This window comes from Bacteroides sp. Marseille-P8574 (assembly GCF_902825465.1).
GTDB lineage: Bacteria > Bacteroidota > Bacteroidia > Bacteroidales > Bacteroidaceae > Bacteroides > Bacteroides uniformis.
This window is the reverse complement of sequence record NZ_CADEBE010000001.1, coordinates 2,709,424-2,824,766: the sequence shown is the minus strand read 5'-3', so window position 1 is coordinate 2,824,766 and position 115,343 is coordinate 2,709,424. Positions and strand designations below refer to the sequence as shown.

General features: G+C 46.9%; 91 protein-coding genes, 3 tRNA genes and 1 pseudogene (2 of these 95 only partly in view). 52 read left to right on the top strand and 43 right to left on the bottom strand.

Annotated elements, in window-relative coordinates; genetic code table 11:
- From HUX74_RS11985 to prmC, 16 genes are all read right to left on the bottom strand, one after another.
- On the bottom strand, positions 1–138 hold the 5' portion of the coding sequence (locus tag HUX74_RS11985; protein WP_117974339.1) for a lipocalin family protein. The gene continues 324 nt to the left of window position 1, outside the view; the window shows 138 of its 462 coding nt (coding positions 1–138); it begins with the start codon at positions 136–138; its stop codon lies off the left edge, out of view.
- A 656-nt stretch (positions 139–794) separates the two neighbouring features.
- Positions 795–1,382 (bottom strand): tyrosine-type recombinase/integrase, encoded by a 588-nt coding sequence (locus HUX74_RS11980; RefSeq protein WP_117974377.1) that lies wholly within the window; start codon positions 1,380–1,382, stop codon positions 795–797.
- A 156-nt stretch (positions 1,383–1,538) separates the two neighbouring features.
- Positions 1,539–1,811, bottom strand: a complete 273-nt coding sequence (locus tag HUX74_RS11975) for a hypothetical protein (protein WP_009037602.1) — start codon at positions 1,809–1,811, stop codon at positions 1,539–1,541.
- A 75-nt stretch (positions 1,812–1,886) separates the two neighbouring features.
- Complete coding sequence (locus HUX74_RS20920) at positions 1,887–2,009, bottom strand: hypothetical protein (protein ID WP_255501490.1); 123 nt, start codon at positions 2,007–2,009, stop codon at positions 1,887–1,889.
- 48 nt (positions 2,010–2,057) lie between these two features.
- Positions 2,058–3,080: a DUF3871 family protein gene (locus tag HUX74_RS11970; protein ID WP_174646699.1), complete on the bottom strand. Its 1,023-nt coding sequence runs from the start codon at positions 3,078–3,080 to the stop codon at positions 2,058–2,060.
- A gap of 563 nt (positions 3,081–3,643) precedes the next feature.
- The gene (locus tag HUX74_RS11965; RefSeq protein ID WP_174646698.1) at positions 3,644–5,251 is read right to left on the bottom strand and encodes a hypothetical protein; all 1,608 of its coding nucleotides are present in this window, start codon (positions 5,249–5,251) and stop codon (positions 3,644–3,646) included.
- A gap of 313 nt (positions 5,252–5,564) precedes the next feature.
- A complete protein-coding gene (locus HUX74_RS11960) occupies positions 5,565–6,563 on the bottom strand; it encodes a hypothetical protein (protein WP_118696366.1) in 999 nt (332 codons plus the stop codon).
- A gap of 242 nt (positions 6,564–6,805) precedes the next feature.
- Complete coding sequence (locus tag HUX74_RS11955) at positions 6,806–7,819, bottom strand: hypothetical protein (RefSeq protein ID WP_174646697.1); 1,014 nt, start codon at positions 7,817–7,819, stop codon at positions 6,806–6,808.
- A gap of 69 nt (positions 7,820–7,888) precedes the next feature.
- The gene (locus HUX74_RS11950; protein WP_118696364.1) at positions 7,889–9,094 is read right to left on the bottom strand and encodes a site-specific integrase; all 1,206 of its coding nucleotides are present in this window, start codon (positions 9,092–9,094) and stop codon (positions 7,889–7,891) included.
- A 136-nt stretch (positions 9,095–9,230) separates the two neighbouring features.
- A tRNA-Leu gene (locus tag HUX74_RS11945) sits at positions 9,231–9,314 on the bottom strand.
- Positions 9,315–9,334: 20 nt separating this feature from the next.
- Positions 9,335–9,407 (bottom strand) — tRNA-Gly (locus HUX74_RS11940).
- 102 nt (positions 9,408–9,509) lie between these two features.
- Entirely contained in the window at positions 9,510–10,850 is a 1,341-nt protein-coding gene (gene argH, locus HUX74_RS11935; protein WP_174646696.1) for an argininosuccinate lyase, read from the bottom strand.
- Positions 10,851–10,871: 21 nt separating this feature from the next.
- Complete coding sequence (locus tag HUX74_RS11930) at positions 10,872–11,282, bottom strand: SRPBCC family protein (protein ID WP_117958816.1); 411 nt, start codon at positions 11,280–11,282, stop codon at positions 10,872–10,874.
- Between the two features lie 93 nt (positions 11,283–11,375).
- Complete coding sequence (gene pyrE / locus HUX74_RS11925) at positions 11,376–12,014, bottom strand: orotate phosphoribosyltransferase (RefSeq protein WP_057258820.1); 639 nt, start codon at positions 12,012–12,014, stop codon at positions 11,376–11,378.
- A gap of 82 nt (positions 12,015–12,096) precedes the next feature.
- Positions 12,097–12,576 carry a regulatory protein RecX gene (locus HUX74_RS11920; RefSeq protein ID WP_174646695.1) on the bottom strand — a complete coding sequence of 160 codons (480 nt, stop codon included), beginning with the start codon at positions 12,574–12,576 and terminating at the stop codon, positions 12,097–12,099.
- On the bottom strand, positions 12,573–13,409 hold the full coding sequence (prmC, locus tag HUX74_RS11915) for a peptide chain release factor N(5)-glutamine methyltransferase (protein WP_174646694.1): 837 nt from the start codon (positions 13,407–13,409) through the stop codon (positions 12,573–12,575). Before prmC ends, HUX74_RS11920 begins: the two co-directional genes overlap by 4 nt.
- Before the next feature lie 74 nt (positions 13,410–13,483).
- Here prmC and ribD point away from each other — a divergent pair, with 74 nt between their 5' ends.
- From ribD to HUX74_RS11860, 11 genes are all read left to right on the top strand, one after another.
- Positions 13,484–14,539 carry a bifunctional diaminohydroxyphosphoribosylaminopyrimidine deaminase/5-amino-6-(5-phosphoribosylamino)uracil reductase RibD gene (gene ribD / locus HUX74_RS11910; protein WP_174646693.1) on the top strand — a complete coding sequence of 352 codons (1,056 nt, stop codon included), beginning with the start codon at positions 13,484–13,486 and terminating at the stop codon, positions 14,537–14,539.
- A 134-nt stretch (positions 14,540–14,673) separates the two neighbouring features.
- A complete protein-coding gene (locus HUX74_RS11905) occupies positions 14,674–16,038 on the top strand; it encodes a DUF6242 domain-containing protein (protein ID WP_119961423.1) in 1,365 nt (454 codons plus the stop codon).
- A 5-nt stretch (positions 16,039–16,043) separates the two neighbouring features.
- Entirely contained in the window at positions 16,044–16,778 is a 735-nt protein-coding gene (locus HUX74_RS11900) for an isoprenyl transferase (RefSeq protein ID WP_057258836.1), read from the top strand.
- A 52-nt stretch (positions 16,779–16,830) separates the two neighbouring features.
- Positions 16,831–19,470 (top strand): outer membrane protein assembly factor BamA, encoded by a 2,640-nt coding sequence (gene bamA, locus HUX74_RS11895; RefSeq protein WP_131225540.1) that lies wholly within the window; start codon positions 16,831–16,833, stop codon positions 19,468–19,470.
- Positions 19,471–19,518: 48 nt separating this feature from the next.
- Positions 19,519–20,034: an OmpH family outer membrane protein gene (locus HUX74_RS11890; RefSeq protein ID WP_005834752.1), complete on the top strand. Its 516-nt coding sequence runs from the start codon at positions 19,519–19,521 to the stop codon at positions 20,032–20,034.
- Positions 20,035–20,162: 128 nt separating this feature from the next.
- Positions 20,163–20,669: an OmpH family outer membrane protein gene (locus tag HUX74_RS11885; protein WP_005834750.1), complete on the top strand. Its 507-nt coding sequence runs from the start codon at positions 20,163–20,165 to the stop codon at positions 20,667–20,669.
- A gap of 109 nt (positions 20,670–20,778) precedes the next feature.
- Complete coding sequence (murI, locus tag HUX74_RS11880) at positions 20,779–21,618, top strand: glutamate racemase (RefSeq protein ID WP_005834749.1); 840 nt, start codon at positions 20,779–20,781, stop codon at positions 21,616–21,618.
- A gap of 75 nt (positions 21,619–21,693) precedes the next feature.
- Positions 21,694–21,933 (top strand): DUF2007-related protein, encoded by a 240-nt coding sequence (locus HUX74_RS11875; RefSeq protein ID WP_005825154.1) that lies wholly within the window; start codon positions 21,694–21,696, stop codon positions 21,931–21,933.
- Complete coding sequence (gene proB / locus HUX74_RS11870; protein WP_174646759.1) at positions 21,923–23,002, top strand: glutamate 5-kinase; 1,080 nt, start codon at positions 21,923–21,925, stop codon at positions 23,000–23,002. The genes HUX74_RS11875 and proB overlap by 11 nt, the downstream gene beginning before the upstream one ends.
- A gap of 67 nt (positions 23,003–23,069) precedes the next feature.
- Positions 23,070–24,317: a glutamate-5-semialdehyde dehydrogenase gene (locus HUX74_RS11865; RefSeq protein ID WP_174646692.1), complete on the top strand. Its 1,248-nt coding sequence runs from the start codon at positions 23,070–23,072 to the stop codon at positions 24,315–24,317.
- Positions 24,318–24,361: 44 nt separating this feature from the next.
- Complete coding sequence (locus HUX74_RS11860; RefSeq protein WP_005825157.1) at positions 24,362–25,315, top strand: acetylornithine carbamoyltransferase; 954 nt, start codon at positions 24,362–24,364, stop codon at positions 25,313–25,315.
- Between the two features lie 141 nt (positions 25,316–25,456).
- On the opposite strand, the gene HUX74_RS11855 is transcribed toward HUX74_RS11860, so the two are convergent.
- The 7 genes from HUX74_RS11855 to rpmH form a co-directional block, all read right to left on the bottom strand.
- A complete protein-coding gene (locus HUX74_RS11855; RefSeq protein ID WP_174646691.1) occupies positions 25,457–25,843 on the bottom strand; it encodes a rhodanese-like domain-containing protein in 387 nt (128 codons plus the stop codon).
- 13 nt (positions 25,844–25,856) lie between these two features.
- Complete coding sequence (locus HUX74_RS11850; RefSeq protein WP_174646690.1) at positions 25,857–26,525, bottom strand: NigD-like C-terminal domain-containing protein; 669 nt, start codon at positions 26,523–26,525, stop codon at positions 25,857–25,859.
- A 4-nt stretch (positions 26,526–26,529) separates the two neighbouring features.
- A complete protein-coding gene (locus HUX74_RS11845; RefSeq protein WP_117965573.1) occupies positions 26,530–27,684 on the bottom strand; it encodes a 1-acyl-sn-glycerol-3-phosphate acyltransferase in 1,155 nt (384 codons plus the stop codon).
- Between the two features lie 12 nt (positions 27,685–27,696).
- Positions 27,697–28,677, bottom strand: a complete 981-nt coding sequence (locus HUX74_RS11840; RefSeq protein ID WP_117965576.1) for a D-alanine--D-alanine ligase — start codon at positions 28,675–28,677, stop codon at positions 27,697–27,699.
- Positions 28,674–29,744 (bottom strand): RluA family pseudouridine synthase, encoded by a 1,071-nt coding sequence (locus HUX74_RS11835; protein ID WP_005834741.1) that lies wholly within the window; start codon positions 29,742–29,744, stop codon positions 28,674–28,676. The genes HUX74_RS11840 and HUX74_RS11835 overlap by 4 nt, the downstream gene beginning before the upstream one ends.
- 53 nt (positions 29,745–29,797) lie before the next feature.
- The gene (locus tag HUX74_RS11830; RefSeq protein WP_117600267.1) at positions 29,798–30,445 is read right to left on the bottom strand and encodes a PASTA domain-containing protein; all 648 of its coding nucleotides are present in this window, start codon (positions 30,443–30,445) and stop codon (positions 29,798–29,800) included.
- Between the two features lie 169 nt (positions 30,446–30,614).
- Positions 30,615–30,776 carry a 50S ribosomal protein L34 gene (gene rpmH / locus HUX74_RS11825; RefSeq protein WP_004292199.1) on the bottom strand — a complete coding sequence of 54 codons (162 nt, stop codon included), beginning with the start codon at positions 30,774–30,776 and terminating at the stop codon, positions 30,615–30,617.
- A gap of 194 nt (positions 30,777–30,970) precedes the next feature.
- On the opposite strand from rpmH, the gene efp reads away from it, so the two are divergent.
- The 7 genes from efp (at position 30,971) to HUX74_RS11790 (ending at position 37,065) form a co-directional block, all read left to right on the top strand.
- A complete protein-coding gene (gene efp, locus HUX74_RS11820; RefSeq protein ID WP_005825176.1) occupies positions 30,971–31,537 on the top strand; it encodes an elongation factor P in 567 nt (188 codons plus the stop codon).
- A gap of 145 nt (positions 31,538–31,682) precedes the next feature.
- A complete protein-coding gene (locus tag HUX74_RS11815; protein ID WP_087332257.1) occupies positions 31,683–32,672 on the top strand; it encodes a glycosyltransferase family 2 protein in 990 nt (329 codons plus the stop codon).
- Between the two features lie 31 nt (positions 32,673–32,703).
- The gene (gene radC, locus HUX74_RS11810; protein ID WP_174646689.1) at positions 32,704–33,390 is read left to right on the top strand and encodes a DNA repair protein RadC; all 687 of its coding nucleotides are present in this window, start codon (positions 32,704–32,706) and stop codon (positions 33,388–33,390) included.
- A gap of 349 nt (positions 33,391–33,739) precedes the next feature.
- The gene (locus HUX74_RS11805) at positions 33,740–34,051 is read left to right on the top strand and encodes a metal-sulfur cluster assembly factor (RefSeq protein ID WP_005824875.1); all 312 of its coding nucleotides are present in this window, start codon (positions 33,740–33,742) and stop codon (positions 34,049–34,051) included.
- A gap of 39 nt (positions 34,052–34,090) precedes the next feature.
- A complete protein-coding gene (locus tag HUX74_RS11800) occupies positions 34,091–34,855 on the top strand; it encodes a UDP-2,3-diacylglucosamine diphosphatase (protein WP_005824878.1) in 765 nt (254 codons plus the stop codon).
- 41 nt (positions 34,856–34,896) lie between these two features.
- The gene (locus HUX74_RS11795) at positions 34,897–36,753 is read left to right on the top strand and encodes a ChbG/HpnK family deacetylase (RefSeq protein WP_174646688.1); all 1,857 of its coding nucleotides are present in this window, start codon (positions 34,897–34,899) and stop codon (positions 36,751–36,753) included.
- A gap of 99 nt (positions 36,754–36,852) precedes the next feature.
- The gene (locus tag HUX74_RS11790) at positions 36,853–37,065 is read left to right on the top strand and encodes a hypothetical protein (RefSeq protein WP_005824882.1); all 213 of its coding nucleotides are present in this window, start codon (positions 36,853–36,855) and stop codon (positions 37,063–37,065) included.
- A 106-nt stretch (positions 37,066–37,171) separates the two neighbouring features.
- On the opposite strand, the gene HUX74_RS11785 is transcribed toward HUX74_RS11790, so the two are convergent.
- The 3 genes from HUX74_RS11785 to pta all read right to left on the bottom strand — a co-directional run bounded on the left by HUX74_RS11785 (position 37,172) and on the right by pta (position 40,990).
- Entirely contained in the window at positions 37,172–38,572 is a 1,401-nt protein-coding gene (locus tag HUX74_RS11785; RefSeq protein ID WP_174646687.1) for an alkaline phosphatase, read from the bottom strand.
- A 180-nt stretch (positions 38,573–38,752) separates the two neighbouring features.
- Positions 38,753–39,949 (bottom strand): acetate/propionate family kinase, encoded by a 1,197-nt coding sequence (locus HUX74_RS11780; RefSeq protein WP_117965588.1) that lies wholly within the window; start codon positions 39,947–39,949, stop codon positions 38,753–38,755.
- A 21-nt stretch (positions 39,950–39,970) separates the two neighbouring features.
- Positions 39,971–40,990 carry a phosphate acetyltransferase gene (gene pta, locus HUX74_RS11775; RefSeq protein ID WP_117600262.1) on the bottom strand — a complete coding sequence of 340 codons (1,020 nt, stop codon included), beginning with the start codon at positions 40,988–40,990 and terminating at the stop codon, positions 39,971–39,973.
- Positions 40,991–41,312: 322 nt separating this feature from the next.
- Here pta and HUX74_RS11770 point away from each other — a divergent pair, with 322 nt between their 5' ends.
- The 4 genes from HUX74_RS11770 to HUX74_RS11755 are packed head-to-tail and all read left to right on the top strand — an operon-like array spanning position 41,313 to position 44,369.
- Entirely contained in the window at positions 41,313–41,651 is a 339-nt protein-coding gene (locus HUX74_RS11770) for a CidA/LrgA family protein (protein ID WP_117600260.1), read from the top strand.
- Complete coding sequence (locus tag HUX74_RS11765; RefSeq protein ID WP_005824898.1) at positions 41,648–42,343, top strand: LrgB family protein; 696 nt, start codon at positions 41,648–41,650, stop codon at positions 42,341–42,343. Before HUX74_RS11770 ends, HUX74_RS11765 begins: the two co-directional genes overlap by 4 nt.
- A gap of 52 nt (positions 42,344–42,395) precedes the next feature.
- A complete protein-coding gene (locus HUX74_RS11760; protein ID WP_174646686.1) occupies positions 42,396–43,310 on the top strand; it encodes a DUF2156 domain-containing protein in 915 nt (304 codons plus the stop codon).
- A 42-nt stretch (positions 43,311–43,352) separates the two neighbouring features.
- Positions 43,353–44,369, top strand: coding sequence for a GNAT family N-acetyltransferase (locus tag HUX74_RS11755; RefSeq protein ID WP_174646685.1), 1,017 nt, complete (start codon positions 43,353–43,355; stop codon positions 44,367–44,369).
- Positions 44,370–44,371: 2 nt separating this feature from the next.
- On the opposite strand, the gene HUX74_RS11750 is transcribed toward HUX74_RS11755, so the two are convergent.
- The 4 genes from HUX74_RS11750 to folP all read right to left on the bottom strand — a co-directional run bounded on the left by HUX74_RS11750 (position 44,372) and on the right by folP (position 48,974).
- Positions 44,372–45,691 (bottom strand): TldD/PmbA family protein, encoded by a 1,320-nt coding sequence (locus HUX74_RS11750; RefSeq protein ID WP_117600257.1) that lies wholly within the window; start codon positions 45,689–45,691, stop codon positions 44,372–44,374.
- Between the two features lie 22 nt (positions 45,692–45,713).
- The gene (locus HUX74_RS11745) at positions 45,714–47,252 is read right to left on the bottom strand and encodes a TldD/PmbA family protein (RefSeq protein WP_117965597.1); all 1,539 of its coding nucleotides are present in this window, start codon (positions 47,250–47,252) and stop codon (positions 45,714–45,716) included.
- 79 nt (positions 47,253–47,331) lie between these two features.
- Positions 47,332–48,096, bottom strand: coding sequence for a diadenylate cyclase CdaA (gene cdaA, locus HUX74_RS11740; protein WP_005824908.1), 765 nt, complete (start codon positions 48,094–48,096; stop codon positions 47,332–47,334).
- A 26-nt stretch (positions 48,097–48,122) separates the two neighbouring features.
- Positions 48,123–48,974, bottom strand: a complete 852-nt coding sequence (folP, locus tag HUX74_RS11735) for a dihydropteroate synthase (protein ID WP_174646684.1) — start codon at positions 48,972–48,974, stop codon at positions 48,123–48,125.
- Between the two features lie 184 nt (positions 48,975–49,158).
- On the opposite strand from folP, the gene murF reads away from it, so the two are divergent.
- Positions 49,159–50,457 (top strand): UDP-N-acetylmuramoyl-tripeptide--D-alanyl-D-alanine ligase, encoded by a 1,299-nt coding sequence (gene murF, locus HUX74_RS11730; RefSeq protein WP_174646683.1) that lies wholly within the window; start codon positions 49,159–49,161, stop codon positions 50,455–50,457.
- Positions 50,458–50,459: 2 nt separating this feature from the next.
- Here the strand turns inward: murF and HUX74_RS11725 are convergent, their stop codons facing one another.
- Positions 50,460–50,843, bottom strand: a complete 384-nt coding sequence (locus HUX74_RS11725) for a VanZ family protein (protein ID WP_005824913.1) — start codon at positions 50,841–50,843, stop codon at positions 50,460–50,462.
- 103 nt (positions 50,844–50,946) lie between these two features.
- Here HUX74_RS11725 and HUX74_RS11720 point away from each other — a divergent pair, with 103 nt between their 5' ends.
- Positions 50,947–52,314 (top strand): sodium-dependent transporter, encoded by a 1,368-nt coding sequence (locus HUX74_RS11720; protein WP_005834711.1) that lies wholly within the window; start codon positions 50,947–50,949, stop codon positions 52,312–52,314.
- Positions 52,315–52,320: 6 nt separating this feature from the next.
- Positions 52,321–53,271: a helix-hairpin-helix domain-containing protein gene (locus HUX74_RS11715; RefSeq protein ID WP_174646682.1), complete on the top strand. Its 951-nt coding sequence runs from the start codon at positions 52,321–52,323 to the stop codon at positions 53,269–53,271.
- 62 nt (positions 53,272–53,333) lie between these two features.
- Here HUX74_RS11715 and HUX74_RS11710 read toward each other — a convergent pair whose 3' ends face one another.
- The 3 genes from HUX74_RS11710 to HUX74_RS11700 all read right to left on the bottom strand — a co-directional run bounded on the left by HUX74_RS11710 (position 53,334) and on the right by HUX74_RS11700 (position 56,899).
- Positions 53,334–53,993: an ABC transporter ATP-binding protein gene (locus HUX74_RS11710; protein ID WP_117600251.1), complete on the bottom strand. Its 660-nt coding sequence runs from the start codon at positions 53,991–53,993 to the stop codon at positions 53,334–53,336.
- Positions 53,994–54,057: 64 nt separating this feature from the next.
- The gene (locus HUX74_RS11705) at positions 54,058–54,768 is read right to left on the bottom strand and encodes a ThiF family adenylyltransferase (protein WP_117600250.1); all 711 of its coding nucleotides are present in this window, start codon (positions 54,766–54,768) and stop codon (positions 54,058–54,060) included.
- Between the two features lies 1 nt (position 54,769).
- The gene (locus tag HUX74_RS11700) at positions 54,770–56,899 is read right to left on the bottom strand and encodes a cation:proton antiporter (RefSeq protein WP_174646681.1); all 2,130 of its coding nucleotides are present in this window, start codon (positions 56,897–56,899) and stop codon (positions 54,770–54,772) included.
- Between the two features lie 154 nt (positions 56,900–57,053).
- Here HUX74_RS11700 and HUX74_RS11695 point away from each other — a divergent pair, with 154 nt between their 5' ends.
- Positions 57,054–58,061, top strand: coding sequence for an aspartate-semialdehyde dehydrogenase (locus HUX74_RS11695; protein WP_174646680.1), 1,008 nt, complete (start codon positions 57,054–57,056; stop codon positions 58,059–58,061).
- Positions 58,062–58,192: 131 nt separating this feature from the next.
- Here the strand turns inward: HUX74_RS11695 and HUX74_RS11690 are convergent, their stop codons facing one another.
- The 4 genes from HUX74_RS11690 to HUX74_RS11675 all read right to left on the bottom strand — a co-directional run bounded on the left by HUX74_RS11690 (position 58,193) and on the right by HUX74_RS11675 (position 66,311).
- Positions 58,193–59,698 carry a hypothetical protein gene (locus HUX74_RS11690; RefSeq protein ID WP_174646679.1) on the bottom strand — a complete coding sequence of 502 codons (1,506 nt, stop codon included), beginning with the start codon at positions 59,696–59,698 and terminating at the stop codon, positions 58,193–58,195.
- A 92-nt stretch (positions 59,699–59,790) separates the two neighbouring features.
- The gene (locus HUX74_RS11685) at positions 59,791–61,689 is read right to left on the bottom strand and encodes a RagB/SusD family nutrient uptake outer membrane protein (protein ID WP_174646678.1); all 1,899 of its coding nucleotides are present in this window, start codon (positions 61,687–61,689) and stop codon (positions 59,791–59,793) included.
- A 19-nt stretch (positions 61,690–61,708) separates the two neighbouring features.
- Positions 61,709–65,050 (bottom strand): TonB-dependent receptor, encoded by a 3,342-nt coding sequence (locus tag HUX74_RS11680; protein WP_174646677.1) that lies wholly within the window; start codon positions 65,048–65,050, stop codon positions 61,709–61,711.
- Positions 65,051–65,462: 412 nt separating this feature from the next.
- Positions 65,463–66,311 (bottom strand): hypothetical protein, encoded by an 849-nt coding sequence (locus HUX74_RS11675; RefSeq protein ID WP_008662810.1) that lies wholly within the window; start codon positions 66,309–66,311, stop codon positions 65,463–65,465.
- A gap of 403 nt (positions 66,312–66,714) precedes the next feature.
- Here HUX74_RS11675 and HUX74_RS11670 point away from each other — a divergent pair, with 403 nt between their 5' ends.
- Entirely contained in the window at positions 66,715–70,044 is a 3,330-nt protein-coding gene (locus tag HUX74_RS11670) for a TonB-dependent receptor (protein WP_174646676.1), read from the top strand.
- Between the two features lie 33 nt (positions 70,045–70,077).
- A complete protein-coding gene (locus HUX74_RS11665; RefSeq protein WP_174646675.1) occupies positions 70,078–71,775 on the top strand; it encodes a RagB/SusD family nutrient uptake outer membrane protein in 1,698 nt (565 codons plus the stop codon).
- A 350-nt stretch (positions 71,776–72,125) separates the two neighbouring features.
- Here the strand turns inward: HUX74_RS11665 and HUX74_RS11660 are convergent, their stop codons facing one another.
- Positions 72,126–72,749 (bottom strand): HU family DNA-binding protein, encoded by a 624-nt coding sequence (locus tag HUX74_RS11660; protein ID WP_174646674.1) that lies wholly within the window; start codon positions 72,747–72,749, stop codon positions 72,126–72,128.
- 371 nt (positions 72,750–73,120) lie between these two features.
- On the opposite strand from HUX74_RS11660, the gene HUX74_RS11655 reads away from it, so the two are divergent.
- The 15 genes from HUX74_RS11655 (at position 73,121) to HUX74_RS11585 (ending at position 97,153) form a co-directional block, all read left to right on the top strand.
- Positions 73,121–74,758: a VapE domain-containing protein gene (locus tag HUX74_RS11655; RefSeq protein ID WP_174646673.1), complete on the top strand. Its 1,638-nt coding sequence runs from the start codon at positions 73,121–73,123 to the stop codon at positions 74,756–74,758.
- Positions 74,759–74,987: 229 nt separating this feature from the next.
- On the top strand, positions 74,988–76,154 hold the full coding sequence (locus tag HUX74_RS11650) for an exo-beta-N-acetylmuramidase NamZ domain-containing protein (protein ID WP_174646672.1): 1,167 nt from the start codon (positions 74,988–74,990) through the stop codon (positions 76,152–76,154).
- 144 nt (positions 76,155–76,298) lie between these two features.
- Positions 76,299–77,753 carry a sodium:solute symporter gene (locus HUX74_RS11645; RefSeq protein WP_174646671.1) on the top strand — a complete coding sequence of 485 codons (1,455 nt, stop codon included), beginning with the start codon at positions 76,299–76,301 and terminating at the stop codon, positions 77,751–77,753.
- 15 nt (positions 77,754–77,768) lie between these two features.
- Positions 77,769–80,771 carry a xanthan lyase gene (locus HUX74_RS11640; protein WP_174646670.1) on the top strand — a complete coding sequence of 1,001 codons (3,003 nt, stop codon included), beginning with the start codon at positions 77,769–77,771 and terminating at the stop codon, positions 80,769–80,771.
- Between the two features lie 19 nt (positions 80,772–80,790).
- Positions 80,791–82,650: a PQQ-binding-like beta-propeller repeat protein gene (locus HUX74_RS11635; protein WP_117965626.1), complete on the top strand. Its 1,860-nt coding sequence runs from the start codon at positions 80,791–80,793 to the stop codon at positions 82,648–82,650.
- A 17-nt stretch (positions 82,651–82,667) separates the two neighbouring features.
- Entirely contained in the window at positions 82,668–84,128 is a 1,461-nt protein-coding gene (locus tag HUX74_RS11630; RefSeq protein WP_174646669.1) for a glycosyltransferase family 2 protein, read from the top strand.
- 36 nt (positions 84,129–84,164) lie between these two features.
- Positions 84,165–85,097 carry a DUF4922 domain-containing protein gene (locus HUX74_RS11625; RefSeq protein ID WP_117965664.1) on the top strand — a complete coding sequence of 311 codons (933 nt, stop codon included), beginning with the start codon at positions 84,165–84,167 and terminating at the stop codon, positions 85,095–85,097.
- A 41-nt stretch (positions 85,098–85,138) separates the two neighbouring features.
- Positions 85,139–86,458 (top strand): SpoIID/LytB domain-containing protein, encoded by a 1,320-nt coding sequence (locus HUX74_RS11620; RefSeq protein ID WP_174646668.1) that lies wholly within the window; start codon positions 85,139–85,141, stop codon positions 86,456–86,458.
- Positions 86,459–86,485: 27 nt separating this feature from the next.
- Positions 86,486–87,808 (top strand): MFS transporter, encoded by a 1,323-nt coding sequence (locus tag HUX74_RS11615; protein ID WP_174646667.1) that lies wholly within the window; start codon positions 86,486–86,488, stop codon positions 87,806–87,808.
- Positions 87,809–87,828: 20 nt separating this feature from the next.
- A complete protein-coding gene (locus HUX74_RS11610; RefSeq protein ID WP_174646666.1) occupies positions 87,829–89,070 on the top strand; it encodes an exo-beta-N-acetylmuramidase NamZ domain-containing protein in 1,242 nt (413 codons plus the stop codon).
- Between the two features lie 109 nt (positions 89,071–89,179).
- Positions 89,180–92,152 (top strand): FAD-binding and (Fe-S)-binding domain-containing protein, encoded by a 2,973-nt coding sequence (locus HUX74_RS11605; protein WP_174646665.1) that lies wholly within the window; start codon positions 89,180–89,182, stop codon positions 92,150–92,152.
- A 29-nt stretch (positions 92,153–92,181) separates the two neighbouring features.
- Positions 92,182–93,366, top strand: coding sequence for an acyltransferase family protein (locus HUX74_RS11600; RefSeq protein WP_117600242.1), 1,185 nt, complete (start codon positions 92,182–92,184; stop codon positions 93,364–93,366).
- Between the two features lie 113 nt (positions 93,367–93,479).
- Entirely contained in the window at positions 93,480–94,319 is an 840-nt protein-coding gene (locus HUX74_RS11595) for a BadF/BadG/BcrA/BcrD ATPase family protein (RefSeq protein ID WP_117600241.1), read from the top strand.
- Positions 94,320–94,365: 46 nt separating this feature from the next.
- On the top strand, positions 94,366–95,202 hold the full coding sequence (gene murQ, locus HUX74_RS11590; RefSeq protein WP_174646664.1) for an N-acetylmuramic acid 6-phosphate etherase: 837 nt from the start codon (positions 94,366–94,368) through the stop codon (positions 95,200–95,202).
- Between the two features lie 94 nt (positions 95,203–95,296).
- A complete protein-coding gene (locus tag HUX74_RS11585) occupies positions 95,297–97,153 on the top strand; it encodes a serine hydrolase (RefSeq protein ID WP_174646663.1) in 1,857 nt (618 codons plus the stop codon).
- A 36-nt stretch (positions 97,154–97,189) separates the two neighbouring features.
- On the opposite strand, the pseudogene HUX74_RS11580 reads toward HUX74_RS11585, so the two are convergent.
- A pseudogene (locus HUX74_RS11580) lies at positions 97,190–98,094 on the bottom strand (IS982 family transposase).
- 102 nt (positions 98,095–98,196) lie between these two features.
- On the opposite strand from HUX74_RS11580, the gene HUX74_RS11575 reads away from it, so the two are divergent.
- Entirely contained in the window at positions 98,197–98,703 is a 507-nt protein-coding gene (locus HUX74_RS11575) for a DUF6398 domain-containing protein (RefSeq protein ID WP_117967234.1), read from the top strand.
- 108 nt (positions 98,704–98,811) lie between these two features.
- On the opposite strand, the gene HUX74_RS11570 is transcribed toward HUX74_RS11575, so the two are convergent.
- The 3 genes from HUX74_RS11570 to HUX74_RS11560 form a co-directional block, all read right to left on the bottom strand.
- Entirely contained in the window at positions 98,812–99,444 is a 633-nt protein-coding gene (locus HUX74_RS11570; RefSeq protein ID WP_117600238.1) for an FKBP-type peptidyl-prolyl cis-trans isomerase, read from the bottom strand.
- Between the two features lie 67 nt (positions 99,445–99,511).
- Complete coding sequence (locus tag HUX74_RS11565; protein ID WP_117600237.1) at positions 99,512–101,053, bottom strand: glycine--tRNA ligase; 1,542 nt, start codon at positions 101,051–101,053, stop codon at positions 99,512–99,514.
- Positions 101,054–101,297: 244 nt separating this feature from the next.
- Positions 101,298–102,824, bottom strand: coding sequence for a hypothetical protein (locus HUX74_RS11560; RefSeq protein ID WP_117965644.1), 1,527 nt, complete (start codon positions 102,822–102,824; stop codon positions 101,298–101,300).
- 138 nt (positions 102,825–102,962) lie between these two features.
- On the opposite strand from HUX74_RS11560, the gene HUX74_RS11555 reads away from it, so the two are divergent.
- From HUX74_RS11555 to HUX74_RS11520, 8 genes are all read left to right on the top strand, one after another.
- Positions 102,963–104,063 carry a glycoside hydrolase family 43 protein gene (locus tag HUX74_RS11555; RefSeq protein ID WP_174646662.1) on the top strand — a complete coding sequence of 367 codons (1,101 nt, stop codon included), beginning with the start codon at positions 102,963–102,965 and terminating at the stop codon, positions 104,061–104,063.
- A 142-nt stretch (positions 104,064–104,205) separates the two neighbouring features.
- Positions 104,206–106,887 carry a DNA gyrase/topoisomerase IV subunit A gene (locus tag HUX74_RS11550; protein WP_117965649.1) on the top strand — a complete coding sequence of 894 codons (2,682 nt, stop codon included), beginning with the start codon at positions 104,206–104,208 and terminating at the stop codon, positions 106,885–106,887.
- A gap of 65 nt (positions 106,888–106,952) precedes the next feature.
- Positions 106,953–107,807 (top strand): DUF3316 domain-containing protein, encoded by an 855-nt coding sequence (locus HUX74_RS11545; protein WP_117965652.1) that lies wholly within the window; start codon positions 106,953–106,955, stop codon positions 107,805–107,807.
- 44 nt (positions 107,808–107,851) lie between these two features.
- Positions 107,852–108,868 (top strand): S41 family peptidase, encoded by a 1,017-nt coding sequence (locus HUX74_RS11540; RefSeq protein WP_117600232.1) that lies wholly within the window; start codon positions 107,852–107,854, stop codon positions 108,866–108,868.
- Between the two features lie 76 nt (positions 108,869–108,944).
- A tRNA-Leu gene (locus HUX74_RS11535) sits at positions 108,945–109,026 on the top strand.
- Between the two features lie 167 nt (positions 109,027–109,193).
- Positions 109,194–112,058: a hypothetical protein gene (locus HUX74_RS11530; RefSeq protein WP_117600231.1), complete on the top strand. Its 2,865-nt coding sequence runs from the start codon at positions 109,194–109,196 to the stop codon at positions 112,056–112,058.
- A 177-nt stretch (positions 112,059–112,235) separates the two neighbouring features.
- Positions 112,236–115,253, top strand: coding sequence for a TonB-dependent receptor (locus HUX74_RS11525; protein WP_174646661.1), 3,018 nt, complete (start codon positions 112,236–112,238; stop codon positions 115,251–115,253).
- Between the two features lie 29 nt (positions 115,254–115,282).
- Positions 115,283–115,343: the start of a RagB/SusD family nutrient uptake outer membrane protein gene (locus HUX74_RS11520; protein WP_174646660.1), read on the top strand. It continues 1,436 nt past the right edge of the window; only the first 61 of its 1,497 coding nucleotides appear in the window; its start codon is at positions 115,283–115,285; its stop codon lies beyond the right edge, outside the window.

The following is a 115,343-nucleotide window of genomic DNA, read 5'->3' as shown; positions in this document are numbered from 1 at the left end:
GTAAGTTAGTACCCATTGACCTACAATGTTCTCTGTAGTAGGTGTACTTTCTTCTTCGTCATCATCACTACATGCTGCGAAGTTAACACTCATAATTACGGCTACGATAGCCATTCCAATCAATCTTAATGTCTTCATTGCTATAAATCTGTTTATGCCTCTACGTCCCTAATAGGTGGCAGTTAATAATAAATAGTTGTATCAGTGTGAGGAACACAGCGATAGCTGCACACTTCATAAATGAGTTGTCAATTAATAAGTAGTAGTCTGTATCTTTACGGTTAATTCATGTATTATAGTCAGTGTCCCCTAACTGACTGTTATACAATAAAGAAGCGTGGGAACATTGAATATTACCTAATCTGAGGCTCTGGACTGCCCAAACACAAGTAATAAACAATAGCCCACGCCAAACGTTATATAGTCCACTTGACTAAGTGGGTATATAGCATTGACGTGAGCGTCCTTGCCTATTATCCTTGTGTTTTGAAATTGTCCAGATTTCAGATTAAGGATAATATCTTAAACGCTCTTCGTTAACTAATATGTCCTTTCAGCCTTAACTCATTAAGTGTCTGAAATTGCTGCAAAGTTACGAATTTGCGTCTGATTGGCAAGAACTTATTGTTTATTAAATGCAGAAAGGCATTCCTACTCCATAAATCAAGGTTAGGAGCAAATTTGTAAAAGGTCTATATAAGTAGAAATTTATAAATTTACTCCCAACTTGAATTGTAGGCTTAAAAGGCTGTTCCACTCCATTCTTAATAATTGGTGAGCGCAACCGCCAGTAATCAAAAACTAAGGCAGTCATAGGTATTAAGTAGTTCTTCCTGCCTTAATCCCAAGTATCTCTTAGTAATGGCTACAGAACTGTGATTGAATAGCTCCATGAGTTTGACAAGTGCAAGCTCCGAACTCTCGCTGTTCATGTTATAGACCTGCCTGCCGAAAGTCTTTCTAAGGCTGTGGCATGAGAAGTTGCCTATATGCAGCCTATATTTCCTTTTAACCTCTTTGAGGACTACATTTATCCTCTGTATGGAATAGACCGTACCTTTCCGGCTAACCAATATAGGCGCGTCTATGCCTATAGGACTGATATGCTTGTAGCAGTCACAGATATGCTTCTGTAGCTGCATGTTAATTCTCACAGTCCTTTGCTTTCCCGTCTTGATCTCGATAACGGTAAATTCCTCCGCATCCAATATCTGTTTCCAGCGTAAAGCCAGAATGTCAGATATTCTTAAGCCAGTGAAACAGCCCAGAGCAACAAGAAGCGAGATTTTATAATTCCCGTCTTTGGCTAACTTCCTTATCAAGTTCATTGCCTCGCTCCATTGCAGATAATCTGCTGTAGTGCTTGAATATTTTAAACTCATAATGTTCAGTTTTGTATGTAAATGAATAAAAGTGAATGTCATTTTTAAGTTGGAATATACAACTTATTGATAATCAAAGAAACATTCACTAATAACAGAAGTGAATATAATAAATAAAGGACACCAAGTTAATGATGTCCTTTGTTACGTTCAAGCCTATATAAACGGCAAATAGGCTTCATCCAATGCACCGCTCTCAATAATCTTTTTGCAAAGTTCATGTGAGGCTTGATTTCTAAGGTCTGTACCATAGCTTTCATCACCAACCATCTGAATGATTGCCACAATGGTTCTCATAAGCTCCTGCTGTAGTGTACGGTGATAATACCTCGTACTCTCTGCAAACCTTTTAGGATTCCAACTATAATCGTTCAAGGCTCTTTCAAGTTCTTGCGCTGCCTTGTATTCGCGACTGTCTTCTATTACCATATCTTTTAATATTTAAGAGGTTTATAAATAAAAAGAGCACCTATACCTTATTATATAGATGCCCTCCATACCAAGCTATCCTTTGATAATGGCGTAGCCCAGCAGCAGGATATATCCCACCGCTATAAATGGAAACAATGCCATTGCAATGAAGAATACCAAAGTCGCCAGTAACACATAGAATAAATTCCGTAGCATAATCTCCAGTTTTGAGAAACCAGTAATAGGATATAATTCCAGATACAGCTAAGAAAGAAACCAACTGTATCTTTCATCACCATGCAGAGCGGATGCAATACCCGTTGCCAGTTCTGTAGCGTTGTAGGCTCTATCCAGAAAGCTGTCTATGTAGCTGCTCTTGTTGCTGCCAGTAAGCAGGTTGTAGAACTTCCACATGGATAGGTCACTGCCAAGACTGCCAAAGTTATCATCATTAATGTAGGCTTTAGCCACACTGTTTACTTGTGTATCAGTAAGCAGCATTCTGGGGATAGCCTTCTGCTGCCCTTGCGGTAACAGTGGGTAAAGTCGCATCCTGCCAAGTAAGGTCACAAACTGGTGCTCATTTAGGCAGGTATCGCCTAAACTCTGCATCATGTGGATATTCTTGGCTGCATTGAAATTATTAAGCAGTTCCAATGTAGCCTTGAACAGTTCCTTTGTGCCCATTACCTTTATATCATCCTTATATCCGTCTGTAAACACGCACATGTTACAGCATACGGTATTCTTGAACGATACAGCCAGTCTGAACAGTTCCGGGCTTTTCTTGGTAGCAAGGTTCTCCCTATTCAATGCACGTACCCCCACTATGGAAAGGTTGAGCCTATTCCCAGACACTTCCTCATAGATGGATGGTATGTCTATGGCGAAAGCGCACCTTTCATAATACTGGGTCGTGTCAGCTTCCGTCAGCAGGTTCTTGGGTTTGTTGATGGCTTCCGGCTTTCTTCCCTTTATCACATGGCTGCACCTTATGTCTGGTTGCTCTATCCGTTCACCGCTATAGAATGAACTGGCAGCTTCCCAGACCGTTTCAATGAATGCGTTGTGTGAAATGGTAAGTTCATTATCCTTGCTGAATACTGGTATCACACAGTCATTCTTCAAGTGCTCCAAACTCACCTCCACGGAATTAGCCTCAATGAAATGGTTCACCTTCTTGGGCTTTGTAATCTCTTCCACAACTACCGTTGCATCCTCTGCAAATTCTCCTAAATTACAGTTCCTTCTCTGTGCCATGACTGGCATAATCTGTAATGCTTCCATAATCTGTAAATTATTAAGTTGATAATTAGAAATTTCTCCATCTGAATGCCATATAAATGATAATGTACAGCACTATGGCAAACATTACCTTTGGGGCTGCAATGAACGGTACAACGAGTATTGCACCAACCGTCAGAATTGCTTTTAAATCTTCCATAAGCGATAATTTATTGGTTAGTAATGAATGAATTGAAAGGGAATGGCGCTTTATAATGTAATGCCCCATAGACTTCCGCAATTGTGTTCTGTAATACACAGACATTACTGTAGTAGCCAGTAATACCGTAACCAAAGCGTTTGCGGTCTGGAATGCGATTGCGTTAAACCGTTCATTTCCCATCTAAGAGAGGTGAGGGACATTAGGGGTAACATGACAATAAAGCGCATAATATACACCTTATGCCTGCTTTCTGGCTGATAATTTCACTTTATGCAGTCTTAGTAACTGTATGGAAAGAGTTCCCGTATCTGGAAGGGAGGGGGGGGATTATTTAGAGACTACCTAATTTGAGTTGGGGTATAACAAGAAACTCCAGACCCGTTTAATGGTCTGGAGTTCAATCCTACTCAATCAATGCCTTAATTTCCTTTATGGTTCTATGCCTTCTCAACGTCTGCCCAAGCTGCTTATATCCCTGCTCCAAGAATGGATATTTATCTGTTATCACCCTTAATTCCCGTTGCTCATTGTCCGTTAGGGAAAGCTTCTCCTTCAAGTCACAGAAGCGTTTGAGGCGGTCTCTGAATTGTGGCGGTTTGAGAGCATCCTTTACTACGCTGTCATCTGCGATACTCCACTCATACCCTTTGGTTACTGTCATCCCCAATTCCTTATAAGCCTCTTGCAGTGCTTCGGACGACCTATATACTATATGTGTAGTCCAGTGTTGGTAGAGCTTTAACTGGGCAACCATGTCATTGACTTCGTATCTGTCACCTTTCTTGATGATATATGTATGGACGCCCAGTCTCTCAAACTCCTTATCCTGCTGCTTTAATATCTTTATATCAGTCTCCCTATTCAGTTGCTCCATCCTTCTGCGAGCAGTAGCAAGTTCGTCCTCTATCCTCTCCTCCATCACATCAAACGGAACGTAGTAGTTGACAGCCTTTGCATTGAATATATGGACTATCTTGTTTCTGAAAGGGTTGGACTTGGTTCTGATACGTCCTGCAATCTGGGGAATATCCATGTCAATGCTGATTAGGGTATGCTTGTTGTAGCCGTCACTGACGATAAAGCATATTGCCGTCTCTGAATAATAGTCCACTCCTTCAAATGCCTTGCAGGTCACGAATGTAAACCGTTTAACTGGGGCTGTTGAACTGGAGATTTCAAAGCCTTCCAGCTTGTAATGGTTCATCTCGTCGTCAGCGCATATAATCCTGCACTCATCATTGGTCAGCTTGGCTTGTTTAAGTATCTCCTTAATCTCCCTTACGCTGTTGACAAAGAAATATGCCTCCTCACTCTTAATCCCGTCCAACACAAAGTGACCGTTGTCTTTATAATGCTTGATAACATTAACTGCTGTAGTGCTTGCTTTGACACATGGGCAGGGGTAGATTGTAATCTTATCCACTATCTGCCAGTTGGCAATATATTCCTTCATTTCGGCAAATACTTTGGGCTTAAACCGTTCTGGGATAGGAGTTGCAGTTAAGAAGCAATGAGACTTGAAGCATTTGAACTTCTCTATAATCTGATTTATTACCTTTGTCCTAAAGCCATACTGCTTTAACAAATTGTGGTACTCATCCACAAGTATCTTGAATTCAAGCGGATTAATGAGGTCAATCAGTTTATCCACCTTGTCATACGTACAGATTATCTTCTTAACTCCGTCCTTAGCAAGAAACTTGTTCAACTGGATTTGTACTGTCTTAGTGAACTTGCCATATAAACCAAACAGTCTGTCATTAGTAGGATTTACGCCTGCTTGAATTTGTGACTTCTTCCAAGCAATGTCCCTGCCGTCTTTATCCTTAGGTGGGTAGCACTTATTGATTACCAGCTCTGTTGTAGGTACGGCAATAATGTAATTCTCGTCATTGGTAAGCGCTATTGTAGTAGCACCGCATCCCGTCTTTACCTTGTTGAAGATGCAATTCTTTGGGAAGTCGTCCATAATGAGGAAACCGTCCCGTTCTTGAATATCCAACTTTATCATAAGTTATCTTTTGTGATTTTAAATATGTTACCTGTGACCCTAATTATTGGACTTTAAATAATCCTAAACTCTGAATACTGGGGTAACTGACCGTTTTATATAGAGGGAATTCACCACTTTCTGGGAATTTCAACTCTATCATCATTTCTACTTGGTGATTGGAAAACAGCTGTCTGTGACCCCAATAATCAGACTACAGATTACTCTCAACTTCAATTATTAGGGTAAACCACCTTATTATATGGGGGAAATTCACCACTCTGGAAGAATTGGGAGCAGAAGAGCCAACCTCTCACATTGGCTCTGGTTCTTATTAGCAGACTTCTTCCGCTTCCAGATAAGGAATGTCCTCATCTGCATCAGTGGAGGCTGTCCCAGTCCCTTCAACTGGAATGATAATAGGATTGTCATTCCGTTCTCTTATCTTCTTGAACTGCTCCATCACCAAACTCTCATCCAGATTTCCATGCGTATTGAACATTGCCGCCTTGTCATTCTGGGTGATGGTCTGGAATATCTTAATAGCTTCGTTGGCGTCTCCTGCAGTTGTTTTGATATTATTAAATTGCTGAATTAGGTGTCTCTTGGCAATATCCTTGTCATCAAAGCCTTTATCCTTGCAGATTTGGATGAACTTGTTGCCTATCTCCATATTATAGGCTGGAATGATAGGCTTCTTCACCTTCTTCCCTTTCTCATCCTTCCCAGAGCATAATAGAGAGAAGTCAGACTTTGATATGGCGTTATTATTGCCACAAAAGATAAGGTTCAGTGTTGAGATTGGATAACCGTCTGGGTTCTTCTCGCTCTTTATCAGTTCGTTATACCGTTGCAGGAATTCGCTGTCTGGGTTAATATTGGCTGCACCACGTACATAATCTGGGGTAGTCCATTCCTTCTTAGTAATATTAATCTCATTGATATATTCGGCAATGGTTTCATTCCCTTGCAATTCAACTTCAATGGCAGGGACATCTATCGTTTCCTTTCCGTTCTCTGCTGCCCATTCATTATAGAGGGCTGCGGCAATAACCCTATGCTGACCGTCCAATACAAGGAAATATTTGGCAGCATCTTCCGGCTTTATATCTTGCCCATTAATATCAACCAAGCTAATATCGCCAGTTTTAATTACATCTTCCGCCTTAATGACTTGTATCTGCTCTGCCTTTCTGTAGCCTTTGACCTTCATCATGGCTAATATCTTCTCTACATTGCCCAAGTTGATGGAACGATTAATACCCTTAGCGAAAGCTATGTTTCTTACTTCATTATTAGCTACAATTTTAATTGTCAAATAATTCTTTTTCATTATTATTTAATTTTAAATTAATAAATACATTTATAAATTAGTGCAATCTTCAACTTGGCGCCTTATCGTTTCTGATTACGTTGCAAAGTTGGGGAATACTTAGAAGGTGGGTTATAAAGAATAGAATGCGATTTGAAGGATATTCTTTATATATAAGATAACCAAATAGTTAGATATTATAAGGATATAAAAAAACTACCACGTAATTACATGGTAGTCTGTGAGGATTGGCAGCATATTGCTTACCAGAGGTATTCTGTGGATTGATTATTGGGAGAGAAATTGTAGTCCTCTATCCGCTTGGGCTTCCATTGCGGTTTGTAGCCTTGCTTCACCAAGTAGGCTATAGCGGCATTGGTGTAGTTCTCGTCATTATTGAAACTGTCCGCTTCAAATAATATCTCCATGTAGCCTAAAGTCATACGTATCTGCTCGCTTCTGGTCTTTAAGGCTGAACACTTCTGCAAGAGATGGAATGTACCGTACATGATTAAGTTGCAGGCTGCATTATTGGCTTTCCTGCCTTTCCTTTCTGAATACACCTCCTTCAATTCCGCTTGCGCCTCTTCCAGACTGTCAACTCCCAAGTAAATATGCAAGTAGTTGTCAAGCAAGTCAGTCAGCCAATAGCAGGAGTTGTCAAGCCTAATCTTCTTTACCCCGTTATCAATGGTGATGGAATTTAGTGCCCTTACCTCCTTCTTTCTGGAAGGTGAGTATCTCTTGGTGTTCAATAACTCAAACAGCTTTAGCATTTCTGGACGGACTTGTTCCAGATACGGAAGTGTATTCTCTGAAATGGCAATCTCCGTATAAAGTTCATCCTTTACATGCTTGTCATATATGGCAGCTACAAACAGAAGGGATATTCCTATTACTTCATCTTCATCTGATACGCCATACTCCTCCAGAAGTTCCAATATTTCAGTCAGTATCTTATCATTGGATAGGGTTATGAATACTTCGTGCTCTGTATCCATAATGAAACTGGCAGCATCAAACAGTGTACTTGTTGAGGCTGGTCTGGGGGCATAGCGGTGATAGTCAAAAGCACCGTTATCCACCGCGTATTCATCCAGATACGGGAATGGCATACGATACTTGGAAACTATCTCCTCACCTGCCCCATTAGGGTAATGAAGGTGGTATGCTGCTTGTAGTTCATTTAAGAACATGGCACGTCTGTAGCCAAAGCATTCTGCCAGTATAGGCTCTAACGTCCTCAACTCTGGAATTGGTATTGAGTAGGTTATCATGTCATATCTGTATTAGTGCCGTAAAGATAAATAATGCCACTCCATTATGCAACAGAGCGGCATTATAAATTAGAGTAAATGCTTCATTGCATCATCTAATTGAGCATTCTCAAAACTATCAAGATATATCTGTGTCACTCGTTCTGAACTATGCCCTAAAGACTCACAGATAACAGACGTTGATACTCCTGCACGCTTCAATACAGTAGCATAAGAATGACGAGCGACGTAACTGGAAATCTTCAACTCAATACCCAACTCCTTCCCAATATCCTCTAAATACCCATTCACATTGGCCAACACATCATAAATTCGATTCCTTATCTGACGTGGAGAACGCTCTCTATTATCCAATATAGGGAATATATATCTACGCTGTGGGGAACGATAACGGTTCATTATTTCTATAGCTTTCTCTTGCAATGGTAACATTATCAACTTCTTTGTCTTCTGACGGACATAAACCAAACGTTCCCCTTCAATATTCTTACCTGTTAAACATGCCATATCAGTAAAGTTTATACCACCCATTAGGTAAGAGAACGTAAACATATCAACTGCCAATCTTTTATAGAAACGTCCCCCTGATGTATCATATTCTATTACCTGCTTCATCTGTTCTTTGGTTATCGCCCGTTTAGCCGTCTCTTTATGCAATTTAGACACCTTATACTTCTTAAACGGATAGCAGTCTGGCTTTACCAATCCCTCAGTCAAAGCCAAATTATAAACCGCTCGTAGCGTTCTGAAACGAATACCAATAGTATTATCTGCCAACTTAGAACATCTCAACCATACTTCATACGATTTTAGCCAATTCACATCTATCTCAGAGAAGTAAATATCCAGATGCCCCTTATACTTGTATAGTGAATTATATACCTGTTGTACAGAGAGCGCATACCCTAACCTACCCTCGTCTTTAAGTTGAGCTATATACTCATTAAACAGTTCACCAACAGTCTTAACTTTCTGAGTGGTAGTAGTAGCCTCAATTAGTGTAGCAAGCGAATACTCTCGCTGCTCTGTACTAAATTCAAGTATCTGTTCTGAATACCTCTGTTCCTGCTCATTAATAACCTTTAATATCCGCTCACGATTAGGACAATTACGCTTAGGTTTGTTCTTCTCAAAGTCCCAATACTGAGATTTTACAGAGATGCCAAGGCTTACATACTTCTTCTTACCACTCATACAAACACGAAGCATGAGAGGATGCTCACCATTACTAAGAACTTTAGACTTGTAACACAATACGTTAGCTGTAGCTTTCATTACAATTTCGGTTTAACTCTTGGTTTAACTCAATAGTATAATTCCCGTTTAAATCCGTATTAATACAAGCATAAACCAGAATAATCCCTATAAAGAAAAAGCTCTGCAAATCAATGATTCACAGAGCTTAATCGAGTACTCGAAGCGGGACTTGAACCCGCACAGCCGCAATGGCCAAAGGATTTTAAGTCCTTCGTGTCTACCATTCCACCATTCGAGCATCCTAAAAAGGGAAAAGAGAGCGGAAAACGAGACTCGAACTCGCGACCCTAACCTTGGCAAGGTTATGCTCTACCAACTGAGCTATTTCCGCATTTGGAGAACGGGTGCAAAGATAAACAGTTTTCCCGTTTCTGCCAAATTTTTTTTTATAAAAGTACAGTACTCGAAGCGGGACTTGAACCCGCAGGACCTTTTACCTGCCCAGCAACTCTTTCTCCGCAGCTTGCATGGTCTCAAAATTGAAACCCTCTACCACTTTCTGCATCAAGGCAGAGATTTCATCGTTGCAAAGGTTCCCGATACTGCCTTCATGGGTATGATGTACCTCTTTGCTGTGCGAGAAGTTCCCGGCTTCAATATCCAGTCCCACCTTCTTGTAGGCATCGCGGAAAGGCATCCCTTCACGTGCCAAGCGGTTGACTTCCTCCACACTGAAAATAAGCAGATACTTGTCATCATCAAGAATATGTTCGTTCACCTTGATTTCATTCATAATGTAAGTCGTCATCTGCAGACAGTCTTTCAGTTCCTGAAAAGCAGGCAGGAAGACCTCTTTGATAATCTGCAAGTCACGGAAATAGCCGGAAGGAAGATTGTTGGCTATCATCATAATCTGCTGGGGAAGGGATTGCAGTTTGTTGCACTTGGCACGCGTCAGTTCAAAGACGTCCGGGTTCTTCTTGTGAGGCATGATGCTGGAGCCGGTAGTGCAATCGTCCGGCAGCTTCACAAAACCGAAGTTCTGACTGTTGAACATACATGCGTCAAAAGCCAATTTCGATATGGTTCCGGCCACACTGGCAAGGGCGAAAGCTACATTACGCTCCATTTTGCCACGCCCCATCTGGGCATACACTACGTTGTAGTTGAGGGAATCAAATCCCAAAAGACGGGTAGTCATCGTACGGTTCAGCGGGAACGAGGAACCGTATCCCGCAGCAGAACCCAAAGGATTGCGGTTGCACATCTTGAAAGCTGCCTGAAGGAACATCATATCGTCCACCAGGCTCTCGGCGTATGCCCCAAACCAAAGTCCGAAAGAAGACGGCATGGCTATCTGCAAGTGTGTATAACCCGGCATCAGTACATCCTTGTAGCGTTCGCTCTGCATAACCAGCACATGGAACAATTGCTCCACAGCTTCCGCCACCTCCTTTATCTCTGCACGGGTAAAGAGCTTCAAATCGAGCAACACCTGGTCGTTGCGCGAACGTCCGCTGTGTATTTTCTTACCTATATCACCCAAGTTGCGCGTCAGCATAAGTTCCACTTGTGAGTGAACGTCTTCCACTCCCTCTTCTATCACAAATTCTCCACGCTCGGCCATTGCGTAGATTTTCTTCAATTCGGCCAGCAATTGCCGCAGTTCTTCCTTCGTCAATAAACCAATGCTTTCGAGCATCGTGATGTGCGCCATGGAACCCAGCACATCGTGCTTTGCCAAATAAAGGTCCATTTCACGGTCACGGCCTACCGTGAAGCGTTCGATATCCTTATTTACCTGAACGGATTTTTCCCAAAGTTTCTGAGCCACGTTGTTTCTAATGATTAATGATTAATATTGTATCATCGCCAGCATATCTGCCATCTTCTCCAGTCCTTCCTGCAAGGGTTTCTGCACCATGGCCTTCATAAACGGATTTATATCCATGCCGATGGTCAGCTTCATTTTGCATTCGGTTTCGGTGACGGGTACAATCTGTATCCACAGATTGAAGGGCAGCGGTGAAGTGGTTGTTGCAAACTTGATACACTTGCAAGGTTCCTTCTCCACAATCTGCAACGTAATCTTTCCCACGGGAGCCACCTCTATCGTCATGCTCTCCGCATCAAAACTCAAGTTCTTCACTTTGTCTTCAGGCAGACGGTCTTTCACCTTCTCCAGATTGCTCAAGTCGGAAAGCTTTTCATAAACAGCTTCTTGTGAAGCCGGTACAACTTTCACTCCACTCTCAAATTTCGTCATAATCAATCGTATTCAAAAAGAAAAAAGAACTATCCGGACAGAATCTATCCGAATGGCTCTTTTATCCATATTAACATTTTTACAAATAAGTTCTTATTTCCCGGATTCCCAATGTGCAGGGTCTTTACGCCATTCATTCAGAGTCTCCACATCTTCTTCCTCGATATAGCCCGTACGCAACGCCACTTCCATCACAGCCTCGTAATTGGTCAGCGTCACCAAAGGCACTTTGGCATCCTTGAAAGCCTTTTCGGCAACCGGGAAACCATAAGTGTAGGCAGCCACCATGCCGATGACCTCACATCCGTCACGGCGGATAGCCTCTACAGCCTTTAAGCTGCTTCCACCCGTAGAAATCAAATCTTCCACGACTACCACCTTCATGCCGGGACGAAGTTCACCTTCAATCAGATTCTCCAGTCCATGGTCTTTCGGAGTGGAGCGTACATATACAAACGGCAGGTTCAATGCATCGGCCACCAAGGCACCTTGCGGGATAGCCCCCGTTGCCACACCGGCAATGGCATCCACCTGTCCGAAACGTTCCAAAATCAGACGCGTAATTTCAATCTTCACGAAACTACGGAGAGAAGGATAAGAAAGGGTTTTGCGGTTATCACAATAAAACGGAGACTTCCATCCGGATGCCCAAGTGAACGGGTTAGCCGGTTGTAGTTTAATCGCTTTTATCTTCAGCAACTTCTCTGCAAACAATCTTTCTAAAGTTTTCATAGCAAAACTAATCTATATATGATAAATATGGCGCAAAAATACGGAAACAGAATGAGAATAAAAAAGAGAAAGCCGATAATTTTCATTCGGAGTAGTCATTTTCCTCAGAAACCTCTATGCAACGACATATATCCTTCATTTCGAACCCTCTGCTCAAGGCAAAACGCACCAATTTGCCATTCAACTCATACTCACTTTCGGCACGGACGCTTTTACGCTTTGCCACCAGCAGCTTCTGCAGGACGGCGTGGTATTCCTCCTCATCAATCTCGTTCAAATAGGGCCAATAGACAGACGAAGGTATCTTTTTCAACTGGAGCGCCTGTCCTATTTTCATCTTGCCCCATTTGGCAAAACGGTATTTGTCGTTGATGAAAGCACGGCAGAAGCGCTCTTCATCAATGTACTTTTCTTGCTCCAGACGGTTGATGATACGGTCTATAGCATCATAGGCAATACCCCAGCGTTGCAGTTTCTCCGCAATCTCCGCCCGGCAATGCTCGGCAGTGGAGCAATATGCCGCCACTCTGTTCAAAGCTTCAGTTTCAGTTATTTCTATCATCGTTCTGCAATTACATACCGGTCGTTGCCGGAAATATCTTTTCGGATACGGACATTCGCATAGCCTTGCTTGCGAAGCATCGAAGCGACAGCTTCTCCAAATGCCCGGTTGATTTCAAAATAGAGTTGGCCGCCGGCCGTCAGCATGCTCCGTCCCAGTTCACCTATACGCCGGTAGAAACGGAGCGGGTCGCTGTCTGGAACAAACAAAGCCCCCGAAGGTTCCCAGTTCAAGACGTTTGGTTCCATGTCTCGCATTTCTGTTTCCGTAACATAAGGCGGATTACTGACGATTACATCAAAACACTCATCCTCAACCGGTTGACACATCAAGACATCACGCTGTACAAATTGCACAGAGGCCTGCAAAAGGCGGTTATTGTCACCGGCTATGGCAAGAGCTTCTCCGGAAATGTCCCAAGCAGTTACTTCCGCCTCCGGCAACTCTTTAGACAAAGTGACGGCAATACACCCGCTTCCGGTGCCAATATCGAGAATACGGGAAGCCGGAGCGACTTCCTTCAACATCCTCTCCACCAGCTCTTCCGTTTCGGGACGGGGAATAAGCACCCCCGGAGCCACCCGAAAAGTACGCCCCAAGAAACGGGCAGTACCCTGCACATACTGTATGGGTTCAAAATTGCACAGACGGGAAAGAATGCTTTCCAATTCCTTTTCATCGTTTGGAGATAAAATCATATCTTTGCCCAGGTAATAGTCAATATTACTCTGACCAAACATTTCACAGCAGACAATACGGGAAAGATTGGCCGCCTCCCGGGAAGGATAGCACTCCTGCAAAGCGCTGCGGATATGTGAAACGGTTACATTCATTCGGAGTCCGGTTTTATTCGGGCTGCAAAAGTAATCATTAATTTTGATTATTCAACCAAAAGGTAAGCAAGGATATGAATTCAGAAGAAGAGAAATACATGCTGCGATGTATTCAACTGGCACAAAACGGGCTATGCAATGCAGCACCCAACCCGATGGTGGGAGCGGTAATAGTATGCAACGGGAAAATCATAGGCGAGGGATACCATGTGCGCTGTGGAGAAGCCCACGCCGAGGTTAACGCCATCCGTGCCGTGAAAGACACGTCCCTGCTGAAATGTTCCACCATCTATGTCAGCCTGGAGCCGTGTTCGCACTATGGCAAAACTCCTCCTTGTGCAGACCTCATCATTGAGAAGCAGATTCCACGCATCGTCATCGGGTGCCGGGACCTCTTCTCTAAAGTTGCGGGCCGGGGCATACAGAAACTGAAGGATGCCGGACGTGAAGTTATTGTAGGAGTGCTGGAAACAGAATGTCGGCAACTCATCCGCAGGTTCATCACTTTCCATACCTTGCGACGCCCCTACATCACCCTGAAATGGGCGGAATCTTCTGACAGATATATCGATTACTCCCGCACGGACGGTAAACCGGTTATTCTCTCCAGCCCGCTGACCTCAATGCTGGTGCACAAGAAACGGGCAGAGCACAGTGCCATATTAGTAGGTACCCGTACGGCTGAACTGGACAATCCCGGCCTGAATGTCCGCCATTGGTACGGCTGTTCACCGGTACGTATCGTGCTGGACCGGCAACAAAAGCTACCCCCCAACCTTCACCTATTTGACGGTAGCGTGCCGACCCTCGTTTTTACAGAAGCCCCGCACGCTCCGCTACCGAATGTAGAGTATCTGCCAGTCAGCGACTACCGGCGGGATGTACTCCCCGAAATCATGGAAACGCTGTATACACGCGGATTACAATCCCTTTTGGTAGAGGGTGGCAGCCAAACGCTCCAATCCTTCATTGATGCCGGATTGTGGGACGAAATCTTTGTGGAAGAAGCTCCGTACCTTCTTCATTCCGGCGTCAAAGCACCCGAAATCAGTGACGGATATCCATTTGCAACAGAGTATTCTTTTGGCAGGAGTTTTCGCCATTATACGGCCTCAAGAAACAGTCAATAGCCTCATTTCAGGGCTTTTTTATCGAGAAAAAGGGGGATATTATCTATAATTTTATATAAAACTTCCCCGTAAAGCTGTTTATAGAAAAAAATGTTCCTATTTTTGCAACTTGTAAATAAACACTAACTTTCAAAATGAGAATAAAGTTTCTATCAGTAATTGTGAGTTTTCTTATTGTGTCATTTGCTCTAAGTTCATGCCTTGACTCTGACGACAATTATGAATTCAGCTCCGATGCTACTATACATGCTTTTGGTATCGATACCATACATGGCAAACATTACAAATTTACAATTGACCAGCTCAATAGACTCATCTATAACAGAGACTCATTGCCTGTAGGTTCAGACACCATCATTGACCGTATTCTGATTGATACTATGACCGTTACCGGTTGGATAACTTCAGGCTCGCCTACCGACACGGTATTCGTCATATCGGACTCCGTGGATTTGAGACCCGCCATGAACAACGATGCCGGCATGCTGTTCAAAGCACATGCCGCCGACGGCGTTACAGTCCGCGAATATAAACTGAAAGTTAATGTACATCTGCAAGACCCGGACTCACTCGTTTGGACAGACATGCAGAAAAGAGGAAATGTATTCTCCAATACCATCAATTCAGGTCAGCAAAAAGCGGTTGTACTGGGAGACGAACTATTTGTCTACACTTCCAACACTACTGCTTACAAGACATCGACTGCGCCCGATAAATACAACTGGAGCAAAGTCAATGTCAGCAACCTCCCCTCAGACGTAAAGCTGACATCTGCCGTAGAGTATAACAGTGCGCTTTATATGGTTACAGAAAGCAAAAGAGTATTCAGTTCCACCAACGGCGCCGCCTGGACAGAAGTCACTACATTGGGAGACAATGTTATAGTCCTCATCAATGGTTTCTCCGACCGGCTCTCGGGTATTGTGGAAATCAACGGAAAGCAATATTTCAACATCTGTAAAGACGGAAAGAATTGGGAAGCGGAAAACACTGCTGACAACCTTATCCTTGAAGAAGTCCCGGCAGGATTCCCTACCGAAAACATATCCACCACCCAGACCAGCACCGGCAATGGTGTAGAGAAGGTGGTTCTGGCAGGAATGCCGCTAGCCAACGAAAAAGAGACAACACCTTGGTTCTCATTGGACGGCAAAGGTTGGGCAAGCCTGGCCAACACCATGTATGACACATATTGTCCCGGCATGGACAACCCAGCCATCATGTACTATGGCGGCATGTTCTATTGCTTCGGAGGGGAACTTGACGCTATCTACAGCTCCATCACCGGCATTGCATGGAGCAAGACAGAAACCAAATTCCTGTTACCCCAGGAATTCAAAGGAAAAGGCGCGTACTCCATTATAGTGGAACCGACAAAAGACAAAACTGTGGCCCCGGCAGACAAACGGGACTTCATTTGGGTGATATTCGGCGGTAACGGCACCAAAAATGAAGTATGGCGCGGACGTCTTAACAGATTGGGCTTCGAAATACAATAATAATGATGTCATATAAGGAAGAAATCGATCTAAACCGGATACCCCAGCACGTGGCGATTATCATGGACGGTAACGGACGGTGGGCCAAGCAGCGTGGACACGAACGCAGCTATGGACATCAGGCCGGCGCAGAGACTGTGCACGTCATTGCAGAGGAAGCCGCTAAATTAGGAGTCAGATACCTTACTTTATATACGTTCTCTACCGAGAACTGGAATCGTCCGTCGGACGAGGTAGCTGCCTTGATGGGGCTACTCTTCGACTCCATAGAGGAAGAGACGTTCATGAAGAACAATATCAGTTTCCGAGTAATAGGAGATATTGAAAAACTGCCAGCCAACGTACAGCAACGGCTCAACACTTGCGTGGCACACACCTCCCACAACACGGGAATGTGCCTGGTGCTGGCATTGAGCTACTCTTCCCGCTGGGAAATAACGGAGGCTGCCCGGCAAATAGCCGGTTTGGTACAGAAAGGTGAGTTGAAACCCGAACAAATCGACAGTGAGCTCATATCCCGTCATCTGACGACCCACTTCATGCCCGACCCCGACCTGCTGATACGTACCGGAGGAGAGCTCCGCCTCAGTAACTACATGCTCTGGCAATGCGCCTATTCGGAACTTTATTTCTGTGATACCTATTGGCCCGACTTCCGTGAAGAAGAACTACGCAAAGCCATATGTGACTATCAGAAACGCGAACGCAGGTTCGGCAAGACCAGCGAGCAAATCAATTAATCACCGGACACACAAATAGTAAATAGTAAATTGTAAAATAGTAAATAAAAAGATGCACTATCGTATTTTCTCCATACTCGTAACGTTTGTCTGCCTTTTCGGCTGCGCACTGACAACAGCAGCACAGGACGTAAACAACACCGATGAAACCGAAAAGCCGGTTATACTCTATTCGGGAACCCCCAAGAAGTATGAAATAGCCGACATTAAGGTCGAAGGAGCCCAGAACTATGAAGATTATGTAATTGTCGGATTGTCCGGACTATCCAAAGGGCAGACTATCACCGTGCCGGGTGACGAGATTACACAAGCTTGTAAGCGCTACTGGCGCCACGGTCTGTTCTCTGACGTGGAAATTACAGCAGACAAGATTGAAGGCGACCAAATTTGGCTGACCATTCATCTGACCATGCGTCCGCGTGTTTCCGACATACGCTACAACGGTGTGAAGAAGTCGGAGCGTGAAGACCTGGAAAGCAGAATCGGCATGATAAAGGGCGGTCAGATTACACCTAACCTGGTGGACCGCGCCAAGACCCTGATAAAGCGCTACTTTGACGACAAGGGCTTCAAGAATGCAGATGTAATCATCACCCAACGTGATGATCCGGAAAAGAAGAATGAAGTGATTGTCAACATCGACATCGACAAGAAGGAGAAAGTGAAAGTACATCAAATCACCATTGTAGGCAACGAGGCCCTCACGACCAAGAAGCTGAAGCGTGTGATGAAGAAAACAAACGAAAAGGGCAAGCTGCTCAATCTGTTCCGCACCAAGAAATTCATTGAGGACAACTACGAAGCGGACAAACAACTGATTATCGACAAATACAACGAACTGGGTTATCGTGACGCCATCATCGTGACAGACAGTATCAAGCCCTACGATGACCGCACGGTAGACATCTTCATGCAGATTGAGGAAGGACAGAAATACTACCTCCGCAATGTAACCTGGGTAGGTAACACACTGTATCCTTCCGAACAACTGAACTTCCTCCTCCAGATGAAGAAGGGTGACGTCTACAACCAAAAGTTACTTGAAGAACGTACAATGACCGATGACGATGCCATCGGCAACCTCTACTACAACAACGGTTATCTGTTCTACAGCCTCGAACCGGTGGAAGTAAACATCGTGGGCGACTCCATCGACCTGGAAATGCGTATCTACGAAGGCCGCCAGGCTACCATCAATAAAGTCAGCATCAACGGTAACGACCGTTTGTATGAAAACGTAGTACGCCGTGAACTCCGTACCCGTCCGGGCGAACTCTTCAGCCGTGAAGACCTGATGCGTTCCATGCGTGAAATCCAGCAGATGGGACACTTCGACCCCGAACAAATCCAACCCGACATCCAGCCGAGACCGGAAGACGGCACGGTAGACATCGGTTATGACCTTGTATCCAAAGCCAACGACCAGGTAGAGTTCTCCGCCGGTTGGGGACAAACAGGTATTATCGGTAAGTTAAGTCTGAAGTTCACTAACTTCTCTCTGGCCAACCTGCTTCACCCGGGTGAGAACTACCGCGGTATCCTCCCGCAAGGTGACGGCCAGACATTGACCATCAGCGGCCAGACCAATGCCAAATACTATCAGTCATACAGCGTTTCATTCTACGACCCGTGGTTTGGCGGTAAACGCCCGAATGCATTCTCCGTATCGGCTTTCTATTCCCGCCAGACCGACATCAGTAGCCGTTATTACAATTCGGCCTACATGAACAGCTATTACAACAGCTATTATAGTGGTATGTATGGCTACGGTATGTACAACTACGGCAATTACAACAACTACGAGAACTATTACGACCCGGACAAATCTATCCAGATGTATGGTCTTGCAGTGATGTTCGGTAAGCGCTTGAAGTGGCCGGATGACTATTTCCAATTCACAGCCGAGTTGTCTTACCAACGCTATGTTCTGAGTGACTGGCAGTACTTCCCGGTTACCAACGGTAAGTGTAATAACCTCAGCCTCAACTTGACCTTGTCCCGTAGCTCTATCGACAACCCGATTTATCCGCGCCAAGGTTCCGAGTTCTCGTTGTCTGCACAAATCACACCGCCTTTCTCTCTGTTCGACGGTACCGATTACAGCAAGTACAGCACCAGCAGCCAGGAAGACATGAACAAGATGCACAAGTGGATTGAATACCACAAGTGGAAATTCAAATCCAAAATCTATATCCCGTTAATGGATCCGATTACCGTTAAACGTACTCCGGTATTGATGGGACGTGTAGAATTCGGTTTGCTGGGACATTACAACAAATACAAAAAGTCTCCGTTCGAAACGTTTGACGTGGGTGGTGACGGTATGACCGGCTACTCCAGCTATGCTACAGAAAGTATCGCACTTCGTGGTTATGAGAACAGTTCATTGACTCCATACGGTTCTGAAGGTTATGCCTATACACGTCTCGGACTGGAATTAAGATATCCTTTGATGCTCGAAACAAGTACCAGTATTTATGCGTTAACGTTTGTGGAAGCCGGTAATGCATGGCATGATGTCAATAAGTTCAACCCGTTCGAGTTGAAACGTTCAGCCGGTGTCGGTGTCCGTATCTTCCTCCCGATGATTGGTATGATGGGGATTGACTGGGCTTACGGTTTCGACAAAATAATGGGTTCCTCGCAATATGGCGGTAGCCAGTTCCACTTCATCCTGGGACAAGAATTCTAAGCAATGGACGATAGACAATTATCCATCGTCAATTAAATAAATATCGTTATGAAGAAGAGTTTATTGATCCTTTTTACGCTGTTTGCAGTAAGTATAACAGCCGGTGCACAGAAGTTCGCCTTGATTGATATGGAATATATCCTGAAAAATATTCCTGCTTACGAACGTGCCAATGAACAACTGGAACAAGCCTCCAGACAATGGCAGAGTGAAGTCGAAAAGATTTCCGAAGAAGCCAAGACTCTGTACAAGAACTATCAGTCTCAGATTGCTTCCCTTTCTGAAACACAGAGAGGCAAAAAGGAAGAAGAGATTGTCGCTAAAGAGAAATCGGCAGCCGAGCTGCGCCGCAAATACTTCGGTCCGGAAGGCGAACTGTATAAAAAACGTGAAAGTCTGATGCAACCCATTCAAGATGAAATATACAATGCTGTAAAGGAAATTGCTACACAGAACGGATATGCGGTAGTTGTAGACCGTGCTTCCGCATCAAGTATCATTTTTGCCTCGCCAAGTATTGACGTCAGCAATGAAGTACTTGCAAAACTGGGATATTCAAATTAATTTCATACATTTGTTTCAGAATATAGACTGCATTCAAGATTAAAAATAAGCTTGCTTATTTTGTATTGCGTTCAGTTTGCGCTATATTTGCCCCCAACGAATAATCATTCAAATAAATAATAAACATTATGCTTAAAAAAATCGCACTACTCGTAGTTATGTTCGCCCTCCCGCTGGGAGCTATGGCGCAAGCTAAATTCGCTCACATGAATTCTCAAGATGTAATCGCTGTTATGCCTGAATTTACCAAAGCCCAAGCTGACTTGGACGCCATGTCTAAAAAATACCAGGATGAAATGCAGCGTACCAACGAAGAATTCCAAAAGAAGTACCAAGAATTCCTGGCACAAGCCGACTCTCTGCCGAAAAACATTGCAGAAAGACGTCAGAAAGAGCTGCAGGATATGGCTCAACGTCAGGAACAGTTCCAACAAGAAGCTTATCAAAGTATGCAGAAAGCACAGCAAGATGCTATGGCTCCCATCTATAAGAAACTGGACGAAGCCATCCAAGCTGTCGGCAAAACTGAAGGTGTTGTCTACATTTTCGACTTAGCCCGTACCCCGATACCATTCGTAGGAGCACAGAGCGTTGATGTAACTGCCAAAGTCAAAACGCAATTGGGCATTAAATAATAGAATTATTTATGATAAAGCAAGCGCGGATAGTTTTATCCGCGCTTATTTTTTATACATTACTGAGAAATTTGAATTATCTTTGCATGGTACATAGCCTTTAGAACGCATGAAACAGACATTACCTTCTGCAGCCGGTCCCATCGGAATATTCGATTCCGGATATGGCGGACTGACCATCCTAAGCAAGATACGGGAAGTCCTTCCCCAATATGACTACATTTACCTGGGCGACAACGCACGTGCGCCTTACGGGACCCGCTCATTCGAGATTGTCTATGAGTTCACCTTGCAGGCAGTCACCAAACTGTTCGAGATGGGATGCCATCTCGTCATCCTGGCATGCAATACAGCTTCGGCAAAAGCCCTGCGCAACATACAAATGAATGATTTGCCCCGCCTCGACCCAATGCGTCGTGTGTTGGGAGTAATCCGCCCAACCGTAGAATGCATAGGGAACATAACCCAAAGCCGCCATGTGGGAGTGCTTGCCACAGCAGGAACCATCAAGTCTGAATCCTATCCGCTGGAAGTACATAAACTCTTCCCCGACATCAAAGTGAGCGGTGAAGCCTGCCCTCTATGGGTATCCCTCGTAGAAAACAACGAGGCACAAGGTGAGGGTACCGACTACTTCATACGCAAGAACATCGGCAACCTGCTGGCCAAAGACACACAGATAGATACCGTCATTCTAGGCTGCACGCACTTCCCGCTGCTGCTGCCCAAGATACAGCAATACATGCCCGACGGCATCACGACCGTCACCCAAGGGGAACTGGTGGCAGACAGTCTGAAAGACTATCTTCACCGTCATCCGGAAATGGACAAAAAATGTACCAAAGGTGGAAGATGCGTCTACCGCACCACGGAATCGGAGGAGAAATTCACAGAATCGGCTTCTACTTTCCTGAATGAATCGATAAGAGTTGAGAGGATTGAACTATAAATCCGTCAGCATTAAACATTAAAACAAAAACATTTGTTATATTTGTAAGACAGAAACCTCTAAATTCTTACCATCATGAAAGAAGAAGATAAAAGCAAACTCGTTGAGGTGTTCACCGGTTCACCGTGGGAAGCAGAACTTGTAAAGAGCCTGCTGGGAAATAGTGATATTGAAGCTGTAACAAAAGACGGAATGGTAGTAAACGTTGTACTGCCTGCCACTGCGGTAGATGTTTCCGTTCTCGTCAATGAGAAGGACTACGAAGCTGCCATGGAAGTAGTCCGTGAATACGAAAAGAGAGAAAATGGAGATTGATTTCAATAGAATTGCTGTCAAGGTAGGCAGCAATGTTTTGACACGTCGTGACGGCACTCTCGACGTCACCCGCATGTCCGCTTTGGTGGACCAGATAGCCGAGTTGCACAAGGCCGGCATAGAAATAATACTGGTTTCTTCCGGAGCCGTTGCTTCGGGACGTAGCGAAGTGCGCCCCACCAAGAAGTTGGACAGCGTAGACCAGCGCCAGCTCTTTTCCGCTGTAGGGCAGGCCAAGCTCATCAACCGTTACTACGAACTGTTCCGGGAGCATGGAATCCCCGTGGGACAAGTGCTCACAATGAAAGAGAACTTTTCCACCCGCCGCCATTACCTCAACCAGAAAAACTGTATGACCGTAATGCTGGAGAACGGAGTCATTCCCATTGTCAATGAGAACGACACCATCTCCGTGAGCGAACTGATGTTCACCGACAACGACGAGCTGTCCGGCCTGATAGCCTCCATGATGGATGCCCAGGCACTAATCATTCTCAGCAATATAGACGGCATCTACAACGGTTCACCCGCCGACCCGGAGTCTCAGGTCATCCGTGAAATAGAACAAGGCAAAGACCTCTCCTCCTACATACAAACTTCCAAGTCCAGCTTCGGACGCGGCGGCATGCTGACAAAAACCAACATTGCCCGCAAAGTGGCGGATGAGGGCATCACAGTAATCATAGCCAATGGGAAGCGGGACAACATCCTCGTGAAAATAATGAAGAATGAAGAATTAAACTATACCCGTTTCATTCCATCTCCGGAACCGGTATCGAGCATCAAGAAATGGATTGCACACAGCGAAGGGTTTGCCAAAGGGGAACTGCACATCAATCATTGTGCCACCGAACTGCTCTTCTCGGACAAAGCAGTAAGCATCCTACCGGTAGGTATCACTGACGTTATAGGCGAGTTCGAGAAGGACGACATCGTACGGATTATCGACTTCGGCGGTAAACCCATCGGTGTGGGAAAAGCCAACTGTGACTCCAGCCAGGCACGGGAAACGATGGGAAAACATGGAAAGAAACCCGTAGTGCACTACGACTACCTATATATAGAATAAGCCACAGACGGATACTATCCCACGATATATATACTTGCATATTTATCACTCTATATTCAATAAAAAAATGAACTTAAACAAAACTTTTGTCGCCGTACAAGATGCCAGCCGTAACATGTTAGCGTTGAGCGACAAAGAAATCAATCAAATATTACTGGCTGTTGCAGACGCTGCCATAAACAAAACAGACTTCATTCTGAGTGAAAACCAGAAGGATTTGGAGCGTATGCCTTCTACCGACCCTAAATACGACCGCCTGAAACTGACAAAAAGCCGTTTGCAGGACATCGCTGCGGACATCCGCAACGTAGCTGCCCTCCCTTCTCCTCTGGGAAAAGTCCTTAAAGAGAACGTATTACCCAACGGATTGAAGATAAAAAGGGTCAGTGTACCTTTCGGCGTCATAGGCATTATCTACGAAGCCCGTCCCAACGTCAGTTTCGATGTCTTCTCACTCTGCCTTAAAAGCGGCAATGCCTGTATTCTGAAAGGCGGAAGCGATGCAGACTATTCCAACCGTGCCATAATCAGCGTGATACACGAGGTACTGGAGTATTTCAACGTAGATACACATATCGTGGAACTGCTTCCTGCCGACAGAGAAGCGACTGCCGAACTACTGCATGCCAACGATTATGTAGATTTGATAATTCCGCGCGGCAGCAGCAGCCTGATAAATTTCGTACGCCAGAATGCCACAGTACCGGTTATAGAGACAGGTGCCGGCGTATGCCATGCGTTCTTCGACCGCTATGGCGATATAAGCATAGGTCCATCCATCATTGCCAATGCAAAGACACGCCGTGTCAGTGTATGCAACGCTTTGGATTGCCTGATTATCGAAGCCGACAGCCTGGCTGATTTGCCCGGCCTATGCCTGCCGCTACAATCAAGCAATGTAGAGATATTTGCCGATGAACCCGCCTACCACAGTCTGCGTGGCAAATATCCCGCCGAGCTGTTGAGACCTGCCACTGAAGACTGTTACGGCAGAGAGTTCCTGGACTACAAGATGGCCATTAAAACCGTGAATTCTTTCCAGGAAGCATTGGCACATATTCGGAAGTACGGTTCCAAACATAGCGAATGCATCATTACGGACGACAAGACACGTGCCGAATGGTTCTGCCGGGAAGTGGACGCCGCTTGTGTATACGTCAATGCGCCGACCTCTTTCACCGACGGCGCACAATTCGGGCTCGGTGCCGAGATCGGCATCAGCACACAGAAGCTGCACGCCCGCGGTCCGATGGCTCTGGAAGAAATCACCACATACAAATGGATTGTCGAAGGTTCCGGACAGACCAGACCTTGACAGCCGAATAACAAAGATATAGATACACTAAAAAGACTGTAAATATGAAGAACTTTACTTGCGTGCAGGACATCGGTAACCTGAAGTCTGCACTGGACGAAGCATTCGAGATTAAAAAAGACCGTTTCAAATATGTGGAACTGGGACGTAACAAAACGTTGATGATGATTTTCTTCAACTCCAGCCTGCGCACCCGCCTCAGCACACAGAAGGCTGCATTGAATCTGGGCATGAACGTCATTGTACTGGACATCAACCAGGGAGCCTGGAAACTGGAGACAGAGCGTGGCGTCATCATGGACGGTGACAAACCAGAACACTTACTGGAAGCCATTCCCGTGATGGGCTGCTATTGCGACGTCATCGGCGTACGTTCTTTTGCACGCTTCGAAAATAAGGAAGACGATTACAACGAAGTGATACTGGAGCAGTTCATCAAGCATTCCGGCCGGCCGGTATTCTCCATGGAGGCTGCCACACGCCATCCGCTGCAGAGTTTTGCCGACCTGATAACCATTGAGGAATATAAGAAGACGGCACGCCCCAAAGTAGTGATGACATGGGCTCCACATCCGCGTCCATTGCCCCAGGCTGTCCCCAACTCCTTTGCCGAATGGATGAATGCAACTGATTATGACTTTGTGATTACACATCCCGAAGGTTATGAACTCGACCCCAAGTTCGTAGGAAATGCCCGCGTAGAATATGACCAGATGAAAGCTTTTGAAGGGGCCGATTTTGTTTATGCCAAGAACTGGGCGGCCTATACAGGCGACAACTACGGACAAATATTGAGCAAAGACCGCACCTGGACAGTAGGCGAGCGCCAGATGGCCGTTACCAACAATGCCTACTTCATGCACTGCCTGCCGGTTCGACGCAACATGATTGTGACGGATGATGTGATAGAAAGCCCGCAGTCCATCGTAATCCCCGAAGCGGCCAACCGGGAGATTTCAGCAACAGTGGTGCTAAAGAGACTGCTTGAAAGCCTCTAACCAGAGGACAAGACTACTTTATTCTTTTTAGGCGCGGATTACGCGGAAAACGCGGATTCTTTTCTTAAATTTTTTCCGTGAAATCCGCATAATCCTCGCCTAAAAAGAAATTATAGCAAATGCATTTCAGCTACACCGCTATTACTTTTCCACTTCTTTGCCCGCTTCTTCCCAACCGATGAAACCTTTGTCAAGGTCATAGATTATATATCCTTTTTTGCTCAGTATGGCAGCGGCCTTTTTACTACGCTTACCACTACGACAATATACTGCAACCGGTTTGTCCTTCTGCAGAGTGGAGTCGGCCATCGTTTCAAATGACTCATCCAGCACATTGATATTGATACTGTGGGGCACATGTCCTTCCGAGTATTCGGCAACAGTGCGCACATCCAAAAGCTGCACCTCCGGATTGGCTATCAATGTGGAAAAGTCATCCACCGAAACAGACTTGAACTGTCCTTCCTTCGGCTGGCAGGAGAATAGGGTAGTAAAAACGAGGCAAAGGCCCGCGAACAATGTCTTCATCGAATATTTCATTTTAGTCAGGGTTATAAACAAAATCGTAAGTCTTGATGTCACCGGAATAAGTGTGCACACTGAAATGAACCATAACCTTCTGTATACCCTCTGCCGCATATTGCCGCAAAGGTACGGAAGCGTAGGCACGCCTGGTATAAGACACCACCTCCTCCTTTGCGTCATGATACAGCGTCAGATATACTTCACTACACCCGGTAGCAGTATCCACAATCACTTCATCCTCAATAAAATGGAACTTATGTTCACCATTCTCCTTAACTATCAGTGTCATATTGAGATAGTCGAGTCCCATCCAGATACCCAGCACATCAGTAGGGTCTGTCTTGACGCCCTCCTCGAACTTGTCGGCCGTTTGGGGAGCGACAGAAAGAACACCGCTCAAGGCATACAGCACCGCACCGGCAGTTCCATCGGCAGTTACCTCCGAAGCATAATTACTGATGACACGTACCGAGGCGTTTACCTCTATGTTCGTCTTTGTCTTGTCCTCCACTACCGGCAAGGTTTCCCCTTCATCTGTCACAACAGACCGCAGATAGCCGTCAGCCCCCGAAAAGGCAGTCAAGAATTCCAGCTTCACGGAAGGATAATGATAATCATCATCGCCACAACCAGCCAACAGACAGGCCAATAAAGGCAAAAGCCACCAATCACAGTACTTCTTCATGTATTCATTCTTTTATAGCCGCCAGATAATTCTTCAACGGGTTGGCATACATCAGCAGCATTTTTCCGCGCAGGAAGTCCACGTCCTTATTGGGAATGGAGATACGCTCCAACTGTTGTTCTATATAGGCCGTGAAGCGCTGCTTATCCCCGGCAGTGTAATGGTCGGAAAAATCCTCCTTCCCCTCGAGAAGGTCGTGCGCCACATAATTATTGGGATACATCCGGTAGCTGGCATGAATACGTTTGTCTATCAGTGCAGACATGCGTGCAAAGAGTTCGGGCTTCGGAAGTGAACGGTCTATCTTCGCCAATTCATCATTCATGCAGGCACCCGTCTGGAAATGTACCCGCCCTTTATAGCCGAACAGTCCGGTCTGCATATTCAGCAAGTCGTCAGCCGTCGTTTTCTTATAGCCTTCAATGTCCCGTTTCAGTTGGAACTCCTGCGCTTTCAGGAAGTCGCAAGGGTCGTATTCATAGGAAATGGCAAGCGGAGCTATGTTCATTTCCATCAAGCGGTCAATGACGTCGCCTTCACCGCCTATTGCCAGCATCTTCAGCACACTGTCCTGCGTGCGGTCGTTGGAGTCCTTGGCACGCCCTTCGCGTTGTGCAATCCAGATAGACTGTTTCTTCTCACTGATGGTATAGTGCATATAGCGGGACATGCGTGCGGAAGCCTCCAGCATCTGGCGCATGGTCAACGCACGCTGCACGATGAAGGACTTGTTGACACGCACGAATTTCTTAATCCACGGATAGACAAGCAGGTTGTCGCCAATGGCTATCTCTACCGTATCCATACCCTGGTCTACCAACAGAATGGACAAGAAACCGGAATCGAGAATAATGTCGCGATGGTTGGAGACATAGGTATATGCTGCCGACTTGTCCGGCAACGCTGTATGGTCCAGAGTCAATCCATCCGTAGCCTCCTTCGCCAGCTTCCACAGAAGCCCATAGCAGAAAGTCTTCTGAAACTCCAGCTTGGTTTTACACGCGCGCATTTTCTGCGACCATACTTCAAAAGGTACACCCGGCATCACAGTATCCACTGCCTGCCGGAACGCCGCATCGGCAATCAGTTCCTCATAGACTTGAGGAAGTTCCTCATCATGATAAGGACGGATTTCATCAAATTCCACGTTCGCATTCATAATGAATAATGATTAATCCTTAAACTTGTTTTCTATAATATCTGTCATTACATCCTTCATCTCCATTCCGGCAGCGCGAACCTGCTGGGGAATAAAGCTGGTGGCAGTCATTCCGGGGGTGGTATTCACCTCCAGCAGATTGATTTTTTCCCCTTCGGTAATGATATAGTCCACACGGATAATGCCGTAGGCCCCGAGTATATCATAAATGGCAGAAGTCAGCGTCTGCACCCGGCGGGTCAAATCGTCCGAGATGCGGGCGGGAGTAATCTCGTCAGACGCACCATTATACTTAGCTTCATAATCGAAGTACTCGTTGTAGCTCACCACCTCCGTAATGGGGAACACTACGGACTTGTCTTTTGTTTTGTAACAGCCGCAGGTAATCTCGGTTCCGTCCATAAAGGCCTCCACCAGTACTTCCTGCGCTTCCGCAAATGCCTTGGCTATGGCAGGTTGTATCTGCTCTTTCGCCGTCACCTTGGTCACGCCGAAGCTGGAACCTCCCAAGCTGGGCTTAATGAAGCAAGGCAGACCGATTTTCTCCATCACATCTTCATCCGTCACCGACTGTCCGCCGCGCAGCAACAACGATTCGGCAATGCGCACACCGAAACCTTTCAGATACTGGTTGCAGGCAAACTTATCGTACGTGAGCGACGCTGCCAGTACTCCGCAACACGAATAAGGGATATGGAGCATATCAAAATAGCCCTGCAGACGGCCGTCCTCACCCGGAGTTCCGTGGATGGTAATATAGGCAAAGTCGAATGTCACTTTCTCGCCACCCAGCACGAAGCTGAAGTCATTGCGGTCTACCGGAGCCTTGGCGCCGTCGGGCAGCTGTACATGCCAGTCCAGTCCGTGCATTTCTACAATATATAAGGTATACTTCTCCTTGTCGATGAAGGAGTAAATCCCCTGTGCACTACGCAGGGAGACGTGGAATTCGGAGGTATCTCCTCCGGCTACAATAGCAATCGTGCGTTTCATTCTAATTCTCTGTTACTGATATAGCCTCTCCATTTGTCTATCAGCCGGGTCATGTCATCGGGCAATTCCGAAGTGAAGTACATTTCTTCTCCGGTGACGGGATGCACAAACCCCAGCGTCATGGCATGCAATGCCTGCCGCGGACAAGTGTCGAAGCAGTTGTTTACAAATTGTTTGTATTTGGCAAAATGGGTTCCTTTCAGGATTTCGTGTCCGCCGTAACGTTCGTCGTTGAAAAGTATGTGTCCGATGTGCTTCATGTGCACACGGATTTGATGGGTGCGTCCCGTTTCAAGGATACACTCCACCAATGTGACGTATCCCAAACGTTCAAGCACCCGGTAATGGGTGACGGCATGCTTTCCCTGGTCGTCGGGAAGGACGGTCATCTGCATGCGGTCTCTGGGATTACGGCCGATATTGCCGACAACGGTCCCTTCATCCTGTTCCACATTTCCCCAGACCAGCGCCCGGTAACGGCGTTTTGTCGTCTTGTTGAAGAACTGGTTGCCGAGATTCGTCTTGGCATCCGGAGTCTTGGCTATCACCAGCAGGCCGGAGGTGTCCTTGTCGATGCGGTGCACCAGTCCCACATGCGGGTCATTGGCATCATAATCGGGATTATCCTTCATGTGCCAGGCTATGGCGTTGACAAGCGTACCGTGATAGTTGCCATGACCGGGGTGCACCACCAGACCGGCAGGTTTGTTCACTACCATCAGATACTTGTCCTCATATACTATATCAAGGGGGATGTCTTCGGGGATGACTTCATTCTCATAGCGTGGACGGTCCATCATCACAGTGATTACATCCATCGGCTTCACCTTATAGCTGCTTTTCACAGCCTTGCCGTTCGCCATCACGAAGCCTGCATCGGCAGCCTTCTGGATGCGATTGCGCGAAGAGTTCGTCAAGCGGTCGAACAGATACTTGTCCACCCGCATCATCTCCTGCCCCTTGTCCACCACCACACGGAAGTGTTCATAGAGTTGCGCCTCGTCACCCACCGGCTCTACGTCGTCCAGCTCATCATTATCTATATCATCCGGCAATTCTTCTATCATCACGGCATTTACAATTTGACTATTTACAATTTACGATTGGAGTCAGATGTTTATCAGAACCAGGACTCATCTGCCGCAGAGTCTTCGGACAACACGGGTTCAACGGTACCTCCCACGGAATCCACTCCCAGGGAGTCTGCCTTCAAGGCGCCTCCATCTCCCACCATCAGCGTCAGCACTGCGCCGGTGGGCACTTTCTCGCCGATGGAAAGCTGACGACCCTTATACTTCACGCCATACACCCAGTCCTTCTCACCCGGAATATACTGTATCTCGGCCAGCTTGAAGCCCGAAGCCAGAATACGCGCTTCCGCCTGCCGCAGCGAACTGTTGTCCGCCACATCGGGCACTATGTGCAGAGGGACTTCAATCGTATTGATCGTAAGATAGATGGTACGTCCTTCCTTTACCTTTTGTCCGGCTGCCGGATTATATTCGAGGATGCAGCCGGCAGGAAGAGTCTTGACATAACTGGAATCCGAAACGATGCAGACCAAGCCGCGGTTACGGAACATTTTCTCGGCTTCCTCCACTCCCATGCCCTTCACATCGGGCACTATCACAGCCTCGCCGTGGCGGGTATATATATCCAGTCCTTTCAGCACTCCGAACAGCAATCCCACTACCACAACGGCCATCGCAAGGATGTTCGCCCAGAAGAACCGGTTCTGCCGGAAAGAGAAAAAATCTTTTATTGTCATAATCGATAATGCATTATTTGGGACAAAGATACAATTTTCACCACATAGTACACGGAGTTGGCAATAGTTTTTTCCGGAGAAGCGGGCACAATACATAAGAAAAGCTGCAAAAGACCAGAATCAGTCTTTTGCAGCTCCCTTATTTCTTTAATACGAACGAGAACGACTATTATGCCTTTACTCCGTTGTATTCGTCAGAAACAGTCAGTTTCTTTCTGCCTTTAGCACGACGTGCTGCCAATACTCTGCGGCCGTTTGCTGTAGCCATTCTCTCACGGAAACCGTGTTTGTTCTTTCTCTTTCTGTTCGAGGGTTGAAATGTTCTTTTCATTACTGTATCTTGTTTTATGTTATTATTCTCACGAATTCGGGCTGCAAAAATAGGTACTTTTTTCAAATAAACCAAGAGATAACTCATTTTCTCTCAAAAGTTTTTGTGTTTTTTACCGAATTCCATTACTTTTGCACCCGCAAACCAGCACTAAAGAAGTAAATACCAATATAATAATATTAAAGACTATAAGTATGATTAATGCCCAAGACATTAAAATCGGAACTTGCATCCGCATGGACGGCAAGCTGTATTTCTGCATCGACTTCCTGCATGTAAAGCCGGGAAAAGGTAATACCTTCATGCGTACCAAGCTGAAAGACGTGGTGAACGGCTACGTTCTGGAACGTCGTTTCAACATCGGTGAGAAACTGGAAGACGTGCGTGTAGAACGTCGTCCCCACCAATACCTCTATCATGACGGTGACAACTACCAATTCATGAACCAGGAGACTTTTGACCAAATTCCCATCGCCCACGACCTCATCAACGGTGTTGACTTCTTGCTCGAAGGAATGATAGTAGACGTGGTATCAGACGCTTCCACAGAAACCGTGCTCTATGCCGACGTGCCCATCAAGGTTCAGCAGAAGATTACCTATACGGAACCGGGACTGAAAGGCGACACAGCCACCAACACGCTGAAGCCCGCCACAGTAGAATCCGGCGCCACAGTCCGCGTCCCCTTGTTCATCAACGAAGGCGAGACTATCGAAATCGATACGCGCGACGGTTCTTACGTAAGCCGCGTAAAAGCATAAGCCCTTTTGGAAATCAGGCAAATGCCCTTTTCATATCATCCCCGGTGCTCCACTTGGCATCCGGGGATTTTTCTTTCCATTTATTCATCTGCAAAGCTTAAATGATATATCTTTGCGGAGATAACCAAAACATAGAGCCATACCCATGAGATACTCCGTCATCATCCCCGTATACAACCGCCCCGATGAGGTAGACGAACTGCTGCAAAGCCTAACGCAGCAAAGTTTCAAGGATTTTGAAGTGATTGTGGTGGAGGACGGCTCCTCCATCCCCTGCAAGCCGGTCACAGAGAAGTATCAGGAACTATTGGACGTGCATTACTATGACAAGCCCAACTCCGGCCCCGGGCAGACCCGTAACTACGGGGCGGAACGAAGCAAGGGCGAATACCTGATAATACTGGACTCGGACTGCATCCTGCCCGAAGGTTATTTCCTTGCTGTGGAAGAAGAGCTGCAGCACGAAGCCGCCGATGCCTTCGGAGGCCCCGACCGCGCGCACGAATCATTCACAGACATACAGAAAGCCATCAACTACTCCATGACCTCCTTCTTCACCACCGGCGGTATCCGTGGGGGGAAGAAGAAGATGGACAAGTTCTATCCGCGCAGCTTCAACATGGGTGTGCGGCGGGAAGTGTACCAAGCCCTGGGCGGATTCTCGCGGATGCGCTTCGGGGAGGACATCGACTTCAGCATCCGAATCTTCAAGGGAGGATATACATGCCGGCTGTTCCCCGGTGCCTGGGTATACCATAAGCGCCGGACAGACTTCCGGAAGTTCTTCAAGCAGGTACACAATTCCGGGATTGCCCGCATCAATCTGTACAAGAAGTATCCGGAATCACTGAAGCTCGTCCACCTGCTGCCGGCCGCATTTACCCTGGGAGTGGCCATATTCCTGCTGGGAACGCTCTTCTGTCCGTACAGCCTGCTGCCCATCGCTCTTTATGCGCTTCTGGTATGCATCGATTCCACTATCCGGAACCGTAGCCTCAGCATCGGGCTCTACTCCGTTGCCGCCTCCTTCATCCAGCTCATCGGATACGGGACGGGGTTCCTGCGCGCCTGGTGGAACCGCTGCATACTTGGCAAGGACGAGTTCGAGGCATTCAAAAAGAACTTTTACAAATAAGGAGGATTAGGGGTTAAGGATTAGGGATGATATGGAGAAACTGAATATCAACCAGTGGGCTGCAGAGGACCGCCCGCGGGAAAAGATGATGCAGAAAGGGGCGGAAGCCTTGAGCGATGCCGAACTGCTCGCTATCCTCATCGGCTCCGGCAATACGGAAGAAACCGCCGTGACACTGATGCAGCGCATACTCGCCGCCTGCGGCAACGACCTCAACCGCCTGGGCAAATGGGAGGTGCGGGACTTCTCCCGATTCAAAGGCATGGGCCCCGCCAAAAGCATCACCGTCATGGCATCCCTGGAACTGGGCAAACGCCGCAAGCTGCAGGAACGCTCCGGACGTACCGCCATCCGCTCTTCCGCCGACATCTACGAGCTGTTCCATCCCCTGCTCTGCGACCTTGCCACAGAAGAGTTCTGGGTACTGCTTATGAACCACGCCGCCAAAGTGATAGACAAGGTACGCATCAGCCGCGGCGGCATCGACCAGACCACCGCCGACGTGCGCAGTATCCTGCGCGAAGCCCTGCTGCAACGCGCCACACAGATAGCCCTTATCCACAACCATCCCTCCGGCAACCCGCACCCCAGCAACGACGACCGGCAGCTGACGGAACTCGTGAGGAAAGCCGCCCAAACCATGAACATACACTTGACCGACCACATCATCGTCACGGACGGAAGCCATTACAGCTTCAACGACGAAGGATTGCTATAAATAATCCAAGTTACGGACATACTATACGAAAGACAAAAGCTGTCATAACACTAACTATCAGCACATTGTATTTACCTGCTATTTACCAGCCAATGTAAAAGCCGTTACCACAGTATGTAAACGTATTTACCCTATATTGTAACGTCCTTTACCCCATATTGTAAAGACCTTTACCGCGTATTGTAAAAGGAGTTTCCTCAGGGGTAAAGGGAGTTCCCCCAGAAGGTGAAGCATGTTCACCCACCGTCAAACCCTCCCCGAAGTAATGAAAAGGAGGGCGTTCCTTTGCATTTTCAATTAAATTCCATAGCTTTGTTCTTTGAAAACCTATATATAAAACCCTACGAATATGACCAAATTTGAAATAGAAGAGAAAATAGTCTCCATGCTCAAGACCGTATTCGACCCGGAAATACCGGTAAATGTATACGACCTGGGACTGATTTACAAAATAGACGTCTCCGACCAGGGAGAAGCCTCCATCGACATGACGCTGACTGCCCCCAACTGTCCGGCAGCCGACTTCATCATGGAAGATGTGCGCCAGAAGGTGGAATCCATCGACGGCGTAACCTCCGCCACCATCAATCTCGTCTTCGAACCCGAGTGGGACAAGGACATGATGAGCGAAGAAGCGAAACTGGAACTGGGATTCCTTTAAATCAGTTGAAAGTTCAAAGTTGAAAATGGAAAGTTGAAAATGAAGAATGTATATTTCCTCTCGGATGCTCACCTGGGCTCACGAGCCATCGAACACGGACGAACCCAAGAACGGAGGCTGGTCAACTTCTTGGACAGCATCAAGCACAAGGCATCGGCCGTATACCTGCTGGGAGACATGTTCGACTTCTGGTACGAATTCCGTACCGTAGTGCCCAAAGGATACACCCGCTTTCTGGGCAAGCTGTCCGAACTGACCGACCTGGGAGTAGAAGTCCACTTTTTCACGGGAAACCATGACCTTTGGTGCGGCGACTATCTGACCAAGGAGTGCGGCGTCATGATACACCGCGAACCGCTGACCACCGAAATCTTCGGAAAAGAGTTCTACCTTGCCCACGGTGACGGGCTGGGCGACCCGGACAAGAAGTTCAAGATGCTGCGCGCCATGTTCCGCAGCCGTACCCTACAGACGCTGTTCTCTGCCCTGCACCCCCGCTGGAGCATGGAGCTGGGACTGAACTGGGCCAAGCACAGCCGCTTGAAACGCATAGACGGGAAAGAACCCGCATACATGGGAGAAAACAACGAATACCTGGTGCTCTACACCAAGGAATACCTGAAAAGCCATCCCAACATCAACTACTTCATCTACGGTCACCGCCACATCGAACTCGACCTGATGCTGAGCAGTACCGCCCGCATCCTCATCCTCGGCGACTGGATAAACTACTTCTCGTACGCCGTCTTTGACGGCGAGAACCTCTTCCTTGAGAATTTTGTGGAGGGAGAGACGAAGCTATAACCCGCATTGCCAAACTGTTAACCATCATACCATTACCACCCATGAAACCTTTAAGACTGAAAAACATGATTGCCGGATGCCTGCTCGCAGCAGGAGCATTGCCGGTATGGGGACAATCCGGCGCCCCGACACTTGTCATCCGCATTGATGATCTCGGCGCCCTGCATTCCGTCAACGAAGCCTGCATCCAGACCTACCGCTCGGGTATTGCCCGCAGCGTGGAAGTGATGCCCGTAGCAGCCTGGTATCCGGAAGCCATCAAGATGCTGAAAGAAAATCCGGGACTGGACGTCGGCCTGCACCTCGTCATCACCAGCGAGTGGGAGAACGTGAAGTGGCGTCCGCTGACCCACTGCCCCAGCTTGACGGACGAGAACGGCTATTTCTACCCGATGATGTCCCCTAACCCCGCTTATCCGGGACAGTCCATCATGGAGCAGAAATGGGACATCAAGGAGATAGAGCAGGAGTTCCGCGCGCAGATAGAGACGACGCTGAAAAGCATTCCGCAACTCAGCCATCTGTCCGGACACATGCTCTCCACCGGTTTCAGCAAGGAAGTGAACGAGCTGGTGCAACGGCTCGCCAAAGAATACAACCTGCCGTCCATCGACCGCATGGACTCCTCCAAGGACTACCGGTTTACCTACATCGGATACGACGGCCCCAAAAGAACCGCCGAAGAAAAGGAGGCCAGCTTCATCAAAGCATTGGAGAAGTTGCAGCCGGGCCAGCGCTACCTTTTCTTAGACCACCCGGCACTGGACAACGATGAAATGAAAACCGTCTTCCACGTCGGATATGAGGACGTGGCGCTGGACCGCCAGGGAGTGACCGACCTGCTGACAAGCCCCCATGTCCGGAAAGCCATTGAGGACAAAGGCATAAAGCTGATTTCCATCAACCAACTGACCAAGGGCCTGCCCCGCACCGCCGCTACTCCGAAGCTGGACAAGGCCATGAACAGATATCTGGATGCCGTAAAGAAAGCCGGACAAGACCTGCACAGTATCATGATTGTGCAACACGGCAATGTCATTGCCGAAGAATGGATGGGCGAAGGGAAAGAGGATGAGCCTCACATCCTGAACTCCGTCAGCAAGACATTCACCGCCACCGCCGTGGGACTTGCCGCCTCCGAAGGCAGGCTGAAGCTGACGGACAAGGTCATCTCCTTCTTCCCCGACAAGCTTCCGGCAACCGTCAGCGAAAATCTGGCAGCCATGACCGTACGCGACCTGCTGACCATGAACTGCGGGCACGACACCGACCCCACCGGAACGGTACGCAAAAAGGCGGACGCCGATTGGGTGCAGGAGTTCCTTGCCTTCCCCGTGGAGCACAAGCCCGGTACCTTCTACACCTACAACAGCCTGGGAACCTACATGCTCTCAGCCATCGTACAGAAAGTGACGGGCGAGAAAGTGGTGGATTATCTCTATCCCCGTCTGTTCCGCCCGCTTGGCATCGTCAACGCCCGGTGGCAGGAAAGCCCGCAAGGCATCAATACCGGAGGCTGGGGGTTGTACCTCAAAACGGAAGACCTTGCCAAGATGGGACAACTGTTCCTGCAGAAAGGAAACTGGAACGGACAGCAGATTCTGCCCGAAGAATGGGTAAAGGAGGCATCTGCCTGCCAAGTACCCTCACTGCCCGCCGGCATGAAACCGGAGATGCTGAAGGCGGCAAAGCTGACTGCCAAGACAAGCGACTGGCTGCAGGGCTACGGCTACCAGATGTGGCGCTGCCGCCACAACGCCTACCGTGCCGATGGTGCCAACGGACAATACATACTGGTGTTGCCGGACAAGGATGCCGTCATTGCCGTCACCGCCAACATCCCCGACATGCAGGCAGAGCTGAATCTAATATGGAAGTACCTGCTGCCCGCGCTATAAAACGTTTATTCTTATAAACGATTACGAAAAAGTGAAGGTTACCGGAACTTTTTCCCGGCATGGTTGTAATAACATCATAACATTAAAAACATTAGCGTCATGGATGATATGATTTACAGAAACGACCCGATTGCCGAAGAGAACATAGACCCGCACGGACGTCCGGCAACGGATGAATTCGAGGAATGGAGCGAAGAGGTCTCCGAACGGACAGATACCGGATACAAGGACCAGAAAGTAAAATCCGCCAAGGAACGGGAGAAACGTATCCGGGAGATGGATGAAATTATAAAGAAGGACCTTAAGGAATAAATTGACAGCCACCACAGATAGCACAGATTCTCACAGATTAGTCTCTTATACTTGATTTCAGAGCTTCCAATCTGTGAGAATCCGTGTAATCTGTGGTGACCTTTTATTATTTGTATCCGCCAGCCTTGGCTATGCGTTTCGGGATTTCCGTGTTGTCCATCTTACCCACGAACAGCTTGGAACCTGCACCTACTGCGAATACCGGCACATATCCGGCTGTATGGCCACCGCTGGTCCAGCCTACCATGGCAATCTGGCTCATCACCTTCTTGGCGGCAACGGCCAGGGGCTCAGTCTTGGCATAAAGACTTTCCTCAAACACTACATGCTTGTTCACAAATGATTCTTCGTAAGCATCACGCAGCATCTTCTCCTGCTCCCAGCTTACCGGCAGTTCTTTCCAGAAACCCATCTTTTCTGCCAGGAATTCCTTCATTTCCGGCCAGTTGATAACCTTGCGCATCTTGCGTAAGTCCGTGATGGAACGTGAAAGGATATCCTGAGACTGCTTCTGCTTGGCAAGGGCTTTCAGTTGAAGCTCGTACTTACCGGTACCCAGCCCCAGACCGCCGGTTTCATGGTCGGCAGTTACCACAATCAGCGTTTCTTTGGGATGCTTCTTATAGAACTCGTAAGCCACCTTGATGGCGTTGTCCATATCCACCACTTCCTCAAAGACTGTGGCGGGGTCGTTTCCGTGGCAGGCCCAGTCAATCTTTCCACCTTCAACCATCAGGAAGAAACCCTTGTTACTGCCTTTGGTCAGGAAAGAGATGGCACTCTCGGTAATTTCGGCCAGTGTCAGGTCGCCTTCCTGGCGGTCGATGGCATAGGGCAGGCAAGAAGGCTCTGCCCCTTCTTTCTGGATAAGAATCATCTTGTCCGCCTGGACAGACTTCGACTTATATTCGTCAAGGCCTCTTGCAACGGTATAACCGGCTTCTTCAAAGATAGGGAAGATGCTCGGAGCCTCTTTCTTGTCGGCAGTGGTAGTCGGTTTCAAGAAACCACCGCCTGCATAGAAGTCGAAACCGGCTTTCGGCAGGTCGAGGGCTATCTCGTAATACATGCCACGGTCCGGCTGATGGGCATAGAATGCGGCGGGAGTAGCATGGTCTACACTGACGCTGGTAGTTACCCCAACTTTCTTACCGGACTTTTTAGCTCTCTCGGCCACACTCTGGAGCACACTCTTATTATCGTCCATACCGATAGCGCCGTTGTAAGTCTTAACACCGGTAGCCAGGGCTGTTCCAGCAGCAGAAGAGTCGGTCACAGAGTTGGTAGCAGAGAAGGTAGTCGCCATGCTGGCAACCGGGAAAGAAGTGAACAGCAAAGGCTTTACACCGATGCGCCCTTCTTGTTCGGCCAGATACATCTCCGTACCGTTCACCTGGTTCACACCCATTCCATCACCGATGAAATAAAACACGTACTTCGCCTGCTGGGCATAGGCCATGCCGCTGGTCAGCAGTACAAAGAACAACACATACATTAATCGTTTCATAAGCAGTTCTTATTTAAAGTTATTCGGAAAATTGCCTTTATTGTTTTTAACCGAGTAACAAAGATAGCAATTTTAAAGGATTCGGAAAACATTTCGCCCCTACAAATACATTACATATTTGCAGGGGCGAAACCACATCCGGACTCCGGGAAGCCGGAACCGGGAGATATTACAGCGATATTACTTCTTCAGAATATCCATCGTGTCCGAAGCAATCATCAGCTCCTCGTCAGTGGGGATTACCACTACCTTCACCTGAGAATCTTCGGTAGAAATAACCATTTCTTCACCACGTACTTTGTTCTTCTCAGCATCCAGCTTTATACCCATGAATTCCAGGCCTTCGCATGCACCCCAGCGGGCACTTGCCTGATTCTCACCGACACCACCGGTAAATACTACGATATCCACACCACCCAAAGCAGCGGCATAGGCACCGATATATTTCTTGATACGGTAGAAGTACATTTCTTCAGCCAGGACAGCCTTCGGATTACCGGCAGCTACGGCATTTTCCAGGTCGCGCATGTCACTGGATTCACCGAAGATACCCAGCACACCACTCTTCTTGTTCAGGAGGTTGGATATACCGTTTACATCCAGACCTTCCTTTTCCATAATGAAGGAAACAGCACCGGCATCGATATCACCGCTGCGGGTACCCATCATCAGCCCCTCAAGCGGAGTCAGGCCCATGCTGGTATCCACGCACTTGCCGTCCTTAATGGCAGTAATGGAACCGCCGTTACCGATGTGGCAAGTGATAATCTTCTTTCCTGCCGGCTCTACACCCAGGAATTCGCAGACGCGCTGTGATACATAACGATGGGATGTCCCGTGGAAACCGTAACGGCGTACACCATACTTTTCATAAAGCTCATAAGGCACGGCATATAAATAGGCATGCTTCGGCATGGTCTGGTGGAAAGCCGTATCAAATACACCAATCTGCGGAACATCCGGCAGAATAGCAGATATTGCATTTACACCCTTCAGGTTAGCAGGATTGTGGAGCGGAGCCAGGTCGTTGCAGGCAGTGAAGGCGGCAAGCACTTCCGGCGTCAGTCGTACAGACTCGCTGAACTTTTCGCCTCCATGCACCATACGGTGGCCTACGGCATTGATTTCGTCCAAAGACTTGATGGCTCCATATTCAGGGTTTGTCAAGGTGTTCAGAATAAATTCCACACCTACAGTATGTTCGGGAATATTCTTTTCAAGAATCTTCTTCTCACCGCTGGGCAAGGTGAACTTCAGGAAAGAGTCTTTCAAACCAATTTTTTCAATACCACCCTGGGCGATAACTTCCTTCCGGTCCATATCAAACAATTTGTACTTGATGGACGAGCTACCGCAGTTCAATACTAAGATTTTCATATTATATATCAGATTTAGAAGTTATTCAGCGTTCTTTTTGGCTGCAATAGCCTGATTTGCAGTAATGGCAATCATGCGATAAACGTCCTCGATGGAGCAACCGCGTGAAAGGTCGTTCACCGGACGGGCAATACCTTGCAGGATAGGACCTACAGCATCGGCATGTCCCAGACGTTGTACCAGCTTATAGGAAATATTACCCACCTCAAGACTGGGAACAACCAGTACATTGGCATGTCCGGCAATGGAAGAACCCGGAGCCTTGCTTGCACCTACTTCCGGCACCAAAGCAGCATCGGCCTGCAACTCACCATCGATGGCAATGTCGGGAGCCATTTCCTTGGCAATCTTCAATGCCTCAACCACTTTATCCACCACTTCGTGCTTGGCAGAGCCCTTGGTAGAGAAGCTCAGCATGGCAACTTTCGGATCGAGACCGGCAACTGCCTGAGCTGTACGTGCCGTACATACGGCAATCTGTGCCAATTGTTCTGCATCGGGCACCGGAGTCACAGCCACGTCACCCATCACCAGGATGCCGTTCTTTCCATATTCAGGAGCATGCGTCAGCAGCAGCATGGCACCCGAAACGCAAGTGATGCCCGGAGCAGTCTTGATAATCTGCAAAGCAGGACGAAGTACATTGCCCGTAGTGTTGCGTGCACCTGCCAACTGGCCGTCAGCATCTCCATTCTTTATAATCAGACAGCCTAAATAAAGCGGGTCGACAACCAGCTTGCGAGCCTCTTCGATGGTCATGCCTTTCTTCTTACGAAGTTCGCAAAGCAACTGGGCATATTCTTCTTTCTTAGGATGGTCTTCCGGGTCGATAATGGTAGCCTTATTGATGTTCCCCAATCCCCACTCTTTGGCACAAGCCTCTATCTCAGCAGGTTTTCCAAGGATAATCAAGTCGGCCACCCCATCAGTCAATATCTGATTGGCAGCTTTCAATGTACGTTCTTCCGTACCCTCGGGAAGAACAATTCGTTGGCGGTTTGCTTTGGCGCGCTCAACAATTTCATTAATTAATCTTTGCATGATATTTTAATTGTCTATTAAGAATCGGCAGTATGTGTTATTCACGCCGCAAAAGTACACAATTTTGCAATATCTACATTGCAAATGTCGGTCTTTTTACTGTTCAGTCCATAATTATTATATTATTTAACATTAGCTGTTCCCCGCATTCGTGTGTACGTGCACGTACCCCTCTGCAACAAACAATTACCCGTCCGGCAGGAATAACCTACCCGACTCTGCAAACGACATGAAAAAAATCAGGTTATAACGATAACAAGCAATACATAGAATACCTACCTTTGCAGCGTTTTCAACATATAACAATAGGTATTATAATAGTATGATTCGTCAATGCGCCATCCTTTTCGGATGCTTAGCTTTGGGTGAACTGATTGTTTTCCTTACAGGTATCAAGTTGCCTTCCAGCATCATCGGTATGTTGCTGCTCACCCTATTCTTGAAATTGGGTTGGATTAAACTGCACTGGGTGCAGGGTATGTCCGACTTCCTGGTTGCCAACCTGGGCTTTTTCTTTGTACCGCCCGGTGTAGCCCTCATGCTTTACTTCGATGTCATCGCCTCCGAGTTCTGGCCGATAGTAACCGCTTCCATAATCAGCACCCTGCTGGTGATTGTAGTCACCGGATGGGTTCACCAACTAACACGTAAAATCAAATGAACTTTTTAGAAAACGAATTTTTCCTATTGGCTGTCACCTTCGGGATTTTCTTTCTAGCCAAACTCCTGCAGAAAAAGACCGGCATCATGTTGCTGAACCCCATCCTGCTGACAATCGCCATCCTCATTGTCTTCCTGAAGATGACACATATCAGTTATGAGACCTACAATGAAGGAGGACATCTGATAGAATTCTGGCTAAAGCCCGCTGTTGTAGCTCTGGGCGTCCCCCTATACCTCCAATTGGAAACGATTAAGAAACAACTGCTCCCCATCATGCTGTCACAACTTGCCGGCTGCATTGTGGGAGTTATCTCTGTCGTGCTGATAGCTAAATTGATGGGGGCTTCCGACGAGATAATCTACTCCCTGGCACCCAAGTCGGTCACTACGCCGATAGCCATGGAAGTAACCAAGTCGCTGGGCGGCATTCCCTCACTTACCGCCGCCGTAGTGGTCTGCGTAGGCTTACTGGGAGGAATACTGGGCTTCAAGACCATGAAACTGACCCACATCGGCAGTCCTATGGCACAAGGCCTTTCCTTGGGAGCCGCCGCCCACGCGGTAGGAACTTCCACTGCCATGGACATCAGCCGCAAATACGGCGCATTCGCCAGCCTCGGCCTGACCCTGAACGGTATCTTCACAGCATTGCTGACCCCAACTATCCTGCGATTATTAGGGCTACTCTAACAAAATCTTCTTATTTTTGTTATCTATAATCATAACCAACTAAAAACAACGTATGATTTCATTTAAAGATATCGAATTACAAGACAAAAAACTGATTACCTCCTATACACAGAACAGTCCGCGACGGAATTGCGACCTCTCTTTCTCCAACCTATGCAGCTGGCGTTTTCTATACAATACAAAGTTTGCCATCATGGACGGCTTCCTCCTACTGAAATTCTGGGCAAACGACGAACTGGTGTACATGATGCCGATAGGCAACGGAGATTTGACAAAAGTACTGGACGCACTGGTCGAAGACGCACACCGGGAAGGAGAACCTTTCTGCCTGCTGGGAATATGTTCGGGCATGTGCTCGGAACTGGAAGCCTTCATGCCCGGAAAATTCCAGTTCACAGCAGACCGGGACTATGCCGATTACCTCTATCTGCGTACAGACCTCGCCACGCTTGCCGGAAAGAAATTCCAGTCCAAACGGAATCATGTCAACAAATTCAAACGCACCTATAATTACGAATATACTCCCATCACTCCCGACCGCATCCAGGAATGTCTGGACCTGGAAGCCGAATGGTGTAAGGCCAACAATTGCGACCAGCATGAAGGAACGGGCAACGAACGTCGCGCACTGGTCTACGCCCTCCACAATTTTGAAGAACTGGGATTGACCGGAGGCATCCTGCATGTAGACGGCAAAATTGCCGCCTTCACTTTCGGAATGCCCATCAACCAAGATACCTTCGGAGTACATGTGGAAAAGGCCGACACCAGCATAGACGGAGCGTACGCAATGATTAACTATGAATTTGCCAACCATATCCCCGAACAATATGTCTACCTCAACCGTGAAGAGGATTTGGGTATTGAAGGATTGCGCAAGGCCAAACTTTCGTACCAGCCTGCCATTATTCTGGAAAAATACGTGGCATGCCTGAAAGATGAACCGGTGGAAGCTATCAAATGGTGAGAGTAAGGATTAGAGATTAAGGATTAAAAGGATAAGGGATTGATGATACGGGAAAAGGTAAAGAACTTATGGAAGCTCTGTTTCAATGATAGCGAGGAATTTACTGAACTGTATTTTCGGCTCCGCTACAACAATGATATCAATATTGCCATCCAAAGCGGCGAAGAAGTGATTGCCGCCCTACAGATGTTGCCTTATCCTATGACGTTCGAAGGAGAAGATATTCATACGGCCTATATATCCGGCGCCTGCACACGCCCTGATTACCGTAACCAGGGCGTAATGCACGAGCTGTTATCACAAGCCTTTGCACGGATGCTACACAATAATGTCGCCTTATCCACCCTGATACCGGCAGAACCGTGGCTGTTCGACTACTATGGCCGTAGCGGTTATGCCCCCGTATTCCGCTATGCCGAAGAGACCTTTATCGCTTCCGGTACACCGACAGCCGATACGGGCCTTACTTTGGAAATGTCTGCCGAATATACTGAAAAAAGATATGAATATCTCGACCGGAAATTGCGGGAGCGCCCTTGCTGCATCCAGCATACGGAAGAGGATTTCCAGGTTATCATTGCCGATTTACAACTGGGACAGGGCTTCGTTTGCACATTGAGCAATGGGGAGGAAATCACGGCTTTGGCCATTACCTATCCGATAGGGAAAGCCAACTGGCGCATTGGAGAAATCGTGTCGGATACTCCCGCAACAAAAACTTTACTGCTTCAACATATCTGCCAAAGCCTGAATCTCCCGTCCATCCGGGTTCTCACTCCTCCCGCTACTGGTGAAAGCCAACTTTTGGGCATGGCACGCATCATCAATGCCAAAACCATGCTGCAACTCTATGCTACGGTCCATCCGGAACTGGAACTCAGCATTCATCTTACTGATGAGCAAGTCAGTGCCAATAACGGTTACTACTACCTCAACAATGGTAAATGTATGAATAGTGCCAAGCGTCTGCCAGGCAGCCACTTGGCACTTACAATCGGTGAACTCACCGAAAAAATATTTGCAACATCAAGCCCATATATGAGCTTGATGTTGAACTAGCATTACAATCCGCTGAAGTCGACTCCCTCAAATACCAACGAAGGAATCTGCCATGAGCGGTTTGGTTGAGGGTCATTGCCCACAGCAACCAAGGAATTCCACAAAGCAACCATGTTACCCGTCACATTCATTTCGTTGACAGGCTGTGTCAGCTTACCGTCTTCAATAAGAAACCCCTCTATACCATAAGAGAAGTCACCGGTACTGCTATTGCTGTTACCGCCATTGAAGCCCGTAACCAAAATGCCTTGTTTAACATCTGCCACCAACCCGTTCAGGTCTTTATCACCCGGTGCCAGAATCAGGCGTGAAGGCGTACTGATAGTAGGAGCCATATTCATCTTCTTACCATTGTAGGTATCGATGAAATAAGTTTTCAGCACACCCTTATCAAAGACAGTGCGGGGTTCAGTAGCCACACCCTCATTATCGAAGTAGCGCGAACCGTTTGCACCGATGACATGCGGCTCGTCACGCAACGTGAAGAGGTCCGAAGCCACCTTCGCATCCAGCTTGTCCATCAGGAAGGAATTCTTTTGTTGCAGAGCACTGCCATACAATGCACTTAGCATCGGGCTGAGCAGATTTCCCACATTCATAGGGTCAACCACCATTGTATATTTACCCGACTTTGCTTTCTTCTGTCCCAGCTTGCGCAATACGCGTTCCAATGCCTTGGCACCGATTCCCGTCTTCGTCAATTTATCATAGAACAGAGCCGAGTCGTACCAGTAATCCTGAGGACGCGCTTCACCTTCTCCCTTAATGGATACACTGGCTGAGACAGAGAACCAGGTACTCTTCGACTCGCCTTCAAATCCGTTGCTTATCAAACGATAGGAAGAACCCTCACCATCACTATAAGAAGAATCAACCGAAATGATACGCTCATCCTTGCCCAATACCTCCTCTGCAGCAGCACGGGCAATCGCCACTTTATCATCCGGGTTGACTTCATAGAGTTTCTTATCAAAAAGCTGCAAGTCAGGCTTGCCTCCTTTATAGTAGCGTGCAGGGTCGGCCAGCATACGCGACTCATCCACCGCCAGATAGCGGGTAGACTCTATACCATTCGTGATAAGAGTTTCCAATTCTTTCTTATCCAGCCGATTGGTGGAAAAAGAGCCGAAACGTCCGTCCACATAAAGATTCAATCCCAAACCATTCTCCGTAGACTGCTGCAAACGGTCCATTTTGCCGTCACGCAGTTCAAAAGAAGAATTAGAATTTGTATATAGCACCAGTTTGGCTGCCTGGCAACCGTTCTTCAAGGCATATTCCATTGCCCATTGTGCCAATTTCTTATTGTCGTCTGTAATCATGTCTTTAATTGATAGTTGATAATTAACTTTCTCCTCCTACAGTCAGCTTGCTGACTAGTGCCGATGGCATACCGCAGGTAACGGGACAAGACTGACCGTCTTTACCACAAGTCCAAGTACCGTTGTCAATCTTATCGTTATTTGCCACCATCGTGATGTCAGCCAATGCTTTCGGACCATTACCGATGATATTTATATCCTTGACGGGCTGCGTCAGCTTGCCATCCTCAATCAAGTAACCCGACTTCACAAAGAAGGTAAAGTCTCCGGCACCGATTTGCACCTGGCCATTGGTAAACTGGTCACAATAGATACCTTTCTTCACGGTGGAGATAATGTCCGCTTCCTTCATATTGCCGGCTTCCATATAAGTGGCACGCATACGGGGGATAGGAGTATTACGGAAAGTATCGCGACGTCCGTTTCCAGTAGGAGCCACCCCATAATGCTTGGCACTGATGCGGTCGTGCAGATAACTGGTCAGGATACCTTCCTTCACGATATAGGTTTTCTGACCTTCCACACCCTCATCGTCGAAATTCACGGCTCCACGATTGAAGGCGATGGTACCGTCATCCACCACGTTGATATGCTCATCGCACACCTTCTTTCCCAAAAGGTCGCAGAAAATGGAAGTACGTTTACGGTTGAAGTCAGCCTCAAAAGCATGTCCTATGGCTTCGTGCAACAAGATACCCGAACCGCCAGCCCCCATCACGACGGGCATTTCGCCACCTTTGGGTTTCACAGCCTTGAACAAGATAGCAGTCTTATCCACCGCCTCACGTGCAATAATATCCACGATGTCATCCGTCATGAATTCAAAACCCTTGCGGTAAGAACGACCGGCATAACCGTTCTCCATCTTTCCATTCTCTTCCATGATGCAGACTGCCATAAAAGAAACCATCGGACGGTAGTCGTAGTAGCTCACGCCCTCGGAATTACAGAACAGCACGTGCGATGTACTGTCAGAAAGAGAAGCCTGCACCTTACGTACACGATTGTCCAAAGAGAAAATCTTTTCGTTCAGCTTTTCTAAATAAGGTATTTTTGCCTTGACACTCACGTCCTCCCAAGGTTCAGTGACGGCATAGCGGCTTTTGGCAATTGTCTTTTCCGTCAGTCCTACAGATTTTCCGGCCTTGCCCGAAGAGGCGATACGGGCAGCAGTACGTGCAGCACGTAGCATTTCTTCCATAGTTACCCCTTCCACATAAGCATAACCCGTCTGGTCGCCTGCCAATACGCGTACGCCCATACCGAAGTCAATGTTAGCTCCACAGTTGTTTACTTTGCCGTCCATCAGAACCACACTGTTGTTGAATGTGTGTTCAAAATAAAGGTCAGCATAATCGCCGCCTTTTTCCAGAGCGGCAGCCATCACTTTCTTCAAGTCAGCCTCCGTCACACCGAAGTGAACCATTGCCGAAGCTACGGCAGACTGATTATCTGCTCCTCCTAAAGCTCCGCGTACTGACGCAGGCATAGCCAACGAGGGTACTGCCAGCGAACCTAACATCGCCAGACTTCCCGTCCGCAAGAAATTTCGTCTATCCATCCTTTTCAGTTATTAGTTATAAGATATTGTTTTTTATATCATAGTTATATGACGTAAAAATAGGAGATTTTGTCACACCTCAGCTTTCCTTTGTTAACAAACTTTCCAATTCCTCTGCATTCAGACGCAGATAGAATTGTCCTTTGTAAGCCACTGAAATGCCTCCGGTCTCCTCCGATACAATGATGGCATGCGCATCAGACACCTGGGAAATCCCCATGGCAGCACGATGCCTCAGCCCCAGTTCCTTAGGAATGTCCAGATTATGGGAAACAGGCAGGATACATCCCGCCGCTTTGATACGTTTCTTACTGATAACCATCGCTCCATCGTGCAACGGACTGTTCTTAAAGAAAATATTCTCAATCAGACGCTGGTTTATATCGGCATTGATAATCTCTCCCGTACGCACCACATCATCCAAAGGCAGATTATGTTCAATGACAATCAGGGCACCAACCTTCTGCTTCCCCATACTGATACATGCCATTACCACCGGCATGATGTCGTCATGTTCCAGCTTCTCTTTCTTGTTACCGGTGAAGAAGCGCACCAGCGCACTGGCATGCTGATGCGAGCCGAGTGTCAGCAAGAAGCGCCGTATCTCGTCCTGAAACAAAATGATAAGCGCCAGCACGCCCACACTGACCAGCTTGTCGAAGATGGAACCGAGCAATTTCATCTCCAGCACCTGCGATACCACCAGCCATATCAGGATAAACACCAGGATACCCGTAAACACATTTATAGAACCGGAGGCTTTCATCAGCTTATACGTATAGTACAGCAAAAAAGCCACTAACAGAATATCTATAAAATCTTTTATTCCAAATTCAAAAAACACGATATCGAATGATTAGGGGTTAGGGACTAGGAATTATTTCGCATAGCTTGCACAATCCGTACGGTTTCCACGGCTTCTTTCACGTCGTGTACGCGGAGAATGTCAGCACCTTTCAGCAGACAGATGGTATCGAGCACCGTAGTACCATTCAGCGCCTCCTGAGGAGTAATGTCCAACAAGCGGTATATCATCGATTTACGTGAAACACCTACCAATAAAGGCAACTCAAAAATACGGAAATCTTCCAGATGGGACAGCAATTCATAATTATGCTCTATTGTCTTTCCAAAGCCGAAACCGGGGTCCAGAATGATGTCTTTCACACCTAAGTCACGCAATTGCTGCACCTTGCGTGCAAAATACAAGAGAACCTCTTCCAGAAGATTGTCGTAATGAGGATGCTGCTGCATACTTTGCGGAGTGCCTTGCATGTGCATCATAATATAAGGCACATTCAACGCCGCAACGGTATGGAACATATCCGCATCCATCTCACCGGCCGCAATATCGTTGATGATGGCAACCCCATACTCCTCCACACACATTCTTGCCACATCCGCCCTGAAAGTGTCTACCGACACCACAGCATCCGGCTGTATCTCAAAAAGTATTTTCAGCCCCATACGCAGCCGTTCCATCTCCTCCCGGGCAGAGACATTGTCGGCATTGGGACGGGAAGAGTAAGCGCCTATATCAATAATGACCGCTCCCTCCGAAACTATCTGTTTCACCCGGCGTACTATTTCCGCCTCTGTCTGTGTACGGCTACCGGCATAAAAGGAATCTGGAGTAACGTTCAGTATGCCCATGACACGGGGTTGAGAAAGGTCAAGCAGCGAACCGTTGACATTTATATATCGGGCAGTTGTAATTTCCATAGGCAGTCTGTTCTATATAGTACCTGCAAATGTAAACAAAAAAGTGGTTTCAAAATACATAAACTCATAAAACTGATAAGTTTTTTGCTTGTACCCGGGAAGGGAGAGGATTAAAACTATATCTTTGCACGATGGTTTACCACAGATTACACAGATTCACACAGATTGATTTAATTATAAAGTCATGAATATAACAGCTATACATCAGATATTCCTAACATGTACCAGTGTCACTACTGACAGCCGTAACTGCCCCCAAGGTTCTTTATTCATTGCACTGAAAGGCGAGTCATTCAACGGAAATGCCTTTGCCGCCCGGGCGCTGGAAAGCGGAAGTGCTTATGCCATAGTAGATGAAGAAGTCTATGCCCCCGCAGGCGATACACGATACATCGTGGTGGAAAACAGCTTGAAGACCTTGCAACAACTTGCCAATTACCACCGTCGGCAGATGCGTACACCCATCATCGGCATTACGGGTACAAACGGAAAGACTACTACCAAGGAACTGATGTCCACCGTACTTTCGCAAACTCACAACGTGCTCTATACCTTGGGAAATTTGAACAATCACATCGGTGTTCCCCTCACCTTACTCCGCCTGCGCCCTGAACACGAACTTGCCGTAGTGGAAATGGGCGCCAGCCACCCGGGAGACATCAAGGAGCTGGTAGAGATAGCCGAACCTGACTACGGAATCATTACCAACGTAGGAAAAGCCCATCTGGAAGGATTCGGCTCTTTTGAAGGAGTCATCAAGACCAAAGGAGAGATGTACGACTATCTGCGGACGCGGAAAGAAGCTACCATCTTCATCCATAACGACAACCCCTACTTGAAAAAGATAGCCTACGGACTCCACCAGATTGCCTACGGCAGCGAGGACGAGCTGTACATCAACGGACACGTCACCGGCAATTCTCCTTACCTCACCTTCGAGTGGAAAACGGGAAACGAAAGCAAATATCACGAAGTACAAACCCAACTTATCGGTGAATATAACTTCCCCAATGCTCTGGCAGCTGTCACCATCGGACATTTTTTTGGTGTGGAACCGGAGCAAATAGATAAAGCACTGGCCGGATATACCCCACAAAACAACCGTTCACAACTGAAAAAAACAGCGGACAACACACTGATTATCGATGCCTATAATGCCAATCCCACAAGCATGATGGCTTCCATCAGTAACTTCCGGAACATGCAGGCCAAAAACAAAATGCTGATATTGGGAGATATGCGGGAGTTGGGTAAAGACAGTGCCGACGAGCACCAGAAGATTGCAGACTATCTGGAAGAATGCGGATTCAAGGACGTAGCTCTTGTTGGGGAATTGTTTGCCGCCACACGCCACTCTTATCAGAGTTATCCCGATGTAACCGCACTCGTCGCAGAGCTGCAAAGAGAAAAACCTTATGGGAAAACAATTCTGATAAAAGGGTCGAACGGCATCAAGCTAAGTTCCGTAGTTGAATACTTATAATCCTATTTCATCCTTGGCCTTAAAATGAAATAGCCGACCATTGATGCAAGCACCGCTCCCGTGGTATTGGCCGCAAAATCCAGCCAGTCTCCGCCGCGGTATGTCGTGCAGTATTCTTGCAGCAACTCCACCATTCCGCTGAACAAAACGGGACAGACAAACGCCCCTGCCCATGCATGCCATAAAGGGGCATTGTCTCTCCGGTGAGCGCGAAGAAACTCCAGCCACAGCATTCCCGACATGCCGAAATACATACAGATATGCACCACCTTGTCTATATTGGGAATCTTGCTTATTTCTGTAGATGGCGGTTTAAAGAATGAAAGATAAATCACCGTCAGAATAATAAAAAGCGACACCGGATATTTCTTAATATAATATAGCATATACCAAATAATCAACGAACTGTGCGCAAAAGTACAGAACATTTTCTATATTTGCATGTTTTAGGTGGTATTAATAACGAATTGAAAGAAAAATCTACGTTTTATGACAAAAAGTGACAGAGCCAACTTCGGAAGCAAATTAGGTGTCATACTTGCCTCGGCAGGCTCCGCAGTCGGTTTAGGTAACATCTGGCGTTTCCCGTTTGAGACCGGGAATCACGGAGGTGCAGCATTTATCCTTGTATACCTGGTTTGCGTGCTCATTCTCGGCATCCCCATCATGATTGCAGAATTCCTCATCGGCAGGCGCTCGCGTGCCAATACGGCAAGGGCTTATCAAAAATTAGCACCCGGCACGCATTGGCGCTGGGTAGGACGTATGGGCGTACTGGCAGGATTCCTTATTCTGGGATATTACTCCGTTGTGGCAGGATGGACGCTTGAGTTTATCGGGGAAGCAGCCACAAATAGTTTTGCCGGGAAATCGGCAGCCGATTTCATCGCATCCTTCAACAGCTTTGTCAGCAACCCCTGGCGTCCGGTCATCTGGCTGGTGCTGTTCCTGCTGGCCACCCATCTCATTATTGTCAAAGGAGTGGAAAAAGGTATTGAAAAATCAGCCAAAATCATGATGCCGATGCTGTTTGTCCTATTGATAATCCTTGCCATCTGCTCTATATCTCTGCCCGGAGCAGGAGCAGGTATTGAATTCCTGCTGAAACCGGACTTCAGCAAAGTGGACGGCAATGTGTTCCTTGGAGCTATGGGCCAGGCATTCTTCTCCTTGAGCTTGGGGATGGGATGTCTCTGTACATATGCCTCCTATTTCCGCAATGATACGAACCTGCCCAAAACGGCACTCAACGTGGCCGCCATCGACACTATGGTAGCTATTTTGGCAGGATTCATCATTTTCCCTGCCGCCTTCTCTGTGGGTATCAAACCGGATGCGGGTCCCAGCCTGCTATTCATCACCCTACCGAATGTCTTTCAGCAAGCGTTCGGCAATATTCCCTGGCTGGCGATACTGCTGTCTCTGATGTTCTATATCCTACTGGCATTGGCAGCACTTACTTCCACCATTTCCCTGCACGAAGTGGTAACCGCCTATCTGCATGAAGAGTTCAAGTTCTCACGCAGCAAAGCAGCCAGATATGTGACAGCAGGTTGTATTTTCTTAGGAGTATTCTGCTCACTGTCTCTCGGTATCGGCAAGAGCTATACCGTATTCGGGTTAAACCTATTCGATTTGTTCGATTTTGTAACGGCCAAGCTAATGTTACCGTTAGGCGGTTTCTTCATTTCCATCTTCATAGGCTGGTATCTGGACAAGAAAATCGTATGGGAAGAAGTCAGCAACAACGGCACTCTGAAAGTATCCGTCTACAAGCTATTGATATTCATCCTGAAATACATTGCTCCTATAGGAATTGCACTGATTTTTATCAATGAACTGGGTTTTCTGAAATAGGCCATCATGCAGAACCCCTTCAAAGAATTCCTTTATTTCTCCCGGGGAGAAAGGCGCGGAATACTGGTTTTGATTACCGGCATCATTCTCGTCTTTCTCTCCGGGTATATTTATATATACCAAAGAGAACACCGCCCCCTCTCCGACGAAGCAATCCGGCGGCAGGCCACTGCCATGGCAGAATACGAATCGTTCATCGCATCCATACAAGAAAAGGAACAAAAATGGGACAACAGACTTAATTCTTCCTCTCCAAAACAACCGACAACCGTCTCCCTGGTCCGTTTCAATCCCAATACTGCCGACTCCGTTACTTTTTGCCGACTGGGACTGCCCGGATGGATGGCGCGGAACATACTCCACTACCGTAGTAAAGGAGGGAAGTTCCATAAGGCAGAAAATTTCCGGAAAATATATGGAATGACAGAAAAACAATATCAGACACTCCTGCCCTATATCCACATCACTCCGGAAGACACAGAGACAAGAACCGTCCAGTTGTACAACTCTCCTTCGAGTAATAATAGCGCTGCTACTTCCCGAATTGCACCGGAAAAATATCCGGCTGGAATCCTTGTCGACCTGAACCGCGCCGACACCACAGAGCTGAAGAAAATACCAGGCATCGGTAGCGGCATTGCCCGTCTAATCATCGGTTACCGGCAACGCTTGGGAGGGTTCTACGACATCACGCAACTACAAGAAATCCATTTGGACACCAGCCAATTGCAGTCTTGGTTTTCCATCGACACCCGAGCCATCCGCCTCATCAACCTGAACCATAGTAGCATAGAGAGGCTGCGCAACCATCCTTACATCAACTTCTACCAGGCAAAGGCCTTTGTAGAATACCGAAAGAAGAAAGGCGACCTTCATAGCCTGAAACCTTTTGCACTTTACGAGGAATTCTCCGATACCGACTTAGAGAGAATCAGCCACTACATCTGCTTTGAATAACATGCCACTCTCTCAACGAGGCAAACCACCATATCGAACTTGGAAAAACCGCACTGACAGGCTCAGACCATTTTATTGATTTCCCCGTCTATCAGATGTATCGTCCGGTCGGTGAGCTGCGCCAGTCCTTCATCATGGGTTACGATAACAAACGTTTGTCCGAAACGGTTACGTAAATCAAAAAAGAGCTGGTGCAGTTCTTCCTTATTATGGGTATCCAAACTGCCGGAAGGTTCATCTGCCAGCACCACTGCCGGATGATTAATGAGAGCACGGGCCACCGCCACACGCTGCTTCTCACCTCCCGACAACTCATTCGGTTTGTGGGAGGCCCGTTCGGCAAGCCTCATGAATTCAAGAATTTCCGTAGCTGCTTCCTTGGCTTCCTGCTGTCCTTTTCCGGCAATAAAGGCCGGTATCATTACATTCTCCAAAGCCGTAAACTCCGGCAGAAGTTGGTGGAACTGGAACACAAAGCCGATATGCCGGTTGCGGAATGCGGAAAGTTCCCTCTCCCTCATACGGTTGACTTGTGTACCGTCAATAACCACTGAACCGTCATCCGGCATGTCCAACGTACCCATGATTTGCAGCAAGGTAGTTTTACCCGCTCCACTAGGGCCTACAATGCTGACAATCTCCCCTTTCTCTATCTCCAGGTCAATACCCCGTAACACTTGCAGGTTACCGAAACTCTTGGTTATATTCTCTAAATGAATCACTAGGCTATTTACAATTTGACAATTTACTATTTACTATTTGATAGTTTTCTTTCAAGTGCTATTACTATAGTCTTTTAATTACATATTCGGCCAAATAGCAGCCAAAAACTGCAGGCATGTAGCTCACTGTTCCACAGGTGGACTTCTTGTTCATCTCGTCGTCCGTCAGCAAAACGGCATTCGGGTCAGCCTGTTCAGTGCTGAAAACAACTGGAAGTTTCCGCTTTATGCCCATTTTTTGCAGACGCTTACGCACAGCCTTGCTCAATCCACAATGATAGGTATCCCATATATCGGCAAAGCGCACTTGCGAAATGTCACTCTTTGCTCCCGCCCCCATGCTGGACACAATCTTGATATGCCGCCTCATGGTTTCCACTATCAAGTGACATTTTGGAGCAAGCGTATCAATGGCATCCACCACAAAGTCATAAGCCGCAGCATCCAGCAGTTCCGGTATGTTCTCATCTTTCAGGAATACGGGCAACACTCTCAATTCCAGAGCCGGATTAATGTCCCTAAAACGTGATGCCAATATCTCCGCCTTCTTCTGCCCCAGGGTAGAATGCAGAGCCGGCAACTGACGGTTTATGTTCGTTGGCTGCACGGTATCGGCATCGACAATCGTCATCCGCCCCACTCCGGCACGGCATAGCATCTCGGCCGCATAAGCACCTACACCACCCAGTCCTACGACAAGTACATGCGCCTTGCATAGCCGTTCCATCTTTTCATCTCCCAGCAGGAGTTGTGTTCGCTGTTTCCAATCTTCCATTTTAGCTTTTCTTAAACCACTTATAGAACCATTTGCCTACCTTCTCGTAATGCTGCGACTCATTGTTGCCACGCGGATTTGAGAAGGATACCGCATCCTGCGGTTCACCCAGTTGGTCTGGATACAACACAATCAGACTATTGTTTGCAAAATATTTACTGATTTGTGCCGGCAACTTCTCGAAGGAGCTGTCATAGGAGATGGAGCCCCGACGAGCGCTGATAATCACTAACAGATGGTCAAAGTTCACTTGTCCGGTCAATATCAGTAAATCCCCCCAATCGTCCAGGCGAGAAAAGTCAGTCAATGTCTGTCCATATTTGGCTTTCACCAGCCCTTGAAGATGGGCGGTAGTCTCTTCATTGGCATAAAAATGCACCCGGCAACCCAAAGTACTCCCCAACCGACAGAAATGTTCCACCCACTTCAGGAATCCCGCCTCATACTCGGCTTTCGGAGGTACCGCCACAATCACCCGCCTGATTGTGTTAATAGGCATCAAGAATTTGGAAACCATCACCTCGCGATGCAAGCCTTTCAGCAGATTCTCCGTCAGCATACCGAAGAATGAATCCACAATATTGACCTTACGGTGCAGACCTATAATGACATCCGTTGCCGCATATTCTTTTGCCGTATGGATAATGCCCGAAGCGATATTCAAGTCGTAACGTGTGATTTGCCTCAACGGCACATCTGCCGAGGCCGTTATCATAGCAGCCTTTTCCAGATAGCGTTTCCCACGCAATTCGGCACTTTCAGAACTGCTATCGTCGTTGATGACATTCAGTGCCAACAGATTATCCCGTTGCTTCGGGTCGCGTATCACCAAAGAAAGATTTATCAGGTCTTCAATCGTATCGGGGTTGGCTATCGGAATCAATATCTTCTCCGCTTCCACGGAGCGGTTTTCTTCCAGATGCGCCTCCTCCATGGCAATCTTCCGTGCGGCACGTTCCGTAATGAACGAACTCACAACGCAAGTTACAAGAATCAGCAGGACGGTACCATTCAAAACATCATCGTTCAGCAAGCGTTCCCCATTGGGCAGAATGATGTTGTACCCCACCAACACAGCCGCCAGCGTTGCCGCTGCTTGTGCATTGCTCAATCCGTACATCAGCTCCCGTTCAATCCCTCCCATTTTATATATTTTCTGCGTCAGCCAGCAGGCAATCCATTTACCTGCCAATGCCACCACAATCATTACAGCCGCTACTTTCAGAGCATCGCCATGACCGAAAATCACATGCACATCAATCAACATACCCACACCTATCAGGAAATAGGGAATAAACAAGGCGTTGCCCACAAACTCCAGATGGTTCATCAACGGAGAGACATGCGGAATCAGCCGGTTCAAAACCAAACCTGCAAGGAAAGCACCCAGGATACCTTCCATCCCCACAAACTCCATCAATCCGGCTCCGAGGAAAACCATGGCAAGCACAAATATGAACTGCATCACGTTGTCATCGTACCTCCGGAAGAACCAACGGCCTATGCGTGGAAACAGATATACAATCAAAATACCCAGGAAGATAACCTTTATGACAAGCCATACCCAGAAGAAGCCGTCCGACTCCCCCTTGAACATACCACCCACAACGGCCAGAACCAGCAAAGTGAGTGTATCCGTAACCGCCGTCCCCCCCACTGCAATACTCACACTGCGATGCCGCGACACACCGTAACGAATCACGATGGGATAGGCCACCAGCGTATGCGACGCATACATACTTGCCAGTAGGACAGAGGTCAGTACCCCATACTTCAACAAAGCTATATTCGTTACCAAGCCTATGCCTATGGGCACAATAAAAGCCAAGAGTCCCAGTACAAGCGCTTTGCCCCGGTTCTGTTTGAAGTCCCCCATATTTATTTCCAGACCGGCAAGGAACATGATGTAATACAAGCCTACTTTGCCGAAAAGCTCAAAACTACTGTCACGCACCAAGATATTGAAACCATGCTCCCCAATGACAAGCCCCGCCAGTATCATTCCGATAATGTGCGGAATACGAAGCTTATTCAACAATATGGGAGCAAACAATATAATGAGGAGTACAAGGAGGAATATCCATGTAGGGTCGGTGATGGGAAGTTTCAAGCTGAAGTCAAACCAATCCATAGGCTATAAGTTTTAGGTTTTGAATGCAAAATAACGAAAAACTTTTCACTTTATGCGGTGCTATACAGCATTTTGTTATAAATTTGCGACCGATTCTATCTTTTTAGAGATAGTATTTCACTTTTTTATAAACTTAATTTAAAACAAAAGAAAAATGAAAGTAGCTATTGTTGGAGCAAGCGGAGCCGTGGGACAAGAGTTCCTGCGAGTGCTCGATGAAAGAAATTTCCCGTTGGACGAGTTAGTATTGTTCGGTTCTAAACGCAGTGCCGGAACCAAATATACCTTCCGCGGTAAACAGATCGAGGTGAAACTCTTGCAACACAATGATGACTTTAAAGGGGTTGATATCGCTTTCACTTCCGCAGGCGCAGGCACCTCCAAAGAATTTGCCGAAACCATTACCAAGTACGGAGCAGTGATGATTGACAATTCCAGCGCTTACCGTATGGACGACAATGTACCTTTGGTAGTGCCCGAAGTGAATGCCGCCGACGCCAAAGAACGTCCTCTCGGCATCATCGCCAACCCCAACTGTACTACTATCCAAATGGTAGTGGCACTGAAAGCCATCGAACAGCTTTCCCATATAAAGACCGTACACGTTTCTACCTATCAGGCTGCTAGTGGTGCCGGCGCTGCTGCCATGGACGAGTTGTACGAGCAATACCGCCAGGTATTGGCAGGCGAACCCGTAACCGTTGAGAAATTCGCTTACCAGCTGGCATTCAACCTCATTCCGCAAATCGACGTATTCACCGAAAACGGCTATACCAAAGAGGAAATGAAGATGTACAACGAGACACGCAAGATTATGCACTCTGACGTAAAGGTCAGTGCTACCTGCGTACGTGTTCCCGCTCTCCGCTCCCACTCCGAAAGTATCTGGGTAGAGACCGAGCGCCCCATCTCCATAGAAGAAGCCCGCGAAGCATTTGCCAACGGCGAAGGCTTGGTTCTGATGGACAATCCGGCAGAAAAGGAATACCCCATGCCGTTGTTCCTCGCCGGCAAAGACCCGGTTTACGTAGGCCGTATCCGTAAGGACCTCAGCAACGAAAACGGATTGACGTTCTGGATTGTGGGCGACCAGATTAAAAAAGGGGCTGCACTGAATGCGGTGCAGATTGCAGAATACTTGATTAAGGAAAAGGCACTGTAAGAGAAAATTATATTACATAAATGGAGTAGCTTTATTTTTATATAACGCTACTCCATTTTTTATCTGCCAATTTTTCTCATAGTCTTAAATTTCAAATGAAATACTCTTAAAACTTTATTTAAAATCACATTTTATTCTCCGACAACAAACCTCTTTTCTATAAGTGATTTGTTTCCACACCCATCAATATAGTCAACAGAAACAACTACTGTCCCATTGAATGGCTCACCTTCATTAATGAAATTAACAAAGTCATATCCTTGCATTTCCACTATCCATCCATTATCTACACTCCAATGAAAGTTAGAAGCACCTTCAGGCACGGGGAATAAAGTACATTCACCACCATATGCAGATAAACCACCATTAAGCATGCTATTATCTTTTTGGACACCAGACTTATTAAACAAAACAGAACGACTCAAGTCTGCAGTCACACCGTCACATACATGTACGAGAGCCTTTAAAGTAGCACGAAACGAGCTTGTTGCCGAAGATGCTATGCTTTTTCCCAAAGTCACATTTGGAATGGTTTGATTCAGAGAAGTATACAATCCTCCACCAACAGTCCAATCAACACTAGCCCCAGAAGGAAAATTTTTAATTGTAAAAATCCCACTATCACAAATTACATCTGGTCCAACTAAATCCATTGATGTTTTAGAAACATTCAACACATATTCACTTGTAAAAACATCAATACAATCCTTATAGCTATAGGATACTCTGACCTTCGCTGCTCCTTGTGCTAAAGGTATAGCAATTATTGTTGAACTACCTTGCCCACTGATAATTTTCACATTCTCTCCTATCCATGAAAAAGAATGAGCTTTACTGTCATCAATAGAATAAGAATATTTTCTATATTGTTCAACAAATTTATATCCATCTATTTGTGGTCCTATATTTCTAAATACACAATTACTACTTCTTGCTAGAAAATATTCTCTAACGTCTATTGTATGCATAAAGAAATCATGCACTTCTACTTTTATTGCACTTTCCTCAAATGGTTGAACAGACCTTAAATCGATCTGAAATCTTTGCTTTTCAACAGATGCACTTTGTTCTATTTCAGAAAATAGATTTTTATCATAAGTCCACTTTATATTCGTATATTTATTAATCGGATAATTGCACCAAAGCTTTATTGTACTTCCCAATTCAAATGTTGTAGGACCATTGATTATCATTGGCTTCATTCTAACATTAATATCCCGCAAGTCCGCATTTAATTCTATTGTACTATTCTCCGGACGTACCATTAACACTACACCACTTTCCGCTTTAGTCCATAGTACATCAAATGGATATTGAGTAGTTCCTTTGGGAATACTGCAAATCAACTCTGTATCATACTTATCACTAGATGATCTTCTGAATTTAGCCCCACCTCCAACCGCAGAAATTCTTATCCTAATAGGATCTTTTTGTCCATTGAGACTCAATTTATAAGAATAAGCTCCATCACCTACATACGGTTTTTTTTCACCTATAATTGTTCCTGAAATATAAGTTGCACGAGTTGTAGCCTCCATATCGATATCGGACATTAGTTGAGCAGAACTTTCTTCTTTACAGCAACTATTATTTAACAATAAAATTGTAATAACCAACAATACATATTCATTTTTCATTACGTATCAAGATTAACATAACAACCCTACTCTTTTTATGTCATAGACATAATAGAATAGGGTTGTCAATTATTAAATTACAATATACTATATTACCAACCTGGGTTCTGAGTCAACGCCTGACCTTTATTCTCATAAATAGTCAACTGTGCAGCCGGTATGGCACGCAAATAGTAGCGTTCCGAATTCAATTCACCAGCCTTGAATATACGAAGTTCCTTTTCACGAAGATAATAAATATACCCTTTTTCAGTATCCTCATTACCCGGATTCTCTGGGTCGAACAGATAGAGCACTCTCTTGCCGGAATCATCTTTTGAAGATATTTCCGGATAATCGGCCATATTGACATAAGCACCCAGGAAAGACATGGTAGGATAACCATTTGCATCTTCTGAGTTTAAGTATTCAAACTTGGCCCAACGACGGAGGTCTTCACCACGACGGCCTTCCATAATCAACTCAATACGACGCTCACGACGGATTTCCCACAAAACCGGATTGACATCAGGGTCACGGGCAGGGTCATTGATAACAACCCCATTCACACTCAAGTTGCCGCCATTCAGTTGAACTTTCGGCATTGTCTTGGCTTCAGTATCTCCCCACTTCGTCAGCTGACGGTCACGGAGTTCATTGATAGACTTGTCAAGGTCACTCTGCGAGAAAATGTTACCCCCCACTTGAGCAATCTCATAACGTGCTTCTACATAGTTCAGCAACACTTCCGCATAGCGGATACACGGCGCATCAGCCGGACTTAATCTACCGGTACAATAATCCAGACCAGCCACCCACCACTCGTCGTTCAAGAACTTTTTGGTAGGATATCCCGTTGGTGATGTACCTTCGGTATAATTTGTACCCATGGCGCTCATAATACGGAGACTATCGGCAATAGTTTGATACAAACGCGGGTCACGGTTTTGAAATGACTTCTGAATACTCGGGTCTCCCTTACCTTGATACAGCGGAGACTGACCTATCGGCAAACCGTCACTGCAAAGATAAGTGTTGATTACATCTTGCGTAACACCACCTTGAGTCTGATCTTCCGGGCCATTGTAGGACATCAAAGCATTACACTGCAAACCGCTTGTATATTCACGATACCAGATGACTTCCGGATTGTTAGCCAAATCGTCCGTAGTAAACAAAGCATTATAGGTATTGCCTATTGAATAGATACCAGAGTTCATCACGACCTCTGCACCATTAATGGCTCCTTGCAGCAAGTTCTTAATATCACCATCCGCCACCTTCTCTGAAGTAGGACCTACAGTAGTACCGTGATACTTCAGCCATGTGGCATGATACAGCATTTCGCGTGACATATACGCACCAACCACATATTTATTGACTTGGCGCTTCGTATCATCCGTACGTACATTATCCAATGCATATTGAAAATCCTCTTGTATCTTCTGCGCTACATACAAATAAGAATCACGGTCTTTATAAAGAGTCGGGTCTGCCGGGTCTGTCACCTTATCGTAGTAAGGAACACCGCCATAATACTTTGCCAGCGTACTATAGGCCATTGCACGGAAATAGCGTGCAATACCTTCCCAGTGTCTCTTGGCTTCGTCCGAAATATTCATTCCGGGAATCTTCTCAAGCATGACATTGGCTTTATAAATAACACTATAATTATCCGACCAAGTTCCGGTCCGGCTATTCCAGTCCGTAGTGGCAGAAGTGGAGAAATAAATATATCCTGAACCGTTTGTATTTGCATTATTCAGATTGATAAAATCATCCGTATAATCATCTCCAGAGAAATAACCGGCAAAAACTGTATAGTCGGTACCATATCCTGTAAAGTAGGAAGAATAGAAGTCTTGCGCATAAGTACGCAAAGAAGTTTCAGTCTGCCAATAAGTGTCATTGGTCTGCTTGTCCTGCGGGTCTTTATCCAAAAAATCGTCGCAACCGCAGAGCGAGCTCATTGCCAACGCACAAACGATGTATAATAAATTTTTCTTTTTCATAACTGCAATTACTATTAGATTATAAACTAAGCTGAATACCGAACGACACTGTCTTCTGATATGGATAGCTACGACCAAAGTTACGCTGGTCACTCTTACCATTGGCCGTACGTATTCCTATTTCAGGATCGATAGCAGGTTTCACACCATCAATGGTGAAAAGGTTTTCACCTGTAAAATAAACACGCAAACCTTGCACCTTGAATTTACTCAACCAAACCTTAGGAAGAGAATATCCCACAGTAAATGTCTTCAGACGCAGATAAGCCATATTCAGCAAATAGCGATCATTCACGCTATAGTTACCCGAAGCAGACTGCTGGTAATCCATCGGACGGGGATAGAAAGCATCTGTGTTTTCGGGAGTCCAATAATCCTCAGCACCTTTGTAGAAGGGTTCACCGGTAGTAAAGCCTGGCAATACCTGGTTACCTGCCGCCCAAAGTTTTCTCTTGGCTACCCCCTGGAAGAACATGCTTATATCAAAGCCTTTCCAAGCAGCATCCAAATTCAAACCAAACTGTAAACGCGGCAGGGCGTTACCTATAACACTAAGGTCACCCTTGTCATTTGTATTGGTCTGTTTTACGATTTCACCGTTGTTGTCGAGGTCTTTATAAAGCACATCACCGGGAGCAAATTGATAACCGGCAGGGAATACTTTAGTCTGGTCGGGCAAACCGGCTTTCAAAGAACCGTCAGCATTAAAGTCATCTTCCGTCAAGAAACGGTCGAACTGCAAGCCCCAGATATCTCCCAAAACCATACCTTCTTTATAAGCACTCTTATCCCACCATCCGGTAGCTCCATAAGAAGGAATCTTTGTATTATACGTCCACTTGGTTACTTCAGTCTTGTCATCGGCAACAGAAGCCGTCACGCCAAAGTGCAGACCATTCTTGAAGGTATGGCGATAGTCAATGGCAAGCTCCCATCCTTTGGTCTGGATAGTACCCATATTTTCATATGGAGCGGCAGCACCCAATGTGGCAGGCAGGTTAGCAGTAGTCAAAATATCACTGGTAGTACGGTTATACCAATCAAACGTTACTCCCAAAGCATCATTGAAGAAACGGGCATCCAAGCCAAGGTCAAGTGTAGTAACTTTCTCCCAAGTAAGGGTTGAAGACACAATAGTCGGTTTTTGCGTTGACTGTACTTTCTTTCCATCGATAATCCAACTGTCAACAGAAGTGGACAGAGTGGAGATATAACGGTCGGTACCTACATCCTGATTACCAATCATACCCCAAGAACCACGAACCTTCAAAGTACTCAAATAAGGTTTCAACGACTGCATGAACGGTTCTTCAGAAATACGGTAACCGGCAGACATAGAGGGGAAGAAACCGAAGCGGTTGCCCGAAGGGAAACGGGAGGAACCATCATAACGGCCGTTCAACTCCAACATATATCGGTCTTTGTAAGAGTAATTAAGACGTCCGAAGAAGCCTGCTACAGACCACCATGTATGCGAGGAGCTTGTAGTCTGGTCACCTGTAGCCAGATTCAATTCCGGTTTTGCAGGGTCGAGCAGACCTTTGCGTTGTGCCCAGTAATATTCATATTCGCTCTTTTCAAGGCTGGAACCTGCCATCGCCTTAAAATCATGATCTCCCCAGCGTTTGGCATAAGTTGCCACGAAGTTAGCTGTCAGATTCTCCGTGCGTCCGGTTTCCTGATATACATAATCATAAGTAGCAGCAGATAGATAACTGCCATAAGAATCACGCAATGCCTCAACAGACGGACGGGCAGTGAAGATTTCATAACCACTGGTCAAGCTCGGCGTACCATACTCCTTATAGCGATTTTCCACTGTACTGTAAGCAACATCAATATCAATTGTCAAATCTTTAATAGGTTTGATTGTTGCACCACCCGTCAAACGGAGATATTCACGTTCTTTGGTTGTAGTAGGAGCACTCTTCAACTCTGTCAAAGCATTGCGGAATTCCTTACCCTCAAAAGTACCGTAAGGCATCATCGGCTGCCAACGATATAGATAGTACATTGGATCATACAAATCACTCCCATAATTAAACGGCTTGTCATAATCAGAACGGGTAAACATGACACCTGTACGGACAGATACATATTTGTTCAATTCAGAGTTCAAAGAGATATTAGCATTATAACGTGTATAATCATCCGAATTGATTTTCATCATACCATCCTGGCTCAGATAACCCAAAGCGATATTGTAATTAGTCTTTCCGTTGCCACCGTTGATAGAAAGGCTATGGTTCTGCTGCGGAGCCCAGTCCTTGATGTATTCATCATACCAGTCCCAAGTGCGGATAAAGAACATACCGCCATCGCGGAACTCAAAGTCACGACCCAATTCCATCTCACGGCCAAACTGGTCACCATAACCATATTTATCCCAGTAATCCTTCATTTTCTGCACATGTGTAGCATCCACACGCATATTACCCACTACGTTATAAAATGCGGCAGATCCCTTAGTCTGATTGATTACACCCTGCAAGTTTATATCAGCCTGCTGCCATCCCGGAAGTTGTTCGGGTGTCTTGGTCGGCGTACGCCATGCGAAGTTATTGGTATATTTTACAGAAAGACGTTCATGTTTACTTCTTGATTTTGTGGTAATCAGCAATACGCCAAATGCACCACGAGCACCGTAAATAGAAGCAGAAGCGGCGTCTTTCAATACAGAAATACTTTCAATATCGTCCGGATTCACCATAGAAATATCCGTTACTTCCACATTATCTACAAGAATCAAAGGTTTGGAATCACCGTTTGGAGAACCGATACTACCACGAATCTTGATAGTAGGCGCACCACCTATCTCACCGGAGTTGGTAGTGATGGTCAATCCCGGCACAGCCCCCTGCAAGGCACGACCTATATCCGTGATAGGACGGCTATCGATTGTTTTGTTCACGTCCACGGAAGCCACCGCACCAGTCAGGTTCACTTTTTTCTGTGCACCATAACCTACTACGACAACTTCATCCAACAATTCCGTATCATCTTTCAAAACAACCTTCATTACCGAAGTTGCCTTGACTTCTTGAGTAGTATATCCCACAAATGATACTTGCAGAATAGCACCGGGCTTTACATTTAATTTGGAAACTCCATCCAAATCCGTAATACCACCATTGGTCGTACCTTTCTCAATGACATTGGCACCAATAATAGGTTCACCTTTTGTATCTACAACTGTGACAGTCACAGAGATAGATTGCATCTGTTCTTGTACTCCTTGTGAGTCGTTGGATGCTGTTTGGGCAGCCATCACGTTGCCACTGCCTAAAAACAGAGCACAGATTGCCACCGCCGTAAAGAACTTACCATTGGCAAGTCCTCGTTTTTTGCGATCTTCATTCATAAGTGATTGATGATTTTGTTAATTAAACCAGTTTTTCAAAATTAGGGTAAGGGAATCATATAGTTCGGATTAGTCAGACTATTTCCGAAGGCTTCTTTAATTTCTCATAGGCGTTTTCTTTATTTAAAGGTTCACATTTTTATATTATCTCTCTTTTTTCTATTTATTTACCAAGTCCAGACGGAACTTAGTTATATATTATACAAGGTTTAAATCTTGTTAATTACTTAACTCTATTGGTTGTTTTAAGAGATAAAAAACTCGTTATTAACAAAGGTGAGAAATGATTCATTCATTTCGTCCTAACAAAGATACATTATTATTTAATATCAAGAACATTCCTTTGCATTTATTTAACTTTATATTTATACATTTGCAAAAAGGAAGTTATACACCTTATTATATAAAGATTTTAAGGTTCTTCTATATTTAAAGAATGGAATTCAATCAGGCCATTCATTGGTGTTTCTTCAATGATTTCCAGTTCGATGCCAAATTCACGGGCAACTTCCCGCAAAATGGCCGCGTAGCTGTAAGCCAATGAACCCACAAAACGAATAGGATAATTTTTGTAGTCATATTGGCAGACATTACGAGTAAAGAAATTTCTCAGATTACCGGTAATCAGCTCAAATACATAGTCATCATTGGTATAATCAGCCAAAAAATAAGATATAGTAGACAAAAAGCGATTGGGGAACGGGCGGTTATACACAGATTCCATAACCTCATTCGGACTTATACGGAACTTCTCAAAGAAATCCGCCGTTACATCTTTAGGAGCCAAACCTTTCAGTACATCAGACAAGAACATTTTGCCCAATACAGCACCACTACCCTCATCCCCCAGGATGTAACCTCCTGCCCGGACATTCTTTACAACGATTTTCCCATCATAAAAACATGAGTTTGAGCCGGTTCCCAAAATACAAGCAATGCCGGCCTCGCATTTGAACAAGCCACGTGCAGCTGCCAGCAAATCACTCTCTACCTGAATTGGAGTTTTGAATTGTGCTACCAATGAAGCTCCCAATACATTTTTCTTTTCATAAGAAGTACATCCGGCACCATAATAATAGACTTGTTCCAATTTCCTTTTGAAAAAATGCTCGGGTAATCCTAACCGCACACTTCGGCTAATCTCTCTTCTCGTTTGAAAGAAAGGATTTAAGCCCTCTGTGAAGGCTCGCTGTATCAGACGATTATCTTCAACCAGCGCCCATTCTGTTCTCGTAGAACCACTTTCTGCAATTAGTTTCATAGGTAGTTAGTTTTAGAATTGAATACAAATATATAGCTTTTTTTAATCTTTCCAAGGCTATTTCAAGAAAAAATCATTTTACTGGCCATACATCTCCCTTTTGCTCATATCCTCAATCATCCAACAAAGTATTCCCACTTTTCCAACGCAACCGCGTTTTAGTCAAAACAAGACGATAACAGACTAACAATAAGATACTATCTGACTGAATTCCAAGTTCCGTCTGAACTTAGCAAACAAATAGGAAAGCAAGAGATAATATAAAGTTATGAACCTTTAAAAAGAGAAAATGCCTATGGAAAAAGAAACAATCCTGCAAGTTGAATAGTCTCACTATTCGGCCCTTATTACCCTTACCCTAAATTTAAGCAGTATTTAATTAACAACAAATCATCAATCATTTATGAATGAAGATCACAAAAAACGAGGACTAACACATAGCAAACTCCTCACAGCAGTGGCAATCAGCTCACTGTTATTAAGTAGCGGCAACGTGATGGCTACACAAGCCAATCCTGATAAATCGCTTGGTGTAACAGAACAATTACAAACCATCACTGCTACCGGTTTGGTGGTAGACGCAGCCGGTGAACCGGTTATCGGTGCCAGTGTAGTGGAGAAAGGTACTACCAATGGTATTGTAACCGACATCGACGGCAAATTCACATTAAGCGTAAAGCCAGGAGCAACATTAAGCATATCGTTTGTAGGCTATCAACCTCAAGAAGTGAAAGCTGCCAAAACAATGAAAATTATCTTGAAAGAAGATACTGAATTATTGGATGAGGTAGTAGTTGTCGGTTATGGCGTACAAAAGAAAGCAAACCTGACCGGTGCAGTCTCAACTGTTGATGTAAGCAAAACCTTAGAAGCTCGTCCACAATCTGATGTCAGCAAAGCGTTACAAGGTGTTGTTCCAGGACTGACAATCCTGAACTCCAGTGGTGAACTAAATGCCAAACCTACCATTACCATCCGTGGTACCGGTACTTTGAGCAATAGTGCAAAAAGTAATCCACTTATTGTTGTAGATGGTGTAGCAATGGAAGACATTTCCTACCTGAATCCTAACGACATAGAAAACATCTCCGTACTGAAGGATGCTGCTTCCACCTCTATCTACGGTACTCGTGCTGCATTCGGTGTTATCTTGATTACAACAAAATCTGCCAAGAAAACAGACAAGATTACAATCAACTATACTAATAATTTCTCCTGGGACACACCTTCAATCCTCCCTGATTTTCCCGATGTATCGACACAAGCAAGAGCTTTACGTGCAGCCAATGTACGTATGGGAGTAGAGAATGAACTCTTCGGCATGTATATGGACGATGACTTCATAGCCAAAGCCGATGCATGGAAAAAGCGTCATGGCGGCAAAGCCGGTTATCGTGAAATGATTCCGGGTGACGACTTCGATCTTGACCCTGAAACCGGCAAAGGCTTATATTATGCAGATTGGGATGTAGTAGGTATCATGTTCCGCGACTGGAAACCGGCACAAAGCCACAATGTTTCTATTCAAGGAACCAGTGGAAAGACTTCTTATTTCCTCTCATTCGGCTACAATAAAGAAGAAGGTGTAATGACCTTCAATCCCAACAAGTTGAAGAAATACAATGCTACCATAAACATCACTTCTGACATTACCGATTGGCTGACTGTCGGAGGACGTTTCAGCTACAATGACAAAGTCTACACAGAGCCTGCCACTCGTCGTTACACATACCAATACATGTGGCGTTGGGGTAGTTTTTTTGGTCCTTATGGAACATATCAAGGACACGACATGCGCAATGATATCGCTTATCGCAAACAAGCAGGAGAAGACAAAACCAATGACTCTTATACCCGCATCGGAGGTTTTGCCAGAGCCAAACTGTTGAAAGGACTAACATTAAACGCAGATTATACTTTCAACATCCGCAACTCTAACCAGAAACAAGCAAATCTCCCGGTATATGCCTTAAATTCATGGGGCGGTGATATAACAGCGCCCACCTACCTTTCTGACCAAGCAGGAAGTTATCTATACCAAGAAAGTATTCGCGACAACTCCTATGCATTAAATGTGTATGCCAACTATGAATTCAGTCTGGCTAAAAAGCACAATTTCAATATCATGATAGGTGCCAATGCCGAAGAAGGCGAATATCAAATGCATTCAAGCAAATATAAAGGACTTTTAGACGGCAATCTTCCCGAATTCAGCTTGGCCACAGGTGACCAAGAGGTAAGTGGCGCTCATAGTGAATGGGGTACAGCCGGTTGGTTCGGACGTATCAACTATGACTACAAGGGAATATGGCTATTGGAATTAAACGGACGTTACGACGGTTCTTCCAAGTTCCCGTCAAGTGACCGTTGGGCATTCTTCCCCTCAGGTTCAGTGGGATACCGTTTCAGCGAAGAGGCCTTTTTCGCACCATTAAAACAAGTCGTTAGCAACGGTAAATTCCGTGCGTCTTATGGTGAAATCGGAAATCAAGCGATTGGTGACAATATGTTTATCTCTACCTTAAGCAGAAGAGAGAATAATTCTGCTACTGGTTATTCTTATTGGCTAGATTCAAGTGGACAAAAAGTCAGCATGTACAATTTGCCCTCATTAGTATCATCCACTCTGAAATGGGAACGTATCCAAACTCTGGATTTAGGATTGGACCTCGGATTACTGAACAATGAAATCAACGTTTCATTTGACTGGTACCAACGCACTACAAAAGACATGTTGGCACCAAGTAAAGTAATGCCTCAAGTACTGGGTGCAGACGCTCCAAAAGTCAATGCCGGTACATTAAGAACTCGTGGTTGGGAACTTAGCATTAACTGGCATCATACTTTCAAAGAAGTAAATGTATATGCCAACGCCAGTATCGGCGACTTCAAAACAGTAATAACCAAATGGGATAACGATTCCAAGCTGCTGAATGAAAATTACAGTGGTAAAGTGTATGGTGACATTTGGGGATTTGAGACAGACCGCCTTTTCACAAAAGACGATTTCAATGCAGACGGTTCATACAAAGAAGGGATTGCTTCACAGAAAGGATTGGAACAGAATGGCTTCATATATGGCCCGGGTGACATCAAGTTCAAGAACTTAGATGGCAACGATGTTATTGATGGCGGAAAAGGTACTGCAGATGACCATGGTGATTTGAAAGTTATCGGTAACACCACTCCACGCTACCAGTATAGCTTCCGTTTGGGCGGCACCTGGAAAGGATTTGATATTGACGCATTCTTCCAAGGAGTGGGCAAGCGTGATGTCTGGTCGACCGGCGCATTCGTTATTCCTATGTCCCGTGGTGCCGATGCCATCTATGACAACCAGACGGATTATTGGACAGAAGAAAACCAAAATTACGATGCGTATTATCCACGCATGTGGGCAACAAATGCCAATAAAGGTACTATCTCCGTATTGGAAGGAGGAAACCACAACTTCTACCCACAAAGTAGATATTTAGTAAACATGGCTTATCTGCGTTTTAAGAATCTGACTATCGGCTATACATTACCACAGAACTTAACAAGAAAAGCCTATATAGACAAAGTTCGTGTCTACTTCAGTGCCAACAATATCTGTGAACTAATCAACAAGAGCAAAGCTCCCGTTGACCCTGAAATCAATTCTCAAGAGACAGAAGAGCCAACTAACGGTACTTGGGGACGTATAGACCCGATGTACCGTACCATATCGTTCGGTTTACAAGTAACTTTCTAACATCAGTCATTCACTTTAAATAAAGAATATTGTATGAAAAGAATTAATTATATAATAGGTTTGAGTCTACTGTCGCTCTCTACATTAACCGGTTGCGATAGCATATTAGACAAAGACCCATTGGACAAGTTCACAAATAATAATTTCTGGACTAATGCCAGCAATGTAGAAGGCTATGCCAATACTTTCTATAACGAATTTACCGGCTATGGCAATGGCGGTGGGGCCGGATTGTTCTATTTCAAAACTTTGTCGGATGACCAGGCTGGCAATTCATTTACTGATTGGGCTCAAAAAGACAATCTGACAACTAACAGTACCTGGAAGAATTCATATATCGAAATCCGTCGTGCTAACGTTATGTTGGAAAATGTACCCAAGATTTCTGAAACTGACGCAGTAAAGAACCATTGGCTCGGCGTAGCCCGCCTGATGCGTGCTTATGAATATTTCCAATTGGTGCGTATGTTCGGTGACGTACCTTACACCGATAAAGCATTAAACATTACTGACGAAGGCATTATTTATGGTCCACGCACCAGTCGTGATGAAGTAATGGACTATGTTTTAGATGATTTGAACTTTGCCACAGCTAACATTAATGATGGTAGCAGCAAAATCAGCTGGAGCCGCAGCATGGCCAATGCCATGAAGGCTGACATCTGCCTATGGGAAGGAACTTTCCGCAAATACCGCAGTGCAAATGACGGACAACCAGCCGCAGATGCAGCCGGTGCGCAAAAGTTCCTCACAGCTTGCAAAGAAGCATGTACGGCTATAATGGCAAAGAATTTCAGTCTGAACAGTTCCTATCAAGGAAATTATAATTCTATTGATTTGAGCAAGAATCCTGAAATGATATTTTACAAAGCTTACAAACAATCATTGCTTACACACTCTTTAATCGACTATACTTGTACCTCCACCCAGATGAGCGGTATGACGAAAGACGCATTCGACTCTTATCTGTTTACCGACGGCAAACCACTGGCATTAACCGACCGCGACAATAACCTTGTTGCACCGTTGGTAGATGGAAAGCTTTCATTAGTCAACATGTTAGCCGTACGCGACAAACGTCTGAGTGAGACTATCGACCATGTATTGCTCTACAACGGCAATAGCAACAAACGTTTCCCCGGTGACATGGAACAAACTTCTTCTACCGGCTATGGAGTTGCCAAGTACGACAATGGAGATATCCCTCTCAACTATCGTAATCAAACAAGTAGCAACTATACACATGCACCCATATTCTGGCTTTCCGTTGTCTATTTGAATTATGCCGAAGCTTGCGCAGAATTGGGTAGCATTTCTCAAGCAGATTTAGACAAAAGCATCAACTTACTAAAAAAACGTGCCGGACTGCCCGACTTAAAAGTCGAGGTGGGCTATTCCGACCCAGCCAACAATCATAATGTAAGTGACCTCATTTGGGAAATCCGCCGTGAACGCCGCTGCGAACTAATGTTCGACAACTGGTTCCGTTATTGGGATTTAGTCCGTTGGCATCAATTGGACAAACTGGATTCGTCCAAATATCCTAATATTTTATTAGGTGCCAATGTCAAGAACGACCCAGCTTGCGAAGCAGATAAAGCAGGTGACTGGATTGACGGTAGCAAAGGACATACTCCTCGTGATTTTGACAAGAAGTATTATTTATATCCGGTTCCATCCGGCCAATGTGACTTGAATCCGCAATTACTTCCAAATAATCCAGGGTGGTAATAAATGCAATGAGATTGCAATAGCGATTATCGCTGACTATCCAGAACTGTGATAATCTAATATCGCCCTTTCATTTCCATATAGATACATAAAATGAAAGGGCGATTTTATTGTTTCCATAACCAAATTCACAAGACACATGAGAAACAAATCAGTTTTATATCCAGCCACGACATAAAATTCAGTAACCCAGTAAAGCAAACTGAATTTCGAGTACACACCCTCACATCCCTCACCTCTCGTACATACCGCCCTATCCATCGGCATTCAAGAGGTGAGTGAGGGCAATTTCAAAAGGTGGAGGCAAAATTCACCCTCACCAAAATCCTATTTCACTTAGAGCACATAAGTCACTCACTCCTACCATAATATCCAGGAGCAGGCACATAAATCGGCTGCTGTATTGTCCCTTCATTTTTCAACTTTCCTTCGGTACGCAACCGACGGATATGCCGCATGGCCGTAGTACGCATCATACCGCAAACACTCTGGAAGTCATTCCGCGTCATAAAAAGACGGGCAGCGAAATAGTTGGTCAGGCGACGGTCTATCTCTTTATCCGTCAGTTTAGCCGAATGCTCGTTTGCCTTCAAAGCCTTTGCCTTGATGGTACCAATTTCATTTTTCAGTTTCTGGTCGGCACGAAATTTCACACCCGCCATCTTCACCTTCGTCAACTTACGCTTGGTAGCAGCCACTACCGGTTCGGTCGTGGTGAGCGACACGCGAAAGTAGCCGATGCCGTCGAGATGCACCTGCCTTCCTTCGGCAAGTTCCCTGCCCATGACGTGCGACACAGCATCGAGCACAGCCGTCACATCGGTTTCTGTCAATGAGCAACGTGCCTGGATGTCCCGCCGCAATTCATCGGTAGACCTGCTCCCATTCAGGCGGAGACGGGGATGAAGGATTTTATCTTCCGGAGATTTGTCGTACGAGTCCGGATTCTCGTACCAATCAAACAAAATAGCCATAGTTCAAACTGCGTTAAAGGGTTACATTATACGATAAAGCACTGCACGGAACACGTGCGAAGTACGTACGCAGTCTGTTGAAGTACCAAGGTTATATCACAGCCCAGCCCGTGAGCAGAACCGTTCACTGTAATGAGCTGCTCCGTTCACTAATATGAACAAGAAAGACCACTTTAGTGGACTGTTCATAAACTCTGGTGTAAAAGTAGACAAAACTATGGGGATAAGCAAAGAAACGAACACCTTTTATAAAAGAAACATATAGACATTCCACCCCAAAAAAGAAGCCAATCGGAAAATAATCCTTGAAAAGCTTGTATTCACCCCTTTCCCGGCGTATCTTTACAAGAATATTACATACACGATAAAGAATGAAAATCACACTGATCAGAGAGGAACGCGAAAGTGGAAAAGAGGCCGTCGGCACACAAGAAACGGACATGTTGATGGAAAAGCTGAAAACCGAGAACAAGACCGGATACATTACGGAGCTGCGTAGCATCATCCCGCATTTGAAAGGGACCAACGCCCGATATGAGCATATCGACAGACTGCCGCGTCTCTATCCCGCCGTAGAAATGACCCGCACCAAAGCAGGAGAACACCGGATAAAGACCTACAACGGGCTGGTACTACTGGAAGTAAACAATCTGGCCGGGGTGGCCGAAGCCGAACTGGTGAAACAACAAGCCGCCCTGCTGTCCCGCCTTGCCGAACATTGCTTCAAAGCCGGCATTCCTGAAGAAGAAGCGGTGCGCCAGACACTGATGCACTACTACCGGGAGGCAGACGAACCCCTTGTACGCCTGACGCTGCATAACCTTTACGGGGAATTGAAAGGCTTCGGCACCCGCAGCAGCCTGAACAAAGACCAGGAAACAGCTTTCCGGCTGGAGGAGTTCATGAAACGCCGCTACGAATTCCGCTACAACACCGTGCTTGGCGACTTGGAATACCGGCAGCGCGACTCCATCCACTTCTACTTCCAGCCTGCCGACCAGCGCGTACGCAGCAGCATCGCCATGAAGGCACTGAAAGAGGGAGTACGTGTGTGGGACCGCGACATCACCCGCTTCTTGTCTTCGGACCACGTGCCGCTATACAACCCCATCGAAGAATATCTCTATAACACCGGACGCTGGGACGGCAAAGACCGCATCCGCGCATTGGCCGACCTCGTGCCCTGCCACAATCCCCACTGGAGGGAACTGTTCTACCGGTGGTTTCTTGGCATGGTGGCACATTGGCGGGGAATCGACAAACAGCACGGCAACAACACCTCGCCCCTGCTCGTAGGTCCGCAAGGTTACCGCAAAAGTACTTTCTGCCGCATCCTATTGCCACCGGAACTGCGTTTCGGCTACACCGACAGTATCGACTTCAAGAGCAAGCAGGAAGCGGAGCGCAGCCTTGGCCGCTTTTTTCTGATTAACATCGACGAATTCGACCAGATAAACGCCAATCAGCAAGGCTTCTTGAAGCACCTCCTGCAAAAACCGGTTGCCAACCTGCGAAAGCCCTACGGTAGCACTATTCAGGAAATGCGCCGCTATGCCTCCTTCATCGGGACCAGCAATCTGAAAGACCTGCTGACCGACCCGTCGGGAAGCCGCCGTTTCATTTGCATCGAAGTGACCGGCCCTATCCAGACAAACGTCACTATCAATTATCGCCAGCTCTATGCCCAAGCCATGCACGACATCATGAAGGGTGAACGCTACTGGCTGGACGACACTGACGAAGCAATCGTAAAGGAGTACAACCGGGAATTCGAGCGGGTAGACCCATTGGAAGAACTTTTCCTTTGCCATTTCCGTGGCGCGGAGGAGAGCGAAGAAGGCGAATGGCTCACAGCCATGCAGATTTTCAACGACCTGCAACAGAAAACGAGGGATAAGTTGGCCATCAACCGGATAGCAGCTTTCGGGCGCACGCTCCGCAAGCTGGACATCCTCAACAAGAAATCGAACCGGGGAACACTTTATCATCTGGTAAGAATAGAAGAATGAACCGGCACTCCCACCGATTGTACCAAAGTGAGGGCAAACTTGGCCCTCACTCTTTTTATAAAAAGTATTTCCGTACGCAGCTGATGCAGTTCAACCATTATTAATAAGGTGAACAGTTGACTATTTGCAAATTATGATTGATAATACTAAAAATACCCAAATAAGTGTTTTTGATATTAAAATAAAACGTATCTTTGTTGCAAACAACGTCCTCCTTAATAATACTATTATGAAGAAACTGCTGCTTTTAGCCTTTGTGCTATGTAGTTCTTTACTGTGCCGGGCACAAGAAGAACGAGTTATTTTAGGTGATGAACAGACTTCCGAGTATTTTCCAATCCTAAAAGATAAACGAATTGCCATATTCTCCAATCATACAGGAATGATAGGAGACAAGCATCTGCTGGACATTCTGCTGGAAAACAAGTTCAATGTAGTAGCCATTTTCTCCCCTGAACACGGTTTCAGAGGAGATGCCGACGCAGGCGAACACGTGTCCAGCTCGGTAGACAAGAAGACCGGAGTACCTATCCTCTCGCTGTACGACGGGAAATCCGGAAAACCAAGCGAAGCATCCATGCGCAAGTTCGATATCCTTGTGGTAGACATCCAGGATGTAGGCCTGAGATTCTATACTTATTATGCCTCTATGTGCCGGCTGATGGACGCTTGTGCAGAATACAACCGCAAGGTGCTGATACTGGACCGCCCCAATCCGAACGGACACTACGTGGACGGCCCGATACTGGACATGAAATATAAATCCGGTGTAGGTTGGCTGCCGATTCCCGTGGTGCACGGCATGACGCTGGGCGAACTGGGCCTGATGGTAAACGGCGAACGCTGGTTGCCGGCATCACGCACTTGCGACCTGACCGTCATTCCCTGCAAGAATTATACGCACCAGACACTATACAAGCTGCCGATTCCCCCGTCCCCCAATCTGCCGAACATGAAGTCCATCTATCTGTACCCCTCGACCTGCTATTTCGAGGCCACTCCGGTCAGCCTGGGAAGAGGAACCGACCTCCCCTTCCAGGTCTACGGGCATCCCAACATGACGGGCTACAGCTACAGCTTCACCCCGCGCAGTGTTCCCGGAGCCAAGAATCCGCCCCAGCTGGGCAAGCTTTGCCACGGCGTGAACCTGAGCAACATGAGCGACGAGGAAATCTGGAAACGCGGTATTGACTTGAGTTACGTGATAGACGCTTACCGGAATCTGAACATAGACGACCACTTCTTCCGTTCCTTCTTCGAACTGTTGATAGGCACCGACTACGTGCGCAAAATGATAAAGGAAGGGAAGAGCGCCGAAGAAATCAAGGCAAGATGGAAAGACGACGTAGAGAAATTCAAGGTACAGCGCAAGCCCTACCTGCTCTACGAAGAATAAAGACATGTACAATTCACTATTTACAATGTACAATTTCAGGAAATGTACAATTCAGAAGTAAATGGGAAGGTACAACAGTCTATATTAAAGAAACACCGCATGGCAAATTGTAAATTGTAAATAAACAAATTGTAAATAAACGTTATGACTCCACTTTCCGTAATCATTACCATCGCTGCCTACTTCGTGATATTGTTCACGGTATCTTATATTGCAGGAAGAAAGGCTGACAACGCAGGATTCTTTGTCGGTAACCGTAAGTCATCCTGGTATGTCGTGGCGTTCGCCATGGTCGGTTCCGCCATTTCAGGTGTGACCTATGTATCCGTACCCGGCATGGTTGCCGCCAGCAGCTTCGGCTATCTGCAAATGGTGTTGGGCTTCATTGCCGGACAGCTCATCATAGCCTATCTGCTGGTACCGCTATTCTACAAAATGAACCTGGTATCCATCTACGAATATCTGGAGAACCGTTTCGGCATGTCTTCCTACCGCACGGGTGCCTGGTTCTTCTTCATCTCCAAAATGCTCGGTGCCGCTGTCCGTCTGTTCCTCGTATGCCTGACGTTGCAACTGCTGGTATTCGAACCTTTCGGACTGCCTTTCCTGCTGAACGTGGCCATCACGGTGGCACTGGTCTGGTTGTACACTTTCCAGGGTGGCGTAAAGTCTCTTATCTGGACAGACTCTCTGAAGACATTCTGCTTGGTAGTGTCGGTCGTACTCTGCATCTGGTACATCGCTTCCGACCTCAATCTGTCATTTACCGGTATGGTAAGCACCATTGCCGACAGTGACATGTCTCGCATCTTCTTCTTCGACGATGTGAACAGCAAGCAGTACTTCTTCAAGCAGTTCCTCGCCGGCGCCTTCACCATGATTGCCATGACCGGGCTGGATCAGGACATGATGCAGCGCAACCTGAGCTGCAAGAACTTCAAGGACTCGCAGAAGAACATGATTACCAGTGTCATTTCGCAGTTCTTCGTCATCCTGCTTTTCCTGATGCTGGGCGTGCTGCTCTACATCTTTGCCGCCAACCAGCAGATTGCGGTGGAGAAGAGTGACGAACTGTTCCCGCTGATTGCCACCGGCAACTATTTCCCTGCCATTGTGGGCATACTGTTCATCATCGGCCTGATTTCTTCTGCCTATTCAGCCGCAGGCTCGGCACTCACCGCGCTGACCACTTCCTTCACCGTAGACATTCTGGGAACGAAAGGCAAATCGGAAGAGACGGTTGTGAAGATGCGCAAGAAAGTGCACATCGGCATGGCGGTTGTCATGGGAATCACCATTTTCGTATTCAATCTTCTGAACAACACCAGTGTCATCGATGCTGTATATATCCTGGCAAGCTATACCTACGGTCCTATCTTGGGTCTGTTTGCTTTCGGCATCTTCATGAAACAACAAGTGCGTGACAAGTACATCCCGCTGGTTGCCATCGCCTCCCCGGTTCTCTGCTTCATTCTGCAGAAAAATTCCGAAGCCTGGTTCGGAGGTTATCAATTCAGCTACGAGTTGCTGATTTTCAATGCACTGTTCACTTTCATCGGTCTCTGTCTGTTGATTAGGAAAGATAAAAAGAACAATTAACTTAATACATCATCTATGAACGTAAGACGTCAGTTTTTACTAAGTTTGCTTGCTGCCTCCCTCTTCCCCCAATGGGGAGGTGCGCAAGAACTTCCGACGGATGTCCGCCAGGAAATCGGGAAATTCCTGGATACCACCGCACGGAAAGAAGTTTCCGTAGGACGTATCAGCATCGACTCAGTGGCCGTGGAAGGAAATACACTGCAACTGTTTGCCAACATGAACTGTGCCTATATTCCTTTCCGCGAGGACAATGTAGCCGAAATATACCAGGGCGTAAGTGCCCTGCTACCGGCGGAGTTTACCAAATACAAGCTGCAAATCCGTACCAACAAGCGCAGCATCGAAGAACTGGTTCCCCAAGTCCTGCGTAGTAAAAAAGACAAAAAGACGAAGACATTCAATCCCGTCGCTTCCAAGCCTTTAGTTACCGACGTTTCCGCCCCCTACACCCCTACCAACGGCTTGCAGAACCGGCACATCGCCCTATGGCAAAGCCACGGCTGGTACTACGAGCCGAAACTCGACCGTTGGGAATGGCAGCGTGCACGTATCTTCCAGACCGTGGAAGACCTCTACACCCAAAGCTACGTATTGCCTTTCCTCGTGCCAATGCTGGAAAATGCCGGTGCCAACGTGCTGCTTCCCCGCGAACGCGATTGCCAGACGACAGAAGTCATCGTAGACAATGACGGTTGCCTGACCGGCCGTTCTATCTATACGGAAAATTCCGGAGACAAGCTCTGGAGCCAGGGAGAAGGACAAGGCTTCGCCCACCTGCGCCCCCAATACATCGACTTTGAGAATCCCTTCAAGGAAGGCACCTACCGCGCCATAGAAACCATCAAGAAAGGAAACGCAAGCACCGCCGAATGGATTCCCGAAATCCCTTCGACCGGACAATACGCCGTATACGTCTCTTACCAAACCTTGCCAAACAGCGCGGACGATGCCCTTTACACCGTCTATCACAAAGGCGGCACCACGCAGTTCAAGGTAAACCAGCAAATGGGAGGCGGCACCTGGATTTACCTCGGCACCTTCGGCTTCAATGCCGGCCGGAACAATGAATGCAAAGTCGTTCTGAGCAACCTTTCCTCCAAAGTAGGAAGAATCATCACTGCCGACGCCGTGAAGATAGGCGGCGGCATGGGGAACATAGCCCGGGGAGAAGTCAGCGGTTATCCCCGTTTCTGCGAAGCCGCCCGCTACTGGCTGCAATGGGCAGGCATACCGGACAGCGTATATTCAGAAAGCAACGGCAAGAATGACTATACCGACGACTATAAATGCCGTGGTATCTGGGTGAACTACCTTTCCGGAGGCTCTGCCGTGAACCCGACGGAAAAAGGGCTGAACATCCCTGTCAACATGGCCTTTGCCTTCCACTCCGATGCAGGAACTACACTGAACGATTCCATCATCGGGACACTCGGCATCTACTATACCAACGCCTACAATGAGAAATTCGCCAACGGAGCATCCCGCTACTTGAGCCACGACCTGACAGACTTGATTCAGTCCAACATCGTGCGCGACGTGCGTACCCTCTACGAACCTCAATGGACACGCCGTGGCAAATGGAACCAATCTTACTATGAGGCCCGTGTACCCCGCGTACCGACCATGCTGCTCGAACTGCTTTCCCATCAGAACTTTGCGGATATGCGCTACGGACTGGACCCACGTTTCCGTTTCACCGTAAGCCGCGCCATCTATAAAGGTATGCTTCAGTTCCTCTGCTCACAATACAACATGGATTATGTAGTGCAACCGTTACCGGTAGACCACATGGCCTTGCGCATGACCAGCGAGAACGAAGTGGAACTGACCTGGCAACCCGTAGCGGATGCGTTGGAACCGACTGCCGTAGCAGAGAAATACATTGTTTACACCCGTATCGGCGACGGGGATTTCGACAACGGAGTATTGGTGGACGGCAACAGTTACCGTACCACACTCCCCGCCGGCATGGTATGCAGTTACAAGGTCACCGCTGTCAACAAGGGCGGCGAGAGCTTTCCTTCCGAAATTCTTTCCGCCGGACGGGCGTTCAATTCCAAAGGTACCGTATTGGTGATAAACGGATTCGACCGTATCAGTGCCCCTGCCGACTTTACGGCACCCGCCCCCGCCGACACCCTCCTTGCCGGATTTCTGGATGAGCGAGACCACGGAGTCCCCTATATCCGTGACATCAGCTACATTGGCAAGATGAAGGAATACCGCCGTTCCATTCCCTGGATGGACGACGACGCCTCCGGTTTCGGCGACAGTTATGGAAATTACGAGACCCAAGTCATCGCAGGAAATACGTTCGATTATCCTGCCATACATGGTGCCGCTATCCTGAAAGCGGGATATTCGTTTGTATCGGTTAGTAATGAAAGTCTCTCCCCCAACCCCTCCCCCGTAGGAAGGGGAGATAAAAATACTTCGGTAGATATGAAAGAGTATAGGTATGTGGACTTGATACTTGGGAAGCAATGCCAGACCAAGATGGGACGGGGAGGCGTAAAACCGTTGGAGTTCAAGACTTTCAGCAAACCGATGCAGGAGGCTATTGCGGCTTATTGTAAGCAAGGTGGAAATATCTTTGTTTCGGGCGCTTTTGTAGGAACGGATTTATGGGACAACCGCCTTGCAACCGCCGACGAAGCCGACAAGAAATTTGCGATGGAAGTACTGAAATATAAGTGGCGTGTGGGACAAGCGGCTACAATGGGTAAGGTGAAAAGCGGAGCTTCTCCGTTCCCCGCCCTTTCAGGAAACTATACCTATCACAATGAGCTGAATGCCGATTCGTATGTGGTGGAATCACCGGACGCCATTGAACCGGCAACCAAAGATGCACACACCGTGATGCGGTATTCTGAAAACAACCTGAGTGCCGGTGTGGCCTACCAAGGCGACTACAAGACTTGTGTATTGGGATTCCCTTTTGAATCCATACGTACTGATTCTGAAAGAGAGGCACTCATGAATGCTGTACTGACATTCTTCAACGACAACAAGTAATATCAACCAATCATCATCTATGAACAGAAGACTGTTAATAATCGTCCTGATGGCTTGCCTGCTCCCCCTGGGGATGCAGGCACAGCAAGGAACATTCCGTTTTGCCCAACTGACGGACATTCATCTGACCCCGAACAATCCGAATCCCACAGAGGACCTGCTGCGTTCCGTGGCACAGATTAATGCCACCGACAGTATCGACTTTGTCCTGGTGACGGGCGACCTGACCGAAGAAGGCGACCGTACTACCATGGAAAAAGTGAAATCGTGCCTTGACTTGCTGAAGGTCCCCTACCACGTAGTCCTAGGCAACCATGAAACGAAATGGAGCGACTCCGGCTGTACCGCTTTCGGAGAAATCTTTGGCGGCGAACGCTTCGAGTTCGAGCATAAGGGATTCCTTTTCCTCGGCTTCAACTCCGGTCCGCTGATGCGTATGGCCTACGGGCATGTAGTGCCGCAAGATATCCGTTGGATGACGGAAGAAATGGATAAAAACGGCAAAGACAAACCGGTGATACTTGTCACCCACTACCCACTAATGGAAGGTGATGTGGACAATTGGTATGAGGTGACGGATGCCGTCCGCCCCTACAACGTGCGCTTGTTTATCGGCGGACACTACCACAGCAACCGGGATTTACGTTACGACGGCATTCCGGGCGTACTGATGCGCAGCAACCTGCGCGACAAAGAAAGGAAACCGGGTTACGGCATCTATGAAGTAACCGGGGATTCCATCCGGGTATACACGCAACGTATCGGCGAACCCAAGAAGCAGTGGACAGCATTCTCGCTGACCAAGCAGTATTACGACCGCAACGGAAAGGCAGAGAAATATCCCGACTTCTCGGTCAACAAGGAATATCCGCAAGTAAAGGAGCAATGGATGGTACAGACGGGCGCAGGCATTTACTGCTCTCCCGCCGTAGAAAAAGATAAAGTGTTCGTAGGAGACGATATGGGAAGGCTGACAGCCTACACCCTGAAAAACGGCAAAAAGCTATGGAGCTTTGAAGCCGGCAAGCGCATTGTCGGTACTCCGGCCGTAAGCGAGGGTATCGTTGTATTCGGGTCTGCCGACCGCCGCATCTACGGATTGAACGCCAAAGACGGCAGCCTGCTCTGGACGGTAGAAGCCGCCGAACCGGTGCTCGGAGCCGTGACCATCGCAGACGGTACCGCCTACATCGGTGCCAGTGATGCCACTTTCCGCGCCATAGACATCCATACGGGAAAAGTAATCTGGACCTACACCGGCGTAAAGGGCTACATCGAAACCAAGCCGTTGGTGACGGAAGACAAGGTCATCTTCGGCGCATGGGACAATACACTGTATGCCTTGAACAAGACTGACGGACGTGAGTTGTGGAAATGGACGGGCGGACTGACCCGCATGCACTTCTCTCCTGCCGCCGTATGGCCGGTAGCTGCCGACGGTAAAGTATTCATTACCGACCCGCAACGCGCCATGACCGCCATAGACATCCACACGGGCAATACCGTGTGGCGCACCTTTCAGTCTATGGTGCGCGAGACCATCGGACTTTCCGAAGACGGTGAACGTATCTACAGCAAAACAATGAATGACAGCATTGTCTGCTATGCAGCCCGGGAAGATGTTCCGCGGGAGTTGTGGGCAACCCATGTAGGCTTCGGTTACGAGCATGCCCCCTCCATGCAAGTAGAAAAAGAGGGGGTCATGTTTGGCAGTACCAAAGAAGGACTTATCTTCGCACTGGAAGGAAAAACAGGCAAAGTACTGTGGAAACATAAAATAGGAAATTCACTTATCAGTACCGTAGTTCCGTTGAACGGCCACGAAGTGCTGTTCACGGCAACCAGTGGAGAAACGGGACTTTTGAGAATTAAAAATTAAAAATTAAAAGATATATCATGAATAAAATCAGTTGCTTTCTTCCCTACGCAGGAAAAGAACAAGTAGAAAAAACAGTGAACAGCCTACAGGCGACAGGACTTATAGAAGAAATCCGGTTAATCACGACCGATACCACTCTGGAATCGCTCCCGGGCTGCGAAATATTGTTTGTTGACATGCCCTACAGCAGTGCAACCCTCAAAGCTATTGCTAATGCAGCCAAAGGAGAATACACATTGCTTTATACCAAAGAGACTACGCTCGAAATGGGTATGTTTGCACTGGAACGTATGATACACATCCTTGAAGATTCAAGCGCCGGTATGGTATATGCCGACCACTACCAAATAGCAGACGGCAAGCAGAGCAACGCTCCGGTAATCGACTACCAATTCGGTTCCTTGAGAGATGACTTCAACTTTGGCTCCCTGCTCCTTTTCAACACCGAAAAACTAAAGGAAGCCGCTGGACACATGAAGTCTGACTACAACTTCGCCGGACTTTACGACCTGCGCTTGAAATTGAGCCAACATTCAGACTTGGTACATATCAACGAATACTTATACAGCGAGGTGGAAAACGATACCCGCAAGAGCGGCGAAAAGATTTTCGACTATGTAGACCCCAAAAACCGTGACCGCCAGATTGAGATGGAGCAGGCATGTACCGAACATCTGAAAGAAATCGGGGGGTATCTGGCACCGGAGTTCAAGAAGATTGAGTTCTCTGCCGGTAACTTTGAGTATGAAGCTTCGGTCATCATTCCGGTGCGCAACCGTATCCGTACCATCCGCGATGCCATCAAGTCGGTACTGATGCAGAAGACAGACTTCAAATATAATCTTATCATCATCGACAACCACTCCACAGACGGCACAACGGAAGCCATCGACGAATTCAAGGACGACGAACGCCTCATCCATATCGTCCCCGAACGCAACGACCTCGGTATCGGCGGTTGCTGGAATGTAGGTGTACACCACCCCAAGTGTGGCAAGTTTGCCGTGCAGCTGGACAGCGACGACGTATACAAAGACGAAAACACACTCGCCATCATGGTACGTGCCTTCTACAAACAGAACTGCGCCATGGTGGTAGGCACCTATATGATGACGGACTTCAACATGAACATGATTGCTCCGGGCATCATCGACCACAAGGAATGGACTCCGGCAAACGGACGCAACAACGCCCTCCGCATCAACGGCCTGGGTGCCCCACGCGCCTTCTATACCCCGGTGCTGCGCGAAGTGAAAGTACCCAATACCAGCTATGGCGAAGATTATGCACTAGGACTGAACTTCTCCCGTCAATACCAGATAGGACGTGTGTACGACGTGGTCTACCTCTGCCGCCGTTGGGACGACAATTCCGACGCCTCACTGGATATTGTAAAAATGAACGGACACAACCTCTACAAAGATCGTATCCGTACTTGGGAACTCCAAGCACGCATAGCAATGAACAAGAAAAAGTGATTGCACACCGTAAATCATCAAATAACAGACAAGCTCATGAATCAAACGATACACAATCTTCTAACCGGACAACTGGCATCCTGGGAGACGGCACGCAACAATTATGCTGCCCTCTCCGGTGTGCGGGTGAAAGAGCTGAATGTAAACGGCATACCCTATAAGGTACAGTTCAACCCGGCACGCATCGTTTCCTCCGGTGCCAAGGTGGATGCCAAGTCCATTCAGGAACGAAAATGCTTTCTGTGCCCGGCAAACCTGCCACCGGTACAGAAAGGTATCCCATTTGGCGGGCACTACCATATTCTGGTGAATCCGTTCCCCATTTTCCCTCGCCACCTGACGATACCGGAACTGGCGCATACTCCCCAACGCATCGCTTCCCGCTTCACCGATGTGCTGGAGCTGGCCGAGGCGCTGACGGAATATACCATTTTCTACAACGGTCCCCGATGTGGCGCCTCCGCCCCCGACCATGCTCATTTCCAAGCAGGAAACAAAGGATTCATGCCTATCGAAAAAGACTGGCGCGGACAAGTTGCCGGAAAGATAGCCGATTATGGAAAGGCTACGCTATGGTATCTCAATGACGCTCCCCGTGCCACACTTGTGATTGAATCCATCTCCAAAGAGGACGCGGCAGACTTGTTCGACATCATTTACCGCTCTCTGGACGTGAAACCCGAGGAAGACGAACCGATGATGAACGTACTGGTCCTATACGAGGCCGACCGTTGGGTGGTCTTTGTCTTCCCGCGCGAGAAGCACCGTCCCACCTGCTACACCGCCGAGGGAGAAGCCAACCTATTGAGCAGTCCGGCGTCCGTTGACTTGGGAGGTGTCTTTATCACCCCCGTAGAAAAGGATTTCCTAAAAATCACTGCGGAAGATGTGGCACAGATATTAAGTGAAGTATGCCTCTCTGCCACAGACTTCCACAAGGTACGGCAGCGTATCAGGGAAAAAATATGACTTCTGAAATCCTAAAACTCTAATTTTAAAGAAATACCATTATGAAAGAGCCCAAAGTACAAGTAGGCATTCTGTTTGAACCGCAGATAGAATTCGTTTTGCTGAACCCGTATCGCATAGACGGAACGGAAGTCAGCGGCAAGCAGGTAGTGACCTACGACGAAGGCAAGATTCTCTGGAATGGCCGCCGGTATGACGAACTGCTGTTCGAACCGCAACACGAGCAGACCGATGCCTTCGAACTATTGGACGTTACCATCGGCATCAATTTCCATTGGGAGCGCAAAGAAGACCAGCGTTTTCTGGGTGCCCTCAAAATCATCGTTGAGAATGGAAAGCTCACCGGCATCAACGTCATCCATGTAGAAGATTATCTGACCAGCGTCATCTCCTCCGAGATGAGTGCCACCGCTTCTCTGGAGCTGCTCAAGGCACACGCTGTCATCTCCCGAAGCTGGCTACTGGCACAAATACAAAAGAATAAGGAAATCACCGAAGCCCAAGCTAACTACTCGGCCTTTACGCAGACCGACGAAGAGCTGATTCGCTGGTACGACCGAGAAGACCACACACGTTTCGATGTATGCGCCGACGACCATTGTCAGCGCTACCAGGGCATTACACGTGCCTCTACCGATATTGTGAAACAAGCCATCTCCGCTACCCGCGGCCAGGTACTGACATCTGATGGTAAGATTTGCGACGCCCGTTTCTCCAAATGCTGCGGCGGTGCTTTCGAGGAGTTCCAATACTGCTGGGAAGACATCAAATACCCCTATCTTGCCCAACAACGAGACAGCAAAACGCACGCCACACTACCCGATTTGACGCAGGAAGTCGAAGCGGACCGCTGGATTCGTACCTCCCCCGAAGCATTCTGCAACACCACCGACAAGAAAATCCTCTCGCAGGTACTCAATAACTATGACCAGGAGACTACGGACTTCTATCGCTGGAAAGTGGAATATACTCAGGAAGAACTTTCAGTCCTCATTCTGAAACGTTCGGGCATCGACTACGGACAAATCATCGATCTTATTCCCATAGCCCGTGGAACCAGCGGACGTCTCTGGAAACTGAAGATTGTGGGAACCAAGCGCACGCTCACCATCGGCAAGGAGCTGGAAATTCGCCGTACGCTCTCTACTTCACACCTCTACAGCTCTGCCTTCGTGGTGGACAAGGAGGAGTTGTCCTCCGAAGGCATTCCCGGACGCTTCATCCTCACCGGTGCCGGTTGGGGACATGGCGTGGGGCTTTGCCAGATAGGTGCAGCCGTAATGGGCGAGCAAGGGTATAAGTATGATGCAATACTGCTGCACTACTATATAGGTGCCAGCATTGACAAGCTGTATGAATAATCGGATAAAACACAAGAAATCAATATCATGAACCATACAAAAAACATATCGCCATGGGCATGGGTACCCACCTTGTACTTTGCACAAGGCATTCCATATTTTATCGTAAACAACATCTCCGTGATGATGTTTACCAAAATGGGCGTACCGAACGGAGAAATGGCCTTGTTCACAAGCCTGCTCTATCTGCCTTGGACCATCAAGCCCTTCTGGAGTCCGTTTGTCGACATCATCAAGACCAAAAGATGGTGGACTCTTTCCATGCAGATTCTGATGTCTGTGGCATTCATCCTGCTGACGCTGTCCATTCCACGGCCGGACGAGGCGACTATGGCGGCCGGAACAACCCCCATCAGCATGTTCAGCATCACGCTGATGCTGTTCATCATCACGGCTTTTGCCTCTGCCACACACGACATTGCCGCCGACGGCTTCTACATGCTGGCACTGAAGCAGAGTGACCAGGCAGCCTTCGTTGGCATCCGAAGCACGTTTTACCGGCTCGCCTCTATCTTCGGACAAGGCGTGCTCGTAGCCATTGCCGGCGCCATCGAACTGAGAACCGAAAACATTCCGCTGTCATGGACCATCACGATGCTGGTTACAGCCGTTCTGTTCAGCCTGGTGACGTTCTATCACCTCTTTGCAGTCCCCAAACCCGCTTCGGACAAGTCTACACTGGCAGCCGATGCCGCCACTGCAGGAGCCATATTCAGAGAATTCGGACGAACATTCGCCACCTATTTCACCAAACCGGGTGCATTGCTGGCCATCGTGTTCATGTTGCTGTACCGCCTGCCTGAGGCATTCCTCATCAAAATGTGTATGCCCTTCCTGGTGGCCTCCAAAGAATCGGGAGGTCTGGAACTCTCGACTGCAGAAGTAGGTATCGTATACGGCACCATCGGAGTCATATTCCTCACCCTGGGCGGTATTCTGGGAGGATTATTCGCATCACGCATCGGATTGAAAAAATCCATCTGGTGGATGGCAGGATGCATGACTCTGCCATGCCTGACGTTTGTCTATCTTGCCATTGCCCAGCCCGACAATCTGTTTGCCATCTCAACCTCCATCGCCATCGAGCAATTTGGCTACGGCTTTGGTTTCACGGCCTACATGCTCTACATGATATACTTCTCCGAAGGCGAATTCAAGACCTCCCACTATGCCATCTGTACCGCATTCATGGCACTGAGCATGATGATTCCAGGGATGTTTGCGGGATACATTCAGGAGGCTATCGGATATATCGACTTCTTCTGGTTGGTGATGATATGCTGTTTCGCCACGGTTGTCGTCACCATTTTTGCAGACAGAAGAATAGACCCGGAATATGGGAAAAAGTGATTAATGTTTAATGATTAGCGATGAAAAAGATTATTATAATATCCTTGCTCTGCCTCCTCTGCGGAGGTGCGATGCAGGCACAGAAGATAAGAATAAAGACCGGCATCGAAGTACTGAAAGAACAGAATTTCCGATGCTTGGAAGGTAAACGTGTAGGGTTGATTACCAATCCGACGGGAGTGGACAACCGGATGAAGTCTACCATTGACATACTGCACGAGGCCCCGAACGTAAATCTTGTGGCACTCTATGGCCCCGAACACGGCGTACGCGGTGATGTGCACGCAGGCGACCATGTAACGGACATCAAAGACGCGACTACCGGACTGCCCGTATATTCGCTTTACGGAAAGACTCGCAAGGCCACACCGGATATGCTGAAAGACGTAGATGTATTGGTATATGACATCCAGGACATCGGTTGCCGTTCCTTTACCTACATCAGCACCATGGGACTGGCTATGGAAGCCGCTGCCGAAAACGGCAAGGAATTCATCGTGCTGGACCGGCCCAATCCTGTAGGCGGATTGAAAATTGAGGGTAACTTAGTTGAAGATGATTGCATTTCTTTTGTAAGCCAGTTTAAAATTCCGTACCTTTACGCTCTCACTTGCGGTGAGCTGGCACTGATGCTCAATGGCGAGAAGATGTTGAAGGATGGGGAACAATGCAATCTCCACGTAGTGAAGATGAAAGGCTGGAAACGCAAGATGGATTATACCCAAACCGGACTGCAATGGGTTCCTTCCTCTCCACACATTCCACATCCACATTCTGCATTCTTCTATCCCGTCAGCGGAATCCTGGGAGAGCTGGGATATATGTCCATTGGTGTGGGGTATACCATTCCGTTCCAGATGTTTGCCGCGCCATGGGTGGAAGCAGAGAAGCTGGCCGGAAACCTGAACCGTCTGAACGTACCAGGGGTTATCTTCAGACCGATGTACCTGAAACCGTTCTACAGTGTAGGCAAAGGCAAGTTGCTGCAAGGTGTGCAAGTGCACATCATGGATTTCGGCAAAGCACCGTTGAGCGACCTGCAATTCCTGGTCATGCAGGAAGTCGCCGCCCTCTATCCGGACCGTGCCGTGTTTGACCATGCCGACAAGGGACGTTTCTCGATGTTCGACAAGGTAAGTGGTTCGCGGCAGATACGCGAACGCTTTTCGAAGCGGAACCGTTGGGAAGATATACGCGACTACTGGTATAAGGATGCCGAAGACTTTCGTAAGTTGTCGAAAAAGTATTATTTATATAAATAGTTTTACAGACGAACAAAGAGGAAAGATAGCGATCATACTGAGGGTATCCCCATCAGCCCTGTTTATAGCCTACTTTGAAGAGAAATGATACGATAGTAAAAAAACAGATATGAAAGAGCGCAGTTACATGGCTTTCCTGCAGGAAACAAGCCAAATCATTCCGCAGGAAAGAATTTATACCGACGAACTTCGCCGGCTGGCTTGGGGTACGGATGCCGGTTTCTACCGCCTAATTCCTCAGATTGTAATCCGTTCAAAAGACGAGGACGAAGTTTCACAACTGTTGAAACTGGCTAGCCGCCACGAGTTACCAGTCACCTTCCGAGCGGCAGGAACCAGTTTGTCGGGACAAGCCATTAGTGACTCCATCCTCATCGTAGCCGGCAAGAATTGGGAAAAATACAGCATATCTGCCGACCATGAACAGATAACCCTCCAACCGGGCATCATCGGACAACGTGTGAACGAATTGCTGGCCCCCTACGGCCGCAAGTTTGCACCGGATCCCGCCTCGGTAAAAAGCGCCATGGTGGGCGGTATAGTCATGAACAATGCTTCCGGCATGAATTGCGGCACGCATGCCAACAGCGACAAAGTGCTTGTTTCCGCTCGCATCGTCCTAATGGACGGTACCCTGCTGGATACCGGAAATCCCGCCAGCCGCGCCTCCTTCGAAGTGACCCACCGCAACTTTATCCGCCGCATCTGCGCACTGCGTGACGAAATACGTACCAACGAAAAATTGGCTGAACGCATCCGTTACAAATATTCCATCAAAAACGTAACTGGGCTCAATCTACTGCCTTTTGTCCGTTTTGATGACCCGTTCGAAATCATCGCCCACCTCATGGTAGGTTCCGAAGGTACATTGGCATTCCTTTCGGAAGTGACGATGAAGACCGAATATGACTATCCCTACAAGGCCAGTGCTATGCTCTACTTCAAGACCATAAAAGAAGCGAGCCGCGCTGTGGTAGCCATGAAGAAGCTGGTCGGCAAAACCGGTGAATGGACAGTAAAAGGGGCTGAAATGCTGGACTACAAGAGCCTTTCTTCCGTCAACGACCCCATATTCCTGAAATACAAAGGTGAAGTTGCCTCCTCCACCCTCCCCGACGTAGAGCCGGGCGACGAAACCGGGCTAACCGCAGTGCTGACTGAAACCAAAGCCCGTACCCCCGAAGAACTCCAACAAAACATATCCACCATCGAAACATGCCTGCAAGCCTTCACAACTTATATTCCGGTACGCTTCACTGACCGTCCGGAGGAATATTCCAAATTCTGGGCCATCCGTTCCGGCATCTTCCCCTCTGTAGGAGGTACCCGCCAGCCGGGAACCACTTGCCTCATCGAAGACATCGCCTTCCACATTGAAGATCTTCCGGAGGCAACGGCAGAACTGCAACAGCTCATAGCCCGCCACGGATATAATGACGCCTGCATCTACGGCCATGCTCTCGAAGGAAACTATCACTTCATCATCAACCAGTCTTTCAGTACCCAAGCGGAAGTGAAACGCTACGAAAACTTGATGAATGACATCAAGACCTTGGTAGTAGATAAATATGACGGTTCCCTGAAAGCCGAGCATGGTACGGGCCGAAATATGGCTCCCTTTGTCCGCCATGAATGGGGAGATGACGCCTACAAAGCCATGAAAGCCGTCAAAGAGCTGTTTGACCCACAAGGATTGCTAAACCCCGGTGTCATATTCAATGATGACCCGCAATGCCATATCAAGAACTTCAAGCCGCTGCCTTTATTAATGGAAAATGGAAAAGGAACAATTGACAATGACGCTGTACCCCATTCTCAATTATCAACTGTCTATTCTCAATTAAACAAGTGTATTGAGTGCGGTTTCTGCGAAGTCAACTGTCTCTCCTGCGGCTTTACCCTTTCCTCGCGCCAGCGCATCGTGTTGCAGCGCGAAATATCCCGGTTGAAACAAAGCGGTGAGGACCCGACACGCCTTGCACTGCTCGAAAAGCAATACCGCTATCCCGGCAACCAGACTTGTGCCGGAGACGGTCTCTGCTCCATGTCGTGTCCGATGGGTATCAATACGGGTGACCTCACCCATGTAATCCGCCAGGAAGCATTGCCCAAAGGCAGTCTGGGATACAAAGCTGGAGACTTTGTCGCCAATCATTTTGCCGGTGTCAAGAGTACACTGCGTCCCATATTGTCCTTGGCCAATTTCAGCCACTCCCTATTAGGTACAAAGGCCATGGGCAATATTACCAAAGGCCTACATAATGCATTAGGCATACCTCTATGGACGCCGGCTATGCCAAAACCTCTCCGTCCTTATAATAAAGCAAAAGTAACTACTCCCCCTCCCTACGGAAAAGGGGGCAAGGAAAGAGAGGCCGTAGTTTATTTCCCCAGCTGCATCAACCAGACTATGGGTCTGGCCAAGAAGTCTCCCGTAGAGCAGCCATTGGTAAACAAAATGGTGTCTTTGTTACAAAAAGCCGATTACGAAATCATCTTCCCGAAAGATATGGACAAGCTTTGCTGTGGTACCATTTGGGAAAGCAAAGGGATGCTGGACATTGCCGACCGCAAGACAGCCGAACTGGAGGCCGCACTTTGGGAAGCCAGCGAACAAGGCAAATATCCTGTTCTCTGTGACCAAAGCCCTTGTTTGCACCGCATGCGCGAGTGCATCAAGAAGATGAAACTATATGAACCTGCGGAATTCATCTATACATTCTTACGTGACAAGCTGATTTTCACACCCATCAACCGCCCCGTAGCAGTCCACATCACCTGCTCCATGCGGAAAATGGGACTGGCAGATACCATTATAGCCCTTGCACGTCTCTGCTCCAGTAAAGTCATCGTACCGGAAGAAGTAGGTTGCTGCGGTTTTGCCGGAGACCGGGGATTCACCTATCCTGAGCTGAACTCGTACGCCCTACGCAAACTCCGTCCGCAAATAGAAGCATCCGGAGTGAGTATAGGCTACTCCAACAGCCGCACTTGTGAAATCGGATTGACAACAAACTCAGGTATCCCCTACGTATCCATCGCTTATCTGGTAGACGAATGTACAAAGGCGGCTGATAATTAGGATTGATAACTTAACACACAAATATTACAATGAACAGTACAAAAGTAAGCAAACGCATCCTTGCACTCGACATTCTTCGTGGTGTCACCATCGCAGGTATGATTATGGTAAACAACCCCGGTTCGTGGGGACATATCTATGCCCCCTTGCGACATGCAGAGTGGAACGGCCTGACTCCCACCGACCTCGTCTTTCCTTTCTTCATGTTTATCATGGGAATTTCTACGTACATTTCCCTGAAGAAATACAACTTCGAGTTCAGCCACACCACCGGCATGAAGATACTGAAACGTACCATCGTCATTTTCCTTATAGGCATGGCTATCGGCTGGTTCTCGCGTTTCTGCTATTACTGGGCCTCCGCTCCGGACGACCTTAGTTTCGGAGAGAAACTATGGGCTTCTGTCTGGACATTCGACCGTATCCGTATTCTGGGTGTCATGCAACGGCTGGCCCTTTGCTACGGTGCAGCCTCCATCATTGCACTAACCATGAAGCATAAACATATACCTTATCTGATCGCCAGCCTATTGATAGGTTACTTCATACTGTTGATGTGTGGTAACGGTTTTGCCTATAATGAAACAAACATTCTTTCCGTGGTAGACCGTGCTATCCTAACCCCTGCACACATGTACAAGGATAACGGCATAGATCCCGAAGGTTTGTTAAGTACTATCCCTGCCATTGCACACGTGTTGCTGGGATTCTGTGTAGGACGGCTGATGCTGGACGGCAACAAGTCAGAAAACCGTGCCTCATTTCTCAATTCGCAGCTTATCACACTGTTTCTAGTAGGTGTTATCCTTACTTTCTCCGGTTTCCTGCTAAACTACGGTTGTCCTATCAATAAGAAAATATGGTCTCCTACCTACGTACTCGTCACTTGCGGACTGGCATCCAGTTTTCTGGCATTGCTTATCTGGATTATTGATGTGAAAGGCTATAAGAAGTGGAGCATGTTTTTCGAGGCATTCGGTGTGAATCCGCTGTTCATGTATGTATTGGGCGGCGTACTTAGCATACTTTTCGGTAGCATCAGCTTCCCGTGGGGAGACGGCAGCATCAGTATACACGGATTCTTATATAATATAGTCCTCATGCCCGTTTTCGGTGAAACCGCCGGTTCCCTTGCCTTTGCCTTGCTGTTTATCGCCATTAACTGGTGTATCGGCTACCAGTTGTACAAACGAAAAATATATATCAAGATATAAGAATAAAGATGAAGGATTAGGGATTAATGTTTAATAATATCACCTTTATTATATGCAATACCCTAATCCTTAATCCATCATCCCTAATCCTTAATCCTTAAAAACTATTTTATATGATTTTAATAGCAGACAGTGGCTCTACAAAAACCGATTGGTGTGTTGTAGAGAATGGAGTACTTATCCAACAGATATTCACGAAGGGTACAAACCCTTTCTTTCAGTCGGAAGAGGAAATCAGTAATGAAATAGCAACAGCGCTATTACCTCAGCTGAAAACAAGTGAACTGGATGCCGTATACTTTTATGGTGCAGGATGCGGATTTCCCGACAAGATAAGTATGGTGCACCGTGCCATTACCAAACACCTCAATGTGAAAAATGAAGTGGAAGTCAATACCGATATGCTGGCTGCCGCACGTGGCCTCTGCGGACATGACTCAGGCATTGCCTGCATCATGGGAACCGGTTCCAACTCATGTTATTATGACGGGAAAAGCATTGTCACCAATGTATCTCCTCTCGGATTCATCTTGGGAGACGAAGGCAGCGGAGCCTGCTTAGGCAAACTACTAGTAGGCGATATCTTGAAAAATCAGATGACACCTGAACTTAAAGAAAAATTCCTCAAACAGTTCGACCTGACACCTGCTGATATCATCGACCGTGTCTACCGTAAACCTTTCCCCAACCGTTTCCTGGCAAGCTTGTCACCGTTTCTTGCACAGAATCTGGGTGAACCTTGTGTACGCGCTCTGGTACTGAACAGCTTTAAGGCATTCCTTAAACGCAACGTCATGCAATATGAAGACTATCAGCATCAAAAAGTACATTTCATCGGTTCAGTAGCCTTCTATTACAAGGAAGTTCTGGCAGAAGCTGCCAAAGAAATGGGTATCCAACTGGGTGCAATCATCAAGAGCCCCATGGAAGGACTCATCAAATATCACAACTGAAAGTGACAAATCGTAAATAGTAAATCGTCAAATAGTAAATAGCCTTATGTTCGTAAAAATCTCAGAGCAACCATCGCTCTACAATGACTTGGAAAAGAAATCAGTCCGTGAAATTCTGGAAGACATCAATACCGAAGACCAGAAAGTGGCGCTTGCCGTACAGAGGGCAATCCCTCAAATAGAAAAGTTGGTAACCCAGATTGTGCCCCGCATGAAACAAGGCGGACGCATCTTCTACATGGGTGCGGGTACCAGTGGACGTCTGGGCGTACTCGACGCTTCGGAAATTCCACCGACTTTCGGTATGCCCCCCACGCTGGTTATCGGCTTGATTGCCGGTGGTGACACTGCATTGAGAAATCCGGTAGAGAATGCCGAAGATGACATTCACCGCGGTTGGGAAGAACTGACGGAACGCAATATTACAGATAAGGATACGGTCATCGGTATTGCTGCATCCGGTACCACCCCCTACGTGATTGGTGCCATGCACGAGGCACGCGAACACGGCATACTGACCGGCTGTATCACCAGCAACCCGGACTCTCCAATGGCAGCAGAGGCAGATGTAGCCATCGAAATGATTGTAGGGCCTGAATATGTGACGGGAAGCTCACGCATGAAATCGGGAACAGGACAGAAAATGATACTGAATATGATTACTACTTCCGTCATGATACAGTTGGGACGCGTGAAAGGCAACAAAATGGTGAATATGCAGCTCAGTAACAAAAAGCTTGTGGACCGTGGTACCCGTATGATTGTAGAGGAACTTAGACTGGACTATGGCAAAGCCAAGGCACTGCTGTTGATGCACGGCTCGGTGAAGAAGGCAGTGGATGCGTACAGAGCCCCTCGTGCCACTAAAGAGGAAGAAGAATAGTTTCAAGAACAATTAACCCGATTAATTATCCCCTTCCCCTTTCAAGAGTGTGTCAAAACCCCTTTCATAGGGGGGCGGGGCAAATCTTTTTATTATGAAAGCAATCTGTTTTTTTCTTTTTTCTCTTTGTCTGCAAGTTGCCACTGCGCAGCCTTTGCAGCGTGTAGCTCCTGAACAGGTGGGAATGGACTCCCGCAAACTGATGTATGCCGATGAAGCGATTGAAACGGCTATCGCCAACAAGGATATTCCCGGCGCCGTACTTGCCGTAGTGCGCAATGGGAAAATGGCATACTTGAAAGCCTATGGTAACAAGCGCATCTACCCCAGTGTAGAGCCAATGACTACCAATACCATCTTTGATATGGCATCATGCAGCAAATCCATGTCGACTGCCGTATGTACAATGATACTGGCAGAACACGGCAAGCTCCGCATGCTGGACCCCGTCAGCCTCTACATACCCAATTTTAAGAATTGGGAGAGTGCAGACGGCAAAGAGAAGAAGGTAATCCGCATTGCCGACCTGATGACACATACTTCCGGACTGCCCCCATACGCACCGGTAGGCGAACTTGAAAAGCAATACGGTTCCCCCAATCCGGATGGTCTTATGGAATACATCGCTACTTGCAAACGTGACTTCAAGCCACAGACAGATTTCCAATACAGTTGCCTCAACTTCATCACCCTGCAGCATATCATCGAGACAATAAGCGGCCAAAGTCTGCGTGATTTTGCCCGTGAAAACATATTTGATGTACTCGGCATGGAGCATACCGACTATCTGCCCTGCCAACGTGACAAGAATGGCAAATGGATAAATACAACAGATGCAAACTGGGCAGGTATCACCGAAGGAAACTGGCACAATGCCATCGCGCCAACCGAAAAACAACCTGACGGGCAAGTCCTCTGCGGACAAGTACACGACCCGCTGGCCCGTATCATGAACGGAGGCATCAGCGGCAACGCCGGAGTATTCTCCTGTGCCGAAGATATTGCCGTGCTCTGCGCAGCCCTGCAGAACGGAGGCGAATGGAACGGCCGCCGTATCCTGAGCCCGCTGGGTGTAAAAAACATGCGTACCGTGCCACGCGCCACAGCCAGTCTGGGACGTACTCTCGGCTGGGACTGCTTTACAGCATACGCCTCTAACAACGGGGACTTGTTCGGCCCGAACACCTATAGCCATACCGGATATACGGGTACTTCCATCGTTATTGACCCAGACAATGACACTTCTGTCATATTGCTTATCAATGCCGTGCATCCGGAAGACGGGCATAGCGTGGTTCGTCTGCGTTCATTGGTTGCCAATGCCGTGGCAGCTTCCATCTGTCCCGTTCCGCGCATCTATACAGACCATTACTACAAACGCTTCCTACAGTTTATGGATGAGCCTGCCATTACAAGCAAAGACATCGTCATGCTTGGCAACAGCCTGACTGAAGGCGGTGGTGACTGGTCGGCACGCCTCGGCAAGAAGAACGTACGCAACCGTGGCATTATCGGTGACGAAGTGATGGGTATCTACGACCGTCTGCACCAGATACTCCCCGGACATCCCGCCAAGCTGTTCCTGCTTATCGGAGTCAACGATATTTCCCACAATTTGACGTCGGACAGCATTGTAAGTATGATTCGTACAACCGTGGAACGTATTCAGAAAGAATCTCCCGATACGAAGTTCTACCTGCAAAGCCTGCTTCCTTTCAATGAAAGTTTCGGACGCTATAAAAGCCTGACCAGAAAAACCGATATGGTCCCTGAAGTCAACCTTCGTTTGGAAGCACTTGCCAAAGAAAAAAACATCGCTTATATCAACCTCTTCCCCTTGTTTACAGAGACGGGAACGAATGTACTGCGCAGCGAACTAACCAACGACGGGTTGCATTTGAATGAGGATGGATACAAGATTTGGGTAAAGGCCATCAAGAAGAAAATATAGACTCCTCTATTATAAATAACCTGAGTTCGATATAATTTAAAATGGAATATACAATTGTGCAAGCGGTTCAAATTCTATATTAATAGATGGCTTCTTTGGTAAAAAAGTATATGCAGTAAGCCCTCCGATCAAATTTGAAATAAAATTTGCGAATGACCTGTGGCGTGTATGTTCTATTTGGCATATGTTCTTGAGTTCATCATTGATGGTTTCTATAATCGCTCTTTTGCGTAGTATAATTCTATCATTCTGAGTCATATATCTCTCTTTCATATTTTTTCTCACGGTCGTAATCAGGTGTATTCCATCAAAAAATAGACGATTAAACAGGTTTTCAGAGATATATCCCTTATCTGCAAAAAGCTTTCCCATAAGTTCTTTGACTAGATTACTTGATGTGAGAGATTCCCGGTCATCCACATTACCCGGTGTAATAACAAAGTTGAGCAGTTCTCCTTTATCATTACATACCAGATGCAACTTGAATCCATAGAACCATCCCATGCTTGACTTTCCACGCTGGGCAATGCCGGCAAAAACTTTATGACGGGGGATACGTTTGTTATCACAGACACAAAGTTTGGTACTATCCACAAAGGAAACTCCGGTGCATTCTCCTAGTCTACACATCTTCAGAAAGCAGACTAGCATTAGTGAAATGTTAGCCTGTAGTTCCACGAAACGGTTATAAGATAATGTTTTGGGAAAGTCATTTTTCATGTGCTTACATACGTACTGAAGATAAAAATGTTTCAAACATCGGTATCCGCCAAGATGAAATAATACCAGAATAGTGGCAACCTCGCTTTCGGACATCTATAAGGCTTATTACGATGAGCTTTACCATCGGATACGGACTTTTCTTTGATAGTGGTATCAAATACTAATGAAAACTCATCAATAACAAAAAATATTTCAGTAATTTTGGAACTAGGTAGCATAGCGTTATAGATTGTAAATGTTATAATTAAGCACTGTAAATTTACTAAAGATATCGCTATCTACCTAATTTTCAAATATATAAAAATATCAATTTGCTTTTTATGGATAAAAAACAAGAATTGAAATTGAGAGAGCAGAAGTTGATTGACTTCGTGTCTTCTTTCTGCAAGCAGAAATTAAATGATGAATACGAGCAACTTTGCATAAAAATGATTCGTAAATTGTGCAGAAAAAGAAACTGTCCATTCGAACGTGGAAACTTAGAAATCTGGGCCGCTTCTATCATCTATACAATAGGAAATATGAATTTCTTGTTTGATAAATCGTTTGAACCATATATTCATTCAAGGGAAATTCATGATTTCTTCGGAACTAAAAGCTCGACTATTGGTGCAAAATCAAGAGTGATTCGGGATCTATTAAACCTTGCCCCTTATTTTGATAAGGATTTCTCGACATCAAGGATGAGTGTGCAGAATCCATACAATAAGCTTGTAGAAGTTGACGGCTTCTTACTTAACATTGAATCACTACCAGAAGAATACCAACAAATGGTTAAGGAAGCTAGAAACAGAGGAGAAGACATTGCATTCACAACCAACAAGTAATCTAGGCGAATCTACGCGAATTTTACAGAAATCTTATATCGAACTCAGGTTAAATAATAAAAAAGTGGTGAAGATTTTTCTTCACCACTTTTTTATTATTTATACCGGTTATTCTACGATGCGCTCCAGCAACAAATCGAACGTCAATGCGGTATATCCAGGGATTGTTCCATCACTATTACCACTGGATCCATAGGCGCTCTGCCAAGGTATATAAAGCATCCAACGCTCGCCTACCCGCATTAACTGCAAGGCTGCTGTCCATCCGGGAATTACATTTGCAACACCAAAAGTGGTTGGGGAATCAAAAGCTGTCGGTGCTTTCAACGAATTCAATGGAATATTAGTATCCAAAGCACTATACCCATCAAAATTTCCGTCAATTTGATCACCGACAATTAAAGTTCCGTAATAAAAAGCACTGACAGTAGAATGGTATCCCATATATAACGGACGTTCCCCTGTTTCATTCTTCACAAGCTTCTTGCAATATACATACTGGGCACCTTCGGTAGTGCTGGCAGTCGTCTGTATGGCATACAGTTTCCCGAGTTCCATAGCATCAGCCTGCTCTGCTGTGGCAACATAGTTCTCGCCAGTCAGCCTTTTTATCGAGTCAGCAAATGCCTCATTGCGTTCTCTCCAGTTATCATACTTCCCAGCCTCCTCCACTTCTTCACAAGAAATAAAAGCACCCACCAGCAACAGCAGGAAAGGCAAAAACAAAAGGGACTTTTTCATTTACTATTTTACTATTTACTATTTACTATTTCAGTTTGTTCACGCATCAGTCTATTCCGTAACCGGTTTATTGCAACGTTTTCAGCAGTGATGTAATGCTTACACGGTCTGCAATGATATTGTTCAGTTCGGAAATAGCCACACGTTCTTGCTTCATGGTGTCACGGTTACGCAAGGTCACGCAATTGTCCTCCAATGTCTGGTGGTCCACAGTTACACAGTACGGAGTACCGATGGCATCCTGACGGCGGTAACGCTTGCCGATGGAGTCTTTCTCGTCATACTGGCAATGGAAGTGGAACTTCAAGTTGTCAATGATTTCGCGTGCCTTTTCGGGCAGTCCGTCTTTCTTTACCAACGGCATCACAGCCAACTTCACCGGAGCCAGAGCAGCGGGAAGTTTCAATACTACGCGCGTTTCACCGTTCTCCAGCTTCTCTTCACAGTAGGAAGCAGACATGATGCTGAGGAACATACGGTCTACACCTATCGAGGTTTCGATGACATACGGAGTATAGCTTTCGTTGGTTTCAGGGTCGAAATACTTGATGTTCTTACCGGAGAATTTCTCATGCTGGGACAAGTCAAAATTAGTACGGCTGTGAATACCTTCCACTTCCTTAAAACCGAAAGGCATCAGGAACTCGATGTCTGTAGCAGCATTGGCGTAGTGTGCCAGTTTGTCGTGGTCGTGGAAACGGTAATGGTCGTCGCCGAAGCCCAGCGCCTTGTGCCATTTCAGACGAGTAGCCTTCCAGGTCTTGAACCAGTCAAGCTCCGTACCCGGCTTCACGAAGAACTGCATTTCCATCTGCTCGAACTCGCGCATGCGGAAGATGAACTGGCGGGCTACGATTTCGTTACGGAAAGCCTTACCAATCTGGGCGATACCGAAAGGAATCTTCATGCGACCGGTTTTCTGTACATTCAGGTAATTTACGAAGATACCTTGTGCCGTTTCCGGACGAAGGTATATCTTCATGGCACCATCGGCGGTAGAACCCATTTCTGTTGAGAACATCAGATTGAACTGACGCACCTCTGTCCAGTTCTTTGTGCCACTGATAGGGCAAACGATTTCTTCGTCAAGGATAATCTGACGGAGTTCGTCCAGATTATTATCGTTCAAAGCCTTGGAAAAGCGTTCATGCAAGGCATCACGCTTGGCCTGGTGTTCCAGCACACGACCGTTGGTACTGCGGAACTGAGCCTCATCGAAAGCCTCACCAAAACGCTTGGCAGCTTTGGCCACTTCTTTGTTTATCTTGTCATCGTACTTAGCAAGCTGGTCCTCTATCAACACATCGGCACGATAACGTTTCTTGGAATCGCGGTTGTCAATCAAAGGGTCATTGAAAGCATCTACGTGTCCGCTGGCTTTCCAGATGGTGGGGTGCATAAAGATTGCTGAGTCGATACCGACAATATTTTCGTGCAGCAGTACCATACTCTGCCACCAGTATTGCTTGATGTTATTTTTTAGTTCCACACCCATCTGACCATAGTCATACACAGCTCCCAGTCCATCATAAATCTCGCTGGAAGGGAACACAAAACCATATTCCTTACAGTGTGATACGAGTTTCTTAAAAACGTCTTCTTGTGCCATTTTCTGTTGTATCTAAATTAATTTGAATCTTATTTTCAGCTAAAAAGCGCCACAAAGATAGGGATTTATATCGTAAGTAGGACACAGAGGGTATTAATTTATCTTATTCCACCTTTTGAACGGACGCACCGAAGCATAAAATTACAATTCCCTATTGGTAGGATACGAGCGTTTCTACACTTGAAAATAGATACAAGCAAAATACTTACCCTCATTACTTCCACCTACAAGAAGACATTAAATATTACATTTCACCCTTTCCAACCAGCCGATATGCTTCCCTGACCACTTCCTGCGGATAGCCGCACATCTCAATAATCCGGATGGCATTACGTTCCGTCACCGGTCCCGGCTTCAACTTATAATCAAAAGACAATGTATTGTCGGCAACACACTCACAAAAATGAAACAATTCATATTCGTCCTCAAGTAAGGAAGCCAGTTCGACATCGTGAGTGGAAGCAAACACAATACTGTTCTTGTACGCCAAAGCAGACAGCACAGCTTTGGCTATAGCTATCCGTTCCACCGTATTCGTTCCCTTGAACAACTCGTCCAGCAGGAAAAACCGCCAACACTCCTTTCCGGCTTCCAGCATCTCTCGAACAATTTGCACCTCCTGCAGAAAGAAACTTTTTCCTTCCATCAGACTATCCTCCAGATGGATAGCAGAATATAATGCAGCATCCATAGGAAAACGGAAACTGTGGGCAAAACAAGTATGGAGCACTTGTGCGGAAAACAGGTTAAGTCCAATGGCACGAATAAAAGTTGTCTTACCGGACATATTGGAACCGGTAACAAGGACAGATTTGCCACAGAGTGTAATGTCATTAGGGATACAACGTTCTATAAGCGGATGATAAAGCCCCTCTGCATGAAATGTTTCACCCTCACCGCAAGCTTCCGGTAAAACATAATAGGGCAGCCCATCCCGGAGCTCGGAAACAGAGCAAAGCACATCCACCAGTCCGAAATAGCGGAAAACCTCTTCAATCTGTTCCTGTCTACCCTGCAATAGAAAGAAAGCCTTGGAAACCGGAATAACTTCCCGCAGAAAAAACACATTCACTATCTCGGTGAAGAAATAAGCGAAAATGGCGATGTCGCTCTCCAGTCTGATACTGAAACGGAAAGTGGAAAGTTTCTTTCGCAACGGATGCAATGCCTGCAAAGTCTTTTGGATATCCCGATGCACGGATGCACACAACGGAATCTGTGCCAACTTCTCCGCTTGCCTGAGCAACTGCCATAACTGAGGAATGGAAAAGAAATAGCCCTGAATCCGAGCCTTGCTGTGATAGTGCAGTACCATGTTCACCAATACCGATGTGCACAAAATCCCCAGAACATAAAGCGAAGACGTAATGTAAACCATTCCCAACAAAACAAAAGGCACGAATTGCAAGATAGTCAGCAAACGGTAAAAGCGGCGGGAATACACGGGATGGGAAATGGAGAACAACGATGCAATGGTATAAGCATCCGGCGTATCCAGCTTCCGCAACTCCGACCGGATTCCTGCACGCAACTCCTTGTCGGCAGAAAGCTTGCGAATCACCTCCTCTTGTTCCGAAATCTCCGAAAGACGGTTGTAATGCAACACGTCGTAAAGGTACTGTCGGCCCACACAAGAAGAAGTACGGTCAGCCCATTCGAAAAAATCATCCAGATTGAGGTCGTCCCAGGTTTTCTGTGACACCAAATGTTTTATCTCCCTCGCCGACCGGTACTCGTGGTATAGCGATATATCCGAAAATGACTGTCCCATCAAAGAATTATTTGGAATGATGCACAAAAATAATGAAAAGATTGCATTCTATCTAATTTCCTTGCTGCTTTCCCTATATTATGTTTACTTTGCGGATACAAACACTTTTCATTACTTCACCATTAAAATTATAACAAGATGAAACACATTTTTTTCACATTGACACTGTTTTTACTGGCCTTGCTGTCACCATCATGCGGAAACAAAAAAGTAGCATATCAGAATCCCCTGCCCATGGCCTTCGGAGACCCATTCCTACTGAAAGCTTCCGACGGCAAATACTATATGTACGGAACGGGCGGAGTATCGAACGGTTTTAAAGTATACTCCTCCGATGACCTGGTGACATGGACAGACGAGGGTCCCATCTATCAAGGCGGCACCTCCGACTCATGGGCCACCGACTGTTTCTGGGCACCCGAAGTGTATGAACGGAACGGCAAATACTACCTATGGTTCAGCGCCAACTGGAAAGAAAATCCCACTAAAGAGCAAGAGAACTTCCGTATCGGTGTAGCCGTAGCCGATAAGCCTACGGGTCCTTTCAAAGACCTGTTCAACCAACCGGTATTCGACCCCGGCTATCCTATCATCGACGCAAACATACTCTTTGACGATGCTACCGGAAAGACCTACCTCTACTACTCCCGCTGCTGCTACAAACATGCCGTTGAAAGCGAAGTTTCAGCATGGGCTAAAGAAAAGGGCTGGTTTGACGAGATTGAGGAAAGTTGGATTTACGGCGTGGAACTGAAACCAGATTTCTCCGGTATCATCGGAGAACCGGTAGCACTGCTTTGCCCACCCCAGACAATGGACGACCCTCAAGCGGAATGGGAAAACCGCTCGGTGACTTCACATGAAGTCAACAGACGCTGGACAGAAGGCTCGTATATCGTGAAGCACAAAAATCTCTATTATATGCTGTACTCTGCAAACTTTTTCGGAGGAAAAAATTACGCGGTGGGTTATGCTACCTCCCAGAACCCCTTAGGACCATTCACAAAAGCTGCCAACAATCCGGTGCTACAAAAGAACACAGAGCAAGGCGGCATCGTGACCGGAACCGGGCATTGTATGCTCATTGATATTCACAACCGACTCTATTGCGTTTATCATGGACACACCGAAACCACTGGTGATGAACGAATGGTATTCATTGACCCGGCAGAAATCCAACCGGATGGAAAACTGGTGGTCCACGGACCGAATACCGGCTCACAGCAAATTGAGCATTGAATGTAGTCAAGCAAACACCGGCGCGTTGAGGCATACAGTTAAAAAACTATCGTACCGGTTTCCTATAATAGAATTAAATTAGTATTTTTGCCTGCAACTGAAAAATCAGTAATATCATAGAATAGACAATTCCCGAACAAATATGAGCGAAGATTTTGAAGCACCGAAAGATGATTTGGACAAGGAACTCCCGGCCGGGAGCGAAGAACACTCGGATTACAAACCTGCGGACGCAAAGGATGCCAATATAAAACACCAATTGAGCGGCATGTACCAGAATTGGTTTCTGGACTACGCCTCATACGTTATATTGGAACGTGCCGTACCCCATATCATGGATGGTCTGAAACCCGTACAGCGGCGTATCCTCCACTCCATGCGCCGCATGGAAGACGGGCGCTACAACAAGGTGGCGAACATCGTAGGACATACCATGCAGTTCCATCCGCACGGTGATGCTTCTATCGGCGATGCTCTGGTACAACTGGGACAAAAGGACTTGCTCGTGGATTGCCAGGGAAACTGGGGTAACATTCTGACGGGTGACAGCGCCGCTGCCCCCCGTTATATCGAAGCACGTCTCTCCAAGTTCGCACTGGACGTGGTATTCAACCCCAAGACCACCGAATGGAAACTCTCTTATGACGGGCGAAACAAAGAACCGGTTACACTACCGGTAAAATTCCCACTGCTGCTTGCACAAGGTGTGGAAGGTATTGCCGTAGGCTTGTCGTCCAAGATATTGCCACACAACTTCAATGAACTGTGCGACGCTTCCATCAGCTATCTGCACAACGAAGAATTCAAGCTGTACCCCGACTTCCAGACGGGAGGCAGTATCGATGTATCCAAATACAACGACGGTGAACGTGGCGGTGCGATACGCGTGCGCTCCAAAATAGAAAAGATAGACAACAAGACACTTGCCATTAAGGAAATTCCTTACGGAAAAACGGTGGCCAGTGTATGCGACTCCATCGTAAAGGCCAGCGAAAAAGGAAAAATCAAGATACGTAAGGTAGAGGACCTGACATCCGGCAGTGTGGAAATATTAGTGCATCTAGCCCCGGGTGTATCATCCGACAAGACCATCGATGCCCTCTATGCCTTCACCGACTGTGAAGTGAGCATCTCTCCCAACTGCTGTGTCATCGACGACCAAAAGCCCCACTTCCTCACCGTGAGTGATGTATTGCGCAAATCAGTCGACAACACATTGGCACTGCTACGCCAGGAACTGGAAATCCGTAAGGGAGAGATACTGGAAAGCCTGCATTTCGCTTCACTCGAAAAGATATTCATTGAAGAACGTATTTACAAGGATAAGGAGTTTGAACAAGCCAAAAACATGGATGCCGCCTGCGAACATATCGATGAGCGCCTGACTCCCTACTACCCGACTTTCATCCGCGAAGTGACCAAGGAAGACATCCTCCGGCTGATGGAGATAAAGATGGCACGTATCCTCAAGTTCAACTCCGACAAGGCAGAGGAACTGATAGCACGCATGAAGAAGGACATAGAGGAGATAGACCGCCATCTGGCAAACATCGTGGAATATACCGTCGACTGGTTCCGTATGCTGAAAGACAAGTACGGCAAAGGCTTCCCCCGCCACACGGAACTGCGTAACTTCGACACCATCGAGGCAACCAAAGTCATCGAAGCCAACGAAAAGCTGTACATCAACCGCGAAGAGGGATTCATCGGAACTGGATTGAAGAAAGACGAATTCATAGGCAACTGCTCGCCCATAGATGACGTGATTATCTTCTTCCGCGATGGAAAATATATCATTACCCCAGTGGCCGACAAGAAGTTCGTAGGCAAGAATATACTTTATGCCAACATTTTCAAGAAGAACGACAAACGTACCATCTACAATGTCTGCTACCGTGACGGTAAGGAGGGGACAAGCTATATCAAGCGTTTTGCCGTCACTTCCGTGGTGCGTGACCGCGAATACGATGTGACGCAGGGCACCCCCGACTCCCGTATCACCTACTTCACCGCCAACCCCAACGGCGAAGCCGAAATCATCAAGGTAACCCTGAAACCCAATCCCCGCGTACGCCGCATCATCTTCGAGGAGGATTTCAGCAATATCAATATCAAGGGACGGCAGGCCATGGGAAATATACTCACGAAACTCCCCGTACACAAGATAGCCTTGAAACAGCGCGGAGGCTCCACCCTGGGCGGACGGAAAGTCTGGTTCGACCGTGACGTGCTGCGCCTCAACTACGACGGTCGCGGAGAATATCTCGGAGAATTCCAGAGCGAAGACACCATCCTTGTCGTACAGAACAGCGGAGAGTTCTATGCCACCAACTTCGACCTGAACAATCACTATGACGACGGCATACGCGTATTGGAGAAATACGATCCGAACAAAGTATGGACCGCCGTACTCTACGATGCCGACCAGCAGAACTATCCTTACATCAAGCGTTTCTGCTTCGAAGTAACCGCCCGCAAGCAAAACTATTTAGGAGAAAACAAGAACAGCAGCCTCATTCTGCTGACAGACGAGTGCTACCCACGTTTAGAAGTGGTGTTTGGCGGTCACGACAATTTCCGAGAGCCGATGGTGGTGGAAGCAGACGAATTCATCGCCGTGAAAGGCTTCAAAGCAAAAGGCAAGCGCCTAACCACCTATACTATAGAAACCATCAACGAACTGGAGCCTACCCGTCAACCGGAACCCTCGCAGGAAACCGAAGAGCAGGAAACGGATGAAGAACCGGAAATTCTGGACCCCGACCACGGTAAAAGTGAAGGGGACATACTGGACGAGCTGACAGGACAGATGAAGCTGTTTTGATGAAGAATGAGAATGAAGGATTAGGGATTGGCTGACGATTACTAATTTGTAATTAAGAATTTAATATGTACGTATACAAGATAATAATCCTATGCGGACTGCTCTTGGGAAGTGCCGGACTGAAAGCACAAGAAGCACAATGCAGCATCGACCGGGAGCTACGGGCTGACTCCACCAACCGCAACCGTATCATCACTCGTGCCACCATGTATGGTATCGGCTTCACCAACGTGTTCGACACTTATCTTTCACCTCAGGAGTACAAGGGAATCGATTTCCGTATCTCCCGCGAAAGCATGCGGATGACACGGTTGATGGGCGGCAACGTATCTCTGCAAACTTTCTTCCAGGCAGACTTGGGATACACACACAATAAAGTAGACAATAACAATACATTCTCCGGACTGGCCAACTGGAACTACGGCCTGCATTATAATTTTCCAATCACGGGCAATTTCAAACTGCTTGCCGGAGGAGTCGGCGACTTCAACGGTGGCTTTGTCTATAATCTGCGCAACGGAAACAACCCCGCCCAAGCACGTGCCTATATCAACCTTGCCGCATCGGGAATGGCTATTTGGGACTTACGCATCAAGAACCGTCCCATCACACTACGCTATCAGGTGAATCTTCCTTTGGCAGGTATCATGTTCATGCCCAACTATGGACAGTCCTACTACGAGATATTTACGTTGGGACATTGGGACGGAGTAGTGAACTTCACCTCCCTGCACAACCAGCCCTCTCTGAGACAAATGCTGACCGCCGACTTTCCGGTGGGACGTGCCCGAATGCGTTTTGCTTACATATGGGACGCACAACAGTCCAAAGTAAACGAAATAAAGACACATACTTACTCGCACGTATTCATGGTGGGGTTCGTAAAGGAACTCTATCTGTTTCCTAACAAGAGAAAGTAAAAAGTGACAAGGTGATAAATGATAAGACGATAAGGATAATGTGCATGAAAAGAATATATATCTTAATAATTTGGAGTGCCCTACTCATGTTACTGCCCCTATTGAACGGATGTATTCGTGAGGAAGAGGTTAACAATACCCCACAAGGCAATTTCGAAGCCTTGTGGAAAATAATAGACGAACAGTACTGTTTCCTGGACTACAAGCAAATAGATTGGAATGCCATTCATGACAAGTACCAACCGCTCATCACCCCGGGAATGAGCTACGACGGTCTATTTGAAATATTAGGTAACATGCTTGCCGAGTTGAAAGACGGACATGTCAACTTGTACTCTTCTTCCAACATGGCACGCTACTGGGACTGGTATCTGGATTATCCCCGTAACTTCAACGAAAGTATCATTGAAAAGTACCTGGGAAGAGACTACCGCATTGCCGGAGGCGCCAAATATACCATCTTGGAGGACAACATAGGATATATCTATTACGGTGATTTCTCCAGCGGCATCGGAAACGGCAACCTGGATGAGATTCTGTTATACCTTTCCGCTTGCAATGGCCTGATTATCGACGTGCGCAACAACGGTGGCGGCAACTTGACAAACGCCACCCGAATGGTACAACGTTTCACGAATAAAAAAGTACTGACGGGATATATTCAGCACAAAACTGGCAAAGGCCATAGCGATTTTTCAGATCCGACTCCCATTTATGTAGAACCTTCCAACAGTATCCGCTGGCAAAAAAAGGTAATTGTCCTGACAAATCGTCATTCCTATAGTGCAACCAATGATTTTGTCAATTCCATGCGCTGTTTTCCCAATGTCACCTTGGTTGGTGATAAAACCGGCGGAGGGTCGGGCCTGCCATTCTCTTCGGAACTGCCCAACGGATGGGGAGTACGCTTTTCTGCCAGCCCGCACCTCGATGCCCAAAAACAGCATATCGAGTTCGGCATCGACCCAGACAAAAAGGTGGATATGAGCAAAGAAGATGAGAACAATGACCTGGATACCATCATTGAGGAAGCAAGAAAAATGCTGAAAGTGACTTCCTAAAACGACTTTATCTAAAAAACAATTTGCCAAAACGAAAATTCTTTCTATCTTTGCCACCGCTAATCGGAATTATTCCGCGGATGTGGCGTAATTGGCAGCCGCGCCAGACTTAGGATCTGGTGCCGTGAGGCGTGTAGGTTCGAGTCCTATCATCCGCACAATCCCTATAATAATTTTCAAAAGACAAACAACTAAGAGGGGAGGATATTCATTAAGAAGCATCCTCCCTAACTGCTTCAAGTACCTTTTTTATCTCATCAAAACACAATATTTAGAATACTTATTGTATCTTTGCTTCCAAGAAACACTTCGATTAACCTAAAAAATGAAACAAAATACGATAAGACCGATGCTTTTCAAGCGTTGGGTAGTGTGCCTTTTATTGTTTATTCTCTTCATCCAGGCCAGGGCTTCTTCCTTCATGCCCGCCGTCACCAACTATCTTGCCAAAGACTATGAAGCCGGTTATCAGAACTGGGCATGTGCGCAAGGTAGCAACGGCGAAATGTTTTTCGGCAACAGCCAAGGACTCCTGGTATATGACGGTTATCGCTGGACACTACACAAAGTACCGGGAAACCATATTGTACGTTCAGTATACGTCAAGGAAGATCGCATCTATGTGGGGGCATTCGAGGAATTCGGCTATTTCAAGTATTCGGAGGCAGGCACTCTCCGGTACCATTCTTTGAGCAAATTCCTGAAGAATTTCCCCATGGAGAACAACGAGATATGGAACATTGTAGAGCTGGACGGCCGCATCTACTTCCAGTCGTTCAGCGCATGGTTCTCCTACGACGGGAAAATGGTACGCGCTTTCCGCAACAGACAACAACAGCCGCTCTACTTCTACAACCAAAACGGACATATCTACACACAAATGATTGATGAAGGCTTCTATGAATTCGACGGCAAGGAGTTCCATCACCTCTTTCCCCGCAGCAAAGTGAACGATGACAATGTAGTGGCATTACTGCCCGACGGAAACAACAGCTTCCTGATGGTCACGGAGAACAACGGACTGTTCCGCTACACGGGTGACATCACCCCCTGGAAAACAGACATTGATGCAGAGCTGAAGAAACAGCGGGTGAACCGCGCCGTCATGACCAATGACTCCATATTCATGATAGGTACAGTCCTAAACGGCATATACGCCATCGACCGCAAAGGACATTGCCTCTGGCACTTCAATCTGGATAACCGTTTGGACAACAACACAGTCCTGGGACTGTTCTGTGACAAAGACAACAACGTATGGGCAGCATTGGACGACGGCATCGCATACATCCACCACAACTCCCCCGTCATGCTACTGACCCCTGCCAACCATGAAACCAAGCTGGGTATGGTGTACGACATAGCCCACCGGGGTGACTGTTTCTATCTGGCCACCAACCAGGGCTTGTACGAATACCACCAGATTACCGGAAATATGCGTTTGCTTCCCCATAGCGAAGGACAGAACTGGTATGTAAAGGACATTGACGGGCAACTCTTTGCAGGTAACAATGCCCATACCTTATTAATAGGCGAAAAAGGGAACGTTTCCGTCATAAGCAATACCAACAGCAGTACGTGTCTGATTAAGTGCACCCTCTATGGCGAAGAGATACTGTTGGAATCATCCTACGCCAATTTGCGTATCTATAAAAAGAAGAACGGTCAATGGACCTTTTCGCATGTCGTAGACGGCTTCATTGCACCGGTCATGCACTTGGAGGTTGACCAAAGCGGTGTCATCTGGGCTTCACACATGTATCAGGGAGTCTATAAAATAGTCTTGAGCGATGACTTGTCGGCTGTAAAAAGCGTACGGCACATCTCCCATTTAGGCTCGGAATATATCATCGGCCCTATCCAAGTAATGAAAATGCGGGGACGTATCGTCTTTTCCAGTCCCAATGGCTTCTATACCTATGACGACATCACCCGGCAGATTATCCCCTTCCAAAAGCTGAATACCATTCTGCCTTACATCAGGAATGCCCATTCTGTGGTATCCGTCACGAACGACCGCTTCTGGCTGTCCGGTTCACATGAGTATGCACTGGTAGAGTACGCGGAAGGAGAGTACATCGTGAAACAACGCATTCTCATCGAACTGTTTGATTCTCCATGTATAGAGAACTACAACAATGTGTTCGTTGACAATGACGTTGTCTATTTTAATCTAAATAACGGAATCGCCAGTTACAGCAAAAACACAGACAGCCTCAGTCCAACGTTGGAGTCCGCCCTATCACTGAGCTCTGTCATTTGCTCTTCTTCAGATAAAAAGGAGAAACGCCTGCCTCTGCAGGGAAATGTCGAACTGGAAAGCAATTACCGGGATTTGCTGTTCTCGGTAAGCCTGCCGCATTACAATAAATTGTCCGTACATTTCCATTATGTCCTGCAAGGAGGACAAGGCATGGCTCTGACATCAGACCTAAAAGAGCCCGAAATCCGCTACGGTAGCCTGGATTACGGAGAATACACATTCCAAGCAGAAGCCTATAATGATTTGGGACAGAAAATCGGTGAAGTGGAATATCATTTCGCCATAGCCCGTCCTTTCTACCTCACCTATTATGCTTTTGCACTCTATCTTATAGTTCTCATTGCACTTCTCTACTTCTTCTCCAAGTGGCGCGCCAACCGTGCCATGGAAAAGAAACGGAAAGAGTACGAAGCTGAGCAGATGCAGCAGAACATCAAGATGCGTGAGCAGGAACATCTGATAACTCTACAGCAGCAACAATTGCTGGAAGCCGAGCTGTCAGCAAAGAGTAAAGACCTTGCCAGCATGGCGCTGGGTGTATTTGCCAAGAACGAAGTCTTGGAGAAACTTCGTGCTGCCGTGCAAGAATTCCTGGTAAAAGGGCAATATGGACGCAAGAACCTCGAATCTCTGCTGAAGCTCATCAACGAAAACATCGAGACACAAGAGTTCTGGGACGTATTCCAGAACAATTTCGACCTAATTCATGAGAAATTCTTCCGCAACCTGCGCGAACGTTATCCCAGCCTTACCGCCACCGATCTGCGTTTTTGCGCACTGTTGCGCCTAAACCTTTCTACGAAAGACATTGCGCAAATGACCAACCTTACCATCCGGGGAGTGGAGGCAGCACGCTACCGTCTGCGCAAGAAGCTGGATATCCCCGACGGAACGGGATTAGTAGATTTTCTCATTGACTTGAAATAATACAGCTACAAACCATTCTATCATAATAAACTGATTATTAGAAATAAGCTACACTAAAACGTAGTAAAACAGTACCCCTTTTTACTCTAAGCGTATTATCGTGGTAGTGATTTTTTTTGCCTTACTTGCCGTTATTACTTTCTTTGCCGGCAGAATTATTAACTCTTAAATTTAGTTATGAGAAGGCAAACATTATTTCTTCTATTCATGATTTTGTTCTCGTTGCCACTGACAGTTTTGGCACAAGGAACAAAGACAGTTAAAGGAACTGTTGTTGACCAGAACAATGAACCGATCATCGGAGCCACGGTTGTAGTAAAAGGCTCTACTATTGGAGCAGCTACCGACCTCGACGGTAACTATGTACTTAACGGTGTCCCTGAAGAGGCAACACTTGTGTTTAACTATCTAGGCATGTTGCCGCAGGAAATAAGTGCTGCGGGACAATCCGTTGTCAATGTAAGGCTGCGGGAAGATACGCAACTGCTGGATGAAGTCGTTGTCATCGGTTACGGTTCAGCCAAAGCGAAAGACTTAACAGCTCCGATTGATGTCGTTAAAGAAAAAGAATTAGTTAATGTTCCGACCTCCTCTCCAATGGCAGCATTGCAGGGAAAGGTACCAGGCGTTAACATCATCAATTCGGGAACACCGGGCGACGGCCCCAAAGTTACTATCCGCGGTATGGGTTCTTTTGGCGATACCTCTCCTCTCTATGTAGTAGATGGAATGTTCTACGATGACATCAACTTCCTGAACAACTCTGACATTCAGGACATGACCATTCTGAAAGATGCATCTGCATCAGCCATCTACGGTGTTCGTGCCGCCAACGGCGTTGTAATCATTACTACCAAACGTGGTGCACGCAATCAGGATGCCAAAGTAACCTACAATGGCTACGTAGGTATCCAGAAAGCAACCAACCTGCTGGAAATGTGTAACTCCCACGAATATGCCACCATGTTGATGGAAGCGGACGCTGCTTCTTACGGGCACATCTTCGAAAAGTCTATCGAGACCTTCGGAGGTGACCTCAATGCCCTGAAGTTCAATGCAGACACCAATTGGTATGACGAGCTATTACGTACAGCCATGATGACCAACCACAGTCTCAATGTATCCGGCGGTACGGAAAAGGCCACTTATTCTGCCGGTATGAGCTACTTGTCACAAGACGGTATCATGGATGTTGACAACTACTACCGCCGTCTCAACTTCCGCGCTGCATTGGATTTCGATGCACGCAGCTGGTTGAAGCTCGGATTCAACGGTGTATTCAGCAGCTCACAGCAGCAACTGCCCAAGAATGCAGCTTGGCAACAGGCATTCAACACTCCGTCCATCATCCCCGTGTTCGACAATACCCGCGATGACACCATCTTCCCCGACAAGTATGCGTCACCCGAACAGGTGGGTCTGGGTTCCAACTTCAAGAACCCCGTTGCCACAGCCAACTATTACGACAACCGTAATGATGTCTATCAGGTGTTGAGCAACTTCTACGCACAGCTCAACCTCCTCCCCAACAAGCTGAATGTACGTACGAGCTACAGCTACGACTATCGTGCTATCCGTGGTACAGACTTCACACCGACCTATTACATCGGCACTCACCAGCAACAGGCCACTACCAGCCTGACCAAAAAGAATACCGACTATAACAAATGGGTATGGGACAACGTGGCCACTTATACCGACAAGTGGGGGCAGCACTCCTTCACCGACATGCTGGGTGTATCCATGCGTCAGGAACAGATGAAGTCACTGGAAGGTACAGCTACCAATGTTCCCGAAGGTGAGGATGTCTGGAAATATATCTCCTTGGGTAACAAGGAAGGCGCTACCGTAAAAGATGACGGCTGGAAATACCGCGGTCTCTCCTACTTCACACGTTTGAACTATAACTACGCTGACAAGTACATGTTAATGTTCACTTTCCGTGCCGACGGCTCTTCCAAATACAACGACAAATGGGGTTACTTCCCCTCTGTCGGTGCCGCATGGGTCATCTCTCAAGAACCGTTCATGAAGAATCAAAATATATTCGACTACATGAAACTCCGCGCAAGCTGGGGTAAGCTGGGTAACGACAAGATTGCCGCAAGTGCAGGCTTCGCAAGTATCCAGAACACACAAGCCGTATTGGGAACTGCTCTTGACGGTTTCATCAACTCCACCAACTTCAGCTGGCTGGGTTGGGAAGTCGTAAACGAAACCAACGTAGGTGTCAACTTCTCTACCTTAAACAGCCGTTTGAGTGCCGACATCGACTGGTATTACCGTCTGACTGACAATGCGGTTATCTCTCCGAAACTACCCATGCAAAATGAAACCCTCGCAGGCAACAACGGACAGATTCTGAATAGCGGTATCGACTTCTCACTGAACTGGAACGACAAAATCGGTAAGGATTTCACCTACAACGTAGGCGTCAACCTCTCTTATCTGCACAATGAGGTAAAGAGCCTGAAAGACAACATGACCATCATCAAGGGTGGCAAGACCGTAAACATGGTAGGCGAGAAAATGAACTCTTATTATGGTTTCAAAGTTATCGGTATCTACCAGACTCCGGAAGAATGTGCCGCCGACCCGATTGCTGTAGCCAATGGCCTCGAACCAGGTGATTTCAAATACCAGGATGTAAATGGAGACCACGTCATCGACGGAAGCGACAAGCAGGTACTAGGTTCTTATATCCCCGATTTCACTTACGGATTCAACCTCGGATTCGCTTATAAGAATTTCGACTTTAACCTGACTACTTACGGACAAGCCGGTGGAGAATTGTGGAACAGAAAACGTGCTTTGCGCTATGCACAATCCGACTACAACTTCGACAAAGCCCAGTACGAAAACCGCTGGACCGGACCGGGTTCCACCAATGAACATCCGTCTGCCAAAGCATTGCTCAAGACTTGGAATACCTCGGACAGCAACAATGCCTCTTATTTTGTAGAAAGCTCCAACTACTTCCGTATCCAAAACATCACGTTGGGCTACTCATTCAAGAATGTTAAGGTTGGCAGCTACGTAATGCCGGGCATCCGCCTCTCTCTGACAGCTGACCGTCCGTTCACAACATTCAAGGCAAACAGCTTCACACCTGAATTGTCGGATGCCGAAGGTTGGGATACAGAAGTATACCCTTTGACTTCGACTTATACTTTCGGAGTGCAGATTGATTTCTAAACTATCCAAAACACTAAAAACATATAACAATGAAATTCATAAAGAAAACATTAGCATATATCCTCCCGGCAATGATGCTGCTGGGTAGTA

Excerpts from the sequence above, each read along its gene's own strand:
- HUX74_RS11980 (WP_117974377.1), bottom strand. The coding sequence starts at position 1,382 with ATGAGTTTAAAATATTCAAGCACTACAGCAGATTATCTGCAATGGAGC.
- HUX74_RS11975 (WP_009037602.1), bottom strand. The coding sequence starts at position 1,811 with ATGGTAATAGAAGACAGTCGCGAATACAAGGCAGCGCAAGAACTTGAA.
- HUX74_RS20920 (WP_255501490.1), bottom strand. The coding sequence starts at position 2,009 with ATGCTACGGAATTTATTCTATGTGTTACTGGCGACTTTGGTATTCTTC.
- HUX74_RS11970 (WP_174646699.1), bottom strand. The coding sequence starts at position 3,080 with ATGGAAGCATTACAGATTATGCCAGTCATGGCACAGAGAAGGAACTGT.
- HUX74_RS11965 (WP_174646698.1), bottom strand. The coding sequence starts at position 5,251 with ATGATAAAGTTGGATATTCAAGAACGGGACGGTTTCCTCATTATGGAC.
- HUX74_RS11960 (WP_118696366.1), bottom strand. The coding sequence starts at position 6,563 with ATGAAAAAGAATTATTTGACAATTAAAATTGTAGCTAATAATGAAGTA.
- HUX74_RS11955 (WP_174646697.1), bottom strand. The coding sequence starts at position 7,819 with ATGATAACCTACTCAATACCAATTCCAGAGTTGAGGACGTTAGAGCCT.
- HUX74_RS11950 (WP_118696364.1), bottom strand. The coding sequence starts at position 9,094 with ATGAAAGCTACAGCTAACGTATTGTGTTACAAGTCTAAAGTTCTTAGT.
- HUX74_RS11930 (WP_117958816.1), bottom strand. The coding sequence starts at position 11,282 with ATGACGAAATTTGAGAGTGGAGTGAAAGTTGTACCGGCTTCACAAGAA.
- pyrE (WP_057258820.1), bottom strand. The coding sequence starts at position 12,014 with ATGAAAACTTTAGAAAGATTGTTTGCAGAGAAGTTGCTGAAGATAAAA.
- HUX74_RS11920 (WP_174646695.1), bottom strand. The coding sequence starts at position 12,576 with ATGATAGAAATAACTGAAACTGAAGCTTTGAACAGAGTGGCGGCATAT.
- prmC (WP_174646694.1), bottom strand. The coding sequence starts at position 13,409 with ATGAATGTAACCGTTTCACATATCCGCAGCGCTTTGCAGGAGTGCTAT.
- ribD (WP_174646693.1), top strand. The coding sequence starts at position 13,484 with ATGAATTCAGAAGAAGAGAAATACATGCTGCGATGTATTCAACTGGCA.
- HUX74_RS11905 (WP_119961423.1), top strand. The coding sequence starts at position 14,674 with ATGAGAATAAAGTTTCTATCAGTAATTGTGAGTTTTCTTATTGTGTCA.
- HUX74_RS11900 (WP_057258836.1), top strand. The coding sequence starts at position 16,044 with ATGTCATATAAGGAAGAAATCGATCTAAACCGGATACCCCAGCACGTG.
- bamA (WP_131225540.1), top strand. The coding sequence starts at position 16,831 with ATGCACTATCGTATTTTCTCCATACTCGTAACGTTTGTCTGCCTTTTC.
- HUX74_RS11890 (WP_005834752.1), top strand. The coding sequence starts at position 19,519 with ATGAAGAAGAGTTTATTGATCCTTTTTACGCTGTTTGCAGTAAGTATA.
- HUX74_RS11885 (WP_005834750.1), top strand. The coding sequence starts at position 20,163 with ATGCTTAAAAAAATCGCACTACTCGTAGTTATGTTCGCCCTCCCGCTG.
- murI (WP_005834749.1), top strand. The coding sequence starts at position 20,779 with ATGAAACAGACATTACCTTCTGCAGCCGGTCCCATCGGAATATTCGAT.
- HUX74_RS11875 (WP_005825154.1), top strand. The coding sequence starts at position 21,694 with ATGAAAGAAGAAGATAAAAGCAAACTCGTTGAGGTGTTCACCGGTTCA.
- proB (WP_174646759.1), top strand. The coding sequence starts at position 21,923 with ATGGAGATTGATTTCAATAGAATTGCTGTCAAGGTAGGCAGCAATGTT.
- HUX74_RS11865 (WP_174646692.1), top strand. The coding sequence starts at position 23,070 with ATGAACTTAAACAAAACTTTTGTCGCCGTACAAGATGCCAGCCGTAAC.
- HUX74_RS11860 (WP_005825157.1), top strand. The coding sequence starts at position 24,362 with ATGAAGAACTTTACTTGCGTGCAGGACATCGGTAACCTGAAGTCTGCA.
- HUX74_RS11855 (WP_174646691.1), bottom strand. The coding sequence starts at position 25,843 with ATGAAGACATTGTTCGCGGGCCTTTGCCTCGTTTTTACTACCCTATTC.
- HUX74_RS11850 (WP_174646690.1), bottom strand. The coding sequence starts at position 26,525 with ATGAAGAAGTACTGTGATTGGTGGCTTTTGCCTTTATTGGCCTGTCTG.
- HUX74_RS11845 (WP_117965573.1), bottom strand. The coding sequence starts at position 27,684 with ATGAATGCGAACGTGGAATTTGATGAAATCCGTCCTTATCATGATGAG.
- HUX74_RS11840 (WP_117965576.1), bottom strand. The coding sequence starts at position 28,677 with ATGAAACGCACGATTGCTATTGTAGCCGGAGGAGATACCTCCGAATTC.
- HUX74_RS11835 (WP_005834741.1), bottom strand. The coding sequence starts at position 29,744 with ATGATAGAAGAATTGCCGGATGATATAGATAATGATGAGCTGGACGAC.
- HUX74_RS11830 (WP_117600267.1), bottom strand. The coding sequence starts at position 30,445 with ATGACAATAAAAGATTTTTTCTCTTTCCGGCAGAACCGGTTCTTCTGG.
- rpmH (WP_004292199.1), bottom strand. The coding sequence starts at position 30,776 with ATGAAAAGAACATTTCAACCCTCGAACAGAAAGAGAAAGAACAAACAC.
- efp (WP_005825176.1), top strand. The coding sequence starts at position 30,971 with ATGATTAATGCCCAAGACATTAAAATCGGAACTTGCATCCGCATGGAC.
- HUX74_RS11815 (WP_087332257.1), top strand. The coding sequence starts at position 31,683 with ATGAGATACTCCGTCATCATCCCCGTATACAACCGCCCCGATGAGGTA.
- radC (WP_174646689.1), top strand. The coding sequence starts at position 32,704 with ATGGAGAAACTGAATATCAACCAGTGGGCTGCAGAGGACCGCCCGCGG.
- HUX74_RS11805 (WP_005824875.1), top strand. The coding sequence starts at position 33,740 with ATGACCAAATTTGAAATAGAAGAGAAAATAGTCTCCATGCTCAAGACC.
- HUX74_RS11800 (WP_005824878.1), top strand. The coding sequence starts at position 34,091 with ATGAAGAATGTATATTTCCTCTCGGATGCTCACCTGGGCTCACGAGCC.
- HUX74_RS11795 (WP_174646688.1), top strand. The coding sequence starts at position 34,897 with ATGAAACCTTTAAGACTGAAAAACATGATTGCCGGATGCCTGCTCGCA.
- HUX74_RS11790 (WP_005824882.1), top strand. The coding sequence starts at position 36,853 with ATGGATGATATGATTTACAGAAACGACCCGATTGCCGAAGAGAACATA.
- HUX74_RS11785 (WP_174646687.1), bottom strand. The coding sequence starts at position 38,572 with ATGAAACGATTAATGTATGTGTTGTTCTTTGTACTGCTGACCAGCGGC.
- HUX74_RS11780 (WP_117965588.1), bottom strand. The coding sequence starts at position 39,949 with ATGAAAATCTTAGTATTGAACTGCGGTAGCTCGTCCATCAAGTACAAA.
- pta (WP_117600262.1), bottom strand. The coding sequence starts at position 40,990 with ATGCAAAGATTAATTAATGAAATTGTTGAGCGCGCCAAAGCAAACCGC.
- HUX74_RS11770 (WP_117600260.1), top strand. The coding sequence starts at position 41,313 with ATGATTCGTCAATGCGCCATCCTTTTCGGATGCTTAGCTTTGGGTGAA.
- HUX74_RS11765 (WP_005824898.1), top strand. The coding sequence starts at position 41,648 with ATGAACTTTTTAGAAAACGAATTTTTCCTATTGGCTGTCACCTTCGGG.
- HUX74_RS11760 (WP_174646686.1), top strand. The coding sequence starts at position 42,396 with ATGATTTCATTTAAAGATATCGAATTACAAGACAAAAAACTGATTACC.
- HUX74_RS11755 (WP_174646685.1), top strand. The coding sequence starts at position 43,353 with ATGATACGGGAAAAGGTAAAGAACTTATGGAAGCTCTGTTTCAATGAT.
- HUX74_RS11750 (WP_117600257.1), bottom strand. The coding sequence starts at position 45,691 with ATGATTACAGACGACAATAAGAAATTGGCACAATGGGCAATGGAATAT.
- HUX74_RS11745 (WP_117965597.1), bottom strand. The coding sequence starts at position 47,252 with ATGGATAGACGAAATTTCTTGCGGACGGGAAGTCTGGCGATGTTAGGT.
- folP (WP_174646684.1), bottom strand. The coding sequence starts at position 48,974 with ATGGAAATTACAACTGCCCGATATATAAATGTCAACGGTTCGCTGCTT.
- murF (WP_174646683.1), top strand. The coding sequence starts at position 49,159 with ATGAATATAACAGCTATACATCAGATATTCCTAACATGTACCAGTGTC.
- HUX74_RS11725 (WP_005824913.1), bottom strand. The coding sequence starts at position 50,843 with ATGCTATATTATATTAAGAAATATCCGGTGTCGCTTTTTATTATTCTG.
- HUX74_RS11720 (WP_005834711.1), top strand. The coding sequence starts at position 50,947 with ATGACAAAAAGTGACAGAGCCAACTTCGGAAGCAAATTAGGTGTCATA.
- HUX74_RS11715 (WP_174646682.1), top strand. The coding sequence starts at position 52,321 with ATGCAGAACCCCTTCAAAGAATTCCTTTATTTCTCCCGGGGAGAAAGG.
- HUX74_RS11705 (WP_117600250.1), bottom strand. The coding sequence starts at position 54,768 with ATGGAAGATTGGAAACAGCGAACACAACTCCTGCTGGGAGATGAAAAG.
- HUX74_RS11700 (WP_174646681.1), bottom strand. The coding sequence starts at position 56,899 with ATGGATTGGTTTGACTTCAGCTTGAAACTTCCCATCACCGACCCTACA.
- HUX74_RS11695 (WP_174646680.1), top strand. The coding sequence starts at position 57,054 with ATGAAAGTAGCTATTGTTGGAGCAAGCGGAGCCGTGGGACAAGAGTTC.
- HUX74_RS11690 (WP_174646679.1), bottom strand. The coding sequence starts at position 59,698 with ATGAAAAATGAATATGTATTGTTGGTTATTACAATTTTATTGTTAAAT.
- HUX74_RS11685 (WP_174646678.1), bottom strand. The coding sequence starts at position 61,689 with ATGAAAAAGAAAAATTTATTATACATCGTTTGTGCGTTGGCAATGAGC.
- HUX74_RS11680 (WP_174646677.1), bottom strand. The coding sequence starts at position 65,050 with ATGAATGAAGATCGCAAAAAACGAGGACTTGCCAATGGTAAGTTCTTT.
- HUX74_RS11675 (WP_008662810.1), bottom strand. The coding sequence starts at position 66,311 with ATGAAACTAATTGCAGAAAGTGGTTCTACGAGAACAGAATGGGCGCTG.
- HUX74_RS11670 (WP_174646676.1), top strand. The coding sequence starts at position 66,715 with ATGAATGAAGATCACAAAAAACGAGGACTAACACATAGCAAACTCCTC.
- HUX74_RS11665 (WP_174646675.1), top strand. The coding sequence starts at position 70,078 with ATGAAAAGAATTAATTATATAATAGGTTTGAGTCTACTGTCGCTCTCT.
- HUX74_RS11660 (WP_174646674.1), bottom strand. The coding sequence starts at position 72,749 with ATGGCTATTTTGTTTGATTGGTACGAGAATCCGGACTCGTACGACAAA.
- HUX74_RS11655 (WP_174646673.1), top strand. The coding sequence starts at position 73,121 with ATGAAAATCACACTGATCAGAGAGGAACGCGAAAGTGGAAAAGAGGCC.
- HUX74_RS11650 (WP_174646672.1), top strand. The coding sequence starts at position 74,988 with ATGAAGAAACTGCTGCTTTTAGCCTTTGTGCTATGTAGTTCTTTACTG.
- HUX74_RS11645 (WP_174646671.1), top strand. The coding sequence starts at position 76,299 with ATGACTCCACTTTCCGTAATCATTACCATCGCTGCCTACTTCGTGATA.
- HUX74_RS11640 (WP_174646670.1), top strand. The coding sequence starts at position 77,769 with ATGAACGTAAGACGTCAGTTTTTACTAAGTTTGCTTGCTGCCTCCCTC.
- HUX74_RS11635 (WP_117965626.1), top strand. The coding sequence starts at position 80,791 with ATGAACAGAAGACTGTTAATAATCGTCCTGATGGCTTGCCTGCTCCCC.
- HUX74_RS11630 (WP_174646669.1), top strand. The coding sequence starts at position 82,668 with ATGAATAAAATCAGTTGCTTTCTTCCCTACGCAGGAAAAGAACAAGTA.
- HUX74_RS11625 (WP_117965664.1), top strand. The coding sequence starts at position 84,165 with ATGAATCAAACGATACACAATCTTCTAACCGGACAACTGGCATCCTGG.
- HUX74_RS11620 (WP_174646668.1), top strand. The coding sequence starts at position 85,139 with ATGAAAGAGCCCAAAGTACAAGTAGGCATTCTGTTTGAACCGCAGATA.
- HUX74_RS11615 (WP_174646667.1), top strand. The coding sequence starts at position 86,486 with ATGAACCATACAAAAAACATATCGCCATGGGCATGGGTACCCACCTTG.
- HUX74_RS11610 (WP_174646666.1), top strand. The coding sequence starts at position 87,829 with ATGAAAAAGATTATTATAATATCCTTGCTCTGCCTCCTCTGCGGAGGT.
- HUX74_RS11605 (WP_174646665.1), top strand. The coding sequence starts at position 89,180 with ATGAAAGAGCGCAGTTACATGGCTTTCCTGCAGGAAACAAGCCAAATC.
- HUX74_RS11600 (WP_117600242.1), top strand. The coding sequence starts at position 92,182 with ATGAACAGTACAAAAGTAAGCAAACGCATCCTTGCACTCGACATTCTT.
- HUX74_RS11595 (WP_117600241.1), top strand. The coding sequence starts at position 93,480 with ATGATTTTAATAGCAGACAGTGGCTCTACAAAAACCGATTGGTGTGTT.
- murQ (WP_174646664.1), top strand. The coding sequence starts at position 94,366 with ATGTTCGTAAAAATCTCAGAGCAACCATCGCTCTACAATGACTTGGAA.
- HUX74_RS11585 (WP_174646663.1), top strand. The coding sequence starts at position 95,297 with ATGAAAGCAATCTGTTTTTTTCTTTTTTCTCTTTGTCTGCAAGTTGCC.
- HUX74_RS11575 (WP_117967234.1), top strand. The coding sequence starts at position 98,197 with ATGGATAAAAAACAAGAATTGAAATTGAGAGAGCAGAAGTTGATTGAC.
- HUX74_RS11570 (WP_117600238.1), bottom strand. The coding sequence starts at position 99,444 with ATGAAAAAGTCCCTTTTGTTTTTGCCTTTCCTGCTGTTGCTGGTGGGT.
- HUX74_RS11565 (WP_117600237.1), bottom strand. The coding sequence starts at position 101,053 with ATGGCACAAGAAGACGTTTTTAAGAAACTCGTATCACACTGTAAGGAA.
- HUX74_RS11560 (WP_117965644.1), bottom strand. The coding sequence starts at position 102,824 with ATGGGACAGTCATTTTCGGATATATCGCTATACCACGAGTACCGGTCG.
- HUX74_RS11555 (WP_174646662.1), top strand. The coding sequence starts at position 102,963 with ATGAAACACATTTTTTTCACATTGACACTGTTTTTACTGGCCTTGCTG.
- HUX74_RS11550 (WP_117965649.1), top strand. The coding sequence starts at position 104,206 with ATGAGCGAAGATTTTGAAGCACCGAAAGATGATTTGGACAAGGAACTC.
- HUX74_RS11545 (WP_117965652.1), top strand. The coding sequence starts at position 106,953 with ATGTACGTATACAAGATAATAATCCTATGCGGACTGCTCTTGGGAAGT.
- HUX74_RS11540 (WP_117600232.1), top strand. The coding sequence starts at position 107,852 with ATGAAAAGAATATATATCTTAATAATTTGGAGTGCCCTACTCATGTTA.
- HUX74_RS11530 (WP_117600231.1), top strand. The coding sequence starts at position 109,194 with ATGAAACAAAATACGATAAGACCGATGCTTTTCAAGCGTTGGGTAGTG.
- HUX74_RS11525 (WP_174646661.1), top strand. The coding sequence starts at position 112,236 with ATGAGAAGGCAAACATTATTTCTTCTATTCATGATTTTGTTCTCGTTG.